This window comes from Caulobacter vibrioides (assembly GCF_002858865.1).
GTDB classification, from domain to species: domain Bacteria; phylum Pseudomonadota; class Alphaproteobacteria; order Caulobacterales; family Caulobacteraceae; genus Caulobacter; species Caulobacter vibrioides.
In genome coordinates, this window is sequence record NZ_PJRR01000004.1 from 1 (window position 1) to 115,343 (window position 115,343).

Below are 115,343 nucleotides of genomic sequence, written 5' to 3' on the forward strand. Positions count from 1 at the left end.
TGGAAGCGCAGCGTGTCGCTGATCTTGCCGCCGTAGTCGGCGTCGAGGCGCTTTTCGCCGTAGTTCAGGCCGTAGGTCCCCTGGACCGCGCCACCCTCGGTGTCGCCGGTCTTGGAGATCAGGTTGATCACGCCGCCCGGCGAGTTCGACGCAAAGGTCGAGGCCGAACCGCCGCGGATCGTCTCGATCTGCGAAAGGTTCAGGTCGCTGCGCATGAACATGTCGGAGGTGAACTGCAGCATATCGCCGAATTCGAGGACGGGCAGGCCGTCTTCCTGCAGCTGCACGTACTTGGAGCCGGTGCCCGACAGCGGCAGGCCGCGGATCGAGTAGTTCGCGTTGCCTTCACCGCCTGCGTACTCGGCGCGGATGCCGGGGATGTTGCGCAGCACTTCGCCCAGCGAGCGGGCGCCGTAGGTCTCAAATTCCGAAGCGCGCAGGGCGCTGGTGGACGTGGCGCTGTCGAGGCGGTCGCGGCCCTTGGCGACGCCGGTCGAGAACACCGCCTCGCCATGGTTCTTGCCGCCGGCGCTTTGGACAGCCTTTTCAGCCGCGGGCTTGGCCTCGGCGGCGGCGTCGGCGCTCAGAGCCTCTGCGTTCGCAAACGAGAACATCAAAAGCGGCGCGATCGCAGCGGTCGCGAGCAGATATTTCATGAGAGGGCTCCGTACGTCTCTGTATGCGTTGTGTAACTTGAGGTTATGTTGGCGTACGGGTTATAACGATAAGGTAAATCTGGACTTATGCTTTGCCGCACTTGGGTGCGACATTGTGTCCTAATTTCTATTGCTACACTTGATACAACTTTGCGAGCATCGCGCCACTCACGCGCGAGTGCGGTGTTGCAGCGCCCTGCTCTCACTCGACTGGACGTCTGATGTCGTCGTGGGGAGCAGGGTCTGGGCCGATGGGCGCCTTGCTGTCGCCAGCCGTCGAACCTGCATCACAAAAAGCAGCGGCCGGGATGCGTGAGCATCCCGGCCGCCTTTGTTCCAGAGTCTCTGGTGCAGCGTCTTAGAAGCTGTAGCGCAGCGTCGCCGAAGCCGTCCGGCCTGCGTAGGCCCGGCCGAGGATGACGCCGCTGGCCGGGATGGCGGCCTGTTCGGAGTCGACCATGGCCAGGGTGTTGAACACGTTGTTGACGTTCAGCATCAGCTGCACGTTCTCCATCGGGCGGATCTGCACGAAGGCGTTGACCAGCTTGTAGCCCGGCAGCTTCAGCTGGTTGGTGTCCTGCGCGTAGCTGCTGGTGGTGCCGATCACGTTGAAGCCCACCGTGGCGTTCTTCAGCTCGACCTGCGGCGTCACCGAGTAGATGAAGTCGGCCTGGTGGCGCGGCTTGTTGCCGATGAGAGTCGCGCTCTGGTCGGCGCTGGTGATCTTGGCGTCGGTATAGGTGGCGCCGGCGGTCACGCTGAACGGGCCCTTGCTGACAGCGGCTTCCAGTTCGACGCCCTTGGCCTTGTAGCCGCGAACGATGTTCAAGACGTCAGTGGTGCCGTCGGAGCCGCTGACGACCTGGATGTTACGCTCGCCGGTCTTGGCCGAGAAGCCGGTGACGTTAAAGGTCACGCCCGAGATCCGGTACTTCAGGCCCAGCTCGGCCTGCTTGACGGTGTCGTAGGCGCTATCGGCATCCACCAGCTTGCCGGTGTTGTAGTCGACCGCCGGCGTGAACAGGAGCTTTTCGGCCGAAGAGCGACCACCCCGGCTATAGCGGGCGAAGACGGCCAGCTGCTCGGCGACGCGATAGTTCACGCCCGTCGAATAGCTCAGATAGTTGTAGTCGTAGTCGACGCGGCCAGGCTGGCCCAGCGGCAAGGCGGCGGTCTTGGTTTCCGCCAGCGAGATCACGCCGTCGCTGTTCATGTCGCGCGAGATCACACCCACGCGGCTACCGCCCAGTTCGGCGCCGTAGAGGGTGCCGTCGACCTTGCCCATGTCGTAGCGCAGGCTGCCGCCCACGGAGATCTTGCCGATGTGGTAGTTGATCGAGGCGTACGGCGCATCGACGCTGTTCGTCACGTCGTAGGTGCGGTGAAAGAGCGCGCCGCCAACGCCGTAGGCCACCATGCCGTCTTGCGTAGCGGCCACGCCGGTGGCCGTGCGGACGTTGATCAGCGATGTCTGGCCGTCGCCGTTGACGTCGGTCAGCGTGTTCATGAACGACCAGTAGGAGCCGTAGTCCTGCGACGACTTGTAGTAGCCGACCGTGGTCGTCAGGTTGCCTTCACCCACCTTCCACACGCGGCTGGCGCGCAGATCGTTGGTGATGTTGTCGAGGCTGTCGATATCGCTCTTGATCTTCACCGCCGACGTCATCAGGCCGTTGCCGTTGAGCGCCGTAGGGTTGGCGATCGCCTGGCCGACTTGCGGACCGGTGGCGAAGCTGAGCGCGCCACCGACGCCGCCGTAGACGAAGGCGAGTGCGGCCGCCGGGGCCACAGCGATGGGGCGGACCTGCCGGACGCCGCCCGAGATCTTCGAGATGCGGAACTTCTCGCTGATGGTCCAGCCGTTCAGCTCAATCTGCGAGTCGAGACCAACAGAGGCGACCTTGGAGCGCTGGCCTTCGCGGATGTCGTCGCGCGCGATGTTGTTGTTGGCGTCCAGCGTGACGATGTTGCTGGTGTAGGGCGACAGCAGCGAGTCGGTCTTGATGTTGAAGTTGGCCGGGTTCGAGAAGGTCGGATCGGCGTTGGTGCCGGTCACGCGGATCGGCACGAACTGGTAGGACGGCGTGCGATCGTCCATCAGCTTGGCGTAGACGCGCACATAGCCGTTCTCGAGCGTCTTGGTGAGGTTGGCCTTGATCTGGCCGCCCTTGTAGGCGGTGTAGCCGACGTCGCGCGGACCTTCACCCTGGCGATAGAAGCCGCCGATGTGGAAGCGCAGCGTGTCGCTGATCTTGCCGCCGTAGTCGGCGTCGAGGCGCTTTTCGCCGTAGTTCAGGCCGTAGGTCCCCTGGACCGCGCCACCCTCGGTGTCGCCGGTCTTGGAGATCAGGTTGATCACGCCGCCCGGCGAGTTCGACGCAAAGGTCGAGGCCGAACCGCCGCGGATCGTCTCGATCTGCGAAAGGTTCAGGTCGCTGCGCATGAACATGTCGGAGGTGAACTGCAGCATATCGCCGAATTCGAGGACGGGCAGGCCGTCTTCCTGCAGCTGCACGTACTTGGAGCCGGTGCCCGACAGCGGCAGGCCGCGGATCGAGTAGTTCGCGTTGCCTTCACCGCCTGCGTACTCGGCGCGGATGCCGGGGATGTTGCGCAGCACTTCGCCCAGCGAGCGGGCGCCGTAGGTCTCAAATTCCGAAGCGCGCAGGGCGCTGGTGGACGTGGCGCTGTCGAGGCGGTCGCGGCCCTTGGCGACGCCGGTCGAGAACACCGCCTCACCGCTCGCCTTGCCGCCGGCGCTTTGCACGGCCTTTTCAGCCGCGGGCTTGGCGTCAGCGCTCAGCGCTTCTGCATTCGCGGACGAAAACATCAGGAGCGGCGCGATGGCGGCGGTTGCGAGCAAGTACTTCATGAGAGAACTCCGTGTATTTCTTAGTTATATATACTTTTGGGTGCTTGTTGATTTTTCTACTATAACAACAAGGTAAACCCGAGCTTATCAGCAGCGACTTTGTGGTGCGACATTATGTCGTGGTTACAATCGCCATGATCTGCAGCGCGAGCTCTGGCTCGCGAGGCGAAAGCGTGCCGGCGCGAGCGCTCCGGTGGGGGCGCTCGACGCTATAGCTATGGATGGATGGATTGATGGAGGGGGCGGCGGCGGCGCCGCCGCCGGGGTTAGCCCCGACCGCCTGCAGCCCTCAGGGAGCGCGCGGCGGGCGCCGCGGCCTGGCCGAAATCCGCCGAGCGCAGCCGGAAGCGCGCGACCAGGGTGGCCAGCTCGTCGGCTTCGCCGGCGAGGCTGCGTGCGGCCGCCGTCGCTTCCTTCACCATCGACGCGTTTTGCTGGGTCATGCTGTCCATGCTGGCGACGGCGCTGCTGACCTGCTTCAGATTGTCGGCTTGGGTCTCGGTGTTCAGCGCGATCTCATTGATGAGCGTGTTGGTGTCGACGATCTTCGAGCCGATGAGCGTCAGCATCTGGCCGGTGTCGCCGACCCGGCGAACGCCGCTGGCCACCTGCTCCGAGGACGTGTGGATGAGGGTCTTGATATCCCGCGCGGCGTCGGCCGAGCGCTGAGCCAGGGCGCGCACTTCCGAGGCCACGACGGCGAAGCCCTTGCCCGCGTCGCCGGCTCGTGCGGCTTCGACACCGGCGTTCAGCGCCAGCAGGTTGGTCTGGAAGGTGATGCTGTCGATCAGGTTGATGATCTGGCTGATCTCTTCCGAGCTCGTTTGGATGGCGTCCATCGCCGAGATCGCTTCGTTGACGATCGCGCCGCCGTCGGCGGCGTTGCCGTTCGCGACCTCGATGGCGGTCCGGGCGTCGGCGGCGCGTTGCGCGGTCTCGCCGACCATGACGGTGACCTGCTGGGTCGCGGTGGTCGTCTCTTGCAGGCGCGAGGCCTGCTGTTCGGTGCGGCGCGAGAGGTCCTCGGAGGCCGTGTAGATCTCGGCGGCGCCCGAACGCACGCTCTTGGCCGAGCGGGCGACACCGGAAATGCTCTGCTCGAGCCCTTCCACGGCGCTGTTGAACGACTGGCGCAGGCGCTCGTACTCAGGCTCGAACGGGTTGCTGATGATGTGGGTCAGGTCGCCGGACGCCAGAGCCGCCAGGGCGGTGTCCAGGGTCTCGACCACGCGGCGCTGGGCCGCCTCGGCGCCCAGCTTGGCGCGGTCGGCCTCGGCCTTGGCGCGATCGGCCTCTTCCTTGGCGCGGTCGGCTTCGGCCTTGGCCAGGGCGGCGTCGCGGAACACGAGCACGGCGCGGGCCATGTCGCCCAGCTCGTCGCCGCGGTTGGCGTCGACGGAGATTTCATTGTCGCCGCGCGCGAGCTGCGTCATGGCGGCGGTCAGAGTCGTGATCGGGCGGGCGATCGAGCGGCTGAGGATGCGCGAGGCCATCATCGCGATGGTGATCAGGGCGATGCCGCCGATGACCAGGGCCGTGATCGCCGTGACGATGGCGGTCTGCTGACGCGCGCCGTTCTGGGCGATGTTCTTGACCTCGGCGTTGCGGATCTCGCGCAGCGGCAGCACTGCGGCGCTCACCAGCACCTTCTTGCCCGCGTCGCGGACTTCCTGCTGCGCGGCGTCGCGCTGGCCGGCCTTAACCACCTCGATCAGGCGATCGCCCCACTCCTTGCGCCAGGCGAGGGTCGCCACGCGCGAGTCTTCGATGTGCTTGAGCATCTCGGGATCGGTGAGCGTCGAGGCCAGCTTCGCCGAGACCTGATCGTACTCGTCGCGGCCCTCGTAGTAAGACTTCAGGTAGGTGCTGTCGCCGGTGACCAGATAGCCGCGGAACTGGCTGTTCTGGCGCAGAATGGCCGTCTCGAGCGCCAGCGCGTCCGCGTGGATCTGTTGGCTGTGATTGCTGCTTTCCGTCGAGGCGCGGATCATCAGGATCGTCGCCAGGAAGACGACCATCATGATGGCTGCGGAAACGCAGATGAAGACGAACGACAGGCTGAGCTTCTTGGGAATGTTCATGGCGGTCGTCATCGTTCCAATACTCACTGGCGGGTCCTCAGCGCGGCCGCAGCGCTGATCCGTCCTCCAGGCGAAATCGCCTATGCGACGGACCTAGCGCCACGCGGCCGTCCCCCAGACCTATAGAAGAGTGATTGCTCGCCTCTTAACGACGTTTCGGTGGCGCCTTCCTAACCATGCGACATAGTGTCACCAGACAGACTGGTCGTAATTTATACGGTCTTAAGAGGCGTCGTCGTTAGGTGTCCAAAGTCGCAAGACTAAAAGAATTCCGAGGTTAAGCAGAGGCGAAGACAGCTTCTGGTGCCTCGAATTGCTCTGTACCACCTTAAGGGCTCTCGCCCGTTGGGATTGTATTTTATGATCACGCTCGCAACTGGCGCTAAGTATGAGTTGGTGCGCCAGGCGGAAAAATGCCGCTCGACGGGCTCTGCCTTCGTCGCCGCCGTTCTGGAGGCCGTCGATCGGCAGCTGCCCCTTGCGCCGCGCAGCAGCAAGATGATCGAGGGCTGGCGGGGCGACCCCGCTGCAGCCGCTGTTGCGATGCGCGTCAACGGAGCCCTTCACGCCTTGGCGCGTCGGGGGCAGCCGCGATACCTCGCGGATCTTTACAATGGCGAGCACGACGATTTCGATGGCGCGATCGCCGAGGCGTTGGCGCAGGAAGACCAGTTCATCGCTGACTGGATGCGCTATCCGACCCAGACCAACGAAGTGGCCCGCGGGGCGGCCGTGATGGCGGCGTTGATGGCGGTGGCCAAGCAGCGGCCGACGCCGTTCCAGATCCTGGAGCTGGGCTCCAGCTGCGGTCTGAACCTCAATCTTGACCGTTACGCCTATCAGCTGGGCGCAGTCGCTGCGGGCGACGTCTCGTCTCCCGTCCGCATCGCCCCTGTCTGGCGCGGCGCTGACCCGCCGGTCGCGTACGTGTCGATCGAGTCCGCGCAAGGCGTGGATCTGAGCCCCCTCAGCGCGCTTGACCCCTCGCATCGCGAGCGGTTGCTTTCCTTCACCTGGGCTGACCAGCCGGCGCGCTCGCAGCGGCTCGAAGCGGCCCTGCAGATCGCCGTCGCCCATCCGCCCCAGGTCCATCGCGGGGACGCCAGGCTATGGCTCGCTCAGCGGCTGGCCGAGCGCCAGCCCGAGGGCGTCTGCCGTGCGGTGGTCCACACGATGTTCATCCAGTACCTGAGCGATCGGGAGCGCCAGAGCGTCGCCAAGATGATGGCCGCCGCCGGCGCGGGGGCCACGGCGGATCGGCCGCTCGTCGAGATCGGTCTGGAATGGACGCCTGATCGCCGGGAGGTGCAGTTGCGCTGCACGCGTTGGCCGGATGGCGACACGACGATCCTCGCCATCTGCCATCCCTACGGCGAATGGGTCGAGTGGCGTGGCTTCCCGGACGCGACCTCCTAGGGCGCGACCTAGGGCGGCGTCTTCTGGAGCCGGGCCGGTCTAGAGCATTTTCCGATCTGTTTGGATCGGAGAAATGCTCTAGCCCTTTGTATTAACGCATTTTCTGACGACGAACCGGATCCACTTCGTCGGAAAATGCTCTAGTCGACCTGGCCCAGCACCCTGCGGATCGTCTCGACCATCCGGTCGATGTGATTCTTCTCCAGGATCAGCGGCGGCGACAGGGCGATGATGTCGCCGGTCACACGGATCAGCAGACCCTCGTCGAAGCAGGTCTCGAAGACCTCCATCGCCCGCGCGGTGGGGGCGCCGGGACGGGGTTCAAGCTCGATCCCGGCGACGAGCCCGAGATTGCGGACATCCACGACGTGGCGGGCGTCGGCCAGGCTGTGCATCGCGTCCTGCCAGTAGCCCTCCAGCCCGGCGGCGCGCGCGAAGAGATCATCTTCGCGATAGGTCTCCAGCGTCGCGAGACCGGCGGCGCAGGCCAGTGGGTGGGCCGAATAGGTGTAGCCGTGGAAGAGCTCGATGGGCGCGTCGGCGCCGTCCATCATCGCATCATAGATCTTGCCGGAGGCCGCCACAGCGCCGCAGGGCACGGCGGCGTTGGTCAGGCCCTTGGCCATGCAGATCAGGTCGGGCGTGACGCCGAAGCGGTCGGCGGCGAACGGCGCGCCGACCCGTCCAAAGCCGGTGATCACCTCGTCGAAGATCAGCAGGATGTCGTGCTTGTCGCAGATCGCGCGCAGCCGCTCCAGATAACCCTTCGGCGGAATCAGCACGCCCGTTGAACCGGCGACCGGCTCGACGATGACGGCGGCGATGTTGGAAGCGTCGTGCAGAGCGACGATCCGTTCCAGATCATCGGCCAGATGCGCGCCGTTATCGGGCTGCCCCTTGGCGAAGGCGTTTCCGGCCAGGCCATGGGTGTGAGGCAGATGGTCGACGCCGGTCAGCAAGCTGCCGAAATACATCCGGTTCTTGGGAATGCCCCCCACCGAGATGCCGCCAAAGCCGACGCCGTGGTAGCCGCGCTCGCGCCCGATCAGCCGGGTCTTGGTCCCCTTGCCGCGCGCGCGATGATAGGCCAGGGCGATCTTCAGCGCCGTGTCGACCGACTCCGAACCCGAATTGGTGAAGAAGATCCGATCCAGGCCCTTCGGCGTGATCTGCGCCAGACGCGAGGCGAACTGGAAGGCTAGGGGGTGGCCCATGTTGAAGCAGGGGGCGTAGTCCATTTCGGCCGCCTGCTTCTGGATGGCCTCGCGGATCTTGGGGCGATCATGGCCGGCGTTGACGCACCAGAGGCCCGAGGTCGCGTCCAGCACCTCGCGGCCCTCGGGCGTGCGGTACCACATGCCGCTGGCCGAGGAGAGCATGCGCGGATGGCGCTTGAACCGCCGGTTCGGCGTGAACGGCATCCAGAAGGCGTCGAGGTCGTTGGCGCCGAAATCGGGCATGGGCAGCATCCTTGCGAGCGCTTGCATTGTGATCGCAATTCAGGGCCAACTGGCAAGGCCTTCTTGGAAACCCATGCATGAAGACCCGCCGGCCTCTCGCCGATTCCACAGCCGTTCACGACCAGGTGTACGAGGCGATCCGGCAGGCGCTGATCACAGGGCGGATCGCGCCGGGCAAGGGGGTCTCTCTGCGCAGTCTCGCCGCCGAGCTGGGCGTATCGCCCATGCCCGTCCGCGACGCCGTGCGGCGGCTGGTGGCCGAGCGGGCCTTGGCGATCAACCCGGCCAACAAGCGCCTTCTGGTGCCGTCGCTCACCGCCGACCGGCTGGAGCAGCTCTCCCTGGCGCGCCTTTGGGTCGAGCCGGAACTGGCCGCGCGCGCCGCTGCGAGGGCGGACACCGGCCTCGTCCGGCAGCTCCAGGCCATCGACGCAGACCTCGACGAGGCGCTGCGACTGGGGGATGTCGACCGCTATATGGCGGCCAACCACGCGTTCCACTTTGCTTTGTATGAGCGCGCGGACGCCGAGATCCTGCTGGCCATGGCGGGCGGTCTCTGGCTGCAGATCGGGCCGTTCATGCGGGTGGTGTTCGGCCGGGTCGGCGCCGATGTGCTGGTCGCTGACCGCCACGCTGAGGCGATCGAGGCGGTCAAGGCCGGCGACGCCGACGGCGCCCGCCGCGCCATCGCCGCTGACCTTTCCGAAGGCATGGACAAGATGCGTCTCGCCGTCGAGGCGGCCGCCTAGGGCGAGTGCTTGACACGCCGCCGGATGCGGAAAACTGTGATCACAACAGTATGGATTGCCCCGCGTGACCCTTCTCGCCGACATGACCGAGCGCCTCGCCAAGCTTGCGCCGCCCAGCCAGGCGGTGATCGACGGCGCCTTGGTCGAAGCGGCGTCGGGCGCGACGTTCCATAATGTCTCGCCGCGTGACGGCCAGGTGCTGAACCTGGTCACGGCCTGCCAGGCCGACGACGTGGAGCGCGCGGTCGCCGGCGCCCGGGCCGCCTTCGAGGACGGCCGCTGGCGTGATCAGGGGCCACGCCAGAAGAAGGCGGTGCTGTTCCGTCTGGCCGAACTGATGGAGCGCGACGCCGACGAACTGGCGCTGCTGGAAAGCCTGGATGTCGGCAAGCCGATCAGCGACGCGCGAAATGTCGACATCCCGCTCGCGATCAACACCTGCCGCTGGTACGCCGAGGCGCTGGACAAGGTTTATGGCGAGGTCGGGGCTTCGCCGGCGGATCGACTGAGCTATGCGGTCCATGAGCCGCTGGGCGTGATCGGCGCCATCGTGCCGTGGAACTTCCCGCTGCACATGGCGATGTGGAAGGTCGCCCCGGCGCTGGCCATTGGCAATTCGGTCGTCCTCAAACCCGCCGAGCAGTCGCCGCTCACGGCGCTCAAGCTGGGTGAACTGGCGCTCGAGGCGGGGTTGCCGCCAGGCGTGTTGAACGTCGTTCCGGGGCTCGGCGGCGTGGCCGGCGAGGCGCTGGCTCTGTCGATGGACGTCGACATGATCGCCTTCACCGGTTCTGGGCCCGTGGGGCGCCGGCTGATGGAGTATTCGGCGCGCTCGAACCTGAAGCGCGTGTCCCTGGAGTTGGGCGGCAAGTCGCCTCAGATCGTCTTCGCCGACTGCCCGGACCTAGAGGCCGCCGCCCAGGCCGCCGCCTGGGGCGTGTTCTATAACCAGGGCGAGGTCTGCACCGCCGCCTCGCGCCTGCTGGTCGAGGCCCCGATCAAGGAAGCTTTCCTCGCGCGGGTGATCGAGGTCGCCAAGGGCATGAAGGTCGGCGATCCGCTGGATCCGTCGACCCAGTTCGGGGCCATGGTCAGCGAGCGGCAGATGAACACCGCGCTCGACTACATCGCCACCGCCGACAGCCAGGGCGCGAGGCGTGTGCTGGGCGGCCAGAGGGTGCGCCAGGAGACCGGCGGTTTCTATGTCGAGCCGACGATCTTCGATCAGGTGCGACCCGACCAGACCCTGGCGCGGGAAGAGGTGTTCGGCCCCGTGCTGGGCGTGATGACCTTCTCGTCCGAAGACGAGGCGATGCGGCTGGCCAATGACACGGTCTATGGCCTGGCTGCAGGCCTGTGGACCGCCGACGTCAGCAAGGCCCTGCGCGGCGCGCGGCGGCTGAAAGCGGGCCTTGTCTGGGTCAACGGCTGGGACGCTTGCGACATCACCATGCCGTTCGGAGGCTTCAAGCAGTCGGGTTTTGGCCGCGACCGCAGCCTTCATGCGTTGCACAAGTACGCCGACCTGAAGTCGGTGTCCGTGACGCTGAGGTGACCTGTATGACCGCCCTGAACCTTGCCGAAACCGCAGCCTTGATCGACGGACAATGGGTCCGGGGCGAGGCGAGCTTTGACGTGCTCAATCCCGCCGACGGGACGCTGATCGCCGCCGTCGCCGACCTCGGTGCGGCCGAGACGACGCTGGCCATCGACGCGGCGCATCGCGCCCTCCCGGCCTGGGCCGCCCGGACCGCCAAGGAGCGCGGCGCGATCCTGCGCCGGTGGAGCGAACTGATCCTCGCCCACGCCGACGATCTGGCGCGGCTGATGACCGCCGAGCAGGGCAAGCCGCTGGCCGAGGCCAGGGGTGAGGTGGTTTATGGCGCGTCGTTCATCGACTGGTTCGCCGAGGAGGCCAAGCGCGCCTACGGCCACACGATCCCGACGCCCATGCCGGGCAAGCGTCTGGCCTCGATCAAGCAGCCGGTGGGGGTTTGCGCCGCCATCGCGCCATGGAACTTCCCGATCGCCATGATCACCCGCAAGGTCGGCCCGGCCCTGGCGGCCGGCTGCACGGTGGTGGTCAAGCCGGCGGCCGAGACGCCGCTCAGCGCCCTGGCCATCGCGCGCCTGGCCATCGAGGCGGGCGTACCGGCGGGCGTGCTGAACATCGTCACCACCACCCGCTCGAGCGAGGTCGGCAAGGTGCTGTGCGACGACAGCCGGGTGCGGAAGCTGTCGTTCACCGGCTCTACGCCCATCGGCAAGGTGCTCTACCAGCAGTGCGCCGGCACGATGAAGAAGCTCTCGCTGGAGCTGGGCGGCAACGCGCCCTTCATCGTCTTCGACGACGCCGACCTGGAGGCCGCCGTCGATGGGGCGATCGCCAGCAAGTACCGCAACGCCGGCCAGACCTGCGTCTGCGCCAATCGCCTCATCGTGCAGTCCGGCATCCACGACGCCTTCGCCGCGCGCCTGGCTGAAAAGGTCGCCGCGCTGAAGGTGGGTCCCGGCACGGGCGAGGGCGTGCAGATCGGTCCGCTGATCAATGAGAAGGCCCTGACCAAGGTGGTGGGTCTGGTCAGCGGCGCCGTGCAGGGCGGGGCCGAGGTGCTGACCGGCGGCGACGTCCACGGTCTGGGCGGGCACTTCTACCAGCCGACCGTGCTGGTCGGGGCGACGCCGGAGATGCGGATCTTCCAGGAGGAGATCTTTGGCCCGGTCGCCCCGATCGTGAAGTTCGAGACCGAGGCCGAGGCGGTCGAGCTGGCCAACGCCACGCCCTTTGGCTTGGCGGCCTATTTCTACAGCCGCGATGTCGGCCGCTGCTGGCGCGTGGCCGAGCAGATCGAGGCCGGCATGGTCGGCATCAATGAAGGCCTGATCTCCACCGAGGTCGCGCCGTTCGGCGGGGTCAAGGAAAGCGGCCTCGGCCGCGAAGGCGCCTCCGAGGGGCTCGAGGAGTATCTGGAGACCAAGTACCTGTGTTTCGGCGGGGTGGCCGGATGAGGCTGTTCAGCGCCGCCATCTCAAAAGCTCCGTCATCCCGCGCTTCATGCGCGGGACCCATTTGTCCGCCGCACGTGCGGGAGGGATTGGGCTCTGCTGATCCGCTTCGTTCTCGCGTGCGGGCTGAACCATGGGTCCCGCGCATGAAGCGCGGGATGACGGTGGTGGAGGCGGTGGGATGATCGCTGAGCTCGCCAAATCCCTCTCCGATCTGCTGACCGCCGAGCGCGCCCGCTTCACGGCCGAGCACCCGCGCTCGGTCGCCATGGCCAAGGCGGCGGGCGCCCACTGGCGGGGCGGCGCGCCGATGCACTGGATGAACGACTGGGCCAGCCCCAGTCCGATCTTCGCCGCCCAGGGCGTCGGGGCTCAGATCACCGATGTCGACGGCAAGCTCTATGACGACTTCTGCCTAGGCGACACGCCGTCGATGTTCGGGCATGGCGATCCGTCGGTGGCGGCGGCCGTCGCCGACCAGATCAAGCGCGGGGCGGGCTTCATGCTACCGACCGCCTCGGCCGCGATCGTCGGCAAGCTTCTCTCCGAACGTTTCGGCCTGCCGCTGTGGCAGGCGGCGACCACGGCCAGCGACGCCAACCGCGCGGCCATCCGCTGGGCGCGGGCGGTCACCGGCCGGTCGGTGATCCTGGTCTTCGACGGCTGCTACCACGGCATGGTCGACGACGCCTTCGTGGTGCTGAAGGACGGCGCCCCGGTGATGAAGCCGGGTCTGCTGGGCCAGGTGCATGATCTGACCGCCACCACCCGCGTCGTGCCGTTCAACGATCTGGCCGCCCTGGAAGCCGCTCTGGCGCCGGGCGATGTCGCCGCCGTCCTGGCCGAGCCGGTGATGACCAACTGCGGCATGATCCTGCCCGAGCCCGGCTTCCTTGAGGCGCTGCGTCGACTGACGCGCGAGGCCGGAACGCTGCTGGTCATCGACGAGACCCACACGATTTCGACCGGCCCCGGCGGCTACACCCGCGCCCACGGCCTGGAGCCCGACGTCTTCGTCTTGGGCAAGGCGGTCGCGGGCGGCGTGCCGGCGGCGGTCTGGGGCGTCACCGCCGAGCTTTCGGCGCGGATGGACGCGGCTCAGCAAAGGATCGGTCCTGGCCAGTCGGGGATCGGGACCACCTTGTCGGGCAACGCCCTGGCCATGGCCGCCATGCGGGCCATGCTGAGCGAGGTCATGACCGAGGCGGCCTATGGCAAGATGCTGGCCGGCGCCGAGCGGCTGGTGGCGGGGCTGAACGCGGTGATCGCCGCCCGCAAGCTGCCCTGGTCGGTGGTCCATGTCGGGGCCCGGGTGGAGCTGGTCTTCGCCGATCCGCCGCCAAAAAACGCCGCTCAGATGCGGAAAGTGCTGGACCACGAGGCGGTGGAAGCGCTGCATTTGTGGCTGATAAACCGGGGCGTCCTGATCGCGCCCTTCCACAACATGATGCTGGTCTCGCCCGTCACCGAAGACGCGGCGATCGACCGACTGGTCGCGGCCGTCGACGGTTTCGCGGCGGCGATGGGGGAATGATGAGCGCTGTAGCCGACATCCAGGAGTGCCGCGACTTCCTCGCCGCCCATCCGCAGGTCAAGTTCGTCGAGGTGTTCTTCACCAGCATGACCGGCGTGCCGCGCGGCAAGCGGCTGCGGGTGCACGAGCTGGAGGCCATCTACGAGTACGGCCGGTTCCTGCCCGGGTCGGTGCTGGTGGTCGACACCAACGGCGCTGACTGCGAGGACACGGGCCTGGTCTGGGAAGACGGCGACGCCGACCGCCGCGCGCGACCTGTGCCGGGAACCCTGACCCTGGCGCCGTGGCTGGGCCCCGACGTCGCCCAGGTCATGCTGTCGCTGTACGAGCTGGACGGGACGCCCAATGATTTGGATCCCCGCCATGTGCTGCAGCGGGTGCTGGACCGCTACGCCGCCGATGGCCTGACGCCGGTCGCGGCCTGCGAGCTGGAGTACTATCTCGTTGACTTGCAGCGCGGGCCGAACGGCGAGCTGCTGCCCGCCAAGTCGCTGCAGACCGGTCTGCGGCCGACCGGCATCCAGGTCTATGGCCTGCCGGAACTGGAGGCCCACGCCCCGTTCCTGCGCGAGCTGTGGGACGTGGCCGACACCCTGGGCGTGCCGCTGGAAGGCGCGATCTCGGAGTTCGCCCCGGCCCAGGTGGAGCTGACCCTCAAGCACAAGCCCGACGCCCTGCGCGCCGCCGACGACGCGGTGCTCTACAAGCGCGCGGCCAAGGGCGTGGCCCTGCGTCACGGGATGGAGGCCACGTTCATGGCCAAGCCGTGGAGCGACCGGGCCGGCAACGGCTTCCACGTCCATCTCAGCGTCAATGACGCGGCGGGAAACAACCTCTGCGCCAGCGAGGATATCGAGGGCTCGGACCTGCTGAAGCACGCCATCGGCGGCATGAAGGTGCTGCTGGGCGAGGGCATGGCGATCCTGGCGCCGAACGCCAACAGCTATCGCCGCTTCAAGGCCAACAGCTACGCCCCGGTGGCGCCGACCTGGGGTGTCAACAATCGCACCGTATCCTTGCGCGTGCCGGCGGGGCCGCCCAAGACCCGTCACGTCGAGCATCGCGTGGCCGGCGCGGACGGCAATCCGTATCTGGTCTTGGCCGTGCTGCTGGCCAGCGCCCACCACGGGATCACCAACAAGATCGATCCAGGTCCCGCGGTGATCGGCGACGGCTACGCCGCGGCCGCCAAGGAGAACATCCGGCTACCCAACAACTGGTTCGCCGCCGTGGACCTGTTCGAGCAGTCGAGCGTGCTGCGCGACTACCTCGGCGACCGTTTCGTGGACATGTTCGTGTCGGTGAAGCGCACGGAACAGGCGCGTTTCTTCGAGGTGGTCACCGAACTGGATTTCGACTGGTACCTGCGCAACGCCTGACGGCGTGGCGATGTAGCGTGAACTCAGCTGCGGGCCCCGGCCTGCATTCAACGAAGCGATAGGGGAGTTTCGAAACGATGAGCACGATCACCCAGCGAGGCCTCAACAAGGCGGGCCTGAGCCGCCGCTCGCTCTTGACCGCCACCGGCGCCGCCGCGATCGGCCTGACCTTCACCGCCTGCGGCGAGAAGCCCAAGGCCGCGCCCGGCGCCGAGGAGGCCAAGCTCAACTTCTACAACTGGGACACCTATATCGGCGAGACGACGCTGGGTGACTTCAAGAAGGCCACCGGGATCGACGTGAACATGAGCCTGTTCGCGACCAACGACGAACTGTTCGCCAAGCTGAAGGCGGGCAATCCGGGCTTCGATGTCGTGGTGCCGTCGAACGAGTTCGTGACGCGGATGAGCCAGGGCGGCCTTCTGGAGCCGCTGGATCACGCCAAGATCCCGAACATGAAGAACATCGATCCCAGCTTCTTGAACCCTGAGTTCGATCCCGGGCGGAAGTTCTCCATGCCCTACACTTGGCTGCTGCTGGGCATTGGCTACCGCAAGAGCAAGGTCAAGGGTGTTCCCGATAGCTGGAAGTGGCTGTTCGACAGCGACCAGTACAAGGGCCGCATCGCCCTGCTGTCGGAAAGCGCGGACTTGGTGCGCCTGTCGGCCAAGTATCTTGGCCACTCGGTCAACAACATCCCGCAGGACATGCTGCCCAAGATCGAGCAGATGCTGATCAAGCAGAAGCCCTTTGTGAAGGCCTTCCACGACGACAACGGCCAGGACATGCTGATGTCGGGCGAGGTTGATCTGGTGCTCGAGTACAACGGCGACATCGCTCAGGCGATGAAGGAGGATCCGGACCTCGACTTCGTCGTGCCCAAGGAAGGCAGCCTGATCAACTCCGACACCCTGTGCATCCCCAAGGGCGCGCCGCGGCCGAACAACGCCCACGCCTTCATCAACTATCTGCTGGACGCGCAGGCCGGGGCCGAGATCAGCAAGACGATCCTGTATCCGACCCCGAACGCGGCGGCCAAGGCGCTGATGCCGGAAGACTACAAGAACAACCCGGTGATCTTCCCGCCGGCCGACGTCATGGCCAAGTGCGAGTACGGGGCCTTCGAGGGTGCGGAAAAGGCCAGCCAGTATGAGGAACTGATCACCCGGGTGCGGGCGGCTTAAGGCGCGGAAAATCCTCCCCCCGGAGGGGGAGGAGGCCGAAGGCCGGAGGGGGAAGTCCGGACTGTCCGGGTTCTTCCCCCTCCGTCGCCTCCGGCGACACCTCCCCCGCTAGGGGGAGGATTTGGAGGGCTCCATGGAACAATCCTGGAAACAGGCGAAAGCCGTGTTTGCCGCGGCGCTGGGACCGCCGCTGGTGTGGCTGGTGCTGTTCTTCCTCGCGCCCATGGCGATCGTCTGGGCCTACAGCTTCGGCCACAATGTCGGGCTGACCGAGATCGCCATCAGCGGCACGTTCCACAACTATGCGCGCGCCATCGAGCCGCTGTACCTGAAGATCTTCCTGAAGTCGGTCTGGGTCGCAGGCCTGACGACAGGCCTGTGCCTGGTCATCGGCTTCCCGGTCGCCCTGGCCATCACCTTCGCCTCCGACAAGGCCAAGGCCTGGCTGCTGCTGCTGATCATGCTGCCGTTCTGGACGAACCTTCTGATCCGCACCTACGCCCTGATCGCGGTGCTGCGCACCGAGGGCTACGTGAACCAGGGGCTGGAGTGGTTCTGGAAGGGCGGAAGCGGTCTGGCCACGCTGATCGGCCTGCAGCCGCTGGGCGACTTCCAGCCGCTGGAGCTGCTGCACAACAATTTCGCGGTGATCCTGGGCCTTGTCTATGTGCACCTGCCCTTCATGGTGTTGCCGCTCTATTCGGCGCTGGACCGCCTGGACAAGTCGTTGCTGGAAGCCAGCCTGGACCTGGGCGCGGGGCATCTGCGCACCCTGTTCAAAGTGGTCGTGCCTCTGGCCATCCCGGGCATCGCCTCGGGCGTGTTGATCACCTTCATTCCCGCGCTCGGCGCCTATCTGACGCCGGACCTCTTGGGCGGCCCCGACAGCCAGATGATCGCCAACATCATCGAGCGCCAGTTCAAGCGCGCCAATGACTGGCCGTTCGGCGCGGCCCTGTCCTTCCTGCTGATGTACCTGACCTTCATCGCCATCGCGATCCAGGCGGTGCTGAACAGGAAGACCCCGGAGGCCAAGGGATGAAGCGCTGCATGACGCCCCCTCCGTCTCGCTGCGTATTCGCAGCGATCCACCTCCCCCGTTTCACGGGTGAGGAGAACAAAGCTCCCTCCTGCCCCGCTTGCGGGGGAGGTGGCGCGTCGCCAGCAGGCGACGTGACGGAGGGGGCGTTCTGATGACCAAGAAATCCGCTCCCGGCCCCCTCGAATACCTCCGCCGCTGGCAGATGCAGGCGTGGCTGGCGGCCGTGTTCATCTTCCTCTACGCGCCGTTGATCGCGCTGATGGCGTTCAGCTTCAACGACAGCAAGCGCAACATCGTCTGGAAGGGCTTCACGCTCAAATATTACGAGAAGCTGTTCAACAATTCCGAGCTGCTCGAGGCGTTCGGCAACAGCCTGACGATCGCGGCGGCGTCGACGGTGATCAGCCTGTTCCTGGGCGCGGCCGTGGCCCTGGCGTTGTGGCGGTTCCGCTTCCCCGGCAAGACGGCGGTGGACGGGGCGATGGCCCTGCCGATCGTGGTGCCGGAGATCTGCATGGGCGTGGCCATGCTGGTGTTCTTCGCCAAGGTGCTGCCCTGGCCGCAGGGGATGCCCTGGCCGCTGAACCTGGGCGCGATCATCATCGCCCACGTCTCGTTCTCGTTCCCGTTCGTGGCGGTGGTCGTCCGCGCGCGGATGGCCAGCTTCAACCGCGAGATGGAGGAGGCCGCCCGCGACCTGGGGGCGGGCGAGTTCCGCACCATCAAGGACGTGATCCTGCCGCACATGGCGCCGTCGCTGATCGCCGGCGCGCTGCTGGCCTTCACGCTGAGCCTCGATGACTTCGTCATCACCTTCTTCACCGCAGGTCCGGACACCGTGACCTTCCCGGTGAAGGTCTATTCGATGGTCCGCTTCTCGGTGACGCCGGAGGTCAACGCGGCCTCGACGGTGCTGATCGTGCTGACCGTGCTGCTGACGGCGGCGGCGCTGAAACTGCAGGGCAACCCCGCAGCTGCGGCGGGACACGGGGCGAAGGACGGCAAATGAGCGTGTTCGCAGCGCCCCCTCCGTCTCGCCGCTTCGCGTCGATCCACCTCCCCCGTTTGACGGGTGAGGAGGGTGCGGCTTCTTCCTCCCACGCAAGGCGGGGGAGGTGGCGCGATGCGAATACGCATCGTGACGGAGGGGGCGCTTTGTTCGGAAACTTGTGTGTCGGGGGGCAATCGAAGTGACCAAACCCATCATCACCTTCGAGAACGTCACCAAGCGGTTCGGCAAGCTGGCGGCCGTCGACAACGTCTCGCTGACGGTCAACGAGGGCGAGTTCTTTGCGCTCTTGGGCCCATCGGGCTGCGGCAAGACCACCCTGTTGCGGATGCTGGCCGGCTTCGAGACGCCCACCGAGGGGCGCATCCTGATCGATGGCCAGGACATCTCCAACGTGCCGCCCAACAAGCGGCCGGTGAACATGGTGTTCGAGTCCTACGCGGTGTTCCCGCACATGACTGTCGCCGATAACGTCGCCTACGGCCTGAAGGTCGACAACGTGCCCAAGGCCGAACGCGAAGCCCGCGTCGCCGAGGCGCTGGAGTTGGTGCAACTGGGCGGCCTGGGCGGGCGCAAGCCTGACCAGCTGTCGGGCGGCCAGCGCCAGCGGGTCGCGCTTGCCCGAGCCCTGGTCAAGCGCCCCCGCGTACTGCTGCTGGACGAGCCGCTGTCGGCCCTGGACGCCAAGCTGCGCGAGCAGATGCGCACCGAGCTGTGCACCTTGCAGGAGAAGGTCGGCATCACCTTCATCATGGTCACCCACGACCAGGACGAGGCCCTGGCCTTGGCCTCGCGCTGCGCGGTGATGAGCAAGGGGCTCCTGCAGCAGGTGGCCACCCCCAGCGACCTCTACGAGTTCCCCAACAGCCGGTTCGTGGCCGACTTCATCGGTCAGGTGAACCTGTTCGAGGGCGTGCTGGCGGTCGACGAGCCCAGCCACGCGGTGATCAAATCGCCCGACCTGCCGGTCGACATCTTCCTGGATCACGGCGTCACTGGCCCGCGCGGCGGCACGGTGTGGGCGGCGATCCGTCCCGAGAAGATCGAGCTGCACAAGAAGACCGACGACACCCCGCCCAACCTCGGCGACGCGCCCAAGGGGACCAACGCTGTCGAGGGCGTGATCAAGCACGAAGCCTATCTGGGGGGCTCGTCCACCTATGAGGTCGAGATCGCTGGCGGTCGCCGGGTCAAGGTCCAGCGCTCGAACCTGACCCGTTGGGACCAGGAAGACTTCAAGCTGGGCGAGACCGTCTGGCTGTGCTGGCACGCCTGTTCACCGGCGGTGCTGTTGTCGTGACCCACATCCTTCAAGCCAACCAAAGCTTGTCATCCCGGCCGCAGCGAAGCGGAGAGCCGGGATCAAGGGGCGACCGCAATGCGCCGGCCCCTGGGTCCCGGATAGCGCTACGCGCTTCCGGGATGACGAGCGAAATGGAGCCAGAAGGGGTGTTTTGCTCATGACCGCCCGCCCCGTCGCCGGGATCATCTGTTGCACCCGCACCGTCGGGGTCGAGCCGGCCCAGGCGGTGATGAGCCGCTATGTCGACGCGACCATGGCCTATGGCGATGTGGCCGCGCTGCTGATCCCCTCGCTGCCGGGGCGGATGCGCGCGGCCGAGGTGGCCGGCCGCCTGGACGGCCTGATGCTGACCGGCAGCCCCTCGAACCTTGATCCCGCCCTCTACGGCGAGGAGATCGGCGACGCGCCGGGGCCGTTCGACGCGGCTCGCGACGGCATGACCGCCGACCTGATCAAGGCCATGCTGGACCTGGGCAAGCCAGTGTTCGGGATCTGTCGGGGTTTCCAGGAGATCAATGTCGCGTTCGGCGGCACGCTGCGGCGGGACATGGCCGCCAGTCCTGACCTGATCGCGCACCACGCCCCCGATGACGTCGACTTCAACGGCATGTTCGACCACCTCCACGACGTGGCCCTGACCCCGGGCGGGGTGCTCTCGCGTGCGTTCGAAGCCGAGGCCGCGGTAGTGAACTCGGTCCACTACCAGGGCGTTGATCGTCTGGGCGAGGGATTGGCCGTGGAGGCCCGCGCGCCCGACGGCGTGGTCGAAGCCTTCTCCGCCACCGTCAACGCCGCGCCTGTCCTCGCCGTCCAATGGCACCCCGAATGGAAGCCGGCGCAGAACCGGCAGTCGCAGATCTTCTTTGAAATTTTCGGACGCGCCCTCAGAGGCGCGCCACTCGTCGCGTAAGGCCCAGGAGCCCCCGTATGAACGCCCCCATCCGCAACCACGACGTCGCCGAGCTCAAGCGCCTGGACCTGGCGCACCACCTGCCGGCCCAGGCCGACCACAAGGTCATCGCCGAGCTGGGCGGCAGCCGCATCGTGACCCGCGCCGACGGCTGCTACATCACCGACGGCGACGGCCATCGCATCCTGGACGGCATGGCGGGCCTGTGGTGCGTGAATGTCGGGTACGGCCGCAAGGAACTGGCCGACGCGGCCTACGAGCAGATGCTGGAGCTGCCCTACTACAACACCTTCTTCAAGACCGCGACGCCGCCGACCGTGAAGCTGGCGGCCAAGATCGCCGAGAAGATGGGCGGCCACCTGACCCACGTGTTCTTCAACTCTTCGGGGTCGGAGGCCAATGACACGGTCTTCCGTCTGGTCCGCCACTATTGGAAGCTGAAGGGCCAGCCCAACCGCACGGTCTTCATCAGCCGCTGGAACGCCTATCACGGCTCGACGGTGGCGGGCGTGTCGTTAGGCGGCATGAAGCACATGCATGTGCAGGGCGACCTGCCGATCCCGGGCGTCGAGCATGTGATGCAGCCCTACCCATTCGGCGAGGGCTTCGGCGAGGATCCGGCCGCCTTCCGCGATCGCGCCGTGAAAGAGATCGAGGACAAGATCCTCGAGGTCGGGCCTGAAAACGTCGCGGCCTTCATCGGCGAGCCGGTGCAGGGGGCGGGCGGGGTGATCATTCCCCCCGACGGCTATTGGCCCGCCGTCGAGGCCCTGTGCCGCAAGTACGGGATCCTCTTGGTCTGCGACGAGGTGATCTGCGGCTTTGGGCGCCTCGGCCAATGGTTTGGCCACCAGCACTACGGGATCAAGCCGGACCTGATCGCCATGGCCAAGGGCCTGTCGTCGGGCTACCTGCCGATTTCGGCCGTGGGCGTGGCCGACCACATCGTCGCCGAACTGCGCGAGAAGGGCGGCGACTTCATCCACGGCTTTACCTATTCGGGCCATCCGACCTGCGCGGCCGTGGCGCTGAAGAACATCGAGATCATCGAGCGTGAGGGTCTGGTCGAGCGCGCCCGCGAGGACGCTGGCCCATACCTCGCCAAGGCGCTGGCCAGCCTGAACGACCACCCGCTGGTCGGCGAGACCCGGTCGCTGGGTCTGATCGGCGCGGTCGAGATCGTCCGCGAGAAGGGGACCAATCATCGCTTCCTCGACAAGGAAGGCGAGGCCGGGCCGATCGTCCGTGACATCTGCATCCGGAACGGCCTGATGGTTCGCGCCATCCGCGACAGCATCGTCTGCTGTCCGCCGCTGATCGTCAGCCACGCCGAGATCGACGAGCTGGTCGGGATCATCGAAAGGTCGCTGACCGAAGCCGAGCCGATCCTTCGTGCGCTGAAGCCGAAGGCTGTGTCATGAGGCTAGAGAGGTCGACGCGCCCCATGGCGTACGCTGCCAATGACGACACGGTCGCCGACAATGCGGTAGCGCAGAACGTAGGGCGAAATCGCGACGATCTCTCGCCGTCCTTGAGTGCTCACGCGCCCGCGTTCGGGATAGGTCGCCAGGCTAGCGCCGGTGTCGAACAACCTCTTGGCCAGGCGCTGGGCCGCGAGAGGACGCGACTGCTCGGAGATATGGCCGACGATGGCGTAAACATCGGCCATCGCTCGTTGGGTCCAGACTACTTGCGCCACGAATATGGTGGCGGTGTCTGGTGCGGCGTGCCCAACGTCTTGAGCCACTCGCCCACACGCTCGTGCGGAACAGTTCTACCGGCTTCGAAGTCGGCGTCAGCCTCGGCGTCAGCCGCCAGGATCGCTTCATCGTCCTCGTCGAAGATGTCGGGGTCAGGCTCGGCCATGCCCCACGATAACAGAAACCTTTCGAGAACAAATCCGGAAAAACCGAGCTTTCGGCCAAGCTCTCGGAGCGCGTCATGAAGCCCAAGCACAACAAGGCCAAGCGCGACCAGATCCTGGATCGTGGCGTCTCGACGATCGAGGAGGCCAAGGACTGGTTCGCCCGCCAGCACATCGAGGAGATCGAGTGCGTGGTGCCCGATCTGGCCGGCGTGGCGCGCGGCAAGATCATGCCGGTGCGCAAGTTTCTGGGCTCGCCGTCGATGAACCTGCCGCTGGCGGTGTTCTACCAGACCATCACCGGCGACTTCCCCGAGTTCGAGGGGGCGGTGAACGCGGTGCAGTCCGACACCGACATCTTCCTGACCCCAGACTTCGCGACCCTGGCGGCTGTGCCCTGGGCGCAGGATCCCACGGCGCAGGTGATCCACGACGCCTTCCACCCCGACGGCCGTCCCGTCGAGGAGGCTCCGCGCCAGGTGCTGCGCCGCGTGCTGGCGCTCTATGCCGACAAGGGCTGGCATCCGATCGTCGCGCCGGAGATCGAGTTCTATCTGGTCGATCGCAACACCGATCCGGACTATCCGCTGAAGCCGCCGATCGGGCGGTCCGGCCGTCCGGAAACGGGGCGGCAAGGCTATTCGATCAGCGCGGTCAACGAGTTCGACGCCCTGTTCGAGGACATGTACGAATACTCCGAGCGCCAGGGGCTGGAGATCGACACCCTGATCCACGAAAGCGGCGTGGCGCAGATGGAGATCAACCTGCAGCACGGCCATCCGCTGGAGCTGGCCGACCAGGTGTTCATGATGAAGCGCACGATCCGCGAGGCGGCGCTGGAGCATGAGATCTACGCCACCTTCATGGCCAAGCCGATGGCCAATGAGCCCGGCAGCGCCATGCACATCCACCAGTCGATCGTCGACAAGAAGGGCCGCAACCTGTTCTCGGATGAGGACGGGGCGGAGTCGGCGATGTTCCACGGCTTCATCGCCGGCCAGCAGACCTATCTGCCGGCGATCATGGCCATCCTGGCGCCTTACGTGAACAGCTACCGCCGCATCTCGCGCGACAGTGGCGCGCCGGTGAACACCCAGTGGGGCTATGACAACCGCACCTGCGGCCTGCGCGTGCCGCCGTCGGGACCCAACAACCGCCGGGTCGAAAACCGCATCCCGTCATCGGACGCCAATCCGTACCTGGCCATCGCCGCATCGCTGGCCGCGGGCTATCTCGGCATGGTGCAGGGGCTGAAACCCAGCGAGCCGGTGTCGATCGACGCCGGCGCTCGCGGGATCGAGCTGCCGCGCAGCCTGTCGGACTCGCTCCGCCTGTTCGTCGCCTGCCAGCCGCTGGTCGAGATCCTGGGCCCGACCTTCTGCGCCGCCTATGACCGCGTGAAGCAGGCCGAGTACGAAACCTTCATGCGCACGATCAGCCCGTGGGAGCGGGAGTTCCTGCTGCTGAATGTGTGAGGTGATGGTCACCTTCTCCCAGAGGGAGAAGGGGGGACCCGCGCCGCAGGCGTGGGGGGATGAGGGGTTACACCCATGACCGCCCAAACCCCTCACCCCTACCCCTCTCCCTATGGGAGAGGGAATTGGTACGCGGACACGGTGACTGACGTTCCGGCCTCGCCGCCGCTGGACGGCGACGTCGCCGCCGAGGTCTGCATCGTCGGTGCTGGCTTCACGGGCCTGGGCGCGGCGCTGGCGCTGGGCAGCCGCGCCGTCGTGCTGGAGGCAGGCCGGGTCGGCTGCGCCGCCAGCGGGCGGAACGGTGGCCAGGTCCATACCGGGCAGAGGCGCGATCAGGCCTGGCTGGAAAAGACTGTGGGCCGCGACGACGCCCTCGCGCTCTGGCGCCTGGCCGAGGACGCCCGCGCCCACTTCAAGACCCTGGCCCAGGCGATCGACTGCGATTGGCGGCCGGGCATGATCCACGCACGCCACAAGCCGGACGGCGAGGCCGAGGATGCGGACTATCTGGCGCTGATGGCCGAGCGCTACGGCTATGACCAGCTTGAGCTGATCGGCGAGGAAGCCCTAGCGGATGAGCTGGGCACGGGCGTCTATCACGGCGGCCTCGTCGACCACGGCGGCGGTCACGTTCATCCGCTCAAACTGGCCCAAGGCATGGCGGCCCGGGCGATGGCCTCCGGCGCTATGATCCACGAGCACACCCGCGCCGAGACCTGGCGACGCGAAGGCGGCAAGATCGTGATCGAGACCGCGACCGGCCGCGTCACCTGCGATCAGTTGATCCTCAGCGGCGATGGCCTGCTCAACCGGATGGCCGGCCCGGCGCAGGCGCGGGTGATGCCGATCAACAACTTCATCGCCGTCACCGCGCCGCTGGGGGCGCTGGCCGACGAGATCATCCGCTCGAACGCGGCCGTTTCGGACAGCCGCTTCGTCGTGAACTACTTCCGCAAGACGCCGGACGGCCGCCTGCTGTTCGGCGGCGGCGAGAACTATCGCCCCGGCTTTCCGCACGACATCGCCGGCCTCGTGCGCAAGAACCTCGCCAAGATCTATCCGCGCCTGGCGGACGTGGAGATCACCCACGCCTGGGGCGGGACCCTGGGGATCACCTTCAGCCGTATGCCGTTCGTGGGCGAGGTGGCGCAGGGGGTGCGGGTCGCCGCCGGCTACTCAGGCCAAGGCGTCATGCTGGCGCCCTATGTCGGCAAGCTCTTGGCCAAGGCCGCCTTGGGCGAGACGGGTCCGGTGGACCTGCTGTCACGCCTGCCCACGCCGCCGTTCCCGGGCGGACGCCTGCTGCGCTGGCCGCTGACGGTGGCGGGGCTCAGCTGGTACGCGCTGCGGGATCGGTTGTGACGCTGCAATCCTCCCCCGCCAGGGAGAGGATTTGGCGAAGCCGCGATTGACACCCCCACCCTGACCCCGCTCTCCTGACCCCATGACCACGACGACCGCCCAGCCCGCCGCCAGTCTCGCCGCGGCGCTCGAACATGCCGAGCGCCTGCTGGAGGTCGATCCCGTCATGGCGGCCGAACAGGCGCGGGCGATCCTGGAGGTCGTGCCGCGTCATGCCGACACCACGCGCGTTCTGGCCGCCGCCCTGCGCCTGTCCGGGGACGCCGAGGGCGGGCTCGCCACCGTCGCGCCGCTAGCCATGGCCCTGCCCAACCTGCCTCTGGCCCAGCTGGAACTGGCCCTGTGCCTGGAGCGCCTGGGGCGCACCGCCGAGGCCGCCCGCGCCTTTGACCGCGTCAGCGCGCTGGAGCCGCGCCTGTCCGAAGCCTGGCGAGGCCTGTCGGAAAGCCTGGAGCTTCTGGGGGACCGTCAAGGCGCCGAACGCGCTCTGGCCCGGCAGCTACGCGCCTCCACTCGCGACCCGCTACTGGTCGAGGCGGCGACGGCCCTTGCGGAGGATCGCTTGGGCGAGGCCGAACGTCTCCTGCGGGATCGCTTGAAGGCTGACGCCGGCGACGTGGCGGCGATCCGCATGCTGGCCGAGACCGGCGCGCGCCTGGGCCGCTACGCCGACGCCGAGGCCCTGCTGACCCGCTGCATGGAGCTGGCCCCCAACTTCGCCGCCGCCCGTCACAACCTGGCGACCATGCTCTATCGCCAGAACAAGAACCTCGAGGCGCTGGCGCAGATCGAGCAGCTGGTGGCCAAGGACGCCCGTCATCCCGGCTACGCCAATCTCTACGCGGCGATCCTGGCGCGGCTGGGCGAGTATGATCGCGCCATCGCCGTCTATGGCCAGGTGCTGGCAGACTATCCCAACCAGCCCAAGGGCTGGATGAGCTATGGCCACGCTCTGAAGACGGTCGGTCGCCAGGCCGACAGCGTCGCGGCCTATCGCAAGGCCCTGGATCTGGCGCCGGCCCTGGGTGAGGTCTGGTGGAGTCTGGCCAACCTCAAGACTGTCAGGTTCACGCCGGAAGATCTGGCCGCTATGAGTCAGGCGCTTGAGGCTGAGGGGCTGTCGGAAGACGATCGGCTGCATCTGCACTATGCGCTCGGCAAGGCGCAGGAAGACGCCCAGGACTGGGACGCCTCGTTCCAGCACTACGCCGCCGGCGCGGCCATCCGGCGCGAACAGCTGGACTATGATGCCGACGAGAACACCGCCGACACGGTCCGGACCAAGGCGGTGTTCTCACCCGCCTTCATCGCGGCGCGGGGAGGGCAGGGCTGCGCCGCGCCGGATCCGATCTTTGTCGTGGGCCTGCCGCGTTCGGGCTCGACCCTGGTCGAGCAGATCCTGGCCAGCCACTCGCTGGTCGAGGGCACGATGGAACTGCCCGACCTGATCGTCATGGCCCGTCGCCTGGGCGGCAAGACCGCCAAGCGCGCTGAGTCGACCTATCCCGAAAGCCTTGCCGAGCTCTCGCCCGAGGACCTCCGGGCGCTGGGCGAGGAGTTCCTGGAGCGCACCCGCATCCAGCGCAAGACCGACAGGCCGTTCTTCATCGACAAGATGCCGAACAACTTCGCCCACACCGGCCTGATTCATCTGATCCTGCCCAACGCCAAGATCATCGACGCGCGGCGCCACCCGCTGGGCTGCTGCTTTTCGGGCTTCAAGCAGCATTTCGCGCGGGGCCAAACCTTCAGCTACGACCTGACCGATATCGGCCGCTACTATGCCGACTATGTCGACCTGATGGCCCATTTCGACGCCGTGCTGCCGGGGCGTGTGCATCGCGTGATCTATGAGCGGATGATCGCCGATCCGGAGGCGGAGATTCGCGCCCTGCTGGATCACTGCGGCCTGCCGTTCGAGGCGGCCTGCCTGTCGCCGCACGAGAACGACCGTGCGGTGCGCACCGCCAGTTCAGAACAGGTGCGCCGGCCGATTTTCAAGGACGCGGTCGAGCACTGGCAGAAATTCGAATCGTATCTGGGGCCGCTCAAGCAGGCATTGGGGCCGGTGCTTAGCGCGTACCCGGATGCGCCCGTTATTTGACCACCTGCCCAACACCTCGCCATTTCTGCAACACTCACAGGAATTGACGACAAACCGAAAATTCAATCTTGCCCACCGGTTAGGCACGGGTCGAACATCGTTCCTTCAAAGCCGTAAGGGGAGCGACTGTATGTCGTCGGGATCGGTTCGTTTAAAGAAGGCGGGGGTCTACTCCGCCGCATTGTTGGCCAGCACCATGCTGTCGGGCGTCGCCTACGCCCAGGCGCAGTCCAGCCAGAACACCGCGCTTGAGGCGGTGGTCGTCACGGCTCAGAAGCGCAGCGAGAACCTGCAGGACGTGCCTGTCAGCATCCAGGCGCTGGGCGGCGAAAAGCTGGATCAGCTGCAGATCAGCGCCTTCGCTGATTACGTGCAGTATCTGCCCAGCGTGTCGTTCACCAGTTCGGGCCCGGGCTTTGGCCAGGTGTATATGCGCGGCGTCGCCAGCGGCGGCGACGGCAACCACTCGGGCTCACTGCCCAGCGTGGGCGTCTATCTGGACGAACAGCCGGTCACCACCATTCAGGGCGCGCTGGACATCCACGTCTACGACGTCGCCCGGGTCGAGGCGCTGGCGGGGCCGCAAGGCACGCTGTACGGCGCCAGCTCGCAGGCGGGCACCCTGCGGATCATCACCAACAAGCCGTCGACGGCGGGCTTCGCCGCCGGTGTGGACGTCGAGCTGAACAAGGTCGCTCACGGCGACTCGGGTCACGCGCTGGAAGGCTTCGTGAACATGCCCCTGTCCGACAAGGTCGCTGTGCGCCTGGTCGGCTGGGATGTCCGCGACGGCGGCTACATCGACAACGTGGCGGGCACGCGCACCTATACGCGCGGCGACAGCAACCCGACCAACGACTTCACGATCAACAACAAGGCTCGGGTCCGCGACGACTACAACAGCGTCTACACCCAGGGCGGTCGCGCCGCCCTGCGGGTCGAGCTTGACGACAACTGGGTGATCACCCCCCAGGTGATGGGCCAGGTTCAGAAGTCGAACGGCTCGTTCTCCTATGACCCCAAGGTCGGCGACCTGAAGGTCAAGCGCTTCTATCCGGAAAGCGCCAAGGACAAGTGGTACCAGGCGGCCATGACCATCGAGGGCCAGGTGGCCAATCTCGACGTCACCTATGCGGGCTCGTACCTGAAGCGGAAGACGGACACCAACTCCGACTACACCGACTACTCGTTCTTCTATGATCAGGTCGGCTACGGCTTCTACTGGACCGACAACGCCGGCAACCTGGTCAATCCTTCGCAGTTCATCCAGGGTCAGGACGACTACAAGAAGGAAAGCCACGAAATCCGCATCGCCTCGCCGCAGGACAAGAAGCTGCGGTTCGTGGTCGGCGGCTTCTACCAGAAGCAGACGCACGACATCTTCCAGAACTACCGCATCGCCGATATCGGCAGCAGCATCTCGGTGCCGGGCTACACCGGCACGATCTGGCTGACCAAGCAGCAGCGTATCGACCGTGACAAGGCCGCTTTCGGCCAGGCCGAGTACGACATCACTGACAAGCTGATGCTGACCGCCGGCATTCGTTTCTTCGAGGCGCACAACACGCTGGTCGGCTTCTACGGCTACGGAAAGGGCTATGGCTCTACGGGCGAGCGGGCCTGTTTCAAGGCCGCAGTGGTCCCGGGCTCGCCCTGCACCAATCTCGACAAGGGCGTGAAGGAAAGCGGCAACGTCCCGAAGGTGACGCTGACCTACAAGCTCGACAGCGACAAGCTGATCTACGCCACCTACTCCAAGGGCTTCCGTCCGGGCGGCATCAATCGGCGCAGCACCCTGCCGCCGTATCAGGCCGACTTCCTGAAGAACTATGAGGCGGGCTGGAAGACCACCTGGCTGAACAACAGCTTCCGCTGGAACGGCGCGGTGTTCATGCAGGACTGGAACAACTTCCAGTTCTCGATCCTGGGGGCCAACGGCCTGACCGAGATCAAGAACGCCAACCAGGCCAAGATCAAGGGGATCGAAAGCGACGTCACCTGGGTTCCCGTCCAGGGTCTGACGATCAATGCGGCGGCCGCCTATACCGACGCCAAGCTGACGGCGAACTACTGCGGCTTCACCGATACCGCCGGCAATCCGGTCACCAGCTGCCCCTCGCCGCAAGCGCCGGACGGCACCTCGCTTCCCGTCACCCCGAAGCTCAAGGCGAACCTGACGGCGCGCTACGACTTCAGCTGGGGCGAATGGGACAACTACGTGCAGGGGTCGATGGTCGCTCAGAGCGCGACCTGGACCGATCTGCGCCTGGCTGACCGCGCGGCGCTCGGCAAGCAGAAGGGCTGGGAGACCGTCGATCTGTCGGGCGGCATGGAGAAGGACGGTCTGACGATCGGCTTCTACGTGAAGAACGTGTTCGACAAGCGGGCCAGCCTGGATCGCACCGCGCAATGCGCGATCAGCGTCTGCGGGGCTCAGTCCTACATCGTACCCAACCAGCCTCGCACCATGGGGATCAAGTTGGGCAAGGCCTTCTAGGTCTTTGTCGGTAGCGTATCAGGGGCGGTCCATTGGGCCGCCCCTTTTGCTTTGGGGGGAGCAAAGATGACGGCGGTAAGGTCCAAGCCTCTGGGCGTATGGATGTGCGCGGCCCTGGTCGTCGGCAACATGATCGGCTCGGGCGTGTTCATGCTGCCGGCGTCCCTGGCGCCGTACGGCTGGAACGCCGTCATCGCCTGGATACTGACCATCGGCGGTTCGCTGTGCCTGGCCTATGTCTTCGCCAAGCTGGCGGGGGCGTTTCCGCGCGCGGGAGGACCGTTCGCCTATACCGAGGAGGCTTTCGGCCGCGCGCCGGGGTTCCTCGTGGCCTGGTCGTACTGGATCTCTGTGTGGGTCGCCAACGCGGCCATCGCCATCGCCGCGATCAGCTATCTCAGCGTCTTTCTGCCGGTGATCGCCAAGGTCCCGGCGCTGCCGGCCCTGCTCACCGTCGCGGTGGTCTGGACGGCGACCGCGATCAACTGCGCCGGGGCGCGCTCGGCCGGCTGGACCCAGGTGGTGACCACGGTGCTGAAGCTGGTTCCCCTGATCGCGGTGGCGGGTCTGGCCGTCAGCGTCCTGCTTCGGAAAGGGCCCGCGGCGATCACCCCGTTCGAGCCCTCGGCGCTTTCCGGGGCGTCCATCACCGCCGCCGCGGCGCTCACCCTGTGGGCCCTGCTGGGGGTGGAGACGGCGACCATTCCCGCCGACAAGGTCAAGGACCCGGCCCGGACGATCCCGCGCGCAACCCTGGCCGGCACCGCCTTCGCGGGTCTGGTCTATCTCGTGGTCTCGTCGGGCGTGCTGCTGCTGACGCCGACCGCCGTGCTGCAAGGCTCCAACGCGCCGTTTGTCGACTTCGTCAGCTATCATGGCGGCGGGGATTTCCGCCTGGCGCTGGCGGCCTTCGCAACGATCAGCGCGCTGGGCGCCCTGAACGGCTGGTCGCTGATCCAGGGCGAGTTGCCGGCCGCCATGGCGCGCGAGGGCGTGTTCCCCGCCTGGTTCGCCAAGACCTCGGCCAACGGCACGCCCGTGCGCGCGCACCTGGTCTCGAGCGTCCTGGTGACGATCCTGGTGCTGATGAACTACGCCAAGTCGATGGCCGACGCTTTCACCTTCATGGCCCTGTTGTCGACGACCTCGACCCTGTTCGCCTACCTGTTCTGCTCTCTGGCGGTGCTGCGATTGCAGGGGCAGGGACGCATGGACCGCTCCAAGGCCCTGACCGTCGTCGCAGGGCTGGGCGCGCTCTACTCGGTGTGGACCTTCTCCGGCGCGGGATGGTCGGTCACCCTGTGGGGCCTGGTGCTGCTGGCTGTCGGCGCGCCGATCTACTGGCTGATGCGGAGAGCCGCCCGATGAAACTGCACGTGTTTTGCGTCGCCGCCCTCGCAACGCTGCTTCCGGCTGTCGCCGCAGCGCAGGTCTCGTATGTCCGCGCCGGCAAGCTGGTCGATCCCCAGGCCGGCAAGGTGCTGACCGACCAGATCCTCCGCATCGAGGGCGAGCGCATCGTTTCGGTGGGGCCCTGGAAGGGCGCGCCCAAGGACGGCCCCAAGGACGCCAAGGTCACCGACTGGTCGGGTCTGACCGTGCTGCCCGGCCTGATCGACATGCACACCCACCTCGTCGACGACGAGCAGAGCGAGAACATCGCCCTGCCGCTGCTGCGCTCGGCCGCCCAGCAGGCCTATATCGGCGCGGGCCATGCGCGCACGACCCTGATGGCGGGTTTCACCAGCGTTCGTGACGTCGGAACCTGGCGGGCGCTCGGCGATGCGGCCCTGCGCGACGCCATCACCGAGGGGCTCGTGCCCGGACCGCGCATGTCGGTGGCCGGCGCCTATGTCACCGCGCCGGGCGGGGGCGGGGAGATCACTGGCGTCGCGCCCGACGTGGCGATCCCCGCCGAGATGCGGCGCGGCGTGGTCGAGGACGCCGCCGACGTCCACAGAAAAGTCCGCGCCCTGCTGGTCGGCGGCGCCGACTTCATCAAGCTGATCGCCACCGGCGCCGTCCTGACCGAGGGCACCGAGCCTGGCCAACTGGAGCTCTCCGAAGACGAGATCCGCGCCGCCGTCGACGAGGCCGCCAAGCGCGGGACCTATGTCACCGCCCACGCCCACGGCGCCGAGGGGATCAAGATCGCCGTCCGCGCTGGGGTGCGGTCGATCGAGCATGGCTCGCTGATCGACGACGAGGGGATCGCCCTGATGAAGGCCAAGGGCGCGTTCCTGGTGGCCGACATCTACAACGGCGACTTCATCGACACCTATGGCCGCGAGCACGGCTGGCCCGCCGGCATGATCCGCAAGAACCGCGAGACCACCGACGCCCAGCGCGAGGGCTTCCGCAAGGCGGTCAAGGCCGGGGTCAAGATCGCCTACGGCACCGACGCCGGCGTCTATCCGCACGGCTGGAACGCCCGGCAGATGCCCTACATGGTCAGGTACGGCATGACGCCGATGCAGGCGATCCAGTCAGCGACCACCGTGGCGGCCGAGCTGATGGGCAAGACCGGCCAGGTCGGCTGCCATGCGCCCGGCTGCTACGCCGACCTGATCGCCGTGGCGGGTGATCCGCTGGCGGATGTTTCGGTGCTGACCAAGGTCGCGAAGGTCATGAAGGGCGGGACCGTGGTCAAGGACGACTAGAACAGCGGCTGGCGCGGCTCATGCATTGTGCGTCGCAGCGCAATTTCGTTGTGCGATAGCGAAACAACTGTCATGTCCGCGTGCGTAAGTGCATGCTGAGTTGTCCAAGGAGGTCGTCATGACCGAGAACCACTACTACGTCCGTCCCGTCGCCGGGGTGTGGCATGTGACCTGGAACGACTCGGCCGATCTGATCGGCGCCTACTCGTCGCAGCACGAGGCCGAGGCCCTGGCCCAGCTGCTGGCCCGCCACATGCGGGTGCAAGGCCGCAAGGCGGAAGTCCATACCTTCGAGGCCGAGGCGCGCACGCCGTCGTGGGGCCGCAACCGCGCGGCCAACCAGGTCGCCGTCGCCTAGAGCCCGTCTGGTTTAGAGGGAACCATCTAAGCCAGATAAACAGGCTCTAAAATCAACCACTTAGAGCCAGCCGTCGAGCGCGCGGGTCACGATCGCGCGCGCCTCGTCCGGACTGAAGGTCGCAGGATCCAGGCACAGTTCCAGCCACAGTCCGTCCACGCTCGCCGTCAGGGCGATGGCCGCTAGGCGCGTGTCACGCGCGCCGGCCTTGGCCAGCAGGGTCTCGAGCCGCGCTCGGAAGTCCGCGTACGAAGCGGCATGGATCGCGGCCATGCGCGGCTTGGTCCTGACCAGCGACCAGAAGCCGACCCAGGCCGCCAGCAACCGCTCATCCAGCACCGGCGGCGCGAAACTGGCGCCCAGATAGGCCAGCAGCCGCGCGCGGGGATCATTCCCCGCCGCCGCCAGAGTCGCGTCCAGCGCGGCGTCGATCCGCTGCGACACCGCCTCATAGGCCGCCGCGATCAGATCATCGACGCCCTCGAAATAGTGCCGCAACAGGCCCGGCGAGACCCCGGCCTCGGCGCAGATAGCGCGCACGCTGGTCCCACCCACGCCCTCGCGCGCCAGCACCGCCTCGGCGGCGGCGACCAAAGCCTGCCGACGGACATCGGGCGCCTCGCGAGTGAAGGCGGCACGTTTGAGCGCCCCCTCCGTCACGGCGCGTATCCGCGCCGCGCCACCTCCCCCGCATCGCGGGTGAGGAGGAAGCTCATCCTCCCCCGTGCAACGGGGGAGGGGGACCGCCGAACGGCGGTGGAGGGGGCGCTAACGACGCTCACCACCCCTCCGGCGGCCTCGGCATCCGGCTTTCCGGGATCAGGGCCCGCATCTTGCGACCGAAGCTGCGCAAACTGACCTCGCTGGTCGCCAGCGGCCCGGCGGTGAAGGTGCGTGAGGCCATGCCCTGCTGGACACGGGCCACCAGTTCGGTGTCCTCGGTATTGACCTGCCGGTTGATGCGCCAGTTCAGATACCGCGCCGCCTTCATCTCGCGACGATCGTCGGGCAGGGCGTAGGCGATCTCGCGGATCATCGTCTGCTCGGCCGAGATCGGGATGAACTGCATGAAGTCCACCTGGTCCGGATAGATGTCGAAGGCGAAGTTCGGCCACAGCTTGAAATAGGTCCACAGCCGCTTGCGGTCGCCTGGCAGGTGCGCAACGTCGGGCAGGATGTCCTGATACAGGCGCTCTGACGGGCTTTCGGACGGCTCGTCGATCAGCTGGCCCCACATCTTGTCGACAAAGGCCTCGGCCTCGACCCCATAGCCCTTGCCGAACAGCCGGGTCAGGCCCGGATGGGCGACGGGGATATGCAGGCCGTCGGAATAGTTGTCGCTGATGTTCTTCCAGTTCACCGCGCGCGGGCGCAGCGTCACGCGGCCGAACGGCTGCAACTCCTCGAAGCGATAGTGGGCCACCTCGTCTTCGTAGGGCGCCATCATGGTCGCCACCGACGGGCCGTCGCCCTCCAGCCGCACGAAGACGAAGCCGCGCCAGACCTCGACCTCGATCGTCGCCAGACCCTCCTTGGCCATGTCGAGGGCGGGATAGTCGTCGCGCATCGGCACGCCGATCAGCCGGCCTTCCAGGTCGTAGGTCCAGGCGTGGTAGGGGCAGACGATCCGCCCGCCACAGCGCCCGACCGGGCCGTCCAGCAGCCGCGCGCCCCGGTGGCGGCAGACATTGGCGAAGGCCCGCACCCCGCCGTCCTTGCTGCGCACCACCACCAGGCTCTCGCCGATGAAATCGAAGGTGTGGAAGTCGCCGGCCTTGGGGATGTCGTTCAGATGGCAGACGATCTGCCAGGACGGCCGGAAGACCTTGTCCTGCTCTTCCTTGAAGAACCGCTCGTTGGTGTAGATCCAGCCGGGCAGGCCCCAGTCGGAGAGGGGGTCGGTGTTGGGGAGGGCGGTCATGGATTTCCGCTCCAAAACAACGGTGTCATCCCGGCCGGAGCGCATAGCGCGGAGAGCCGGGACCCAGGGGCGGGCGGCAGTGCGTTGACCCCTGGGTCCCGGGTCTCCGCTGCGCTGCGCCCGGGATGACACCCTGATTGAACTTTTGAAGTGAACATCACCGCCCCACCACCGACAGCTTCACCGCCGTGGCGAAGTCCTTGTCGCGCAGGATCTCCCGCGCCGCGTTCCGCCCCGGATTGCCCGAGACGCCGCCGCCGGGGTGGGTGCCAGCGCCGCACATATAGAGGCCCGCAATCGGCGCGCGGTGGCTGGCGTGGCCCAGTAGCGGGCGGGTGGCCCATAGCTGATCCAGCGACATGTGGCCGTGCATGATGTCGCCGCCGATCAGGCCGAACTTCCGCTCCAGGTCCAGCGGCGACAGGATCATCCGCCCCAGCACCGAGGCCTTGAAGCCCGGCGCCCACTGGTCGACCGTGTCGATGATCAGGTCGGCGGCGGCCTCGCGAGCGTCGTCCCAGGAACGACCATCGGGAAGCTCCGGCGCGAACTGCTGGCAGAAGAGGCTGGCCACGTGCTGGCCGGGCGGGGCGAGGCTGGTGTCCAGGCTGGACGGGATCAGCATCTCGACGATCGGCGCCTTGCTGATCCCCTGACCCTTGGCGTCGCGATAGGCCGCGTCCATGTAGTCGAGGCTGGGGGCGATCACGATGCCCGACTGGTGGTGTTCTGCGGTTTCCTTGCCGGGCAGGCAGGTGAAGCTGGGCAGCTCCGACAGCGCCACGTTCATCCGGAAGGTGCCCGAGCCGTTCTTGTAGCCGTCGACCGCCTTGCGGAAGTCGGGCGTCAGGGCCGAGGGCGGCACCAGTTTCTTGTAAAGGAGGACCGGATTGACGTTGGCGCTGACGATCGGCGCCATGATCTGGCGGCCGTCGACCAGCTGCACCCCGGCGGCCTTGCCGCCGTCGATGTGGACGGCCTCGACCGGGGCGTCGAGCAAGATCTCGACCCCGGTCGCCTCGCACGCTTTCGCCATCGCTTGAGTGATCGCGCCCATGCCGCCGACCGCGTGGCCCCAGGCGCCCTTTTTGCCGTTCACCTCGCCGAAGGTGTGATGCAGCAGCACATAGGCCGACCCCGGCGTATCGGGGCTGGCGAAATTGCCGACCACGGCGTCGAAGCCGAAGGCGGCCTTGACGGGCTCGCTCTCGAACCAGCTGTCCAGCACGTCGCGAGCGCTCTTGGTGAAGAGGTCCAGCAGGTCGCGCTTGCGCTGACGCGACAGGAAGGCCAGCCGCCCGCCCTGGCGCAGGGCGCGCAGCAGGCCGGGCAGACCATCGCCCAGGTTGGGCGGGGTTTCCTGGGCCAGATCGCGCAGGATGTCGCCGATCTCGTCCAGCATGGCGTAGTAGGCCGGCAGCACCTCGGCGTCGCGGCGGCTGTACTTGCGGAACTCCTCCTGGGTGCGCTCCAGCCCGCCGCCCAGCTTGATGTACTTATCGTCGCTGATCGGCAGGAAGTTCGAGATCGGCCGTTCCAGAAAGGTCAGGCCCAGCTCGCGCAGGCCCATGTCGGCGATCACGCGCGGGTTTAAGAGGCTGACCGTGTAGCTGGCCACCGAGTTGCGGAAGCCGGGGTGGAACTCTTCGGTCACCGCCGCGCCGCCTACCACGCCCCGCGCCTCGCAGACCGTGACCTTCAGTCCGGCCTTGGCCAGGTAGAAGGCGCAGACGAGGCCGTTATGGCCTCCGCCGATGATGACCGCGTCGCGGGTCTGGGTGACCGCCATGGTGTGCTCTCCCCGAGGATGGGGAGAGTGTTGCTATACGATCGTATAATAGGCAAGAGGGCAGCCCAAATCCTCCCCCTGGCGGGGGAGGTGGCCGAAGGCCGGAGGGGGAAGTCCTGCCGACCCTGCCTCTTCCCCCTCCGTCGTCTCTTCGAGCCGACACCTCCCCCGCTGGGGGGAGGATTTTCGTTAGACCGCCTCCGCCTTCTCGCGCGCCGTCAGCCAGTACATCACCGGCGTCGCCACGCGGCTCAGCAGGGTGCTGGTGATCAGGCCGCCGATGATGGCGATGGCCAGCGGCGAGTAGAGACCCGAGCGCTCCAGGGCCAGGGGCAGCAGGCCGCCGATGGCGGTGACGCTGGTCAGCAGCACCGGCAGGAAGCGGACCTCGCCGGCCTTTTCGATGGCGTCGTGCAGGTTCATGCCTTCGCGGCGCAGCTGCTCGGTGAAGTCGACCAGCAGGATCGAGTTCTTGATCTCGATACCGATCAAAGCGATCAGGCCGATCGTGGCGGTGAACGACAGCGAGTTGCCGGTCAGGGCCAGGGCCAGCACCGCGCCGAAGATCCCGAACGGGATGATGCCGGCGACCACCAGGGCGGTCTTGAACTTCTGGAACTCCAGGACCAGCACCGCCAGGATGCCGAAGATCGCCACCAGCACCGCCGCGCCCAGCCCCGCGAAGCTTTCCGACTGGGCCTCGGCCTGGCCGCCCAGCGACAGGCGATAGCCCGGCGGCATGGGAACCTCTTTCTCCAGGCGTTGAACGACGTCCTGGGTGACCTTGGCGGTCAGGTAGCCGGTCGCGACATAGCTGGTCACCGTCACCGTCCGTTCGCGGTCGAAGCGGTCGATGCGGGCGGGGCTGGAGCGCAGGGTCGGGGTGGCGATCGCGCCCAGCGGCGCGGCCTCGCCCTCGGCGGTGGGCACATAGACGCCGTTCAGGGCCGACAGCGGATTGCGCGCCGCGCCGTCCACCTGGGCCGTGGGCAGGCGCACCCGCACCGCATAGTCGTCACCGTCCGGATCGCGGAAGCGCGCGGCCTCTTCGCCCGACAGCGCCAGGCGGGTGACGCGGCGGGCCGCGCCGGCCGGCACGCCCAGGGCGGCGGCCTTGGCCTCGTCGACGCCGAGATCAAGGTCGGTGCGGTCCAGGCGCATCGGATTGCTGACATCGCGCGCGCCGGGCGTGTCCTTCAGCGCCGCCTCGGTCCGCGCGGCCAGGGCCTTGAGCACCTCAAGGTTCTGGCCGGTGATGCGGATGGCGATCGGCGCGTCGATCGGCGGACCGTTCTCGAAGGCCACGACGGTGATCCGCGCGCCGGGATACTTGGCGAAGTCGGCGCGCAGGGCGTCCAGCACCTTGTCGCTCTTGCCCGGCTTCCAGGCCTCGAAACTGGCATAGACCTCGGCGAAGCTGTTGGAGCTCTCGCGCTGGGTCTTGTTGTAGAAGATCTGCGGGTTGCCGCGGCCCAGATTGCTGGCGCGCCAGAGGATTTCGGGTTCCTTGGCCAGGCGCGCGTCGACGAAGCGCAGCGCCTGGTCGGTGCGGGCCAGCGAAGCGCCGTCGGGCGTTTCGATCCGGATCAGGAACTGTGGCGTCTCGGCGGGCGGGAACAGCGAGCTGCCGATCACCTTCACCAGCGGCACGGTGGTGGCGCACAGGGCCAGCATCAGGGCCAGGGCCAGCCAGGGGCGAGCCAGCGAGGCGTGCAGCACCGGGCGATAGAACCGCTGGATGCCGCCGTTCACCGCTCGCAAAAGGGCGTTGCCCTCAGGATCGGAATGCTTGTCGAGGATCCGGCTGGCCAGGAACGGGATGATGGTCAGAGACACCAGCAGCGAGGCGCCCACCGTGCACAGCACCGTCACCGGTAGCGACTTGATATAGGCGCCCGAACCGGCGGGCAGGGCCATCAGCGGCAGGAAGGCCAGCATCAGGGTCGCCGTGCAGCCCACGACCGCCAGACCGATCTGGCGCGCGCCGTTGACGGCCGCCTCGGTGCGTTCCTCGCCCTCGCGAATACGCCGGGCGATATTCTCGGTGATGACGATACTGTCGTCGACCAGCAGGCCCAGAGACAGCACGAAGCCGGCGATCGACAGCTGGTTCAGGGTGAAGCCGAACGCCTGCAGCATCGACAGGCCGATCAGCAAGCTGAGCGGGATCGACACCATCACCACCACGCCGGCGCGGGGGCCCAGCGGCAGCAGGGTGATCAGCACCAGGACGAGCGCGATGCCGAAGTCGCGGAACAGGTTCTTCAGGCGATGCTTGACGTTCTCGGCCTGGAAGAAGGCGCGCTCCAGCTTCACCCCGGCGGGCAGGGCGCGCTCGTACTCGTCGAGCACCTTGCGGACTTCCTGGGTGATCTTGGCGACGTCCTGGCCGTCCTTCTGCTTGACGGTGATGAAGACGGCGCGCTTGCCGTTGAACCGGGTGACGTGGGTGGGCTCCTGCTGGGCCCAGCCGATGGTCGCCACGTCGGAGACGCGCACCACCTTGCCGCCGATCGAGCGCACCGGCGTGTCGCCGATGGTCTTCAGGTCGCGGAAGGCCCCGCCGGACTTGACGTTGAAGCGCCGCTCTCCGGCTTGAACCGCGCCAATCGGCGCTTCCGCCCCGGCCGCGCGCAGGGCGTCGGTCACGGCGGTGGCGGGCAGTTTCAAGGCCGACAGGCGGGCCAGATCCAGCGTGACCTGCACGTCTGACGGCGGCGCGCCCCAGTATTGGGCTTCGCGCACGCCGGGCACGCGGTCCAGCCGTTCGCGCAGACGGTCGGCGACCTTTTCGAGGCGGCGCATCGGCAGGGTTTCGCTGGTCAGGGCCACCTGCACGACCGAGACCTCGGTGGTGCGGGCGCGCTGGATGTCGAGGCGGGCCAGACCCGCAGGCAGATTGCCCCGGATCGCGTTCACCTCGCGCACGACCTGGTCGTACTTGCGCTCGGGATCGACGTCCCAGGTGAAGTGGACCGAAACGACGGCCGCGCCGTCCAGGCTGACCGACTCGACCTTGTCGATATTGTCGAGGCCGTCGACCGCATCCTCGATCGGATCGACGACCAACTGCTCCATCTCCGAGGGCTCGGCGCCGGGCAGCACCGCGCGGACGATGACGATCGGGATCGGGAAGTGCGGATCTTCCGAGCGCGGAATGCTGGTGAAGGCGTTGAAGCCCAGCATCACCAGCAGGCCAAAGGCCACCAGCGTGAACTGCCAGCGGCGAACCGCGAAGGTCGAGAGGTCGAACTTCACGGTCTAGCGCCCCAGCCGTGTGGGATCGACCACGGCCACCGCCTCGCCGTCGGAGACGAAGCCGGCGCCGGCGGTGATGACCTGGGCGCCGTTCGGCAGACCCGAGACCAGGGCGTCGTCGCCGTCGAAGCCGCCAAAGCCCACGGCCGTGCGCCGCGCCTTGCCGCCGTCGACGCGGAAGACGAAAGCGCGCTGGCCATTGGCCTCCAGCACCGCTTCGGCGGGCACGCGGGCGTAGGTGGTGGCGACGCCGGGGGCTGCGCGGACATTGAGCGTGGCGTGGGCCACCTGACCGCTGCGCAAGGTTGAGGGCGGCGCGGAAAGCTCGATCTCGACCAGAACGGCGCCGGTGCGGGCGTCGGCGGCCTCGCCGACGCGGGTGACGCGGCCGTTCAGGGCGGTCTCGCCGATCTCATCGACCTTGACCGTGGCGGGGTCCCCGACGCGGATGCGGGCGGCGTCGCGGGCGGCCAGCGGCAGGCGCAAAACGAGCGGGCTGGTCAGGTCTGCGACCCGCGCGACGACCTGACCCGCGCCGACCACCTCGCCCGCCTGGGCGCGGCGTTCCAGCACGACGCCCGAGACCGGCGAGACCAGATTGGCCCAACGCCGGTCGAAATGGGCGGCGTCATAAGCGGCCTGGGCCGCCTTCAGCGCACTTGTCCGGTCGTCGATGCGCTGCCGGCTGACATAGCCCTTCTCGAACAGCACCTTGTCGCGCTCGAGGTCGCGACGCACGCGCTCGAGGTCGGCCTGGGTCTGTTGCTGGCGGGCGTCGACGCCGGCCGGGTCGATGGCGGCGATCAGCTGTCCGGCCCGGACGCTGTCGCCGGCCTCGATCTTCATCGTCGTCAGCACGCCGGGGATTCGGAACGACAGCGCCATCTCGCGGCGGCGCTCCAGCGCTCCCGCGCCGGTCACCGCGCCGGCGGCGTCAGGGGCGGCGACGCGAGCGGCCTCGACCGGCGTCGGCGGGGCCGGCGCATCGGTTTCGGTCTTGCCGCCGCAGGCGCTCAACGTCGCCGCCAGGAGGAGGGCCGCCAGGGGAGGGAGCGGGGTCCGCCACATAAGCTGTTCCAAATCAATCAGCGATAAGTTATCAGTGATTGATAACAGCGTATTGTCAAGCTGGCGTGACGACGCCTAGGACATCTTGAATGAAGTCACCCAAGACCCGTTCGCCCCGGAAGCCCAAGGGGCATGGGGGCGAGCGTCGCGAGGAGATTCTCGACGCGGCCCTGACCCTGTTCAGCCAGAAGGGCGTGCAGGCCGTCTCGACCCGGCAGATCGCCGAGATCGCCGGCATCTCGCAGCCGGCGCTCTACGCCTATTTCGCCACCAAGGACGATATCGCCGCCGAGCTCTGCGTGCGGGCCTTCGCCATTCTGGGTCAGCGCATGGAGGCGGTGCGCGTCGACTATGTGCCCACCGCCGAGCACTTCGAGCGCTGCCTTAGGGTCTATATCGACTTTGGGCTCGATCATCCCGACGCCTACCGGGTGGCCTTCATGCTGGAAAAGAGCGTCGACGGCTCGTTCCTGGAGAAGACCGGTGGCCGGCCCATGATCGCGGGTCAGGCGGTTTTCGCGGTGTTCGCCGAGATCGTGGCCCAGTTCCACGCCCGTGGCGAAATCGTCAGCGACGACGCCATCGCGGCGACCCAGTCGCTGTGGGCCGGCCTGCATGGCCTGGTGTCGCTGCTGATCGCGCGCCCGGAGTTTCCCTGGGTGGACCGCGAGCAACTGATCGCCACCCACGTGGCGATGCTGCGCAAAGGCGCGTTGAAGTAAGGCCTGTGCTTCTCTAGATGAGCGCCTCGTTCTCTCGGCCCACGCTCTCTCGGGAAGGATCCCCCATGGCCAAGCTCCTGCCGCTTCAATCGTTCAGCCTGCAGGAGACCGAGGACGGCTACCGTCTGCTGGTCTCGGCCATCGGCGGCGAGTCGCTCTACGTCTCGATCACGCCCGACCAGATGGACGACATCATCGACAGCCTCGAGAACGCCATGGGCGGCGAGGCGGACGGCGCCGAGGCCGAGGACGACGACGGCTTCTAGGGGGCGCTCAGCGTCGCGAGCGCCTTCAAACCCTGCGTCAACGCGGCGCGCTTGGCCGTCGCGCCCAAGGATATTCGCAGGCCTTCGCCCGTAACGCCGGGCGCCCGAAACGCGTTCGCCCCCACCAGCGCCAGGCCCCGCTCGCGCGCCGCCGGCGGCGCTTCCGCGCCCGCCAGCCAGACATGCAGACTTTCGGCGTCGCCGACCGCGCGCGGCAGCAGGGTCGCCGCCAGGGCCCGGCGCGCGACGGCCTCGGACCGCACGCCCGCCAGAACCTTGGCCGCCACGCCGTCGCGGATCCATTGGGTGACGATCCCCGCCATCAGCGGCGCCGGCATCTGGGCGATCGCATGCAGCGCCTGGGCGAAGCCCTCGGCGCGTCCGGGCGGGGCCACGACATAGGCCAGGCGCAGGCCCGGTGAGAGCGCCTTGGCGGTGGTGGCCACGTGGTAGACCCCTTCGGGCCAAAGCGCGGCCAGGGCGGGCGCGGGCGAGGCCGGCAACAGCCCATAGGCGTCGTCCTCGAGGATGGTCACGCCGGCCGCCCGCGCGATCTCGACCACGGCGGCGCGACGCGCTGGGCTCATCGTGGCGGCGGTCGGGTTCTGGAAGGTCGGAGTGCAGCAGATCAGGCGCGGGCCATGCTGCGCCACAAGCTGCGCCAGCGCCTCGGGCTGCAGGCCTTCGTCGTCGAGCGGGCAGGCCACCAAGGTCAGGCCTCGCCGCCGCGCGGTCGCCAGCAGGCCCGGATAGGTGAAGGCCTCGACGATGATCGTATCGCCGGGCGCGGCCAGGTAATCCAGCAGGGCCGACAGGGCGGTCTGGGCGCCGCCCGTCACCACCACGCGCCCCGGATCGACCGGGCCCAGGGTCGGCGCCAGCCACGCCGCGCCCGCGCTGCGCTGGGCCAGCGAGCCGGCTCCCGGGTGATAGGCCATCAGGGTGGCCGGTTCGGTGCGCGCCAGGATGGCGCGGGTGGCGTCCTGCAGAAGACCCGCCAGATTCAGGCCCTCCGGGGGCGGCGGCAGGTTCATCGAGAGGTCGATGAGGCCGGCCTCGTCTTCATTGATCCGTAGGCGGATAAATGTGCCGCGACCGGCGGTTCCTTCGATCAGGCCGCGCTCGCGGGCTAGGCCGTAGGCGCGGGTCACAGTGGTGAAATCAACGCCGATCAGCCGCGCGACCTCGCGCTGTGCTGGGATCTGGTCGCCGGCCTGCAATTCACCTTCGGCGACCGCCGCCTCCAGCGCCAGGGCGATCCGGCGATAGGCCGGGCCATCGAACGCCTCCACGCGCCGCAGCCACGCGGCGGCCGGATTCGGCGATCCCTTAGTTGCGGGCATGACGGCATATCCATACATTGAGCGCGTAATGTATGGATCAATCGTGCGATTGTAGGAAGGGCTTTTCATGGCCGACGCCAGCTATCCCAACGCTCCGACCCCGATCCGGGCCGGCCTGAAATGCTGCTGTCCCCGCTGTGGCGAGGGTAAGCTCTTCCAGGGTTTCCTGAAGCTGGCGCCGGCCTGCGACCAATGCGGCCTGGACTACGGCTTCGCCGATCCGGCCGATGGTCCCGCGTTCTTTGTGATGAGCGGTGTCGGCATCCTGGTCACCGCCGTCTTCGCGTGGGTCGAGGTCGTCTATCGCCCGCCGATGTGGGTGCATCTGGTCACGGTGTTCCCCGGCTTCCTGCTGGGCTGCCTCATGACCCTGCGCCCGGTGAAGAGCTGGCTGGTCGCCGCGCAGTACATCAACAAGGCCGAGGAAGGCCGCTTCGAGAGCCTGGGCCGCCACGACTTCGATTCGCGGCGGCTCTGAGGGCTGACCTACTTCAGCAGCAGCTGCCCGCGCCGGCTCAGCTCGTCCTTGATCTTACCGGCGGCCATGCCCAGCAGGCCGGGCAGGGAGAGGTCCAGGCGCGCATGGTCGTCCAGCACCTGCACCACGCCGGTGATCGTCTGGCCCATGGCCACGGCCGAGAAGTTCAGCACGTCGCCCGCCCAGCTCTGGGAAAAGCGCGAGGCGTCGCCGCCGGGGATCTGGCCGGCCAGTTGCGACAGGCCCTCTTCCAGGCGCCGTTTGGCCTCGGCCGCGCCCAGCTGGTGGGGAATGTTGATGCTGACGGTCTTGGCCATGGAATCCTCTTCAATCGACATCGTTGAAATGCGGGCACAGCGCGGCAAGTTCAATACGTCCGTTTCTGGCGTATGGCCCGGCCAAGGTCGCTTCCATCAGATGAGGGACGACGACATGACCGACTTCGCCATGACCCAGCCGTTCGCCGCGCCGCGCCGGTCCGCCCGTTTCGTGCGTCCGGGTCGTCCGGGCGGCCTTTGGGGCGCGGTCCATTACGCCGGCGTGGTGCTGGTCTGGCTCATGCTGTTCGTGGTCGACCGGCCCCTGGCCCTGAAGGTGATGGCCGAGCGCCGCGCCGACTCGCCGATCCCGCGTCACTGGGGCTGGTAGAGGCCGGCGAACGGCGCCATCCCTGCGGTCATGTCGATCGCCGCTTCCGCTCGCCCGGTCTCGCATCCGCTGAAGGCCCCGTTCCGCATCTCGCGCGGGGTCAAGACCGCCGCCGAGGTGGTCGAGGTGATCGCGCGGATCGATGGCCATGTCGGGCGCGGCGAGAGCGTGCCCTACGCCCGCTACGGCGAGACGGTGGAGAGCGTGCTGGCCCAGCTGGCGCCGGCGCTCGCGGCCGATGACGTGGAGGCCGCCTGCGCCGCCTTGCCGCCGGGCGCGGCCCGTAATGCGCTCGACCTGGCGCTTTGGGACCTGCGGGCGCGGCGCACCGGAGTCAGCGTCGCAGAGGCGACGGGCCTTCCTGTCCCCCGCGATCTCGTCACGGCCGTCACCATCAGTCTCGACACCCCTGAGGCCATGGGCGCCGCCGCGCGCGCTGTCGCCGATGCGCCGCTGATCAAGATCAAGCTGTCGGCCGAGGATCCCGCCGCGCGCCTGCGCCCCGTGGCCGCTGCGGCGCCGCAGTCCCGCTTCATCGTCGACCCGAACGAGGGCTGGACCTTCGACATTCTCGACGACTTGAAGCCTCTGCTGGCCGACCTGCCGATCGCCCTCGTCGAACAACCGCTCCCCGCCGGCGAGGACCAGGCGCTGGAGGGCTGGGATCCGCCGTTCACGGTCTGCGCCGATGAGAGCGTGCATGTCGGCGGCGACCTGGCCGCCCTGCGCGGGCGCTATTCGGCGGTGAACCTGAAGCTGGACAAGACCGGCGGCCTGACCGAGGCGGTGGCCATGCTCAAGGCGGCCCGCGCCCTGGGTTTCCAGGTGATGACGGGCTGCATGGTGGCGTCGTCCCTGGGCGTCGCGCCGGCGCTGCATCTGGGCGGCGCCAGCGATTTCGCCGATCTGGACGGGCCCTGGTGGCTGGCGCTCGATCACCCCGGCGGCCTGCGGGTGGAGCGTGGGCGGATCACGCCGCCGCAGCCGGGGTTTTGGGGGGATGGAGCGGACGGGGAAGGGCTATGGCTCTAAATCCTCCCCCTGTGGGGGAGGTGGTCGCATAGCGACCGGAGAGGGGAGGCGGCAGGCGCCTCAGAACTTCCCCCTCCGTCGCCTGCGGCGACACCTCCCCCGCTAGGGGGAGGATTCAATCCGCGTGTTCCCCGTATCGACTCCGCCGCCGCAACAACCACATCGCACCACCGGCTCCAGCCGAGCGCCGCAACGATGTGTCAGGATTTCCGGCGGACCCTCGTTTCCTGACAGCCACTTGTCGCCCCAGGTCATCAGGGCGGCGATCAGGGGGAAGAGATCGCGACCCTCGGTGGTCAGCCGGTATTCCCAGCGCTCAGGCTTTTCCTGGTAGCGGACCTTCTCGAGCATGTGGCGCGCCACCAGCCGTTCGAGGCGGTCGGTCAGGATGTTGCTGGCGACCTTCAGTTCGTCCTGGAAATCCTTGAACCGGCGCAGGCCATAGAAGGCGCCGGCGACCACGTGGGCGGTCCAGCGGTCGCCCAGCACCTCGATCCCACGCTCCAGCATAGGATGCAGCGCCTCGCCGCCGACGTCGTCATGGCTGGCGCGGCGCGAGTGCCGGGCGCGCGGAGCGGGCTCGAGACCGGCGCCCGGACCCGGCGACAGGGTGATGTCGCGGACTTTCACCGCCTCGCCGCACGCCGCGCAGCACAGGATCGGCTTCAGCGGCTGGCCGCAGGTCGTGTGGACGATCTGATGCGAGGGGCAGGTGGGATCGAAGCGCCAGCGCATCTCCCAGCCCAGCAGCATCAGCGCCGAGTCGTAGAGGTCGCGACCCATCGGCGTCAGGCGATATTCGGAGCGGGGCGGCCGGTCCTGATAGAGCCGACGCGCCAGGACGCCGCTGCTCTCCAGGCGCTTGAGGCGATCGGTCAGCAGAGAGCGGGCCACGCCGGTCATCTCGACGAAGCCGTCGAAGCGTTTGACGCCCATGAAGGCCGCGTAGAGCACGAGCAGGGTCCAGCGGTCGCCGATCAGGTTCAGCGCGCGGGCGGCTGAACTGCGGCGCACCAGCGCTGTCCGGGCAGGGTCTGGAGCCGTCGGCGGGACCATGGCGGGCTTGGTGGAGCGTTTCGGTCTGACAAGTCAATGTTCGACGACGGCGTGGACTCCGGACAAGTCGCTTGTATAATCGGACTAACTAAAACAAGTGGGGTGGAGCCATGGTCTACGTACTGGGCGGCTGGCAGAGCGATTTCGCCGCCAACTGGAGCCGCGAAGGCCGCGAGCTGGCCGACGCCTTCGCCGAAGCGGTGGGCGAGGGCCTGGCCGCCGTGGACCTTGATCCCAAGGACGTCGAGACTGGCCATGTCGGCAACTTCGCCGCCGAGCTGTTCGCCGGCCAGGGGCACCTGGGCGGCATGTTCGGTCTGGTGCATCCGGCGTTCGACGGCCTGCCGACCGCGCGCCACGAGGCGGCCTGCGCCTCGGGCAGCGTCGCCATCCTCGCCGCGGCCGCCGAGATCGAGGCCGGGCGCTATGATCTGGCCTGCGTGGTCGGCGTCGAGCAGATGCGCAACGTCCCTGGCCAGAAGGCGGCCGAGAACCTGGGCAGCGCCGCCTGGGTCGGACACGAGTTCCAGGACGCCCGCTTCCTGTGGCCGCGCGCCTTCTCCGACCTCGCCGACGAGTACGATCGCCGCTATGGGCTGAAGTACGAGCACCTGATGGGCATCGCCGAGGTCAACTTCGCCAACGGCAAGCGCAATCCCAACGCCCAGACCCGCGGTTGGAACTTCGGGCCCGACGCCTTCACCGCCGATGAGGTCGCCAATCCGGTCGTCGAGGGCCGCACCCGCAAGCAGGACTGCGGTCAGGTCACCGACGGTTCGGCCGTCATCTTCCTGGCCTCGGAAAAGCGCGCCCGGGCCTATGCCGACAAGCGCGGGATCGCGCTTGAGAGCCTTCCCCGCATCAAGGGCTGGGGTCATCGCTCGGCGCCGCTCAGCTATGCGCGGAAGATCGAAGCCAGCCGCGACCAGGACTACATCTTCCCGCAGGTGCGCCGCGCCATTCTCGACGCCCGCGCCCGGGCCGGGATCGCGCCCGATGTTTCGGGCCTCGACGCGGTCGAGACCCACGACTGCTTCACCGCCACCGAATACATGGCCATCGACCACCTGGGCCTGACCGCCCCCGGCGAGAGCTGGAAAGCGGTCGAGAACGGCGACATCGCCATCGGCGGCAAGCTGCCGATCAACCCTTCGGGCGGCCTGATCGGCACGGGCCATCCGGTCGGCGCCACCGGCGTGCGTATGGTGCTGGACGCCTGGAAACAGACCACCGGCCAGGCCGGCGACTATCAAGTCGAGGGGGCCAAGACGGTCCAGACCCTGAACATCGGGGGATCGACCACGACGACGGTGAGTTTTGTCGTGGGGACGTAGGGATCAAAGTCCTCCCCCTGGCGGGGGAGGTAGCGCGAAGCGCCGGAGGGGGAGGTCTTGCTGATCTTGTCTCTTCCGCCTCCGTCGCCGCTACGCGTCGACACGTCCCCCACGAGGGGGAGGATCCAGTACCGACCTTCGCCCGTATCAACCGCATCTTCCGCCCAGAGCCCTCCATGTCCCTCCTGACCATCCTCGCCGTCAACGCCGCCGTGTCGGCGGTCGCGTTCCTCGCCCTTTGGGCCGTCAGTCTGCGGACGAAGGACGTCAGCTTCATCGACGCCTGGTGGGGCCCCAGCATGGCCTTGCTGGCCTGGAGCACCCTGCTGCAGGGCGCCCACACGCCGCATGGCCTGCTGCTGACGGGGCTCTGCACCCTGTGGGCCGCGCGGCTTGGGCTGTATCTGTTGTGGCGCTGGCGCAAGCACGGCGCGGACCGCCGCTATGTCGCGATCTTCGCCCACTATGAGAAGACCAAGCGCTGGAACTTCGCCACGACGTCTCTGATCATCGTGTTCGGCCTGCAGGCGGTGCTGAGCTACTTCGTCGCCCTGCCGGTGCAGCTGGGCCAGGGGCCGGGCGTGCTGGGCGGTCTGGCCTATGCCGGCGCGGCCCTGACGATCGTCGGCATCCTGTTCGAGACGATCGGCGACGCTCAACTGACCGCCTTCAAGGCCAATCCCGACAACGCCGGCAAGGTCATGGACAAGGGCCTGTGGCGCTATACCCGCCACCCGAACTATTTCGGCGACGCCTGCGTCTGGTGGGGTCTCTATCTGATCGCCGCCGAGACGGGCCTGGGCGCCTGGGCCCTGCCGGGTCCGCTGCTGATGACCTTCCTGCTGACCAAGTGGAGCGGCGTGCCGACCACGGAAGGCAAGATGCGCAAGAGCAAGCCGGGCTATGAGGAGTATGTCGCGCGGACCAGCGGCTTCGTGCCGTGGTTTCCGAAGAAGGTTTAAACAAAAATGCCGTGTCATCCCGGCCGAAGCGTAGCGTAGAGCCGGGACCCAGGGGCGGCGCGCACAGAGCTCTGTCACCCCCTGGGTCCCGGATAGCCTCTGCGAGGCTTCCGGGATGACACGGATTGGACCGGGAAAGAGGGTTTTCCCTACGTCCCCAGCTTCCCGATCAACGCCATCGCCGCCGCCGGGTTACGCACCTTGGCCCCGGCGATGAAATAGGCGAACACGTCGCCACGCTCCGCCCATTTGTGCGTCTGGGCGACCACCCCATCCAGCTCCTCCGACGTCATGCCCGTCGGCTCGTCCTCGCGGCTGCACATCAGGCGGGCATAGGTGAAGTCGGCGGTCGGCTGGTCGATGCGCGGCCATTCGGGCGCCTCGTCGTCGACGGCGTAGACGATGGCCACGCCGTACTGGGCGCAGAGGTCGTAGAACTGCTGGCAGGCGAAGGTGGGGCTGCGCACCTCCATGGCGTGCCGCAGGCGCACGCCCTTCTGCTCGTTTGGCAGTAATTTCAGGAACCCCTCGAAATCCGCCGGATCGAACTTCTTGGTCGCCATGAACTGCCAGTTGATGGGGCCAAGCTTGGGACCCAGCTCTTCCAGGCCCTGGGACAGGAATTTCTCGAGCGAGTCGTTGTTCTCCGACAGCACCCGGCGGTTGGTGCAGAAGCGGCTGGCCTTGACCGCGAACACGAAGTCGTCCGGCGTCTCGTCGCGCCACTTCATCCAGCTGTTGGGCTTGAAGGTCGAATAGTAGGTGCCGTTGATCTCGATGCTGGTCAGCTTGGACGACGCGTATTTCAGCTCGTCCTTCTGCTTGAGATCATCGGGATAGAAGGTCCCGCGCCAGGGCTCGAACGTCCAGCCGCCGATGCCGGTTCGGATCTTGCCCATGCGCATTTGTTCCCCTCTTGTTCGCGTTCGGCACCCTAGCAAAAAGAGCGCTGACGGCAAGCCCCGAGCCGCCCCCACCTGACCTCGCGTTGCGAGGTCGTCCGCCCCCAGCGGGGGCGGAAGGAGCCCTTCTTCCCCCTCCGGGGGAGGAGGGCCGTCAGGCCCGGAGGGGGCGAGTGATCAACACTCCACCCGGTTCACCGACAGACCCACCGCCAGGCCGCCCATCGAGGTTTCCTTGTAGATCTCGTTCATGTCCTCGCCGGTGCGCTTCATGGTGGCGATCACCTTGTCCAGCGACACCGAGTGCTGGCCGTCGCCCAGCAAGGCCAGACGCGCGGCGTCGATGGCCTTGATGGCGCCCATGGCGTTGCGCTCGATGCAGGGGATCTGCACCAGACCCCCGATCGGGTCGCAGGTGAGGCCGAGATTGTGCTCCATGCCGATCTCGGCGGCGTTTTCGATCTGGGCGTTGGTCCCGCCCAGCGCGGCCGCCAGGCCCGCCGCCGCCATCGAGCAGGCGACCCCGACCTCGCCCTGGCAGCCGACCTCGGCGCCGCTGATCGAGGCGTTCATCTTGTAGAGCGCGCCGATGGCGGCCGCGGTGAGCAGGAACGTGCGGATCTGCTCGGGCGTGCCCTTGTAGAACCTGACGAAGAACCGCAGCACGGCCGGGATCAGCCCCGCCGCGCCGTTGGTTGGGGCGGTGACGACGCGGCCACCGGCGGCGTTCTCTTCGTTGACCGCCATGGCCCACAGGTTCACGAAGTCCATCGCCGCCAGCGGATCGCTCATCTGGCGCTCCATCCGGCCCTGGATGGTCTGATGGATCTGGCGGGCGCGGCGCTTGACGGTGAGCCCGCCTGGCAGGACGCCCTCCTGGCGCATGCCGCGATCGATACAGGCCTCCATGGCGCCGAAGATGCGGTCGAGGCCGGCGTTCATCTCGCCCTCGCTCATCCGCGCGCGCTCGTTGGCGGCCATGACCTCGGCGATGGAGAGGCCCGCCTGCTCGGCGCGTTCCAGCAGGTCAGCGGCGCTCTCGAACGGGAAGGGAATGGCGGGGCCGTCCTCGGGCGGAGCGTTGCGGCCCATCTCGGCCTCGTCACGGACAAAGCCGCCGCCGATCGAGAAATAGGTGCGCTCGGCCAGGACCTGACCGGCCTTGTCATAGGCGGCGAAGGTCAGGGCGTTCGGATGCTGCGGCAGGCGCTCATGGCCCAGCCAGACGATGTCTCGCGCCTCGTCGAAGGCGATATCGACCTCACCGCCCAGCTTCAGCGACTGGCTGGCCTGACAGTCCAGCAGCGCCGCTTCGCCCGCGTCGGGATCGAGGTCAGCGGGCACGAAGCCCATCAGGCCCAGGATCACCGCGCGATCGGTGGCGTGACCGCGACCGGTCAGGGCCAGCGAGGCGTAGAGCCGCGTCTCCACCCGCGCGACGGCGGCCAGTTTGCCGGCGTCGCGCAGGCGGCCGATGAACAGCACGGCGGCCGTCATCGGCCCCATGGTGTGGCTGCTCGACGGGCCGACGCCGAGCTTGAAGAGGTCGAAGACGGAGGCGGTCATGGGGGAACTGTGAATATCTCCGCGCTCATCAAATCCGACCTCCCCGGCGAATGCCGGGGTCCAGATCGAACCCATAAGCGTCTGCCGGGCGGGTAAGGCCGCTGGCGCGTCACCTTCAACCGCTCAGGCTGAATCTGGGCCCCGGCATTCGCCGGGGAGGTCGGGGGAGAGGGTGGCGACCACCCAGCTCCCCTGCTTCTTCTTACTTCCGCTGCGCCTTGGTGGCGTCGCGCGCGGCTTTGAACTCGGCCCCTTCGCCCCATTCAGGCCAGCGGTTCGATCCGGCCAGATCGCGGCCGACGCTGTAGACCAGAGCGATGTCGGCGCTCATGCCGTCCAGGCACCAGCTGTCGTTCCACTCGTCGGCGGGCTGGTGATAGGCGTTGATCCGATAGGCGTCCGAGGCGGCCTTGCCCGCCGCGACGCCGCCCTCGACCAGGTCCTCGCCCGAGCCGAACGAGATCGCCGGCACGCCGCGCTTGGCGAACGGGAAGTGGTCCGAGCGGTAGAAATAGCCGGCCTCGGTGGCCGGATCGGGCGTGTAGGTGCGGCCGACGGCCTTGCCCTTGGCGATCAGGTCGTCGAGCAAATCCAGCTTGGCGTTGCCCGAGATGGTGAAGTCCTTGGCCGGGCCGGTCGGATCCAGAGCGTCGGTGTTGATGACGCCCGCCGTCTTGGCCAGCGGATACAGCGGATTGGACGCGTAGTACTCCGAGCCTAGCAGGCCGCGCTCCTCGGCGGTCACCGCCAGGAACACCATCGAGCGGTCCGGCTTGGGGCCGCTGGCGGCCAGGCGGCCCATCTCCAGCATGGCGGCGATGCCGGTCGCGTTGTCGACGGCGCCGTTATAGATCTTGTCGCCCTTGGCGTCCGGCAGGCCGACGCCCAGGTGGTCCCAATGGCCGCTGAAGATCACGGTCTCGTCCGGACGCTTGGCCCCGGTGACCTTGCCGACGACGTTCTTCGACACGATCGTCTCGTGCTTGACCTTGTAGTCCGCCGAGAAGGTGGCGCCCTTCAGTTCCACCGGCTTGAAGTCGCGGCTCTGCGCGGCCTTCTTCAGGGCCTCGAAGTCCAGGCCCGCCTTCTTGAACAGGTCGACGGCGACGTCGCGCTGGATCCAGCCTTCCATAGGCGGATGTTGCTTGGTCGGGTCCTTGCGGACGATGTCGAACATCGTGTTGGTGTTGGAGTTCTTGACCGTGGCCCAGCCGTACGAGGCCGGCGCGGTTTCGTGGACGATCAGCAGGCCGGCCGCGCCCAGGCGGGCGGCTTCCTCGAACTTGTAGGTCCAGCGACCATAATAGGTCATGGCCTTGCCGCCGAAGTCACCGGAACCGGTCTCGAAGTCCGGATCGTTGATCAGGACGACAACGACCTTGCCCTTGACGTCCAGGTCCTTGAAGTCGTCCCAATTGCGCTCGGGCGCCTTGACGCCGTAGCCGGCGAAAACGATCGGGGCGTCCTTGATCGAGACGGCGTTCACATGGGTCATCGCCGCGCGGATGGCGACCTGTTCGCCCTGGCTCAGCATGATGTGGTCGGCGCCGACCATGACGTGGGCGGTCACCGGGCCGTCGATGTCGAACTTGCTGAGCGGCACGTCCTGGGTCCACAGGCGCTTGCCGTCCTTCAGGTCGCCGCCGGGCTCCAGGCCCACCGCCTTCATCTGCTCGGAGATGTAGGCGACGGTCTTGGTTTCGCCCGCGGTGGCCGGGCCGCGACCTTCGAAGGCGTCCGAGGACAGCGTCTTGATGTGGGCCGTCAGCTTGGCGGGGTCGATCTTGGGCGCGTCGGACGCGTGCGCCAGCATGGGCGCGGCGATCAGGACGGTGGCGAGCAGCAGGCGTTTCATCGGTAAGCCCTCTTGGAGCAAATCTTGTCGTTGGGCGCGGACCCTAGAGGGCTCTTGCCCCTAGGGGAAGTGCGTTACCGCTACCCCATACGCCCGACCTCCCCGGCATTCGCCGGGGAGGTCGGACTAGAGATTGCTCACCCTTCTCCCGTCGACCGCCCACCGCTCCAGAGTCTCCCCGTCCCAGACATGCAGGGCGTCATAGAGGTTGATGGTCGGGTCGCAGTGACCCGGCTGCAGCCAGACGACGTCGCCGACCTTCGGCGCGTCGGCGGGCCAGGCGCGGGCCGGATCGGCGTCGGCTTCGGCGACGGCCTTGTCGAAGCCCAGCGGATCGCGACCGCCGGCCTTCAGCACGTCGATCAGGCTCAGGTGGGCGATCATGCCATGCTCGTCGCCCATGGCCCGCCACAGCGAGCCGGGCGCGGCGCCCGCCACGACACGGGCGGGGGGACCGTCCATCGACACAGCCTTGAAGCCGGCGTCGACGGTGACATGGCTCTTGTGGTTGGCCGAAACCACGGTGGCGGCGATGGCCATCGCCGGCTCGAAGCCCCAGGCCTGCCCGCCCGGCGCGCCGCAGGCGTCGTACTCGACATCCATCACCGCGTAGGAGCCGGCCTGCAGCTCGGTGTAGACGCCGGAGGCCAGGTCGTAGGTGTGGGTGCCGGTGCCGCCGCCGGTCACAACCGCCGGGGGAAGGCCTGCTTCGGTCAGCTCGACGACCAGCGCCTTCAGGGTGGCGAAGGCGGCTTCGTCGGCCGACTTGCGCAGGTCAAGGTCGTCCATGTGCTGGAGGTGGCCCAGATAGGCCTGCAGCCCGGCGAAGCGCAGGCCGGGCGCAGCGTCGGCGGCGCGCGCCAGACGTAGGGCGTCCTTCGGATAGGCGCCGGCGCGGTGGGTGCCGAGATCCAGATCCACCACGAGGTCCAGCGTCACGCCGGCCGCGACGGCCGCGTCCGACAGCCGATCGATCTGGCCCTCGTCATCGGCGACTGCGCCGATCCGCGCGCCGGTCTTGGCCAGCGCCGCCAGCCGCGCCGCGCCCCAGGGCGGGGAGGGGGCGGTGACCAGTACATCCTGGATCCCGCCCGCCACATAGGCCTCGGCCTCGCCGACGGTCTGGCAGCATAGGCCCACCGCGCCGCGCTCGATGATCAGGCGACCCAGCGTCGAGCACTTGTGGGTCTTGCCATGCGCCCTCAGGCGCACGCCGGCGGCGTCGCACAGCGCCTGCATCCGGGCGAGATTTCGCTCCAGCGCAGCGCGATCGACGACGAGCAGCGGGGTCTGGGGGAGATGCTCTGTGCTCGGAAAGTTCATGTTGTCTCCCTCCACTCTTCTTATTTGTCATCCCGGCCGTAGCGGAGCGGAGCGCCGGGACCCAGGGGCGGCCCGCACGGCGCTTTGACACCCCCTGGGTCCCGGATAGCCTCTGCGAGGCTTCCGGGATGACACCCTGTTTTGCAGTCAGATTTGACCGCCCAAGACCTGCGCGAACAACCCCGGATCGACATTGCCGCCCGACAGCACGATCGCCACGGTCTTGCCGGCGACGTCGACCTTGCCTGTCAGCGCCGCCGTCAGGGCCACGCAGCCGCCGGGCTCCACCACCAGTTTCAAGGTCGAGAACGCATAGCGCATGGCCTCGGCCACCTCGGCGTCGGTCACGGCGACCACGCCGGACAGGGTCTTTTGATTGATCGGCCAGGTCAGGTCGCCGGGGATCGGGGTCAGCAGGGCGTCGCAGATCGAGCGGGCGTCCTTGTCGATGGTCTCGCGCCGGCCGCTTTCCAGCGAGCGCCGCGTCTCGTCGAAGCCGGCGGGTTCCACGCCCCAGATCTCGGTGGCCGGCGAGAGGGCCTTCACCGCCGTCGACGTCCCGGCGATCAATCCGCCGCCGCCGATGCAGCAGATCAGGCTGTCCAGCGTCGCGCCTTGCGCGGCGGCTTGGGCGACGATCTCCAGACCCACCGTGCCCTGGCCAGCGATGATGTGCGGGTCGTCATACGAGGGCACGACCACGCAGCCGCGCTCGGCGGCGATCTGGTCGGCGATGGCGACGCGATCCTCGGTGAAGCGGTCGTAGAAGCGGATGTCCGCGCCGAAGCTTCGCGTGCCCTCGACCTTCACGCTCGGCGAATCGGAGGGCATCACGATCAGCGCCGGCACGCCCAGCAGCCTGGCCGCCAGCGCCACGCCTTGGGCGTGATTGCCGGACGAGAAGGCCACGACGCCGCGCGCCTTTTCAACGTCGCTCAGTTGGCTCAGCCGGTTGTAGGCGCCGCGAAACTTGAAGGCGCCGGCGCGTTGCAAGGTCTCGGGCTTGAGGAAAATCCGCCCGCCCAGCCTGTCGTTCAAGGCGGGGCTCTCGATCAGCGGCGTCTCGACGGCCAAGCCCTTCAGGCGTGCGGCGGCGGCTTGGATATCGGCGAGCGAGACGGTCATAGAGTTAGGCTAGCGTGGCGACGCTGCGATCGAAACCCTTTCCGACCTCTGCCGTTACCGCCATATTGGGGTGGGGGCTAAGCTGTTCAGGACGACTTGATGAAGACCGCCACTTTCGCCGCTGTGGCCTCCTTGATGCTGGGCGCCGCCGGGCTCGGATGCGCGACCTCCGCCTTTGCGGGCGAGGCCTTTGTCGGCGTCTACAAGCACGACGTCACGTTCATCGGTAACGCCATCGGCCTCGGCGCGGCCGGCCGCGAAGGCGGGGCCGACATCCATCTGGGCTATCGCACCAACCGCATTGAGCGCCTGGACTGGCTGGGCAAGCCGCAGGTTCACGCCATGGTGTCGATCAACACCAACAATACGTCGAACTTCGCGGCGGTCGGCTTCAACTGGAAGGTCGAGCTGGGGCAGCCCGGCGGCTTCTATCTGCGACCGGGCATCGGTCTGGCCTATACCGACGGCAAGGCCGGCCTGCCGCCCGCCAACGCGCCGAACCTGACGCCCGAAGAACGCGCCCGCCGAACCTGGCTCTACTACAATCGCATCGACTTCGGCTCGAAGGTGCTGTTCGAGCCCGAACTGGCCTTGGGCTATCAGGTCAATGACAAGGTCTCGGTCGAGCTGTCCTACACCCACCTGTCGAACGGCCAGATCTTCCATCAAGGAAAGAACCAAGGGCTTGACGACGCAGGGGTTCGGCTGGTTTACGCCTTCTGACTTCGGCTAGGCGCGTGACGCCAAGGCCGTCGCCGCCCAAAATTGAGACCACGTCCGGGGTCGAGTCCTGTCGAAGGACCCTGCGGCGTCACTCGGCAGGCGACAAGGCGTATCCAAACCATGGCTAACGTGACCGTTGTCGGCGCCCAGTGGGGCGACGAGGGCAAGGGCAAGATCGTCGACTGGCTCAGCAACCGCGCCGATGTCGTGGTGCGCTTCCAGGGCGGCCATAACGCCGGCCATACGCTGGTGGTGGACGGCAAGGTCTACAAGCTGGCCCTGCTGCCCTCGGGCGTGGTGCAAGGCAAGCTCTCCGTCATCGGCAATGGCGTCGTGGTCGATCCCTGGCACCTGCTCAGCGAGATCGACAAGATCGCCGACCAGGGCGTGGCGATCACGCCCGACCTGCTGATCCTGGCCGACAACGCCTGCCTGATCCTGCCGCTGCACCGCGACCTGGACCAGGCGCGCGAAGCCGCCTCGACCCAGAAGATCGGCACCACCGGCCGGGGCATCGGCCCGGCCTATGAGGACAAGGTCGGCCGCCGCGCCATCCGCGTCGCTGATCTCGCCGACCCCGAGGCCCTGAAGCCGAAGATCGAGCGCCTGCTGGCCCACCACGGCGCCCTGCGCCGCGGCCTTGGCCTGCCCGAGGCCAATGCGCAGGAACTGTTCGACGCCCTGATGGAACTGGCGCCGCGCATCCTGTCCTACGCCCAGCCGGCCTGGCGGGTGCTGGACCAGGCCTACAAGGCCGGCCGCCGCATCCTGTTCGAGGGCGCGCAAGGTTCGCTGCTGGACGTTGACCACGGTACCTATCCGTTCGTCACCTCGTCCAACACCGCCGCCGGCCAGGCCTCGGCCGGTTCGGGCATGGGCCCGTCGGCGGCCGGCTTCGTGCTGGGCATCGTCAAGGCCTACACCACCCGGGTCGGCGAGGGTCCGTTCCCGGCTGAACTGTTCGACGAGGTCGGCAAGCACCTGTCGACCGTCGGCCGCGAGGTCGGCGTCAACACCGGCCGCGCGCGTCGCTGCGGCTGGTTCGACTCGGTGCTGGTGCGCCAGTCGGTGGCCATCAACGGCATCCACGGCGTGGCCCTGACCAAGCTCGACGTGCTGGACGGCTTGAAGACCCTGAAGATCTGCGTCGGCTACAAGATCGGCGACAAGGTCGTCGACTACCTGCCTGCCGGTCTTCGCGATCAGGCCGCCGCCACGCCGGTCTATGAGGAGATCGAGGGCTGGACGGAAAGCACCGCCGGGGCCCGGTCCTTCAAGGATCTCAACGCCAACGCCATCAAGTACGTGCGCCGCGTCGAAGAGCTGATCGGCGCGCCGGTGGCGTTGCTTTCGACCAGCCCTGAGCGTGACGACACCATCTTGATGCGCGATCCGTTCCAAGGCTGAGCGTGTTTTGAGCAAGGCTCTCGCGGCCACGCTTAAATGCTTATTGAACTTTGTCGGCGCTAACTCCCGCGACTTTTAGTTCGCGGGAGTAGAGGGCTTGGCTCTCCGGGATATTCTGGATGACGGCCAGGCGGGCGCGATGCTCGTAGTCACGCGACGTAGCCGCGCGGCTCGGCTGATCGCGACCGCCATGGTCGGCGGCCTGCTGTTTTTCTATCTTGGTTGGACCGCCCTGATCGTCTGGCTGGTCGCCAACACCATCTGCGAACTTTGGGTCGTCTATCTGGAGCGCGCCTACAGGCCCCATTGGGGACAGGGCGTAATTCGCTTCATGCGGATCGGACCGCCCTCGGCCTTCGCCATGGTCTGGTCGTTCATGTCGGCCTACTGCGTCCTCAACGGGCCCATGGCGATGCGGTACGCGGCGCTGCTGATCCTGTTCGGCATCGTCGTGGAGGGCGTTCGCTATGCGATGAACAGCCTGGCGGCGATGTTGTCCCTGACGGTCTGGCCGTTCCTGATGCTGGCCGCTTTGCCCCTGCTGGCCAAGCGCTTCGACCTCCTGGACAGGCTCGCGGCGTTCATGATCCTGCTGGGCCTCATCGGCTATGTCGCCGACGCGGTCCGCACCATGCGCGCCTCGGCCAAGGCGCGGGAGGAGGCCGAAGCCCAGGCGCTGGAGGCCAGCCGCGCCAAGTCGGCCTTCCTGGCGATGATGAGCCATGAGTTGCGCACGCCGATGAACGGCGTTTTGGGCCTGGCCCACGCCTTGCGCGGCACCAAGCTGGACGCCCAGCAGTCCGAGTACCTGGAGATGATCGAGCAGTCGGGCCATGGCCTGATGACGATCCTCAACGACATTCTGGACCTGTCCAAGATCGAGGCCGGAAAGCTCAATCTGGAGGTCGCACCGTTCGATCTGCGCAAGCTGGCCCTGCAGACGCGCGCGGTCTGGAGCGAGAGCGCGCGGTTGAAGGGACTGGACCTCATCCTGGAGGTTAGCCCCAGCGCCCCGCCGTGGGTCAGCGGCGACGCGACCCGCGTGCGCCAGATCCTGATGAATCTGGTCTCCAACGCCCTGAAGTTCACCGAGAGCGGCCGTGTCGTCATCCGTCTTGGCGGCGAGGCGGGCGGGGTGGTCACCTTGTCGGTCACCGACACCGGGGTTGGGATGACCGCCGAGCAGATCGGCCGCCTGTTCACGCCCTTTGCTCAGGGCGACGCCTCGATCGCGCGCCGCTTTGGCGGCACCGGCCTGGGGCTCTCGATCTGCCGGCAACTGGCCGAGCTGATGGCGGGCGAGATCATCGTCTCGAGCGAGCCGGGCGTCGGCTCGACCTTCACCGTGCGTCTCGGCCTGCCGGCGGCGCCGCCGCTGGTGGCGGCGCCGGCTCGCGCCGCCGTGACCCAGCTCGACGGCGCGCGGGTGCTCGTCGTCGACGACAACCTGGTGAACCAGACGGTCGCGCGCACGATCCTTGAAGCCGTCGGCGCCGCCGTCGCCGTGGCCGGTGACGGTCACGCCGCCCTCGCCCGGCTGCGCATCGAGGACTTCGACGTCGTGCTGATGGACGTCCATATGCCGGGGATGGATGGGGTCGAAGCGGTGCGCCGCATTCGCGCGGGCGAGGCCGGACGCACTGACCTTCCCGTCGTGGCCCTGACCGCCGACGCCATGGTGGGCGACGCCGAGCGCCTGCTGGCTCAAGGCTTTGATGACGCCCATCCCAAGCCGGTGCAGCCCGCCGGGCTGCTCGCCACCGTCGCCAGCCTTCGCAAGGCGCCCACAGAACTGCAGCGGCTACGCGCGGTGGGGATGTAGAGCCCCGGCCTGGGGCTCCGATAGATTCGCAGAACGATGTTCGGTTAGCGTTTGTTAGCCAGCTTCACATTACAGGTCGGTCTCTTCAGGACCTGGGGGATCCGTGCTCGCCACCGCGCGCCATCAGTTCAAGCCGGCCAGAGCATCCGACCGGGTGACGCGCAGCCTGCGTGCGCTGGAGCGGACGGCCTCGACCAGCCGTGTGCTCAACCTGATCGCCATCGAGGCCGAAAGCGGCCATCGGCCTGAGCACTTTCAGGCTCCGCTTTTCAAGAACCGGGTGCTGAACACCGCCCTGATCGTCAAGCACCGGGTGCGTCACGACGATATCTACCTGTTCGAGGAAGCACGGGCGACCACGACCAAGGTCATCATCCCGTTCGACCGCCGGGACCTGACGCTGGGCGGGCAGTCCGTCCTTGTCGGGCAGCGGGGCTGGACCGATCTGTTGATCAACGCCTGCAACGGCGCGGGCGAGGGCGACCTGTCGGTCCTGCGGATGATCGACAGCTTGCCGTCGCTGGACCCGTTCCTGCTGCGCGAGCACCTGCGTCGCCACGGCGTGTTCGCCGCGCCCTGCTATTTCGCCCTGTCGCCGGCCGATATCGATGCGATGCAGGGCTTCGTGGCCGTCGAGATCGCGCGCCTGATCGCGCTGGCCTATCGCGACATGGGCGGGGGCGGAGCGGTCCACGCCACCCGCATGGTCGAGGCCTTGCTGGCGACGGATGTGGATGAACGTCTCGAGCCCCTGCGCGCGACCCTGGCCCTGGAGGGCGACAGCTTCAAGGAGGGCGTCTTCAGCTGGAAGGGCTTCCTCTACTACAAGTGGATGCTGGAGACCCTGTGGCCGCGTCTGGCCGAGGTCGGCGCCGAGATCGGTCGTCTCGCGATCAGCGGTCCGCGCGACCCTGAAACGGGCCGCTATCTGGAGGAGGCGCGCCGTCGCTTGCAGACCGGCGTTCTGGTCGAGCGGAACGCTATCCTCAGGACGCTCAAGGTCTACAACGACGCCTTCGAGCACCTCGTTGAGAACAGCAACGCGCGTGTATTCCGTGAATTTCTGCTTCGAGCTCCGGAATTGTTTCTGAATCTGGGTGAGCGGGTCGGCGCTATCTCACACATCTCCAGCTACTGGCGTTACCGGTACCCGGCCGGTGGAACATTGACTGCCTCGGTCGAAGAAGCCCTCGATATCTTCATGGATTTCGAAGCTGGACTGGCCGTACCCTTGCCGGACTGACGCAAGCCGGCCGGAAGATTATCAAGCGGATTTTTACACTCTGGGGCGTAGGGTCCGGCCTTACGTTCAGGAGTCGTGTTCGTGTTTGACGGCAACGTCCGCACAATCCAGCGTGTCGCCGCGAAGGTGCAGAGGGTGATGGTCGTCGACTCTAACCCTGCGACCGCACGTCTGTTGACCGAGCATCTTCGGCCTCTGGGCGGGGTGCAGATCTTTCCGGCCCCGACCGCCGAGAAGGGCTACGCCTTGGCCCGCGCCGCCGATCCGCAGCTGATCTTCGTCGAGCACGGTAGCAGCGGCGTCGACGGTCTGGCGTTCACGCGCAAGCTGCGTCGCAGCGATCTGACCTGCCGCGAGGCGCCGGTCATCATGTGCACCAGCGAAGCCACGGCCGAGGCGATCTTCGGCGCGCGCGACGCCGGCGTGCACGAGTTCATGCGCAAACCCTTCAATCTGAAGGACCTGGAACGACGCCTCGAGGCGGTGACCCTGAAGCCGCGCGAATGGGTCGAGGCCGTCGCCTATGTCGGGCCTGATCGCCGTCGTTTCAACTCGGCGGACTATAAGGGGCCGCGCAAGCGCAAGGCGGACGCCAGCGACACGCCGGCCGCGCGCCTGTCGCAAGCGCTTCGGATCGTGAAGTCCGCCGCCCAGGCGTTGGACAGCGATCCGACTCAGGCCCGTCGGGCCCTGGCCGCGCAAGCGCTGGAGCTGCGGCGGGTGGGCGAGGCGGTCAAGGAGCCGCGTCTCGTTCAAGCCGCCGAGGCCCTGGCCTCCTGCACCCAATCCGACATCACCGGCGCGGATGTGCGCACCGAACTGGTCAAGCGCATCGACGCCCTGATGGGGTTCATGGGATCTGAGGACAAGGGGCGCGCGGCCTAGAGCATTTTCCGATGTGTTTGGATCGGAGAAATGCTCTAGCCCTTTGTATTAACGCATTTTCTGACGACGAACCGAATCCACTTCGTCGGAAAATGCTCTAGCGATGTCCGGCGGGACGGGCCAGCCAGTGCCGTAAGGCGCCGTTCACGGGGCCTGGGGCCTCCATCGGCGTCATGTGCCCCGTATCGGGGATCACAACCAGGTGCGAACAGCCGATGGCGGCGGCCATCTTGCGGTGTCCCTCCGCAGGCGTGATCTGGTCGTTCTCGCCGACAATGACCACCAACGGGACACGCAAGGCGCGCAGCGCGGCTTCGCCGTCCTCGCGCTCCAGGCTGTTCTGGCGCAGGAACACCTCGCGGCCCAGGCGCTGGGTCATGTCGACGATGCGGCGGGTGAGGTCGACGTCGTCCAGGCGCGAGGCGTCGATATAGCTCTTCATGATCGCCTGGCCGATCCCCAGGAACGTTCCGCCCTTGGCGGCGGCCTTGTTCAACGCGCGGCGCTGGGCGGCGCGCTCGGGCGTGTCGACATGGATCGAGGTATCCAGCAGGGCCAGACGCTCTATCCGCTCAGGCGCGATCCGGGCGATGTCTTGGGCCACATAGCCGCCCATCGAGAAGCCGGCGAGGGCGAAGGTCGGTTCGGCGTGGACGAGCACGTGCTCGGCCATCTGGCGGATCGTGGCGTACGGCGAAAGATCCGGAACCCAACAACGCGCGACGTCCGCCAGCCCACGGATCTGGTCGCGCCAAAGCTCGGCGTCGTTCAGCAGGCCGGGCAGGAGGATCAGCTGGGGGGTAGGAGTGGTCATGGGCGTGCGTACCATCATTGCCGCTACAAGCTCCCGCTCACAGTGCTCTGCCGCCTGCTTTGCTCTCCGACGATCAAAGCCGACGCCGAAGACCGGACGTTCCTAAAGGCTGTTGAGGGGGGGGCGGACCTAGTTTTCCTTCTCCCCTTGCGGGAGAAGGTGTCAGCGAAGCTGACGGATGAGGGGTTGAAAAGCATCTCAGGATAGCGGAGCGCGACCCCTCACCCGACCGCCTTCGGCGGCCACCCTCTCCCTCAAGGGGAGAGGGAAACACGTCCGCTCAGGGCCGTGGGCAGTCTCCCGCCTGTCTCCAGAAACCCGACCTTCCCGGCGACACGTCAGGGCGTCCATCGCCGCGACAGTCTGGCCGGCACGTAGAGGCGCCGATGTTGGCCCAACAAAAAGGGCGCTCCGAAGAGCGCCCTTTCCGTCTCACGATCATGAGACAAAGCCCTAGGCGTCGACCATGTTCTTGGCGATCGCCGCCTCGCGCATGGTCTTCTGCAGCTTCTCGAACGCGCGCACCTCGATCTGGCGCACGCGCTCGCGGCTGACGCCGTATTGGGCGGCGAGTTCTTCCAGGGTGGTCGGATCGTCCTTCAGGCGGCGCTCGGTCAGGATGTGACGCTCGCGGTCGGTCAGCTCGACCATCGCCTCTTCCAGAAGCGACATCCGCAGCGACTTTTCCTCGTCCTCGGCGACGCGGGTCTCCTGGGAGACCTGCTCCTCGTCAGCCAGCCAGTCCTGCCACTCGCTCTCGCCGTCGGCGCGCAGCGGCGCGTTCAGCGAGGCGTCGGGGCCCGACAGGCGGCGGTTCATCGAGATGACTTCGCTGTCCAGCACGCCCAGCTTGGTGGCGATCTGGCTGACCTGGTCAGGGTGCAGGTCGCCTTCCTGGAAGGCGGCGATCTGGCTCTTGGCCTTGCGCAGGTTGAAGAACAGCTTCTTCTGCGCAGCGGTCGTGCCCATCTTCACCAGCGACCACGAGCGCAGGATGTATTCCTGGATCGAGGCGCGGATCCACCACATGGCGTAGGTCGCCAGGCGGAAGCCCTTTTCGGGTTCGAACTTCTTGACCGCCTGCATCAGGCCGACATTGCCCTCGGAGATGACCTCGCCGATCGGCAGGCCGTAGCCGCGGTAGCCCATGGCGATCTTGGCTACGAGGCGCAGGTGGCTGGTGACCATCTTGTGGGCCGCTTGCGGGTCCTGATGCTCTTTCCAGCGCTGGGCCAGCATGAACTCTTCGTCCTTGCTGAGCATCGGGAACTTGCGGATCTCGGTGAGGTAACGCGACAAGCCGCCGTCCGGCGACATCACCGATAGAGAATTCACGGCCATCTTACTCATATCCCCTTGCGTGCGGATCCGCTCGCCAATCGCGCGCGATCATCCCCCACACAGGAGGGTAGATAGTTCACGCTGCGGCAGTTTGAAGAGCGGTAACGCATTTGTAATGTCCGAGTTTCGGGCTCGGATATTGTACGAATGCGGCGATGGTTTGGACGCGTTGCGGCTGAAGTTGGAGAGAAGTCATGGTCCGTCTCATTTTTCGCCTGCTGATCGCCGCCTTCGGCTTGTGGCTGGCGACCCAGATCGTCCCGGGCGTTTCAGCCGACGGTTGGAAGACCCTGCTCATCGCGGGCCTGCTGCTGGGCATCGTCAATGCGGTGGTGCGCCCGATCGTGACCCTCCTGACCTTCCCTCTGACCTTGGCGACCCTGGGCCTGTTCCTGCTGGTGGTGAACGCCGGCATGATCGGCCTCGTGGCCTGGATGCTGGACGGCCTGACGGTTCGCGGCCTGTGGGCGGGGATGCTCGCGGCCATCGTCACCGGCGTGGTCAGCTGGGGCGGCCAGATCCTGCTGGGCGACACCAAGAAGGAGGAGCGGGAGTAGGCGCCCCCACGTCATGCTCGACGCCCTGTCGGTTTGGCGTAACCTTGGTCTCCAGGAGGAAGCCGAGATGAAGATCACCGGCGTCAATCACCTGGCCTTGGTCTGCCGCGACATGGCCGAGACGGTGCGGTTCTACACCCAGATCCTGCAGATGCCGCTGGTCAAGACCGTGGCCCTGCCGGACGGGGGTCAGCACTTCTTTTTCGACTGCGGGGGCGGGTCTTGCCTGGCCTTCTTCTGGTGGCCGGACGTCCCGCCCGCCGCGCCGGGGGTGGCGTCGGTCAAGGCCTTCCCGGCCGAGGCCAAGACGGCGGTCGGTTCGATGAACCACGTCGCCTTCAGCGTCGACGAGGCCGATCTCGACGCGTGCCTTCAGCGCCTGCAGGCCGCCGGGGTCCCGGTGTTCCCGATGGTCGTGAACCACGATGACAGCGAGATGGGCGTGGCCCGCAAGCTGCATCCGGGCGTGTTCGTTCGCTCGGTCTACTTCACTGACCCCAACGGGATCATGATGGAGCTGGCCGCCTTCACCCGCGCCTTCGGCCCCGACGACGTGCGGCACGAACCGGCCCACGCGGTGGTGAGCGCCTGATGCCGCGCCTGCGCCAGATCCCCCGCGCCGAGGTCACCGACAAGGGAACCTTGAAGCTCTACGACCTGCTGTTCGGCGACCGCGATCCGGTGGCCGAGCCGGGCACCGACACCGGCACGCGCGGCGACTGGTGGACGGTCTTCGCCGGCAGTCCCGACATCCTGCGCCACGCGGCTCAGGGCTTTGCGCTCTATCGCGATCCCGTCCGCAAGCTGGACCCGGTGCTGCGTGAACTGGCCCAGACCCGGGCGGGCTGGGCGCGCGGCAGTCAGTTCGTGTTCTCCCAGCACTGCAAGTCGCTGCGCGGGCTGGGCGTGTCTGAGGACAAGATCGCCGCCGTCCCGCACTGGTCGGTCTCGACCGCGTTCGACGCCCACGAGCGCGCGGTGCTGGCCTATGCCGACGGCCTGGTGCTGGACGGCGGCCGCGTGGCCGACGGTGTGTTCGCCGCCCTCAAGACCTTCCTGTCCGACGAGCAGATTCTGGAGCTGACCTACATCACCTGCCTCTATGAGATGCACGCGGTGATGAGCCGGGCCCTGCGCACCGAGTTTGACGACCGCGACGACCCGATTGTCGAAGTCGCGCCGCCAGAAGGTTTCAATGCACGAGATTTTCTGGATACAGGTCGTTAACTATAATTCGAGGTATTGAAGGCCACTTGTAAACAACTCCGCAAGCACTGTGACGGTGTTGTGAAGTTTTCGCGAAATTGACGTCCTCGGATTGGGGTGTTAGCGCGGCGTTAGGTCCCAATCCGCCTTCTGCTCCCGCGAGTGGAGGCGTATAATGTTCACCCTGCGGGACACCGTGTCTTTCCTGGAGCCGGCGCGCGAGGATCACCTCGGCAAGACGCTGTATGACCGCTTCCGCGAAGAGCCTGACACACTGATCATTCCGGTTCTGGACGCTGACAACCGCCCGATCGGTTTGGTCGAGCGCAACGCCTTCTTCCTGCGCATGGCCGCGGAATATGGTCGCGCGCTCTACGCCAACCGTCCGATCTCGACCCTGATGGACCGCGAGCCGCTGGTCGTGGACGCCGAGATTGCGCTGGCCGACTTCACGACCGACAGCCTGTCGTATCGCGCATCGGATCTGCTGCGCGGTTTCATCGTCACCGAGGCGGGGCGGTATCTGGGCGTCGGGACCGTCCTGGCGCTCCTGCAGGCGGCGAACGAGACCAACCGACGCGGCGTTGAGGCCCTGGCGCTGGCCAAGGCCGAGGTGGAGCGCGCGCAGACCTTCATGACCGGCATTGTCGAGGCCATGCCCGCCATGGTGTTCGTCAAGCGCGCCGACGATCACAGCTATGTCCTGCTCAATCGCGCCGGCGAAAAGACGCTCGGTTTCAAGCGCGACGAGGTGATCGGCAAGACCGACGCCGACATCCATGACGCCGAACTGGCGGCGCTCTATCGCGAACGCGACCGGGCGGTGCTGGACTCGGGCGAGGTGCGGGTGATCGAGGAGGATCACGTTCCGCGCAAGGACGGCGGCACGGCCATCCTGCGGACCAAGAAGATCGCTCTGCTCAACGCCGAGGGGCGCGCGGAGTATCTGCTGGGCGTCTCGGAGGACATCGCCGAACGCAAGCGCGCCGAAGCGCAGATCGCCCGCCTGGCGCACTATGATCCTTTGACCGATCTGCCCAACCGCGTGCTGTTCCAGAAGTCGCTCGGCGAGGCCCTGGCCCGCCGCTCGCGCAAGGGCGACGCCCTGGCCGTCCATTTCGTCGATCTGGACCGCTTCAAGACCGTCAATGACACCCTGGGCCATCCGCTGGGCGACGCGCTGCTGAAGATCGCCGCTGAGCGCTTGCGCGGCTGCGTGCGCGAGGGCGACACGGTCGCTCGCCTGGGCGGTGACGAGTTCGCCATCGTGCAGACAGGTCTGGATGACAGCAATGGCGCCACGCGCCTGGCCGCGCGCATCGTCGAGGCCATGGCCGCGCCGTTCGACCTTCAGGGCCACCATGTCGTCATCGGGGCCAGCGTCGGGGTCAGCCTGGCGCCGACCGACGGCGACGACGCCGACGAGTTGCTGAAGAAGGCCGACATGGCGCTGTACCGCGCCAAGGCCGATGGGCGCGGGGCCTATCACTTCTTCGAGCGGGCCATGGACGAGCAGCTGCAGGCCCGCCGGGCGCTGGAACTGGACCTGCGCCGCGCGCTGCAGGCCGGCGAGTTCGAGCTGTTCTATCAGCCGCTCTATCACCTGGGCGACGAGCGGGTGACGGGCTGCGAGGCGCTGCTGCGCTGGCGCCACCCTGAGCGTGGCATGGTCTCGCCGGCGGACTTTATCCCCTTGGCCGAGGAGATCGGCCTGATCGTCCAACTGGGCGAGTGGGTCCTGCGCCGCGCCTGCGCCGAGGCGGCGAACTGGCCCGAGCATGTGCGCTTGGCCGTGAACCTGTCGCCGGCCCAGTTCCGCGACCGGGGGCTGGTGCGCACGGTCGTCTCGGCCCTGGCGGCGTCGGGCCTGCCGGCGCAGCGCCTGGAGCTGGAGATCACCGAGTCGGTGCTGCTGCAGGACAGCCAGGCCAACATGACCATGCTGCACGACCTCAAGGCGCTGGGCGTGCGGATCTCGATGGACGACTTCGGCACCGGCTACAGCTCGCTGAGCTATCTGCGCAGCTTCCCGTTCGACAAGATCAAGATCGACCAGACCTTCGTGCGCGACATCCTGCACGACAGCGACGCCATGGCCATCATCAAGGCGGTGCTGGACCTGGGGGCCTCTATGGGCGTCGTCACCACGGCCGAGGGCGTCGAGACCCAGGCCCAGCTGGACGCTCTGCGCCAGCAGGGCTGCGCCGAGATCCAGGGCTATTTCATCAGCCGCCCGGCGCCGGCCAGCGAGATCGCCAAGATGCTGGGGGTCACCGGCACATCCGCCGCTGAGCCGCCGACGCCCGTGACCACCCTCTCCCAGAGGGAGAAGGAGGGGCCCGCGCCGCAGGCGTGGGAGGATGAGGGGTTAAAGCCTCAAACGGACTGCCGGCACGCCGGTTGACGGCGTAACCCCTCACCCCGCCCCTCTCCCTCAGGGAGAGGGAGCCGTCTAAGCCACTCGCTTCAGCGCCGCGCCCAGATCCTCGACCATCTCGGGCGTCGTGGCCCACGAGCACATGAAGCGCACCGTGCCGTCCAGGAAGCGATAGACGAACCAGCCTTCGCCGCGCAGGCGTTCCAGGGCGGGTTCATCCATCTCGACGAAGATGCCGTTGGCCTCCACCGGGTGCTTGATCGGGAAGGGCATCAGCGCGGCCAGCTTCTGCGCCATGGCGTTGGCGTGGGCGGCGCGGGCGGCCCAGGGGGCGGTCTGACCGTTCTCGCCCAGCAGGCCCAGCCACGGCGCGGCCAGGAAGCGTCCCTTCGAGATCAGCTGGCCGGCGTGCTTGAGGCGCGCGTCCAGGCGTTTGGCGTGGCCCGGGTTCAGGAACACCACGGCCTCGGTGGGCGTCGAGCCGGCCTTGGTGCCGCCCATCACCAGGATGTCGACGCCCATCTTGGCGATGCTTTTCAGGTCAAAGCCCGCCGCGACCGCATTGGCCAGCCGCGCGCCGTCCAGGTGGACGCCGTAGCCCTTGGCCTTCACCGGCGCGATCAGGGCCCGCAGGTGGTCTTCCGAATAGACCGTGCCGTACTCGGTGGCGGTGGTCAGCGACAGGGCGGCCGCCGGCTGGCGGTACGAGACGTCCGGCTGGGCCAGCGCCGCCTCCAGGGCCGCCAACTCCATCTTGCCCGATGCGCCCGGCAGGCCGATCAGGCCGACGCCCTGGCCAAAGAAGCCGGGCGCGCCGGTCTCGTCCGTGCAGATGTGGGCGTGCTCGTGGGCCAGCACCGCCTCGTGCGGTTGGGCCAGCAGCGTCAGGGCGAAGGCGTTGGCCGCCGTGCCCGAGGCGGTGAACCGCACCTGCGCGTCGGCGTCCAGCGCGGCGCGGATGCGATCGGCGGCGGCGCAGCTGACATGGTCTGTCCCATAGCCCGAGGCCGTCCCCGCATTGGCCGCGATCAACGCCTCCATCACCTCGGGCATGGCGCCGGCGACGTTGTCGGAGGCGAAATCGAAACGGGGCGCGGTCTGGGTCATCAACCTGAGGGGTTTTTCGCAAAGGCCGGAGCGGCCGGGTCGATCGGATGCCACGGCTGCGCCTCGCACGTCCAGACCGACACGCCCGCCTTGTAGGGCGCCGGATCATCGAGACCGCCGAGCTTCACCGCCACGACGGGCATGGCGATCTCAGACACCAAGGGCGTGCCACAGTCCGCGCAGAAGATCCGCGTCACCGCCTGGCCGCTGCCACCGGGCCGCGTGTAGCGACGGGGCTCGCCCTTGGTGAAGGCGAACGCCGGCGTGGGGACCAGGGCGATGTAGTTTGGACCGCCGCCCGAAGCGTATTGGCATTCGCGGCAGTGGCAGACGGCGACGTTGAACACGCCCTCCATCTCGTAGCGGATCTCGCCGCACAGGCAGCCGCCGGTGATCTTGCTCATCGCGTTTCCCCTCCGATCAGAAATCTAAAGCTCTCTGGCCCACGCCCGCACGTCGTCGACGAACAGCCCGGGCTCCTCCATCGCGGCGAAGTGACCGCCGCGCGGCATCTGGCTCCAGCGCGTGATGTTGTAGGCCCGGTCGGCCCACGAGCGGGGCGGGGGCTTGTAGATGCTCTCGCCGGGGAAGTTGGCGAAGGCGGTCGGGGTCTCGCAGCGCTGGCCCTGCGCCAGCACCGGCCCGCCTTCCTCAAGCATGGCGCGGTAGTACCAGGCGCCGGTCGTGAAGCTGCCGGTCATCACATAGATCATCAGGTTGGTCAGCAGCTGGTCGCGGCTGAACACCTGCTCGAAGGGCTTGCCCGACAGGTCGGCCCAGTCGTGGAAGCGCTCGAGGATCCAGGCCGCCTGACCCACGGGGTTGCTGGCCCCCAGCCAGGCCACCGACTGCGGCTTGCTGGCCTGCAGCCGGAAATAGGCGCCCCACAGGTCCATCTGGGCGCCAAAGCCGGTGATCCAGTCGATCTCTTCCTGGGTTGTGGGCGGACCGGCGGGACGCAGGCCGATCATGTTCAGGTGGATGGCCTTGATGTGGGCGGCGTGATCCAGGCCCAGCCACGAGGTGACGAGCCCGCCCCAGTCGCCGCCTTGGGCCAGGTAGGTCTCGTAGCCCAACTCGCGGGTCATCAGGGTGTTGAACAGGCGCGCGGTGGCTCTCTGGCCCAGCGGCCGCCTCGGCTTGCCCGAGAAGCCGAAGCCCGGCAGCGACGGGATGACCAGATCGAAAGCGTCGGCCGGATCGCCGCCGTGGCGCGAGGGGAAGGCCAGGGGCTCGATCGCGTCCCAGAACTCGAAGTGCGACCCCGGCCAGCCATGGGTGACCAGCAGCGGCCGCTTGCCGCCGGCCTCGCCGACCACGTGGACGAAGTGGATGTCCAGATCCTCGATGGTGGCGGTGAACTGCTGGAAGCGGTTCAGGTTCGCCTGGACCGCGCCGACGTCGAAGCCGCTCGTCCAATAGGCGCAGAGGTCCTTCAGGAAATCGGCGTCACAGCCATAGCCCCAGCCGCCGCCCTCTGGCGCGGGCGGGAACTCATAGGCGCGGACCTGAGCCAGCACCTTGTCGACCGCCTCGCGGCTCCAGTTCACCTCGAACGGCTTTGGCATGGCGATCTCCCTGTTTTGAACAGGAGGGTCGGGTGGTTTACGCGGGGGAGGTCAAGGGATGCGTGCTTGAACGCAAATATCTCCGTCATCCCGCGACTTGTTCGCGGGACCCATTTCTCCGCCGCACGTGCGGAGAAAGTCGCATGCTCAGGGTGAAGCTGAACCATGGGTCCCGCGCATAAAGCGCGGGATGACGGTGGTGTTGTTGGACGGGCTAAGTCGTCGCCGCCGCCGCTCGCCATGCCCGCACCTTCGGCCACAGCATGTTCACCGCCAGGCCTGTCAGCACCAGGGCCGCGGCGATCAGCTTCCAGGCGGGCAGGGCCTCGTGCAGCAGCAGGGCCGAGGCGCCCATGCCGAACACCGGCACCAGCAGCGCCATCGGGGTCACCGTGGCGGCCGGGTGCCTTGCCAGCAGCCAGCCCCAGGCCGCGTAGCCGAACATGGTGTTGCCCACCGCCTGCCAGGCGACGGCGGCCCAGGTCCAGGGCGTGGCGGCGGTGACGCCCTGGACGATGGCGGGCCAGCCCTCCAGCCACAGCGACATCGCAAACAGCGGCGGGATCGAGAACAGGCTGGCCCAGACCACATAGCCCAGCATGTTCACCGCGCCCGCCTGGCGCGAGACCATGTTGCCCGCCGACCAGCTGGCGGCGGCCAGCAGCACCAGCGTGACGCCCAGCGGCGTCGCCGAGCCGCCGCCATGCACAGCGATCAGCACGATGCCCGAGGCGGCCAGCAGCAGCGCCACCACCTGAAAGCCCTGCACCCGCTCGCGGCTGATCCACATGGCCATGCCGATGGTGAAGAACACCTGGGTCTGCACCACCAGCGAGGCCAGGCCCGGCGAGATATGGCCCTTCATGGCCACGAACAGCAGGCCAAACTGCCCCGCGCCGATCGCCACGCCATAGGCGGCGAGATTGGCCCATGACACCGCCGGTCGCTTGACGAAGAACGCCATCGGCAACAGCACCATCGAAAAGCGCAGGGTCGCGAACAGCAGCGGCGGCAGGTGATCAAGGCCGATGCGGATGACCACGAAATTGGTCCCCCACACCGCCACCACGGCCAGGGCCAAGAGGAAATGGCGCAGCGGCAGGGCGGCTTGGGGCATGGACGCTCCATCGGCGGTGGTCGTCCCCGATTGCGCCTCGGTCGGCGTCACCGCAACCGAAACCTTTTCTTGGCGCCGACAAGGGCTGGTCTTCAGATCAGCAGTGAGGCGGCGTTGCCCAGGTTGTGCATCAGCACCGGCAGCAGCAGGCTGCCCGTCCGAAGTCGCAGCCACACGGCGATCAGCGAAGGACCGGCGGTCAGCGCGAAGACGAGCGGCTCGAACGAGACCTCGCCCTTGGAAACGCCGAACGCGTGCGCCAGGCCAAACAGGGCGCAGGACAGCGCCGCGCCCCAGCTCCAGTCGACGCCCAGAAAGCGGACCCGGCTGGTGAAGGCGCGGTCTAGGGCCAGCAGCAGGACGCCGCGATAGAACGCCTCTTCCTCAAGGCCCGGCATGGTCAGCTGGAAGGCCAGGGTCTCGGGGTCGGCGGGTTCGTTCGGGAAGGCCAGGGCCAGGCCGACGAACAGCAGCGCATACAGGCCGGCGACGACCAGGGGTCCCTTGAGATCAGCCTGGCGCCAGGTCAGGCCGCTCGCGCGCCAGCCAAGGATGGGCAGGGCGGCCAGGGCCAGGGTCGCGGCCAGGGCCGCCAGCTTGCCCTGCCAGTTCCAGTCGCCGCCGATCAGGTCCGGCGCAAGACGATAGACCCGGGTCAGCAGGGCGTCGTTCAGCAGCACCAGCCCCGCCGCCGCGAGAAGCCAGCGGAACGAGACGGCGCTGCGCCCGCCCAGAAGCGCGATCGCGCCGCCGGCCAACAAAAGCAGCGCCAGGATCGCGCCGATGCTCAACAAGCCGTCCATGATCTCGCCTCGTAATCTGAGGCGGACGGCTTAGGCCGGCGGCGGATCGCGCGCTCCTCAGAACACGGCCGGGCGTTCCTCAGGAGTCGGCCCGTGTCGGAAGGCGCTGGGCGGACGCCCTTCCACGGCCTGGAAGGCGCGGTTGAACGAGGCCAGCGAGGCAAACCCGCTGTCGAGCGCGATGGCGATCAGCTTGTCTTCAGCCCGCGTCGGATCAGCGAGCAGCCGCTTGGCCTCGGCCACCCGGCAGGCGTTCAGGAAGGCGCGGAAGTGGTCGTGCCCGAGGCGATGGTTGATCAGGCGCCGCACCGTGCGTTCCGGGGCGCCCATGCGGCGCACGACGTCCGCGAAGTCGAGATCAGGCGCCAGGTGGATCTTCTCGACCTCGACCAGCACGCGCAGCCGCTCGAGCAGGCGCGCCTCGTCGCCCTGGGCGGGCGAGGGGCTCTGCGCCGGGACGCGCGGGCTCGCGGGCGCCGGGATCGGCAGCAGGCGCAAGGCCAGCCAGGCGGCGAAGGCCAGGAAGGCCGCGTTCTGAAGGATCGTGAAGCCGTGAGGGCCCCAGTCCAGCCCCATGATCAGGTCGACCAGAAAGTCCGCCGCCAGTTGTCCGCCCAGCAGCATCACCACGAGGAGGCGCGCGCGGCGGCTCTCATCCACCAGATCGCCCGCGCGGTCGCGGACCAGGCGCCAGGCCAGATAGGTCAGCATCGAAAGACCCAGCGCGATGAGCGCCCAGGACAGCCCGCGACTTTCCAGCGCGGGACCAAAGAGGCCGCGGTCGGCGCTGGCGATGATCAGCCAGGCCGCGCCCGCCAAGAGAACACCGCCGCGCGGCCGAAACAGCGGATCGAAGCTGGCGAGACAGAACCACCATAGGAAGACGGCGGCGTAGCCCGCGATCAAGGCGCCCACCGTGCCGAGCGGGCCGCTCAGTCTGAGGGCCGGTTCGGGCGTATTGCCGGCCAGGAAGCCGACGAGGCAGATCGCCATCGGGGCGAAATAGGCCGCCACGCGCCGCGTCCGGGGGTCTCGCGCCAAGAGGATCGCCAACAGCAGCAGCAGGGTGGCGCCGGCGACCCGAACGATCACATCGATCTGGCTGATGTCCATGGGGCTCCAGAGTGCGGCTCGAGCGCGGGTCTAGCACGAAGCTCTTTGTCGAGCCTCCCATCCTGGCCAAGGTGGGGTGAGGTGGCGAACGTTTGTTTGACTGGGGTTCGGCCGCCGCCTAGCTTCCCGCCAACGAGCAAGGGAGGCCCCCATGGCCTGGGATTTCGTCGTCGCCAAGCGCGACCTGCGCCACACCGCGTTTCAGGACGTCGTCCCGCCGCCGCTGGCCGACGGGGAGGTGCGTCTGGCGATCGAGAGCTTCGCCCTGACCGCCAACAACATCACCTACGCGGTGTTCGGCGAGATGATGAAGTACTGGGACTTCTTCCCGGCGGCCGAGGGCCTTGGCCGGGTCCCGGTCTGGGGCTTTGCGCGGGTCGAGGCCAGCAACCATCCCGGCGTCGACGTCGGCCAGCGGTTCTATGGCTACTGGCCGATGTCGACCCACCTGACCGTCACGCCCAAGGTCGGCAAGGCGGGCTTTGCGGACGTCGCGCCGCACCGCCAGCACCTGGCGGCGGTCTACAACCAGTACATGGCCGTGGGCGCGGCGAGCCCGCTGGAGGCGCACACGGCGCTGTTGCAGCCCTTGTTCATCACCTCGTTCCTGATCGACGACCAACTGGACGAGGCCGGGTTCCACGGCGCGGCCAGCGTGATCCTGTCCAGCGCCTCGTCCAAGACCGCCATCGCCCTGGCGGCGCTGCTGAAGGCGCGCGGCGGCGTCAAGGTGGTGGGCCTGACCTCGCCGCGTAACAAGGCCTTCGTCGAGGGCCTCGGCTTCTACGACCAGGTGGTGCTGTACGACGACCTGCCGACCGCGCCGATCGCCGGGCCGGCGGTGTTCGTCGACTTCGCCGGCGACTCGGCGGTGCTGGCGGCGGTGCACAACCGCTTCGCCGATGACCTGAAGGCCTCGATCCTGGTCGGCGGCACCCACTGGGAGGCGCCGCGCGCCCAGGTCGCCCTGCCGGGGCCGCAGCCGGCCTTCTTCTTCGCGCCCGATCGCATCGCCAAGCGCCGCCAGGACTGGCCGGGCGGCGAGTTCGATCAGCGCTACGGCGCGGCCTGGGGCCCGTTCGTGGCCGACGCGCCGCGCTGGTTGAAGGTTGAGGAGGGCCAAGGCCAGGACGCCATGCGGGCGGCCTATCTGGCCCAGGTGGACGGCGGGACCGCGCCGGATGTCGGCGTGGTCCTGCGGCCCTAGAGGGGCTTTAAGCCCCCAGCGCGTAAGGCCCGCCCTTGTCGAGCGCGGTCTTCCAGGCCGGACGGGCGTGCATGCGTTCGATCCAGGCGGCCATGTGCGGATAGTCGGCCAGCTTGCCCATGGCCTTGGCGACCTCGGGCACGAAGCTCATCTGGATGTCGGCGCCGGTCAGACTGTCGCCGACGAAGTAGTTGCGGCCGGCCAGGCTGTTGTTCACGAACGCTAGGTGGTTGGCGATCTCGGACTGGATGCGCGGGTGCAGCGGCGCGCCGGCCTCGCCCAGACGACCGACATACATGTTGAGCATCAGCGGCAGCATGGCCGAGCCCTCGGCATAGTGCAGCCACTGCTGGTAGCGGTCATAGTCGGCGCTGGCCGCATCCGGGGCCAGGCGTCCGCCGCCGTGGCGACGGATGATGTAGTCGATGATCGCGCCGGACTCGATGACCACCAGCTCGCCGTCCTGGATCACCGGCGACTTGCCCAGCGGGTGGACGTCGGTCAGCGACGGCGGGGCCAGGCGCGTCTTGGCGTCGCGGGTGTGCTGGACGATCTCGTAGGGGAGGGAAAGCTCCTCCAGCAGCCACAGGATCCGCTGCGAGCGCGACTCGTTGAGGTGGTGAACCTTGATCATCTGTCTCCCCCAATTTCCCACATTATGTTGCGGTGCGGCATTGCTCGCAGGTGCGAAAACGGCCAGAGTAAAAGAAAACAACTGTTTGGGCGCGGGGAGCAAGCCATGACCGACACGGTCGCCGAGAACACCAACGAAACCCTGATCCTGCCGGGCCTGACGGGCCTGTTGCGCGAGGCCGCCGATGCGGTCGCGCTGTTCGTCGCCGAGGCCAAACCGGCCGTCCTGGCCCATATCGCGCCTCAAGGTGGCAAGGTCGACCGCAAGCTCGCCGACGTCCACCAGCACCGCGTTCACGGCTATGGCTGGTACGCATCCTACGCCGAACTGATGAACCAGGTCGCCGGCTGGGCCCAGCGCCTGGAGGCTGAAGGGCGCTTTGGCGAGATCGAGGCCCTGCTGGCCCAGCTGTTGTTCTCCGAGTACAGCGCCCAGCTGGTCGGCGGCGTGCCGATGAACCAGGGCGAGATCGTCCGTCCCCAACATCTGGTCGAAGACCGCGCGGTGCTGAACCGCTTGGCCTCCGAGGCCATGACCAGACTGGCGGCCGAGGGCGGCTCGCAAGCCGTCAAGGCCCGTATCGCCCAGCGTCTGGCCGAAGCGCGGGGCCGCCCGACCCTGGAGCAGACCGGTCTCGACGAGACCTTCGAGATGATCCGCGACCAGTTCCACGCCTTCGCCGAGGAAAAGGTCACGCCCTTCGCCCACGAATGGCACCTGAAGGACGAGTTGATCCCGCTGGAGCTGGTGCAGGAACTGGGCGAGCTGGGCGTGTTCGGCCTGACCATCCCCGAAGAGTTCGGCGGCAGCGGCATGGGCAAGACCGCCATGTGCGTGGTCTCCGAGGAGCTGTCGCGGGCCTGGATCGGCGTCGGCTCGCTGGCCACCCGCTCGGAGATCGCCGGCGAGCTGATCCTGACCGGCGGCACCGACGCCCAGAAGGAATACTGGCTGCCCAGGATCGCCAGCGCCGAGATCCTGCCGACCGCCGTCTTCACCGAACCGAACACCGGCAGCGACCTCGGCGCCCTGCGCACGCGCGCCGAGCTGAAGGGCGACAGTTACGTCGTGACTGGGAACAAGACCTGGATCACCCACGCCGCCCGCGCCGACGTGATGACCCTCTTGGTCCGCACCGATCCGGCCACCACCGACTATCGTGGCCTCTCGATGCTGCTGGCCCCTAAGCCGCGCGGCACGGACGAAGCGCCGTTCCCCGCCGAGGGCATGAGCGGCGGCGAGATCGGCGTGATCGGCTATCGCGGCATGAAGGAGTACGAGCTGGCCTTCGACGGCTTCACCGTGCCGGCGCAGAACCTGCTAGGCGGCGTCACCGGCCAGGGCTTCAAGCAGCTGATGGCCACCTTCGAGAGCGCTCGCATCCAGACCGCCGCGCGCGCTGTGGGCGTGGCCCAGGCGGCGCTGGAGGTCGGTCTGTCCTATGCTCTCGACCGCAAGCAGTTTGGCCAGCCGATCTTCGACTTCCCGCGCGTGCACAACAAGCTGGCCATGATGGCCGCTGAGATCATGGGCGTGCGCCAGCTGACCTATTTCGCCGCCCACCAGAAGGACGAGGGCAAGCGCTGCGATCTTGAGGCCGGCATGGCCAAGCTGATCGCCGCCCGCGTCGCCTGGGCCGCCGCCGACAACGCCCTGCAGATCCACGGCGGCAACGGCTTTGCGATGGAATACGCCGCCAGCCGCCTGCTGGCCGACGCCCGTATCCTCAACATCTTCGAGGGGGCGGGCGAGATCCAGGCCCAGGTCATCGCGCGGCGTCTGCTGGACGGCGGGAACTAAATCCCTCTCCCAGAGGGAGAGGGCGGGGCCCACCGCGAAGCGGTGGGAGGGTGAGGGGTTTCACGGCCGACGGTTTACCCCCTCACCTCCCATTGCTACGCAATGGGTCCCTCCTCTCCCCATGGGAGAGGATTTCCTCTTAGGGACGCCTCCATGCTGACCACCACGCGCCGCGCCGCCCTGATCTCGGGCCTCGCCACCACCGGCCTGGCGGCGTTCGGGAGCCGGGCTTTCGCGCAAGAGACGGGCGCGGTCGGCGCGGCGGTCGACAAGTTCGCCCAAGACGTGATGGCCGCCTTCCCCGACCAGCCGGGCCTGGGGATCACGGTGGTCGAGAACGGCCAGATCACCCTGGCCAAGGGCTATGGCGTCAAGACGCTGGGCGGCCAGGACCGCTGCGACGAGAGCACCGTCTTCGGCATCGCCTCCAACACCAAGGCCATGACCGCCGCCCTGCTGGCCATGCTGGTCGAGGAGGGGCGGATCGAGTGGGACGCGCCGGTCACCCAATACCTGCCCGACTTCGCGATGAAGGACCCGATCGTCACCAAGCTGCTGACGGTGCGCGATCTCCTGGTTCACCGCAGCGGCCTGAGCCTTGGCGCGGGCGACCTGATGATCTGGCCGGCGCCCACCCACACCCGGGCCGAGATCGTGGCGGGCCTGAAGCACTTGCCGATCGGCGGCCAGTTCCGGGGCGGCTACGCCTATGACAACGTCCTCTATGTCGTCGCCGGGGCGGTGATCGAGGCGGTGACGGGGCAGACCTGGGAGCAGGTGATCAAGGCGCGGATCTTTGACCCGCTGGGCATGAGCAACACCGTCTCCAGCCCGCGTCTCGTCGACCAGTCGCGCCGCGCCCTGCCGCATGCGCGCCTGGGGCCGCCGGTGCGGGGTCTGGGACCGCAGAAGGTGCTGCCGTTCGACGCCAGCTTCGACGCGGCCGGCCCCGCCGGCGGGGTCAATTCCTGTCCGGCCGACATCGGCAAGTGGATGCAGGTCCAGCTGGGCCGGGGCGTCGCGGCTGACGGCAAGCGCCTGTGGAGCGAGGCCCAGGCCCGCGAGATGTGGAAGCCGCAGACCATCACCAGCTGGTCAGACGGCCCCAGCAACGAGAACCCGGCGCGGCCCTCGATGCAGGCCTACGCCCTGGGCTGGTACGTGCAGGATCACCGGGGCGAGCGCCTGCTCTGGCACACTGGAGGCCTGGCCGGCTTCATCTCGTATACGGGCCTGCTGCCCGGCCGGAAGTCCGGGATCATGATCATGACCAACGCCGAGGAGAACCCGGTGCTGCGGTCGCTGCGGTTCGGTGGTCCCGATCGGCTGCAGGGGCGCAGCGACTTCGACTGGATCGCCTCGTCCAAGCGCGTCCAGGCCGAGGCCGACGCCCAGACGATCAAGGACGCCGCAGCGGCCACCACGCCCAAGGGCGGCGGCGCTCCCCCCAGCTTGCCGCTGGAGGCCTATGCCGGGGTCTATCGCGACCCCTGGTACGGTACGGTGACGATCGGCGTGACGGGGAAGGGCAAGAAGAAGGGCCTCTACGTCTCGTTCGACAAGACGCCGCTACTGCGCGGCAAGCTTGGCCCGTTCGACGGCGAGACCTTCATCACCACCTTCGAGGATCGCACCCAGGAAGACGCCTTCTTCACGTTCGACATCAAGGACGGCAAGGCGGTGTCGGCCCTGGTCAAGGCGGTCTCGCCGCTGGCCGACTTCAGCTACGACTACCACGACCTGCGCCTGACCAAGGAAGGGTAGGGCGGCAAAAGCGCGTCATCCCGTATCGCACTAAGCGCTTCCGGGATGACACGATTTTGGAGGTGGGCTTCCAAGGGGTTCAGGGCGAGGCGTCAGGCGCGGGAAGCGGACGGTTTGCAGGTCAGCAATGGGTGGGTGGCGGCCCCAGGTTTCCTTCTCCCCTTGCGGGAGAAGGTGTCAGCGAAGCTGACGGATGAGGGGTTGAAAAGCGTCTCAGGATAGCCGAGCGCGACCCCTCACCCGACCGCCTTCGGCGGCCACCCTCTCCCGCAAGGGGAGAGGGAAACACGCCCGCCCAGGGTCGGCAGCGGAAATCAGGCCATCGCCCAAAGCCGGGCATTTGCCCCCTGCCGGCAAGCCGACTTCGCGTCCCGACCGAGGAGCCCTCCGCCGCCTATGGCGCCCCGCTCAGGTCCTGCACTTCCTCGAAGGTGCGCAGGCCGGGGCGCTGGGCGCAGACCAGCACGGCCATGTTCCCCGGCAGGTGCTGGTTGGCCAGCATCTTCTCGTGGGCGGCCGGGATGTCGTTCCAGGGGAACACTTCCGACAGGCAGGGATCCACCCTGCGGTCGATGACCAACTGGTTGGCGGCGCTGGCCTGCATCAGGTTGGCGAAGTGCGACCCTTGCACGCGCTTCTGGCGCATCCACAGGAAGCGGGCGTCCATGGTCAGGTTGAAGCCCGTCGTGCCGGCGCAGATCACGACCATGCCGCCGCGCTTGACCAGGAACACCGACACCGGGAAGGTCTGCTCGCCAGGGTGCTCGAACACCATGTCGAGATCCTTGTTGCCGGTGATCTGCCAGATCGCCTTACCGAACTTGCGGCTTTCCTTCATGTAGTCGTTGAACTCGGGGCCGTTGACCTTCGGCAGCTGACCCCAGCAGTTGAACTCGCCCCGGTTCAGCACCGCCTTGGCGCCCATCGACAGCACGAACTCGCGCTTGTCCTCGGAGGAGACCACGCCGATGGCGTTGGCGCCCGCGACGGCGGCCAGCTGGGTGGCGAAGACGCCGAGGCCCCCCGAAGCGCCCCAGACCAGCACGTTCTGGCCGGGCTTCAGCTCATGCGGCTTGTGGCCGAACAGCATGCGGTAGGCGGTGGCCAGGGTCAGGGTGTAGCAAGCGGCCTCTTCCCAGGTCAGGTGCTTGGGGCGCGGCAGCAGCTGGCGCGACTGCACCCGGCAGAACTGGGCGAAGCTGCCGTCCGGCGTCTCGTAGCCCCAGATCCGCTGGCTGGACGAGAACATCGGGTCGCCGCCGTTGCACTCCTCGTCATCGCCGTCGTCCTGGTTACAGTGGATGACGACCTCGTCGCCCAGCTTCCACCGCTTCACCTTGGCGCCGACCTTCCAGACGATGCCCGAGGCGTCGGAGCCGGCGACGTGGAAGGGCTGCTTGTGGCCGTCCAGCGGGCTGATCGGCTCGCCCAGCGCGGCCCAGACCCCGTTGTAGTTGACGCCGGCGGCCATCACGAGAACCAGCACCTCGTCCTCGCCGATCTCCCAGGTAGGCACCACCTCGACCTGCATGGCCTGGGTCGGCTTGCCGTGGCGCTCCTTGCGGATGCTCCAGGCGTACATGGTTTTCGGCACGTGGAAGGCCGGCGGGATCTCGCCGATCTCGTACAGGTCCTTCAGCGCGGTGGTCTCAACCGTCTCAATCGTCATCTCACTCCCCGTTCCTTCCGCGCTGCAACCTTTCTTGCGGTGCAACAATGCGCAAAGGTCAAACTCGGCTGCGCTGCCCGCCGGTCGAAACGCGATAAACGTCTCGCCTTTGGGTCGTTTTTGGCTCTTGAGCGCAAAAAATCGCCCGGAACGCCCCTACGCTGAGACAACTGTTTGAAACTGGCAAGCAGAATCTTTGTGCGGCGCAACATCGGTCGAGAATGTCGCGGGGGAAGGTTGCCGACCTGCCCGAGGCGCGCCACGCTGGCGGCATGATCCATCTTTCCCAACCCGAGGCCGGCGTCGCGCTGGTCGAGCTGGACGTCGCGCCGGCCAATGTCCTGGCCCTGGCCGAACGCGCGCGCTTGTTGGACGCCTTCGCGCAGATCGAGGCCGATCGCACGGTTCGCGTCGCGATCCTCACCGGACGCAACGGCGCCTTCTGCACCGGCGATGACCTGGCCGAGTCGCTGTCGCGCGACGTGGCCGCCCAGACCGCCGCCATCCTGCATTTCCTGGACATGTGCGACCGCATCGCCGCCGTCCGCGCGCCGGTGATCGCCGCCGTCGACGGCTGGTGCATCGGCGGCGGGCTGGAGCTGGCCCTGGCCTGCGACATCCGCCTGGCCGGGACGCGCGCCAGCTTCGCCTGCTCGGCCGTGCGGATGGGCCTGACCGCCTCGGCCGACCGCCTGACCAAGCTGGTCGGCGAGAGCCGCGCCAAGCCGCACCTCTTGACCGGCGCGCCCTTCGACGCCGCCCGCGCCCTGGCCGACGGGATCGTCGCCGAGGTCCACGCCTCCGAGGGCCTCTTGCCGGCGGCGCTGGACATGGCCCGCATCATCGCCTCGCGCGCCCCGCTGGCGATCGAAGCGACCAAGCGGGTGGCGTCCGGCGTATCGGCGACGGCGGCGGAGATCCCGGGGCTAGCGGCGTCGGCCGATCACGCCGAGGCGCGGGCGGCATTTATTGGAAAGCGGGCGACGCTATTCGAAGGCCGGTGAGTTTGTCTAGCGCAGTCAGTCTTGAGGTTTGCCTGAGCTTGGAGCGCCGCCTACTCGCCCGTTCCACTCCCGAACGCCTTGAAGTCGAGGGCATCATATTCCCGAGCGTCGATGTGCTTTTGCATGGGTATAGGGGCGATCGGTAGAAGTGTATCCATATCGACTACAGTGGATATGTGTACGGTTTCGATCTTGGTGCCGAGCTGACGGTTCAACTCGGCCGTACCTCGATAGTTTGAAGCCGTGACTTCTACGTGGACTGTGGTCGGGCCATCGCCACGAGGGTCTATTCCAATGACCCCCTCGAAACTCCACACTTGGCCGTGACGGAAGTCAGCACAGGTTACGGAAAAAAGAGGCCCGCAATTCGGGTCTTCCTTGAATTCAAACTCATGTCTGCCGATGCGAGGCGAGATCATTCGACCAAGATCTGGCGTTGAGAAATAGGATATGGACCGGACGCTTGGAGCCGATGGTCCTTGGGCGGCTATCATGGCGTAGCGATCATGTAGCCACCCATTTGACACCGTGACTTCCACCAGTAAGTTTTCGGCCTGCAACTTTCCTGAGTTTACGACCTTCACAGCGAAGCCTGTTTGATTGAACAGCCGCTCAAGTCGCTGAGAGTAGTTCGTCATGAATTTCGAGATGCGCTTCCGGTAGGCTAGGAAGCGGTCGTCATAGGAGTGGTCGTAGCTACCGATACCCGAGAGGCCATATGGATCGCGGTGCTGTTGCGCAGGCGGATTAAGCTCATGGATCTTGCGCTGGATATCAGCGCGTTCCTGTTCCTTTAGATCCTCAATGCGCAGGACCGTAACCGGCTCACCTGTAAGCAATTCGATGGAGATATCAAATTTGGGCTGTGTGGCCTCGAAGGCCGCAAGTTGCTGCTTGAGCTTCTGATTTTCTTTGTCGGAAGGGCCGGGTTCGCGTGGCCGCAACCAGCTATCAGAGACATGCAGCGTCTTTAGATCGTAGCCAGAAGCGAAAGCTATTGGTTTGATGTCATGGCTGATAATCAGCTTTCCCTCAGAGTTCATATCCTTGGCGTGAAGGGCCTCGGCAACGATCCGGGAGTCACCATCGTCGCGGTCAAGTTCGTCGTACTGATCCCAAGGAATTCTCGTTGCTCGCGATAGTGCCAGTTCGACTCGCGGTTCCTTCTCGCGGATCACGATGGGTGGTCCACCCGCCGCTACGGGGGCGATCAGTCTGTTGAATTCGCGGGCGCGCTTCCCGATACGCCCGTCCTGCTTTTTGGCATCGATCTCCTTCATGCCGGTCGGCGTGATGAGCGCGATGATTGGTCCTTCATTGACAATCTCATCCCACGGAAGTTCGGCCAACGGTCGGCACTCAAGGATGATGTTCGCATCCAAAAACGCCTTCAACTTGTAGTCGTCGAACTTGATCTCTGTGCGCGCCAAGCGGGCCTCCAGTGGGGGTGCTACAGATCGAGTTGGTTCCGCTTAGCAGCTCGCGCGCCAGTAGCCCCAATACAGCTTGGCGCAAAGTCGCCAGCGAAGCATCTCCCAACCGGACTCGACGAGCCCACTTCCGTTGCGACGGCGGGTCAGATCTACGTCCTCGCTTTGAGTGTCCCAAGTTCGCACCCGCGAAACGGATATTGCATCGCAGCAAATCCCGGCTCATGATCGGCGATAATCAAAGGCCGCCAGAGCCGCCCTGGGAGCGATCATGACCTCGACGCCGTATCAGCACGCGCCCGATCCGCCGTGGATCTTCCGCACCTATGCCGGCCACTCGACGGCGGAGAAGTCGAACGCGCTCTATCGGGCCAACCTCGCCAAGGGGCAGACCGGCCTGTCGGTGGCCTTCGACCTGCCCACCCAAACGGGCTATGATCCCGACCACATCTTGGCGCGCGGCGAGGTCGGCAAGGTCGGGGTGCCGATCAGCCATCTGGGCGACATGCGTCAGCTCTTCAGCGAGATCCCGCTGGAGAAGATGAACACCTCCATGACCATCAACGCGCCGGCCGCCTGGCTCTTGGCCATGTACGTGGCGCTGGCCGACGAGCAGGGGGCCGATCGCAAGCTTCTGCAGGGCACGACGCAGAACGATCTGATCAAGGAGTATCTGTCGCGCGGCACCTACATCTTCCCGCCGGGCCCGTCCCTGCGGCTGATCGGCGACATGATCGCCTGGTGCTACCTGGAGGTTCCCAAGTGGAACCCGATGAACGTCTGCAGCTACCACCTGCAGGAGGCCGGCGCGACGCCCGAGCAGGAGCTGGCCTTCGCCCTGGCCACGGCCATCTCGGTGCTCGACACGGTCAAGGCCGGCGGTCAGGTGCCCGACGAGGACTTCGAGATCGTCGCCTCGCGGATCAGCTTCTTCGTCAACGCCGGCGTGCGGTTCGTCACCGAGCTTTGCAAGATGCGGTCGTTCACCAAGCTCTGGGACCAGATCCTCTTGGAGCGCTATGGCGTGCAGGACCCGAAGGCCCGCCGCTTCCGCTATGGGGTGCAGGTCAACAGCCTGGGTCTGACCGAGCAGCAGCCCGAGAACAACGTCTACCGCATTCTCATCGAGGCCCTGGCCGTCACGCTCAGCAAGGACGCCCGCTGCCGGGCCCTGCAGCTGCCGGCCTGGAACGAGGCGCTGGGCCTGCCGCGTCCGTTCGACCAGCAGTGGTCGCTGCGCCTGCAGCAGGTGCTGGCCTATGAGACCGACCTGCTGGAATACGAAGACCTGTTTGACGGCTCCCACGTCGTCGAGGCCAAGGTCGCCGAGCTGTCGAAGGGCGCGCTGGCGCAACTGGACCTGATCGACCAGATGGGCGGGGCGGCCAGCGCCATCGACTACATGAAGTCCGAGCTCGTGACCTCCAACGCTAAGCGGGTGCGCGCGGTCGAGACCGGCGAGATGACCGTGGTCGGGGTCAACCGCTGGACCGACACCGAGGCTTCGCCCCTCTCGGCCGGTGAGAGCGCGATCGAGACCGTCGATCCGCGCCTGGAGGCCGAGGTCGTGGCCCGCATCAAGGCCTGGCGCGAGGCGCGCGACGCCGCCGCGGTCGAGGCCGCCCTGGCCGATCTCAAGGCCGCCGCCCGCGAAGGGCGCAACGTCATGGAGCCCTCGATCGCCGCCGCCAAGGCCGGCGTCACCACCGGCGAATGGTCCGGCGCCCTGCGTGAGGTGTTCGGCGAGTATCGCGGCCCGACCGGTGTGGCGGTGGTGGTCTCAACGGGCGAGGCCGAGGACGTCGAGGCGGTGAAGCGCGAGGTCGAGCGGGTCTCGGAAATGCTGGGCCGCACGCTCACCTATCTCGTGGGCAAGCCGGGCCTGGACGGTCACTCCAACGGCGCCGAGCAGATCGCCACCCGCGCCCGCGCCTGCGGCATGGAGGTCGTCTATGACGGCATCCGCTCGACGCCCGAGGAGATCGTCCGCCGCGCCAAGGAAAGCCGCGCCCACGTCGTGGGCCTGTCGATCCTGTCGGGCTCGCACCTCGACCTCGTGCAGGAAGTGATCCGCGTGATGCGCGCCGAAGGGCTGGGCCACATCCCCGTCGTCGCCGGCGGCATCATCCCGCCCGAGGACGCCCTGATCCTGAAACAGATGGGCGTGGCGCGGATCTACACGCCCAAGGACTTCAAGATCACCCAGATCATGGGCGACGTCGTCAAGCTGGTGGAGGCGACGGCGCTGACGGAGGCGTGAGCGCGCGCTTCGTGCTATAATCTCGCCATGACCCTCGACGAGGCCCTCACCAAACTGCGCGCGGCCAAGCCGCTGCTCGACCGCTACGGCGTGGCGCGGGTGGGGGTGTTCGGCTCGACGGCGCGGGGCGAGGCGGGGCCGGACAGCGACGTGGACGTGCTGGTCGAGTTCGCGCCGGACGTGCTGCCTGGCTTTGGCTTCTTCCGTCTCGAGCGCGATCTGGTCGCGCTGCTGGGGCGACCCGTTGATCTCGTCACGGAGGACGGCCTGCACCGGCTGGTGAAGGCGCCTGTCTTGCGAGAAGTCGTCTTTGCCTGACGCCTCGGCCCGCACCCATCTCGCCCAACTCCTGGAAGCGATCGAGCAGATCGAGGCCTATGTCGATGGCGTCGATCAGACGGGCTTCCTGGCGGACCGAATGCGACGTGATGCGGTTGCAATGAACCTGTTGGTCATTGGCGAAAGCGCCGCCCGCCTACCGCCTTCGATCCGTGATCTTGAGCAAGAGATCGATTGGCGCGCGGCCATCGACTTGCGTAACCGTATTGCGCGCGGCTACGCCAGCGTCAGCTTCACCATCGTTTGGTCCGTTGTGGTGGTCGAGTTGCCTGGACTGCGCGCTGCGGTCGAGCGGATGATCGCTCGGGTCCGAAACCCCTAACCCCGCCCCAGCCGCCAGGCCGCGGCGAAGCCGATCAGGGTCAGCGGCAGGAAGGCGCCGAACAGCAGGACGCCTTGGCTCGTCGCCAGCGCCGCGTCGATGCCGTGGTGGCCAAAGCCCAGCACATTGGCCATCGCCCCGGCGCCGGCCGAGCCGACCGCGCCGCCGATCAGTTGCGAGGTCGGCACCGCGCCTGAGGCCATGGCCTGTTCCTCCACCGGCGCGCCGGCGATGGTCCGGCGGGCGATGAAGGCGTGGCAGAGGCCAAAGCCCGCGCCCAGCACCGCGAAGGCCAGCGAGGTCTCGACCAGGTTCCCGCGCGGCACCGCAAAGGCGCTGAGCGCCGCGCCCAGGGCGATGACGCCGGCTCCCAGGCGCACGAAGCGGCCGTCCTTCTGGGCGGGCACATGGCCGAAGATCAGGGCGCAGGCGGTCCAGCCGGCGGCGATCGCTCCGGTGACATAGCCTGCGAGCAAGGGCGAGGCGTCGTGGCGGGCCTGGATGAAGGCGGGGCCATAGACGGTAAAGCCGATCACCGCCGCCTCGCAGGCGAAGATGGTCAAGAGCCCAAGACCCGTGGCCGTGCGCAGGTCGGCGGCGGACTTGGGCAGAAGGCGGTCTTGGGTGCGGGTGTTGGCGGCCAGCATGGCGACCATGCCGATCACCCCGCCGATCGCCAGGATCACGGCCAGGCGCGGCGAGGCGACGACCCCGGCGCCGCCGATCAGGCTGACGCCGATCACCAGCAAGGCCAGCTGCAGGCTCGGGATCCGGCCGCCGCCTTCCTCGCGCTTGCCGCCGGGCAACATGACCATCACCGCGCCGACGAAGATCACCGCCTGGACCACGAACATCCAGAACACGCCGCGCCAGAACCCCGCGGCGGCGAACAGGCCGCCCAGCGCCGGGCCCAGCAAGGTCGCCGCCCCCCAGACCCCGGCGATCGCGCCATAGACGCGCGGCCACAGGCTTTGGGGAAACAGGGCGCTGATGGCGACATAGCAAAGGGCCACCACGGCCCCGGCGCCCAAGCCTTGGACTAGGCGTCCGACGATGAAGGTGATGAACTCCGGCGCCAGCGCGCTCATGGCGCAGCCGATCGCATAGACGAGACCGCTGATCGCCGTCGCCGCGCGCAGGCCCACGGCGATCGACAGCTTGCCCGAGCACGCCCCGGCCACGATCGAGCCGGTCAGATAGGCCGCCACCGACCAGCCGAAATACTGGTAGCCGCCGATCTCCTTGGCCACGCTGGGCATGATCGTCGCCGTCACCAGGGTGTCGGCGGCGTTGAGCCAGATGCCCAGGCACAGCAAGGCGAAACGCGGGACGAGGGCCTTGTCGACCAGGCGCGCGGGGGCGGGGGTGGAGCTCATGCCGGGCACATGGCCCTTTTCGCCGTCCCCGCCAAGGGCGTTTTAGGCGCTCAGAGCGTCTTGGCCAGCGCCGTCAGCTGGTCAGTGGCGATCCCCCAGCCCTCGTGGAAACCCATCTGCTCGTGGGCCGTCTTGTCCTCGACGGTCCAATGGCGGGCCACGGCGCGGTAGCGGGTCTTGCCGTCGCCCAGATCCTCGAAGGTGACGATCCCGACCATGAATGGCTTGTCCGAAGGCTTCCAGGCCTGTGTGAAGGCGTCGGTGAAGACGATCTTCTGGTTCGGGACGACCTCCAGATAGACGCCCGGCTGGGGGATGACTTCGCCGTTCGGGCCGTTCATCTCCATGTAGCTGTTACCGCCGGTCCGCACGTCCAGGCGCACGTTCGAGACGGTCCAGGGCTTGGGGCAGAACCATTCCGGCATCAGCTCGGGCGTGGTCCAGCAGGTGTAGAGCTTCTCGGCGGAGACATCGATGATGCGCTCCAGAACGAGGTCGCGGTCCTCGGCGGCGGTGTCGAGGGGCATGAGGGGTCTCCGATTGAGGGCGATCTTGCCTCAAGGACGCGCCGATGGCGCGAACGCCGACAGGGGCGTTGAGAAAAATCCTCCCCCCAGCGGGGGAGGGGGTCCGAAGGACCGGAGGGGGAAGTTCTGCGGAGCTTGCCTCTTCCCCCTCCGTCGCCGCTCTGCGTCGACACCTCCCCCGTTGGGGGGAGGATTGGCCCGAGGCTTGACCCTGCGCTTCACCCGCCGCACTGTGCCCAAAATTCAAACAAACGTTTAGGGAGCGCGCCATGAGCCTCTTCGACCTCACCGGCAAGGTGGCGATCATCACCGGGTCTTCGCGCGGGATCGGCAAGGCGATCGCCGAGCGGATGGCCGAGCATGGCGCCAAGGTGGTGATCTCCTCGCGCAAGGCCGGCCCCTGCGAGGAGGTCGCCGCCGAGCTCAACGCCAGGCACGGCGCGGGGACCGCCATCGCCGTGCCGGCCAATATCGCCTCCAAGGACGAGCTTCAGAATCTGGTCGACGAGACCCGCAAGGCGTTCGGCAAGATCGACATCTGCGTCTGCAACGCCGCCAGCAATCCCTATTACGGCCCGCTGGCCGGGATCGCCGACGACCAGTTCCGCAAGATCCTGGACAACAACATCATCAGCAATCACTGGCTGATCGGCATGGTCGCGCCCGAGATGCAGGCCCGCAAGGACGGCTCGATCATCATCATCAGCTCGATCGGCGGCCTGCGCGGCAACGCCATCATCGGCGCCTACAACATCTCCAAGGCCGCCGACTTCCAGCTGGCTCGCAACCTGGCCCACGAGTTCGGCCCCGACAATGTGCGGGTCAACTGCATCGCGCCGGGCCTGATCAAGACCGACTTCGCCAAGGCGCTGTGGGACAATCCCGAGACCCTCAAGCGCTCGACGACGGCCGTGCCGCTGCGCCGCATCGGCGAGCCGGACGAGATCGCCGGCGCGGCGGTCTATCTGGCCTCGAAGGCAGGCAGCTTCATGACCGGTCAGGCCATGGTCGTGGACGGCGGCGCGACCATCTAGCGCGCGATCAGAGCGGGGCGCTTAACAGGTCCTACATTTCTGACGGCCAAGGGTTGCCGCAGATTCCAGGATACGGACTTGCGGCGCGTACTGATTCTCTTCGTGTTGGTCATGACCTTCGGCGCCAGCGGCGCCTGGGCCAAGAGCGACGCGCCCCTCGCCCAGCGGCTTGAGCAGCTGAGCCAGAAGATCGGCGCGCACGAGGTCCGCAAACCGCCCCGCGACAATGACGATATCGAACGCGCCGGCCGCAGCGCCCTGCGCGAGGCGGGGCAGGAGCGTCTCTACGGCCTATGGCGCGTGCTCTACGCACTCAAGAGCAACCAGATTCAGGGACGGTTCGACGCCTGGGCGGCCCGCACGCGCGAGGTGGCGCGACGCGACAAGGATGCGACGCTCGAAGCCCTGGTCGACCTCGAGGTGCTGGCCTACCGGCACGAGAGCGGCGGCTTTCAGGCCTTTCAGGACAAGGACTGGGACCGCTTTCTGAAGTCGTCAGGCCCCGACATCCGGCTGATGGCGGGCATTGAGCGGGTCCGCCACCTGGGACAGATCGGCCGTTGGGCGGAGGCGGCGCGGCTGGCGGCGGAACTGACCGGCGATCTTGAACGCCGCGGCCACATCGCCCAGCCGCTGCTGGCCGAGCTGCATCAGGTGCACAGCTATACGCTGTCGGATCTCGGCGACAAGGAAGGCGCGCTCGATCACATGGCCCAGGCGGCCGCGCTGGACGAGCGGGACACCTTCTATGTTCGCAAGATCGAGCGGATCTACGACATCGCCTTCAGCGCGGCGGACCTGGGCGAACTGGCCGCCGCCGAACGCTTTGCGGCCCTGCATCACAAGTTGACCATGGCGGATGGCGATCCGGGCCTGGTCACCTGGGACCGGTTCCTCTGCGCGCGGATCGCGGGCCTGCGCGGCGCGCCCGAGCGGGTGATCCAGTGCCTGGCGCCCGCCGCTGGCCTTTTGGCCAACCCCGATCGCCGCCTGCAGGTTCGCATGCTGGGACAGCGGGCGCTGGCGCTGGCGCAGCTGGGGCAGTCCCAGGCGGCGCGGCGCGATCTGGAGCGACTGAAGACCATCCCCGAGACCCTGGCCTCGCGCGATCGGCCGCTGGAGGCCTTGGTCGAGGCCTATATCGATCAGTATGAGGGACGCAGCGCCGACGCGTTCCGGAAACTGGACGCCTGGCGCAAGGCCGACGGTCTGGCCTCTCGCAACGCCTACGCCAAGGGCGTCGCCGAGATGTCGGCGGCGCTGGAAAGCGAGCTGCGGGTCAAGCGCGACGAGAGCCGTCGCCTCACCGAACAGGTCCGCCTGTCCCGGAGCCTGGCGCGGGCCTCGGTCGTGATCGCGCTGCTGCTGGGCGTGTTGGTGGCGGGCGCCGCGGCGTGGGCCGTGCACCAGCGCGGGGCCTCGCGACGGCTCCGGCTCGCCCAGGAGCGGGCGGAAGCGGCCAGCACCGCGAAGTCGGCGTTCCTGGCGGTGATGAGCCACGAGCTTCGCACGCCCCTGAACGGCATGCTGGGCCTGGCCCAGGCGTTGCGCTCGGATCAGCTTACCCCCGCGCAGCGCGAGCAGGTCGACCTGATCCTCGACAGCGGCGACACCCTGCTGGTGCTGCTGAACGACATTCTGGACCTTTCCAAGATCGAGGCGGGAAAGCTTGAGATCGCGCCGACCGCGGGTGATCTCGTTCAGACCTGCGCGCGCCTGGTGGGCGGCTATCAACCGACCGCGCGCGAGAAGGGCGTGACCCTGACCTTCCAGTTGGACGGCGAGGCGCCCGGATGGCTGATGTTCGATGGCGTGCGGGTGCGCCAGTGCCTGAGCAATCTTGTCTCCAACGCCCTGAAGTTCACCAGCCAGGGCAAGGTCGAGGTGGCGCTGGCCTGCTACCCGGAGGCGGGCGACCGTGTCCGGGTGCGCCTACGCGTGGCCGACACCGGCATCGGCATGAACGAGGCCACGGTCGCCAAGCTGTTCCGGCCCTTCACCCAGGCTGACGCCTCGACGACGCGAAACTTCGGCGGTACCGGCCTGGGGCTCAACATCACCCGCCGGCTGGTCGAGATGATGCGCGGCGACATCCAGGTCGAAAGCGAGGAGGGCGTGGGTTCGGTCTTCACCATCGAGATGGTGATGGACCAGGCCCTCGCCATAGAGGCCGCGCCGAGCGAGGCGGGCGCGACCAGCGAGTCGATCGGCGCCGCCGCCCTGCAGGGCCGCCGTGTGCTGGTCGTCGACGACCACCCCGTCAACCGCCGCGTCATCCGCCTGTTCCTCGAGCCGTTCGAGTGCGAACTGGTCGAGGCCGAGAACGGTCGACACGCGCTGGACGTCTTGCAGCACGAAGCGGTCGATCTGGTGCTGATGGACGTCAACATGCCGGTCATGGACGGGTTGGAGGCCACCCGCCGCCTGCGCCAGGACCCGCGCTTCGCCCGCCTGCCGGTGGTCGCTCTGACCGCCGACGTCATGTCGGCCCAGATCAAGACCTGCCTCGACGCCGGCTGCGACGCCCACGTCGCCAAGCCCATCGATCTGCGCAATCTCTTGTCGGTCATGGACCGCTGCCTGGCCCAGAGCCTGGCCCGCGACGCGGCGGCGAGGCTGGGGGCGTTGTAGGCGCGCGCGCCTTGCCGGAGCGACGCTCATGGGATTGGGTCCAGGCCGATGATGGCGCAGAGCATTCAGATGTACCGCCAGCGCCTGATCACCAGCCTGCGCACCCTGCCGAGCGCGCGGGGGTGGCTGTTCTGCCTTGGGGTCTCGGCGCTGACTCTGGCGACCATGGCCGCCATCGGCTTCTCGACCGGTCTCTATCACCTGACCCCGACCCAGCCGGACCTGGCCCTTCGGATGCTGACCGTGATCCTGATCCCGGCGCTGGGCGAGGAGATCCCGTTCCGGGCGGTGCTGACGCCGGGGCCGGGCGAGGGGCGGCGGCCGTGGGTCGAGATCGGGGTCGCCACCGGCCTTTATGTGCTTTGGCACGTGGTCGAGGCCCTGACCTTCCTGCCCAACGCCGCGCCGGTGTTTCTGCGGGCCGACTTTCTGTTGTGCTGCGCGGTGCTGGGCTTGGGCTGCGCGGTGACCAAGCGGGTGACGGGCTCGGTCTGGCCCGCAGTGCTGCTGCACTGGGCGTTGGTGGTGGTCTGGCAGACTTGGCTGGGCGGGGTCAGCGCCCTTTCGTGAGCAAAATGCGCGATTCAGGAATCGCACATTCCGCTCTGGCTCTTTGTTTTCGCATCGGTTTTTGCGGAAAACCGGTTCCCACTTTTCCGCACGATGCGTCGCCCACGAAAAAGCCCGCCCGGTCATGGGGAGACCGGACGGGCTCTCTTCTCGGAACGCGGCCAGAGGGACGGAGCGGACGCGCCCCGAAAGCTCGGCGAGGGGGTTTAGCCCTCGATCGCTCTAGCTGCGCCTAGGCGCGGTAGACGTAGGCGCTGGAGATGAAGCCGACGCCGACGCCGTCCTGGCCGACCAGGATCCACTTGCCGTCCTTGGTGCGGCCCAGGGCCTGGAAGGTCGTGCCCGAGTCCACCGCGCCCAGGCGTTCGCCCCGGGTGGAGGCGGCGGCCCGCAGGTTGACGGTCGAACGGGTGACCATCTTCTTCTCGATCTTGACCAGCGGGGCGGCCTGGACCGTCTGGGCGTAGCGGAAGCCGCCCGACTTGTAGATCCCGCCGACCTCTTGGGCCGCGTCGCTCTTTTGCATCTTGCAGCCGATCAGCGAGCCGGCGCCCGCGCCGACCACGGCGCCGATCGCCGTGCCCGTGCCCTGGTCGTTCTTGGCCAGGTTCGAGCCGGCCGCGGCGCCCAGCAGGGCCCCGACGACGGCGCCGACTTCCTGCTTCTTGCCCGAGGCCTTGCAGCCGACGACGCCGCCCAGCTTCTCGTCCATGGCGTGCGCGGCGGGGGCGGCGGTCATCGCCAGCGCGGTGGCCGCGGCGCCCAGGGTCAGGGTGATCGTCTTGATCTTCGTCGTGATGGTCATGGTCTTTGGTCCTTCGTCCCTTTTGAAATCTCCGGGGTCAGCAACCCCGTGAGACAGACCATGACAGGGTGAAGCTGAACGGCGCCGGGGACCGCAGCGACAGATTTCGTTCATGTAAAAAATTGTTCGCCCCGTACAACCGAACGCGGGCGCCGCCTTGCTCGCCGTGCGGTTCTGGCTAGGGTGCCCCCGCCATTTCAGCCGGCCGGGGGGCCTTATGTCGTTTCAGTCCAGATCCGTGATGCTCGCGCTGAGCCTGGCGGGCCTGGCGGCCCTTTCAGGTTGCGACAAGCTGCCCGGCGCCGCCAAGCCGCCGACCGAGGCCGCCAAGCCCGTCGCGCCGGCGACGTCCGCGGCCGCGCCGGAGCCGCCGCCGTTCAACATCTATGCCAAGCGTGACGAGGAGCGCCTTGGCGAGGCCGAGTTGCTGAAGGAGCTGGGCCAGCCGAACGCGCGCAACGGTCAGACCCTGACGCTGAAGTTTAATGGCGCTAACGCCCTGGTCGTGACCGACGACGACGAAACCTACAGCCTGCTGACCAATGTCTTCCAGCTACCCACCGACAATGGCGTACAGACCGTCTACGAGGTCACCACGGACTATCTCTCTGCGTCTGGCGGTCCCTTCATCACCCTCTACGACAGGCGCGGCGTCGAAATCGAAACTGTTCCCAGGGGCCTGTGGCGGGGCGCCGTGCTGGTCATCACGGGCCAGGACGAGATCTGGGACCCAGAAGACGACGCCCGCGCCCGCACCACGCTGCTCGATTGGTCGAGCAAGCCGCACCGCAAGTTTGAGTTCAAGTCGCGCTGCATGACCGAAAGCTGGGTCAGCGACACCGAGATCAAGGGCTACTGCGTGCGCCCAGCCAGCCAGGAGGCCAATCCGGGCATGGAGCTGAATGGCGGTGACGAAGTGACCGACGCGGTCTTTACGCGCGTCGGGCCCAACGCCTGGCGGGTGCGGGAACTGAGCGCGCCCAAGGCCAAGTTGCTCAACTTGCCGGACAACCCGCCCACCGCCTATGACGAGACCGTCAAGGGCGTGCCCTATTCCGGGAATCCGTAGCCGCTAGAGCGTGACGCCGAAAGTGGAATCCGGTTTCGGCGCCAGTCACGCTCTAAGTATTTGATTTAGAGCCTTCTTATCGCTTCAAAACGATCCCGTTTTGAAGCGGAAGGCTCTAGGGGCCCTTATGTCGTTTCAGTCCAAATCCTTGACGCTTGCGCTCAGCCTGGCCGTCCTTAGCGCTCTGTCGGGCTGTGACAAGCTGCCCGGCGCCGCCAAACCGCCGGCGGAGGCGCCCAAGCCTGTCGCGCCTGCAGCCCCGGCGGCCACGGCGGAGCCGCTGCCGGAGGCGCCGCCGGTGACCGCCTACCCCGAATTTATAGACGGGCGTAAGCACGAGGCCAATTTGCTGAAGTCCCTGGGCCAGCCGAACGCGCGCCAGGATCAGACCCTGACGCTCCTGCACAACGGCAAGCCCGGCCTGGTCATGACCGATAACGAGGACGAGTTCCACCTGTTGAGCGGCGTCATCCAGGTGCCGACCGCCAACGGCGTACAGACCGTCTACGAGGTGACCACACACTATATCGGCGTGGCAGACGAACCCACCCCCACCTTCTATGACGAGCGGGGCGCCGGCATCGAATCCTATGACGGGTACGGCCTATGGCGGGGCGCCGTGTTCGCCGTCGGGTACCAGGAGCAGACCTACAGCGTCGGCGACGTCGGCCGCGTCAGCACCGAGTTGCGCGACTGGTCGACCAAACCGCACCGCAAGTTCGACTTCAAGGCGCGCTGCCTGCCCGACGCGTGGGTCAGCGACACCGAGATGAAGGGCTATTGCCTGCGCCCCACCGGCCTGGAGGGCACCGTGGAGTTGACAGACGAAAGGACCGACGCGGTCTTCACACGCGTGGGGCCCAACGCCTGGCGCCTGCGCGAACTGCAGGCGCCCAAGGGCAAGGTGACGGATGTCGAAAACAACCCCCCGACCGCCTATGACGAGACCGTCAGGGGCGTGCCCTATTCCGGGGATCAGTAGTCGGCGGGTGTTCTTGGGGCTGGGTTACGCCGCCGCCTGGTCGGCGTCCTCAAGGCTTACGCCCAGTCGTTCCAGCAGCGCCCGAGCGCCGTTCGTTGTCAGGCGAACCGCACGTCCGTTGGGCTCCAGGGCCAGCCAACCCCGCTGGGTCATCGCCGCCAGCAGCTTGACGCCCAGCGGGCCCGCCAGGTGGTGGCGGCGCTCGGTCCAGTCCAGGCAGGGCCGCGCCACACCGCGCGCGCCGCGCAGGGTCTGGCTGGAGACGCCGAGGTCCTCGAACCAGGCGTGGCCCTCGGGCGTGATCGCATAGCGCTTGTCGCCGGCCGGACGGATCAGGTCGCGGTCGAGCAGGGCGTCACAGACCTTCACGCCCAGGCGTCCGGCCAGATGGCCGTAGCAGCAGCGCGCGTCGCGCAGGGCGCGGGCCTTGGGCGAGCGCGGGACCTCCAGCGAACGCACCGGAGCGGCGATCACCGACAAGGCCTCGATCGCGTGCGCCACCTCGGCCGAGGCCAGCCGGTAGTAGCGGTGGCGGCCCTGGCGCTCGACCGCCAGCAGCCCGCCGTCGACCAGCTTGGCCAGATGGTTGCTCGCCGCCTGGGCGGTGACGCCGGCGGCCCAGGCCAGGGCGCTGGCGGGTTGGGCCCGGCCGTCCTGCAGGACCTGCAGCATGGCCGCGCGGGTCGGATCGCCGATCAGGGCGGCGGGGGAGGCGATGTTGGCGTCCATGGCGTCACCTTAGACCCAATCGGCGCGTGATGGTTCATCGGCGCGTGTAACAACGCGCCCGCTCCAGGGCGCATGAGCCGACCCATGATCGCCTCCTCGCCCGCGCCCCGCCTCGGCTGGGTCACCGCCGCCGCCAGTTTCGGCTTCTTCGTCACCCAACTGGACGTCACCATCGTCAATGTGGCGCTGGACGCCATCGGTCGGACATTCGCCGCCCCGACAGCGCAGCTCCAATGGCTGGTCGACGCCTATGTCCTGGCGCTGGCGGCGATGCTGCTGTCAGCGGGCGCGATCGGCGATCGGGTCGGCCCCAAACGGGCCTTCGTCTGGGGGCTGGTGCTGTTCGGCGTGGCCTCGGCGATCTGCGGCCTGGCTCCTGGACCGTTGAGCCTGATCGTGGCGCGCGCGGCGCAAGGCGCGACCGGCGCCCTGCTGATCCCGCCGTCCCTGGCCCTGATCGCCCACGCCGCCCACGGCGACGACCGCAGGCGGGCCTCGGCGGTGGGCTGGTGGACGGCGGCCGGCGGGGTGTCGATCGCCGCGGGCCCGGTGCTGGGGGGGCTGCTGGTGGAGACCCTGGGTTGGCGCTGGGTGTTCTTCGTCAATCTGCCGATCTGCCTGCTGGGCGCCATTCTGACCCAGATCGTTGCGCCCCCGACGCCGCCCAAGCCGGCCGCGCCGCCGGACCTGACCGGACAGGTCCTGGCGGTCGCCGCCGTCACCCTGGTGGTCGGCGCGCTGATTGAGGGCGGTCATCGCGGATGGCGCGCCTGGCCGGCGGGCGCGCTGGTCGCGGGGCTGGGGCTGCTGGGGCTGTTCCTGCGTCACCAGCGGCGCGCGGTGCATCCGGTCATGCCGCTGGCCGCTTTCGCCCGGCGCCCGGCCTGGCTGGCGGTGGTGGTCGGCTCGGCCCTGAACTTCACCTACTACGGGATGATCTTCGTCCTGGGCCTCTACATGCTACGGGCCCTCGACTGGCCGCCGGGCAAGGCGGGACTGGCCTTCCTGCCGCTGACGGCCACCTTCATCGTCTCCAACCTCGCCAGCGGTCGTCTTGTTTCGCGCCTTGGCGCGCGGGCGGTGACAACGGGCGGCGTGCTGGTCGCCGCCTGCGGCTACGCCCTGACCGCCCGGCTGGGCGCAGAAAGCGGCATGTTGGAGATGCTGCCCGGCTTCGCCCTGATCCCCGGTGGGATGGGCCTGGCCATCCCGGCCCTGACCAGCGGTCTGCTGGCTAGCGTCGATCGCCATGAGGCCGGAGCCGCTTCCGGCGCGCTCAACGCCTGCCGCCAGGTGGGTGGCGCGGCCGGCGTCGCGATCTTCGGCGCCCTGGCCAGCATCGACGCGGTCGCCGGGGTTCGAAGCTCAGGGATCGCCGCCGCAGCGATACTGCTCGGGGCGGCTGCGATCGTCCTTCTTCCGCGCGACGGAAAGAGCCATCCGAGCTCCCCGGCGAACGCTGGAGCCCAGATCCGTCCTTGAGCGTCCGCCATGAAAGCGAAAGGGCGCCGAGCGAAGCCGCTCGGCGCCCTTCTGTTCGATCTGGACCCGGCGTTCGCCGGGAAGATCGGGATCAAGAGTCCCTAAGCGCCTAGCGCACCAGCGAGCCGTGGCACTGCTTGAACTTCTTGCCCGAGCCGCAGGGGCAGGGGGCGTTGCGGTTGGTGCGGTCCCAGCCTTCCGGCAGGGCCGAGACGGGCAGGGCTTCGCGCTGGGCGGTCGACAGGCCCTCGGGGATGCCGCCGGCGAAGGCGGCGTTCTCGCCGGTCAGCGGATCCAGGTGCACCTCGACCAGGTTGTCCAGCGGCGTGTGCGGGACCTCCGGCTCGGCATAGGCGATCTCGACCGTCATCAGCCAGCGGGTGGTGTTGGTGCGGAGATCGCCCAAGAGCTTCTCGAACAGCGAGAAGGCCTCGGTCTTGTACTCGTTCAGCGGATCACGCTGGCCATAGCCGCGCAGGCCGATGACGTTGCGCAGGTGATCCAGGTGCATCAGGTGCTCGCGCCACTGCAGATCGATCATCTGCAGCAGGAAGCTCTTCTCGACCGAGCGCATCTGCTCGGGCGTGATGATCACCTCGCGCTGGGCCGCGTATTCGTCGGCCGCCTTGGTGATGCGCTCTTTCATCTCCTCGTCGGCGATGCCTTCCTCGGCGGCCCACTCGGCGATCGGCAGGTCCAGACCCAGGATCGACTTGACGCGCTCGGTCAGGCCCTCGACGTCCCACTGCTCGGCATAGGCCTTGGGCGGCAGGTGGCGCAGGACCAGGTCGTCGATCACGTCGCGACGCATCTCGTGGATGATGTCCGAGAGGTCGCTGGACTCCATGAACTCCTGGCGCTGCTCGAACACGGCCTTGCGCTGGTCGTTGACGACGTCGTCGTACTTCAGGAGGTTCTTGCGGATCTCGTAGTTGCGCTGCTCGACGCGCTTTTGCGCCGTGGCGATGGCGTTGTTCAGCCACTTGTGGGTGATCGCCTCGCCTTCCTGGACGCCGAAGGTGCGCATGATCGCATCCAGACGCTCGCCGGCGAAGATGCGCAGCAGATCGTCTTCGCACGACAGGAAGAACTTCGAACGACCCGGGTCGCCCTGACGGCCGGTGCGGCCGCGCAGCTGGTTGTCGATGCGGCGGCTTTCGTGACGCTCGGTGCCCAGCACGAACAGGCCGCCGGCGGCCAGGGCCTGGGCCTTCTTGTCAGCGATCTCGGTCTCGAGGCGGGCGCGCTCTTCGGCCTCGTCCTCGACGGTGATCTCCAGACCCATGCCGCGCTGCTGCTGGCGCCAGTTGAACAGGCGCATGTCGATGCTGCCGCCCAGCTGGATGTCGGTGCCGCGGCCGGCCATGTTGGTGGCGATGGTCACCGCGCCGGGCACGCCCGCGTCGGCGACGATCACGGCTTCCTGCTCGTGGAAGCGGGCGTTCAGCACCTGGTGCGGGATGCCCTTCACCTTCTTGCCGTCCTTCTCGAAGGAGAAGGTCGACAGAAGCTTGGACAGCTCTTCGGACTTCTCGATCGACACGGTGCCGACCAGGATCGGCTGGCCGCGCACGTGGCAGTCGGCGATCTGCTTGAGGATGGCCTCGTTCTTCTCGCGCTCGGTGCGATAGACCTCGTCGTCGTCGTCGATGCGCTGGATGGTGCGGTTGGTCGGAATTTCCGAGACGCTCATCTTGTAGATGTCGTCGAATTCCTGGGCCTCGGTCGACGCGGTGCCGGTCATGCCCGACAGCTTCTTGTAGAGGCGGAAGTAGTTCTGGATGGTCACCGAGGCCAGGGTCTGGTTCTCGGGCTGGATGTCGGCGCCTTCCTTGGCCTCGATGGCCTGGTGCAGGCCTTCCGACAGGCGGCGGCCGGTCATCATGCGGCCGGTGAACTCGTCGATCAGGACAACCTCGCCGCCCTTGACGATGTAGTCCTTGTCGCGCGTGTACAGGATGTTGGCGCGCAGGGCCTGATTGACGTGGTGCACCACCGAGACGTTGGCGGCGTCGTAGAGGCCGGCCGAGTCCTCGGCCAGGTGGCCGCCCGACATCAGGATCTCTTCGATCTTTTCCTGGCCGTCCTCGGTCAGGATGACCTGCTTTTGCTTCTCGTCGTGGTCGAACATCGACTTGTCGAGGATCAGCTCCTTAACCAGCACGTCGATGGTCTTGTAGAAGCTGCTGCGGTCTTCGGTCGGGCCCGAGATGATCAGCGGCGTGCGGGCTTCGTCGATCAGGATCGAGTCCACTTCGTCGACGATCGCGAAGTTGTGGCCGCGCTGGACCATCTCGTCGACGCTGTAGACTAGGTTGTCGCGCAGATAGTCGAAGCCGAACTCGTTGTTGGTGCCGTAGGTGATGTCGCTGCGATAGGCGCGTTGGCGCTCGCCTTGCGACAGGCCGTTGACGATGACGCCGTAGCTCAGGCCCAGGAAGTTGTAGACCTGACCCATCCAGTCGGCGTCGCGGCGGGCCAGATAGTCGTTGACCGTGATGACGTGGACGCCCTTGCCTTCCAGGGCGTTCAGATAGGTCGGCAGGGTGGCGACCAGGGTCTTGCCTTCACCGGTGCGCATCTCCGAGATGCCCGAGAAGTGCAGCACCATGCCGCCCACCATCTGGACGTCGAAGTGGCGCATGCCCAGCACGCGCTTGGAGGCCTCGCGCACCACGGCGAAGGCTTCGTTGAGAATGTCGTCGAGGGTCTCGCCCTTTTCCAGACGCGCCTTGAACTCGGCCGTCTTGCCCTTCAGCGCCTCGTCGGAGAGGGCGGCGTATTCGGCTTCATAGGCGTTGATCTTGGCCACGCGCGTGGCCAGGGTCTTGACCTTGCGTTCGTTGGAAGAGCCGAAGAGCTTTTTGGCGAAACCAAGCATTCAGGGGGGATCCGGAGGGCGGTTTGGACGAGGAGGCCGGCGCTAAGGCTGGAGGGCCTCGACTACGGAGATGAAAATCGGCCGCAACAACGAATAAATCCGCTGTTCCGGTGCGGCCGGAGACTTAAGCACCGGCCCCCCTGGTGTCAACGCGAAGACCCTAGAACAGCGAGGGTTTAAGGGGCTGAAACCCTGGCTCCGGGGCCGGTTTTCGCTGAGCAGAACGCTTTCGACGGCGAAGCCGTTTCCCCTTGGGTAAAAACCGCGCTAGAGCCCATTCCAGCAAAGCCGGAGATCTTGGCCTTGAAGACCTCTTTCCGCCTGATGGGCGTGCTGGGCGCTGTGGCCTGCGCGCTGATGATCGCCTCCTGCGGCCAGAACAAGGTCGCCGACAAGCCGCCCGAGCCCGGCGACACCGCCGTGGCGCGCGTCAACGGCCAGGTGATCTGGGCCAGCGACGTCAAGCGCGAGGCCGTGGCGCAAGGGCTGATCAGCGAAGGCGAGCCGTTGGACATCTCCAGCGAGGTCTTCCGCCAGCGCCTCGACGAGGTCATCGATCAGAAGCTGCTGGCCGCCGAGGCGGTCAAGCGCAAGCTCGACAAGGACCCCCTGGCCCAACGCCGCCTGGCCGCCGCCCGTGAGCGCATCCTGGGCGACATGCTGGTCGAGGGCGTGGTCGAGAAGGCCGTGACCGAGGACGCCATCCGCAAGCTCTACGCCGAGCAGCAGAAGCTCTCCAAGCGCTCCGAGGAGATCCGCGCCCGCCAGATCCTGGTCGGCAGCCAGGCCGAGGCCGAGAGCATCAAGAAGCTCCTGGCCACCGGCGCCTCGTTCGACGCCCTGGCCATGGAGCGCTCGACCGACCAGGCCACCCGTTTCAACGGCGGCGACCTCGGCTACTTCACCCTGGACGTGATGCCCGAGGCCTATGGCGCGGCGCTGAAAGACGCCCAGAAGGGCGCGCTGATCGGTCCCTTCGCCGCCGAGGGCGGCTGGGTCCTCGTCAAGGTCGAGGACAAGCGCACCGAGGAGCCGATCACCCTGGAGGCCGCGCGCCCGCAGATCATCCGCTTCCTGACCTATGACCAGGTGCGCGACATCCTCGAGAAGCTGCGCGGCTCGGCCAAGGTCGAGATGATGATCGGCAAGTCGCAGGAGCTGCCCGCCGGCAGCGCCCAGGAACCGGCCTCCGCGCCGCCGGAACTGCAGGGCGCGGCGCCGGCCTCGGCTCCGCCCGCCGCCCAACCCGCCCAATCCGCGAAGCAGTAAGTATACGAGCGGCCCATGCCCAAGACGACGAAGACGCCTGCCGATAACGCCGCCGAGCCCGTGGCCACGCCCGCCGAACGCGCCCACGGGGTCATCGATGCGATCGTCGATCCGCTGACCTCGGCCCTGAAGCGCGCGGGCCTGCGCCGCGCCCAGAAGTCGGCCGGCGAGTCCGACCAGGCCTCCGCGACCCCGGCCAAGGCCGCGACCGGCGCGGGCAAGCCGGGCCTGGCGATCTCGCCGCTGGCCGTGCCGTTCCCGACCATCCCCCCGATCGCCGGCGTCGAGATCGCCACCGGCCGGGCGGGCTTCTACAAGCATGAGCGCGAAGACCTGCTGTTAATGCGCTTCGCCGAGGGCACCTCGGCGGCCGGCGTCTTCACCCGCCACGGCGTCGGCTCGGCCCCGGTGGACTGGTGCAAGCGCCAGCTGGCGGCGACGGGCGGCGCGGACGTGCGCGCCCTGGTGGTCAACGCCGGCTGCGCCAACAGCTTCACCGGCAAGCCCGGCGCCGATGCGGTGCGCCGCGTGGCCACGGCCGTGGGCAAGCGCTTTGACTGCCGCCAGCGCGACGTGATGATGGCCTCGACCGGCGTCATCGGCGTCATCCTGGACGACAGCAAGATCACCGCCCGCCTGCCCGAGGTGGAAAGCCGCCTGAAGGCCGACGCTTGGGCCGAGGCCGGCCGGGCGATCATGACCACCGACACCTTCCCGAAGGGCGCCTACGCCACGGCGGTGATCGATGGGCATGAGGTCAAGATCGCCGGCATCGCCAAGGGCTCGGGCATGATCGCGCCCGACATGGCCACCATGCTGGCCTTCGTCGCCACCGACGCGGCGATCGCTCCGGCGGCCCTGCAGACCCTGGTCAGTCTGTATACCCGCACCACCTTCAACTGCGTAACGGTGGACGGCGACCGCTCGACCAACGACACGCTGCTGCTGTTCGCCACCGGGCAGTCGGGCGCGCCCAAGATCCACCGCGCGGGCGACAAGCGCCTGGCCGACTTCCGCGAAAAGCTGGAAGGGGTGCTGCTGGACCTGGCCCTGCAGCTCGTGAAGGATGGCGAGGGGGCGACCAAGTTCGTCAAGATCACCGTCAACGGCGCCGAGAGCCCGGCCAGCGCCCGCAAGATCGCCCGCACCATCGCCGAGAGCCCGCTGGTCAAGACCGCCTTCGCCGGCGAGGACGCCAACTGGGGCCGCATCGTCATGGCCGTGGGCCGCGCCGACGAGCCGGTGGCCCGCGAGAAGATCAGCGTCAAATTCGGCGACCTCTACGCCGCCCGCGACGGCCTGATCTCGGCCGAATACGACGAGGCCAAGATGAGCGCCTACGTCAAGAACCAGGCGTTCGAGGTCTCGGTGGACGTCGGGGTGGGCCGCGGCTCGGCCACGGTCTGGACCTGCGACCTGACCAAGCAGTACGTGGCGATCAACGGGGATTACCGGAGCTAGGGGGCTGAGGCGCCCTGCGTCCTTCGAGGCTCGCCTTCGGCTCACACCTCAGGATGAGGAAACCCGCTACTGAATCCCTCATCCTGAGGTGCGCGCGCCTGAGCGCGCCTCGAAGGACGCAGGGACGCCCCCTCCGTCACGCGGCTGCGCCGCGCGCCACCTCCCCCGCAAGCGGGGCAGGAGGATCCCGCTTCCTCCTCACCCGTGAAACGGGGGAGGTGGCGCGGCGCGTAGCGCCGTGACGGAGGGGGCGCTCTGGGGGCGCCGACGGGCTAAACGCTAGCCGGCCCGCTGGAATCCCGCACGATCAGCGTATGCGGGTGCATCAGCTGGCGGGGTTCGCCGCCGCCGTCGCGATGGCGGCGGATTTCTTCCAGGACCAGGTCGACGGCCGCGCGGGCCATGGCCGCGATCGGCTGATGGACGGTCGTCAGGGGCGGCCAGATGTTGTCGGCGATCGAGGTGTCGTCGAAGCCGACGATCGAGACGTCGCCCGGCACGTCCAGGCCCAGGCGATGGGCCACGCCCGCCGTGGCGGCGGCCATGTCGTCATTGGCCGCGAAGATCGCGGTGGGACGCGGCTCGGCGGCCAGCAGGCGTTCGGCCGCCTCCAGGCCCGAGCGATAGGTGAAATAGCCCTGCTCGACCCGGATGTTTTCCTGCGGAATTCCGGCGGCCTTCAGGGCGGTCATGAAGCCGTCCAGGCGCTGCTGGCTGACCGTCTGGTTCGGATGGCCCTTGATGAAGCCGAAGCGCTTGTGGCCAAGGCCGATCAGGTGCTGGGTCAGCTCGAAGGCGGCCGCCTCGTTGTCGATGCGGATCGTGGCCATGTCGGCGCTGGCCGTGCCGGGCGCCACGGCCACGGCGGCGGCGCCCGCCGCGCGGATCTCGGCCAGCACCTCGGGCGACTCGCACAGCGGCGGCGGCAGGATCAGGCCGTCGACGCCGGTCTTCAGCAGGCGGGCCAGGGTGGCGCGGGCCAGCTCCGGCTCGGCGCACTTTTCGATGACGATCTGAGCCCCGGTGCGGCTGCTTTCGTCCAGCGCCCCGACCAGGAACTCCGACAGGTAGCCCGTCGAGGGGTTGTCGTAGAGCAGGCCGATGCGGAACGGCGCGCTGCCGGCCAGGCTGCGGGCGGCCGGATTGGGCGCGTAGTTGAGGTCGGCGATGGCCTTCTCGACCAGCTGGCGGGTCTCTTCCTTGACCGTGCTCTCGCGATTGATGACCCGCGACACCGTCATCGGCGACACCCCCGCCCGGGCCGCCACGTCGCGGATCGTGGCGCTCTGGGTCGTCCGGCGACGCTGGCGCTCGACAGGCTGGTTCATTCTTGAGTCCGTCCCTCTTCGGCGCGGACACTAGACCGCTTCGGGTACGGCTTGGAAGAGCAGCGGGTTTTCCTGCTAAACCGGGCTCATGACTTCCCTGGGCGCGATCATCCTGTGCGGCGGCGCATCGCGGCGCATGGGCCGTGACAAGGCCGCGCTCGACTGGGACGGCCGCCGGGCCGTCGACCTTGTGGCGGACCTGGCGCGGGCGGTCGGGGCGCAGGCGCTGGTGACGGCGGGCGCGGATCTGGGCTGGCCGTGGGTCGCCGACGACGCGGCGGGAGCCGGGCCTGTCGGCGGGGTGCTGGCGGGCGCGCGGGCGCTGGGAACCGCGCGGCTGCTGGTGCTGGCGGTCGACGCCCCGACGATCACGCCGGGCGACCTGGCTCCCCTGCTGGCGAGCGGCGGCTGCTACGAAGGTCTGCCCGTGCCGATGGTGCTGGACGCTTCGGCCTTGCCGGCCGACGCCGAGGCCGGCTGGCCGCTGCGGCGGCTCGTGGAGCGCGCGGGGCTGGCGGCCTTGCCGGTTTCGGACGGGGCGCTGGCAAGGCTGCGCGGGGCCAATACGCCGGCGGAGCGGGACATGTTGTTGCGGGGGTGAGCGCCCCTCCGTCTCGCCGCGTATCCGCGTCGAGCCACCTCCCCCGCGTCGCGGGGGAGGAGGAGGCGGCCACCCTCCTGCCCCGCTTGCGGGGGAGGGGGCGCGGCGCCGCAGGCGACGTGACGAAGGGGGCGCTCAGCGGCGCCTAGTACACGTCCCGCCGATACCGCCCCTCGTCGGTCAGGCGCTCCAGCATCGGCGCGCCGAGGATTTCGACGAGCGCCGTGTGGGCCTCGCGCGACATGCCTTCCAGCGACCCGCAGACATAGATCGCCGCGCCGTTGGCCACCCAGCGGCGCAGGATGTCGGCTGACTCGCGCAGGCGATGCTGGACGTAGATCCGCTCGGCCTGGTCGCGGGAGAAGGCCAGGTCCAGCCGGTCCAGCAGGCCCGAGGCCTGCCAGGCTTCCAGTTCGGCGCGGTGGAAATAGTCGTGGGCGGCGGTGCGCTCGCCAAAGACCAGCCAGTTCCAGCGGACGCCGGCGGCGGCGCGGGCCTTCAGATGCGCGCGCAGGCCCGCCAGGCCCGTGCCCGAACCGATCAGGATCAGCGGCCGCTTGGTCTCGGGCGCGTGGAAGCTGCGGTTGACGCGCACCCGGGCCTCGATCGCCGCGCCGATCTGCGCATGGCGGCACAGCCAGCCCGAGCCCAGGCCCGGCGCCCCGTCGGCGCGGGTCATCAGCCGGACGATCAGCTCGACGCCGCCGTCGTCGGGCAGCGAGGCGATCGAGTATTCGCGATGGGGCAGGGCGGTCAGGCGCTCGGCCAGGGCTTCGAGCGGCAGGCCGCGCAGGGCGTCGAGGGCGGCCGCGTCCTGCGGCAGGCGAAGACCCGCCAGGGTGTCGGCGGCTTCGGCGGGAAGGTCCAGCGCCGCGATCAGGGCGGCGACCTGCGCGGGGTCGTTGCGCGGGCCGATCTCGACAATGTCGCCGGCTTGCCAGACCGCGCCCTTGGGCGGCGTCAGGCGCAGATGCCAGGCCTCGCCGCCGGGGCTGCCGGGGTTCAGCAGCGTCCGCTCGGCCAGGGTCCAGGCGTCATAGGTCGGCCGCGTCCAGTCGGGCGCGTCGGTGACGCCGGTCAGGGTTGCGAGCTGTCCCTGCCAGTGGCGCAGCGCGGCCGGATCGGCGTCGTCGACCTCCACGCGGTCGAACAGCGGCCGGCCGCCCCGGCTCGACAGCCAGGCGTCCAGCGACCGCCCGAAGGCGCAGTAGTGGGCGTAGCTGGAATCCCCCAGGGCCAGCACGCCGTAGCGCAGGGCCGAAAGGTCCGTGTCGGTCTTCATCACGTCGCGGATGAAGGCGCGGGCCGGGTCGGGGGCGTCGCCCTCGCCGGTGGTGCTGACCACGAACAGGGCGCGGCCCGCAAGATCGGCGGCGGTGACGGCCGAGAGGTCCTTCAGGGTCACCGGCGCGCCGGCGTCCGCCAGGGCCTTGGCTGTGGCCGTGGCCAGTTCCTCGGCGAAGCCGGTCTGGCTGGCGTAGGCGACGAGCACCGGCTCGCCTGAGCCTTGGGAAAGGGCGTCGGCGGCCTTGCGCGCCTGACGGCCGCGCCAGGCCTCGCGCAGGGCGATGGCCAGGCAGAACAGGGCGTACAGCGCCACGACGACGCCTGCCCAGACCCAACGCCGGGCCTCAGGCGGGAGGAAGGCGAGGTCGGGCATCAGTCCAGCATCGCCTGCAGGGCGGGCGACAGGCGCTCTTCGAGGCCGGCGGGGCCTCGGCTGACGATCAGGGCGGCCAGGTCATGGGCGGCGGCGAAGGCCAGGGCGCGCTCGGGCGGCATGACGGTCAGGGCCGTGGCCCAGGCGTCGGCGCTGATGCAGTCCTTCGCCAGCACCGTGACGCTGACGGTGGCGTGGACGATCGGCGCGCCGGTGGCCGGGTCCAGCGTGTGGGCGTAGCGCCGTCCGCCATGGTCGAAGAACCGGCGATAGTCGCCCGAGGTGGCGACGGCCAGGTCATGCAGGGCCACGAGGGTCTTCTGGGTGTCGTTGGCGGCGGGCTCGAAGGGCGGCGGGCGCTCCAGCTCGACCCACCAGGGCTGGCCGTCGGGCTTGGCGCCGATCCCGCGCAGCTCGCCGCCGACCTCGATGAGGTAGCTCCTGACCCCGGCGCGATCGAGCACGGCGGCGGCCTGGTCGACGCCAAAGCCCTTGGCGATGCCGTTCAGATCAAGCTTCAGCCCGCCCGGCTGGAACAGCGCCTCGCCGTCCAGCACCAGGCGCTTCCAGCCGCAGGCCTCGCGGCGCGGGGCCAGCGTCTCGGCTTGCGGCGGCTGGCCGGCGAACGGACGCGGGCCAAAGCCCCAGAGGTCGGTCAGGGCGCCCAGGGTCGGATCGAACGCGCCGTCGGTCTGCGCGGCGACGTCGAGGGCTCGGCGCAGCACGGTCAGTGTGTCCGGCGGCAGCACAGTCCAGGATCCCGGCGCGGCGCGATTGTAGCGGGAGAGGTCCGACAGCGGCGCCCAGGGGCTCATCTGGGAAACGACCGCGTCCAGCGCGCGCTCGACGCTCGCCTTCAGGGCGGCCAGGTCGGTCGTGGCCGGCAGCACCGCCTTGACCGACCAGGTCGTGCCCATGGTCTCGCCGCCGAACGCGCGGACGCTCCCGCCCACGGGGCGGGCGGGCGGCGTGGCGATGGCGGGGACGAGGACGCGGGGCATGCTTTGCAACAACAAAAGCCGTGTCATCCCGGGCGACGAAGTCGACCCGGGACCCAGGGGCTAGCGACGGTGCGTCGGCCCCTGGGTCCCGGCTCGGCGCGCTGCGCGCTGGGCCGGGATGACAGTTTTTAAGGCCGCTGGGCTTCGATGACGGCGGTGTAGCTGGCGCTCATGCCGTCGCCCGCGAGCGGGGTGGCCGGCGCCGGCGCAGCGCCCGGGGCGCCGCCCATGCCGGGACCGCCGCGGACGGTCTCGCCCGAGCGGACATTGGCGTTGACCCAGTACATGCCGGCTTCGGGCAGGGTGAACGTCACCGCGCCGTCAGGACCCGACTTGACCTTGATCTCGCCGGGGCTGGCGCGCCAACGCGAGCCGCCGGGGACGAAGGTGACCTCCAGGCCGGCGGCCGGCTTGCCGTCGATCACGAACTTGAGGGTGGCCGCCTCGGTGGCGATCACGTCGGTCGGATGGGTGACCGCGACCAACTCCAGGCCCTGGCCGGTCGGCTTCAGCGCCTCAAGGGTCGGCTTGTCGCGGGTGACGAAGGTCTCGTTGCGGCTGCTGGACTTGATGGTCTTCAGGTCGGCGGCGCCGGCCGGGACCTGCTTGGCGAAGTCCTCGGGCGAGCCGCGGAAGCGCTTGACCTCGCCGTTCTCGGTCCAGCTGGCCATGACGGTGTTGCTGGCCGTGTAGATCTTGTAGGTGCCCGGCTTGGTCAGCTGGACATCGAAGGTCGAGCGGTACTGGCCCGTGGCGGCGTTCTGGATCTTGTCCGCCGCGCCGTCGGGCGCGATCACCTTGACGCCGTCGGTGCGCATCGCCCGGTGGTCGGCGTAGAAGAGCTCGTTGGAGATGGCCGCATCCACCGTCACCCAGGCGCTGTCGCCCGACAGGGTGGTGAAGGCCGGCACCATCCAGCCCCGGTGGGCGGAGGCCGACATCGGCAGGGCCAGCGCAACGCCAACAGCGGCGACGGCGAGCAGGCGCGTCTTGAAGGTCATGGCTTTTCTCACTTCACGGAAACGGTGACGGCGCCCAGCTCGGCCGAGCCCTTGGCGGAAGCGGGCTTACCGGGCTTGCCCCAGGCGAAGGGCACGCGGACGGCCTCGTGGCCGCCGACCTCGCGCGCGGCCTCGACCACCAGGTTGTACTGACCGGGCTTCAGGCTCTTCAGCGCGCCCTTGGCGCCGGAGAAGACCAGCTTGTGCGGGCCGGGCGCGCGGGTGGCGCCGCTGACGCCGTCGGCGGGGAAGCTCATCTCGCGGCCGGCCTTGCGCCACCACTGGCGCATGTCCTTCAGCCACTTGGCGCCGTTGTCCTCGCGGTTCTTGGCGTCGTACCAGACGGCCAGGGTGCCGGCGGCGGTGGAGTCGGCCGGGTTCTCGATCCAGATGGCCACATAGGGCTTGTGGTACTCGGCCACGTTCAGCTTGGGCACCTCGACCGTGACGTTGAGGTCGGCGGCCATGGCCGAAGAGCCGAAAGCCGCGCCGGCGAAGGTGAGCAGGGAAATCGAACGCTTCACGGGGTCTGCCTCAGAGGTGGACGAACAGGATGACAAGTAGGACGGGCGCGACCAGGCCCAGCCCGACCAGGGGCCAGGTCAGCGGGCGTGCGCGGGCGTGGAACTGCAGCAGGATCAGGCCGGTGACCGTGAAGATCACGCAGGCGACGGCAAAGATGTCGATGAACCAGCTCCAGGCCTTGCCGGTGTTGCGGCCCTTGTGCAGGTCGTTGAGCAGGCTGATCGCGCCGCGCGTGGTCTTTTCATGTTCGACGGCGCCGGTCTCGCGGTCGATCGACACCCAGGCGTCGCCGCCCGGGCGGGCCAGGGCCACATAGACCTCGTCGGCCGACCATTCGCCCTCGCGCCCGGCCACATCGGCGCCGACGGCCTCGTCGAGGAAGGGTTCCAGCTGGACGGGCAGGGGGCGCTTGCCCTCCTCGGGACCCTTGGCCAGCACCGTCAGCAGGTCCGGCGGCAGGGTGGCCTTGCGGCTGACAACCTTGGGCTCGGCCTCGATCTGGCCGGCGTGGTTCAGGGTGATGCCCGTGATCGCGAACAGCAGCATGCCGACCAGCGACAGGGCCGCGCTGATCCAGTGCCACTGGTGCAACTGCTTCAGCCAGAACGAGCGGCGATGTTGGGCGGCGGCGGATTTCACAGGCGGACGCGACAGGGGCTGAGCGACGGGGTGCCTGTCCTTACTTGAGAACGAATTGCAATTTCAAGAGCCAAGGTTGCGCCGTGGGCAAGATCGTCCTCATGGCGTCCAGCCTGGCTGTGTCCCAAGCAAGGCGAGCGTGTTGCGGCCTATTGTGTCGTCAACTGGGTTCCGCGCGCCAGGGCGCCGAGCAACACGTGGGCGGGAACCGGCTTGCGCAGAATCGGCGCGTCGTCGACCGCCGGCTCCTGATAGCCGGTCAGATAGACGAAGGGGACGCCCAGGCGGTGCAGGGCGTGGGCCACGGGCGTGATGGGGAGACCGCCCAGATTGACGTCCAGAAGCGCGCAGTCGACCGGGTGGGCGTCCAGCAGCGCTAACGCTTCCTCGATGGTGCCGGCCGGACCGACGACCGTGGCGCCGGCGGCGCTCAGCATGCGCGTCAGCTCCATGGCCACGACGGCCTCGTCCTCGACGATGAGCACGTGCTGGTCCTCGAGGCTGGTGTCGCCTTCGGCGCTCAGGCCTGGGCGATAGACTGGCGCGCCCTCGGCCGGACGAGGCTGCGCGCCGCTCAGCAGGTCGAGGCGGACTTTCAGCCCCTGCGGCCGCCAGATGTGTTCGATCCGCGCGCCCAGCTGCTTGACCGCGCTTTGGATCAGGGTCGAGCCGAAGCCGCGCTGCGTTGGCGCCGCAACCGACGCCCCAGCGTCCTCGCGCCAGGTCAGATGCAGCACACCCGCGTCACCGAAGCCCCAGCTGACGTTCAGCCGGCCCAGCGGGCGCGACAGGGCGCCGTACTTGCTGGCGTTGGTGGCCAGTTCATGAACGACCAGGGCCAAGGACTGGGCCGCTTGCGCGTCGATCAGGGCCGGGGGACCCAGGATCGCAATCTGCTCGCCCGCTTCGCCGCCGTACGGATCCAGTTCCAGCTCCAGAAGGTCATGCAGGTCCACCCCGCTCCAGCGGGTCGTCGACAGCAGGCTGTGGGCGCGAGCCAGAGAGCCGATCCGGCCCGACAAGGCCTGCACATACTGGTCCTTGCTCTCGAAGGGCGTGAGCTGAGCCAGGGATTGCACGACGGTCAGGACGTTCTTGGCCCGATGGTCGACTTCGCGGATCAGCAGCCGCTCGGTTTCCTCGGCGCGCTTGCGGTCGGTGATGTCGGTGATCAGCGCGTAGTAACCGGGGATCTCGCCGTCCGGCGTGATGTCGGGGACATAGCGGGCTTCGATAAAGCGGACGCCGGCGCCCTGGTACTCGACCTCGCCCTCGAAGATCAGGGTCTCGCCCGCCAAAGCCCGCCGCACATGGCCCGCCAGGCGCGCGTAGGCGACGTCTCCGACCACCTCACGCAGCGGGCGGCCTTCGATCTGCGCGCGATCCACGCCGAACCAGCGCTCATAGGCGCGATTGACGAAGCGATAGCGCTCGTCGCTATCGACATAGCTGATCAGGATCGGGACCGCGTCGGCCATGGCGCCGGACAGCAGGTCGCGGCGCGGAGGCGACGGATCGGGCGGCCGGGTCTGGTCGTCTCGAGACATGAAAATGGACGCCCGATCCCAGGGAGACGGACCCCCACCGTTACACGCGCGGGCGCCGGTCCAAATGGTTAGCGCATGAGGCAAACCGTCGCGGCGGCTTCTGCGCGCCTGGAAAACTACGCCGTTTCCTCCCGACGGAATGTGATAACCAGCACATCGCGGACGGCCGGCGCCTGGACGTCGAGGGGACGTATCGGCGTGACGCCATGCAGCACCCGGTGGTCGTCCAGAAACACCGCGTCGCCGGGCGCGGTCAGGGTGAACGAGCCCAGGCTGGCCCCGTCGGGGGCGTAGATATCGGTCACGCCGCTGTCGACGTTCTGACGGTCGACCAGCATGACGATCACCCAGTCGACGCCGTCCCGGTGCGCGCCCTCCGGCGTGGGCAGGCCCTGTTCGCCGGTCCGCGCCTCGATGCGGAACTGGTGCATCTCCACGTGCCAGGGCGTCTCGGAGGTCGGCGACAGCGGATCGAACAGCTCAAGCCCGGCGGCGATGACGCCTCGCGTGACCGGATGATCGGCGATCGCGTCGGTGACCGGCTCGAACCAGCGCTGCACGCCGCCGTTCAGCGGGTTGTAGTCGCGGCTCTGCCAGTGCGGCTGGTGCGGCTTGCGGTCCAACAGGCCGGGCGCGACGGCGAAGGCCGCGAACCGCCGACGCCGATAGCGGCCGCCGTCGGCCATGAAGGTGTCGAGGCCCAGGTCGTTCCAGCCGGCGGCGAAGGCATCCCAACCGGCCGTCGCCTCGGGCCCCAGAAGGGCGCGGGTCTCCTCGGCCTCGAAGCGGATAAAGCCCTGGTCCGCCAGGTCCGCGCGCGGGCTCAAGCCACCGCTCCGGGTCGGTGAAACAGCCCGAGTTTCAGCGTTGCGGCGATCCGCTCGGCCTTCTGACCGATGATCGCCGCCCGGGGCGCGTCGAACAGCTCCGCGCAGGTCATGTGGAACAGGCCCAGCCACGGCGTGAACAGACCCTCGGTGAGGCCCTCCACGCCCTGGTGGGCGACCACCGGCTGGCCCTTGTAGCGGCCGGAGGTGTTCAGCACCGACGACCAGAAGTCCTTCAGCTTGGCCAGATGCTCAGGCCAGCCGTCGGGACCGATCGCGGTCTCGAAGATCGGGCCCAGGCGGTGGTGCTGGCGGATGCGCGCATAGAAGGTCTCGACCAGCCGGTCGATTTCCTCGTCGGTGAACGGAGCAGCGTCGGCGCGAGCCTGTGAGCGCGGGGAGAGAGACATGGCCGCGATATGGACCCTCGTGTCCCGCGACAGAACCCCGGTGTGATCACACTTGGCTTCGGATTCTTACTTAAGGGGCCCGGACGCCCCCTCCGTCACGGCGCTATGCGCCGCGCCACCTCCCCCGCAAGCGGGGCAGGAGGGAGATCGCATCCTCCTCACCCGTAAAACGGGGGAGGTGGCGCGAGGCGAAGCCTCGTGACGGAGGGGGCGCTGCGGACACTACTGAACCTCGACCTCGAACGGCCCAGCGGGCAGGCCCTCGGCGTCGAACAGGTTGAAGCTCGGGCTGTCGGCCCAGGCGAAGCGGACCTTGGAGCCGGTCCCGCTGAGCACCACCGAGGTTCCGTCGACGCGGCCGTCGACCCAGCGACAGGTCGTGTCGCACAGCTCAAAGCCGATCACGCGGTCAGAGCCCAGCGAGACCAGACGTCCGCCGCCGACCTGGGCGAAGCTGACGACCACGGTGTCGCCGGTCCGCTTGGCGGAGACGACCTCGGGGCCGGTGGTCACCGGCTCGCCATAGAGGCGGCGGGCGGCGAGCGCCAGGCGGCGGCCGACCTCCTGCTTGTTGGCGGGGTGGATGTCGTAAGGGTCGCCGATGTCGTGGGTGACGACGAGGCCGGCGCGCGGATCGGCGGCCACGGCGCGGCGCTGGGCGTCGCGCAGGGCGGCCGTTGCGGCGGGCAGGCCCGGCGCGGTGGCGTAGGCGCCATAGTCGGCCAGTTGCACCACCAGGGCCGGCATGTCGGGCGACTGTCCCTGACGGCGCTCGGCCATGAAGGCGCCCAGCAGGTTCACATAGGCCTTGTCGCGGCCGACATTGGTCTCGCCCTGGTACCAGGCCAGGCCCGCATAGGCGTAAGGGCCCATGGGGGCGAGCATGCCGTTATAGAGGGTGGAGACGCCCGACAGGGTGTCCCACGGCGCGCGGGGCGGATCGCCGCCGGCGCGGGGTTCGATACGGTAGCTCCAGTTCGTCAGCGGCAGCGCGGTTCCGTCGGCCAGGGTCAGGACCCGCTTGGCCGGATCGCCGTACATGCCGCCGTTGGCGTAGGTGTCATAGGCCGAGACCACGAGGGTGTTCTTGCCGGGCTTCAGCGACCCGGCCGGCAGGGCGTAGCGGCGCTCCAGCCAGGATCCCGAGGTCGCGCCGACGCCCACGCCGTTGAGATAGGTGGTGTCCATCTCGTCGATCTGGCCAAGGCCCAAGGTGGCGGCCTGCGCGGCCTGGGCGGCGGTCAGCTCGATCTCGGTCTTGAACCAGACGACGCCGTTGAACTCGGCCAAGGCCGGAACGCCCCAGCGTTCCCAGATCCCCAGATCGCGCGGGGCGGCCGTCCAGGTTCCGGCGCCGGTCCAGGGCGCCAGGGCCGCCTGGCCGGGGGTCTTGGCGCTCCACCAGGCCTTGATCACCTCGCCCCAGCGACGGCTAGCGGCGGCCTGGTCGGTGATCGACAGGTTCAGGACCGCGATGGCGTCGTCATAGCCGCCGACCTTGCGCAGGGCCGTCGGCGTCATCCAGGCCTCGATGCCCGAGCCGCCCCACGAGGCGTGGATCAGGCCCAGCGGGACCTGCCGCGTCTTCTGCAGCTCGCGGGCGAAGTAGAAGCAGCTGGCCGAGAAGGCGCCGACGTTTTCCTTGTTGGTCGGCCGCCAGACGGGCGGTTTCTTGAAGTCCTTGGCGGGCGAGCGGGCGTCGGCCTTCTCGATGGTCGCCATGCGGATGGTGTCGTTGGCCGCGCCGTTGTTGATCTGGTTCCAGGCGTCGCCCGAGGCGGAGACCTGCATCTCCATGTTCGACTGGCCCGAGCACAGCCAGACATCGCCGACCAGGACGTCGGACGCGCTGGCCCTGGCCGAGGCGGTGGCGGCGGTGATGGCGTAGGGGCCGCCGGCGGGCGTGGCCGGGAAGTCCACGCGCCAGGCGCCGTCGGGACCGGCCTTGGCGGTCAGGGTCTGGCCGGCGAAGGACGCGGTGACGGTCTCGCCCGGCTTGGCGGTTCCGAACACCGGCAGGGGCCGGTCGCGCTGGACGACGGCGTGGTCGGCGAACAGGCCGTTCAGAAGGGATTGGGCGCTGGCGGGCGAGGCGAGGGCGGCGGCCAGCAGGATCGGCGCGAGACGGCGCATGGTTTGCTCCCTTGCCGCTGGTGTCTTGCGGCGAAAGTCTGAACGCCCCCTCCGTCGCGCTGCGTATCCGCAGCACGCCACCTCCCCCGTTTCACGGGGCAGGAGAAGAGCGCTCCCTCCTGCCCCGTGAAACGGGGGAGGTGGCGCGGCGTCGACAGACGCCGTGACGGAGGGGGCGCTCTTCCGAGCCTTAAGCGACCGTCAGCGTCGTCTTCTTCAGGTCCACGGAGTTGGGGCCCACCAGGATCGAGAAGTCGCCGGGCTCGACCACGCGCTTCATGTCCAGGTTCCACATCCACAGGTCCGAGGGCTTGATCTCGAAGGTGACCGTGGTCTTGGCGCCGGGGGCCAGGGTGACGCGCTTGAAGTGCTTGAGCTCCAGCACCGGACGGGTGACCGAGGCCGCCTCGTCGTGGACATAGAGCTGGACCACCTCGTCGCCGGCCACCTTGCCGGTGTTGGTCACATCGACCTCGACCTTGACGGTCTCGCCCTGGCCGATCTTGGCCTTGGCCAGGCGCGGCGCCGAGACGTCGAAGGTGGTGTACGACAGGCCGAAACCGAACGGGTAGAGCGGGGTGGTCTCGCCATCCAGATAGCCGCGGCGGGCCGTGGGCTTGCGGTTGTAGTAGACCGGCAGCTGGCCGACGTCGCGGGCGATGCTGACCGGCAGCTTGCCGCCCGGATTGGCGCGGCCGAACAGCACGTCGGCGGCGGCGTGGCCGGTTTCCTGGCCCAGGTACCAGCCCTCGATGATGGCGTCGGCGCGCT

Annotated in this window: 98 protein-coding genes and 5 pseudogenes (1 of these 103 running past the window's edge); 55 read left to right on the forward strand and 48 right to left on the reverse strand. The window is 67.9% G+C overall.

Annotated features, from left to right (window positions below; genetic code table 11):
* From CVUC_RS00430 to CVUC_RS00440, 3 genes are all read right to left on the reverse strand, one after another.
* On the reverse strand, positions 1-656 hold a 656-nt coding region (locus CVUC_RS00430), incomplete at its 3' end, for a TonB-dependent receptor plug domain-containing protein (protein WP_170013891.1).
* 358 nt (positions 657-1,014) lie between these two features.
* Positions 1,015-3,528 carry a TonB-dependent receptor domain-containing protein gene (locus CVUC_RS00435; RefSeq protein WP_096034273.1) on the reverse strand — a complete coding sequence of 838 codons (2,514 nt, stop codon included), beginning with the start codon at positions 3,526-3,528 and terminating at the stop codon, positions 1,015-1,017.
* A 266-nt stretch (positions 3,529-3,794) separates the two neighbouring features.
* Positions 3,795-5,636 carry a methyl-accepting chemotaxis protein gene (locus CVUC_RS00440; RefSeq protein ID WP_164468223.1) on the reverse strand — a complete coding sequence of 614 codons (1,842 nt, stop codon included), beginning with the start codon at positions 5,634-5,636 and terminating at the stop codon, positions 3,795-3,797.
* Positions 5,637-5,960: 324 nt separating this feature from the next.
* On the opposite strand from CVUC_RS00440, the gene CVUC_RS00445 reads away from it, so the two are divergent.
* Positions 5,961-7,025: a DUF2332 domain-containing protein gene (locus tag CVUC_RS00445; protein WP_164468287.1), complete on the forward strand. Its 1,065-nt coding sequence runs from the start codon at positions 5,961-5,963 to the stop codon at positions 7,023-7,025.
* A 140-nt stretch (positions 7,026-7,165) separates the two neighbouring features.
* On the opposite strand, the gene CVUC_RS00450 is transcribed toward CVUC_RS00445, so the two are convergent.
* The gene (locus CVUC_RS00450; RefSeq protein WP_096034270.1) at positions 7,166-8,494 is read right to left on the reverse strand and encodes an aspartate aminotransferase family protein; all 1,329 of its coding nucleotides are present in this window, start codon (positions 8,492-8,494) and stop codon (positions 7,166-7,168) included.
* A 68-nt stretch (positions 8,495-8,562) separates the two neighbouring features.
* On the opposite strand from CVUC_RS00450, the gene CVUC_RS00455 reads away from it, so the two are divergent.
* The 13 genes and pseudogenes from CVUC_RS00455 to CVUC_RS00510 all read left to right on the forward strand — a co-directional run bounded on the left by CVUC_RS00455 (position 8,563) and on the right by CVUC_RS00510 (position 22,022).
* Positions 8,563-9,234, forward strand: coding sequence for a GntR family transcriptional regulator (locus tag CVUC_RS00455; RefSeq protein WP_012640678.1), 672 nt, complete (start codon positions 8,563-8,565; stop codon positions 9,232-9,234).
* A 55-nt stretch (positions 9,235-9,289) separates the two neighbouring features.
* On the forward strand, positions 9,290-10,789 hold the full coding sequence (locus CVUC_RS00460) for an aldehyde dehydrogenase (protein ID WP_164468222.1): 1,500 nt from the start codon (positions 9,290-9,292) through the stop codon (positions 10,787-10,789).
* On the forward strand, positions 10,786-12,243 hold the full coding sequence (locus tag CVUC_RS00465) for an NAD-dependent succinate-semialdehyde dehydrogenase (protein WP_164468221.1): 1,458 nt from the start codon (positions 10,786-10,788) through the stop codon (positions 12,241-12,243). The genes CVUC_RS00460 and CVUC_RS00465 overlap by 4 nt, the downstream gene beginning before the upstream one ends.
* 130 nt (positions 12,244-12,373) lie before the next feature.
* Positions 12,374-13,774, forward strand: coding sequence for an aspartate aminotransferase family protein (locus CVUC_RS00470; RefSeq protein WP_096034268.1), 1,401 nt, complete (start codon positions 12,374-12,376; stop codon positions 13,772-13,774).
* Positions 13,771-15,153 (forward strand): glutamine synthetase family protein, encoded by a 1,383-nt coding sequence (locus tag CVUC_RS00475; RefSeq protein WP_010920974.1) that lies wholly within the window; start codon positions 13,771-13,773, stop codon positions 15,151-15,153. The genes CVUC_RS00470 and CVUC_RS00475 overlap by 4 nt, the downstream gene beginning before the upstream one ends.
* 77 nt (positions 15,154-15,230) lie before the next feature.
* Positions 15,231-16,337: an ABC transporter substrate-binding protein gene (locus tag CVUC_RS00480; protein ID WP_010920973.1), complete on the forward strand. Its 1,107-nt coding sequence runs from the start codon at positions 15,231-15,233 to the stop codon at positions 16,335-16,337.
* A 121-nt stretch (positions 16,338-16,458) separates the two neighbouring features.
* The gene (locus CVUC_RS00485) at positions 16,459-17,379 is read left to right on the forward strand and encodes an ABC transporter permease (protein ID WP_164468220.1); all 921 of its coding nucleotides are present in this window, start codon (positions 16,459-16,461) and stop codon (positions 17,377-17,379) included.
* A 12-nt stretch (positions 17,380-17,391) separates the two neighbouring features.
* Positions 17,392-17,514: pseudogene (locus tag CVUC_RS00490) on the forward strand (hypothetical protein); the annotation flags it as partial.
* A gap of 16 nt (positions 17,515-17,530) precedes the next feature.
* Positions 17,531-18,388 (forward strand): ABC transporter permease, encoded by an 858-nt coding sequence (locus CVUC_RS00495; protein ID WP_101685769.1) that lies wholly within the window; start codon positions 17,531-17,533, stop codon positions 18,386-18,388.
* Positions 18,389-18,548: 160 nt separating this feature from the next.
* A complete protein-coding gene (locus tag CVUC_RS00500; protein ID WP_101685770.1) occupies positions 18,549-19,688 on the forward strand; it encodes an ABC transporter ATP-binding protein in 1,140 nt (379 codons plus the stop codon).
* A 9-nt stretch (positions 19,689-19,697) separates the two neighbouring features.
* Positions 19,698-19,790: pseudogene (locus CVUC_RS20115) on the forward strand (hypothetical protein); the annotation flags it as partial.
* A 58-nt stretch (positions 19,791-19,848) separates the two neighbouring features.
* On the forward strand, positions 19,849-20,601 hold the full coding sequence (locus CVUC_RS00505) for a gamma-glutamyl-gamma-aminobutyrate hydrolase family protein (RefSeq protein WP_096034264.1): 753 nt from the start codon (positions 19,849-19,851) through the stop codon (positions 20,599-20,601).
* Positions 20,602-20,618: 17 nt separating this feature from the next.
* The gene (locus CVUC_RS00510) at positions 20,619-22,022 is read left to right on the forward strand and encodes an aspartate aminotransferase family protein (RefSeq protein WP_096034263.1); all 1,404 of its coding nucleotides are present in this window, start codon (positions 20,619-20,621) and stop codon (positions 22,020-22,022) included.
* Between the two features lie 2 nt (positions 22,023-22,024).
* Here the strand turns inward: CVUC_RS00510 and CVUC_RS00515 are convergent, their stop codons facing one another.
* Both CVUC_RS00515 and CVUC_RS00520 read right to left on the reverse strand, forming a co-directional pair.
* Positions 22,025-22,300 carry a type II toxin-antitoxin system RelE/ParE family toxin gene (locus CVUC_RS00515; RefSeq protein WP_205685753.1) on the reverse strand — a complete coding sequence of 92 codons (276 nt, stop codon included), beginning with the start codon at positions 22,298-22,300 and terminating at the stop codon, positions 22,025-22,027.
* Entirely contained in the window at positions 22,288-22,467 is a 180-nt protein-coding gene (locus CVUC_RS00520) for an antitoxin RelB4 (RefSeq protein ID WP_012640671.1), read from the reverse strand. The genes CVUC_RS00515 and CVUC_RS00520 overlap by 13 nt, the downstream gene beginning before the upstream one ends.
* Before the next feature lie 75 nt (positions 22,468-22,542).
* Here CVUC_RS00520 and CVUC_RS00525 point away from each other — a divergent pair, with 75 nt between their 5' ends.
* The 7 genes from CVUC_RS00525 to CVUC_RS00555 all read left to right on the forward strand — a co-directional run bounded on the left by CVUC_RS00525 (position 22,543) and on the right by CVUC_RS00555 (position 32,924).
* Positions 22,543-23,940, forward strand: a complete 1,398-nt coding sequence (locus CVUC_RS00525) for a glutamine synthetase family protein (RefSeq protein ID WP_010920966.1) — start codon at positions 22,543-22,545, stop codon at positions 23,938-23,940.
* A gap of 75 nt (positions 23,941-24,015) precedes the next feature.
* Positions 24,016-25,305, forward strand: a complete 1,290-nt coding sequence (locus tag CVUC_RS00530) for an NAD(P)/FAD-dependent oxidoreductase (protein ID WP_096034261.1) — start codon at positions 24,016-24,018, stop codon at positions 25,303-25,305.
* A gap of 82 nt (positions 25,306-25,387) precedes the next feature.
* Entirely contained in the window at positions 25,388-27,409 is a 2,022-nt protein-coding gene (locus tag CVUC_RS00535; RefSeq protein ID WP_096034260.1) for a tetratricopeptide repeat-containing sulfotransferase family protein, read from the forward strand.
* 130 nt (positions 27,410-27,539) lie between these two features.
* On the forward strand, positions 27,540-29,906 hold the full coding sequence (locus CVUC_RS00540) for a TonB-dependent receptor (RefSeq protein ID WP_096034259.1): 2,367 nt from the start codon (positions 27,540-27,542) through the stop codon (positions 29,904-29,906).
* A 51-nt stretch (positions 29,907-29,957) separates the two neighbouring features.
* Positions 29,958-31,274 carry an APC family permease gene (locus tag CVUC_RS00545; RefSeq protein ID WP_164468219.1) on the forward strand — a complete coding sequence of 439 codons (1,317 nt, stop codon included), beginning with the start codon at positions 29,958-29,960 and terminating at the stop codon, positions 31,272-31,274.
* On the forward strand, positions 31,271-32,566 hold the full coding sequence (locus CVUC_RS00550; protein ID WP_096034257.1) for a metal-dependent hydrolase family protein: 1,296 nt from the start codon (positions 31,271-31,273) through the stop codon (positions 32,564-32,566). The genes CVUC_RS00545 and CVUC_RS00550 overlap by 4 nt, the downstream gene beginning before the upstream one ends.
* A gap of 118 nt (positions 32,567-32,684) precedes the next feature.
* The gene (locus CVUC_RS00555) at positions 32,685-32,924 is read left to right on the forward strand and encodes a hypothetical protein (protein WP_024265908.1); all 240 of its coding nucleotides are present in this window, start codon (positions 32,685-32,687) and stop codon (positions 32,922-32,924) included.
* A 60-nt stretch (positions 32,925-32,984) separates the two neighbouring features.
* On the opposite strand, the gene CVUC_RS00560 is transcribed toward CVUC_RS00555, so the two are convergent.
* The 5 genes from CVUC_RS00560 to CVUC_RS00585 form a co-directional block, all read right to left on the reverse strand.
* Positions 32,985-33,593: a TetR/AcrR family transcriptional regulator gene (locus tag CVUC_RS00560; protein WP_096034256.1), complete on the reverse strand. Its 609-nt coding sequence runs from the start codon at positions 33,591-33,593 to the stop codon at positions 32,985-32,987.
* Between the two features lie 109 nt (positions 33,594-33,702).
* Positions 33,703-34,890, reverse strand: coding sequence for an aromatic ring-hydroxylating oxygenase subunit alpha (locus CVUC_RS00565; protein WP_233279794.1), 1,188 nt, complete (start codon positions 34,888-34,890; stop codon positions 33,703-33,705).
* Positions 34,891-35,002: 112 nt separating this feature from the next.
* Entirely contained in the window at positions 35,003-36,634 is a 1,632-nt protein-coding gene (locus tag CVUC_RS00570; protein ID WP_096034254.1) for a phytoene desaturase family protein, read from the reverse strand.
* Between the two features lie 189 nt (positions 36,635-36,823).
* Positions 36,824-39,892, reverse strand: a complete 3,069-nt coding sequence (locus CVUC_RS00580) for an efflux RND transporter permease subunit (RefSeq protein WP_096034253.1) — start codon at positions 39,890-39,892, stop codon at positions 36,824-36,826.
* 3 nt (positions 39,893-39,895) lie between these two features.
* Entirely contained in the window at positions 39,896-40,972 is a 1,077-nt protein-coding gene (locus tag CVUC_RS00585) for an efflux RND transporter periplasmic adaptor subunit (RefSeq protein ID WP_164468218.1), read from the reverse strand.
* 77 nt (positions 40,973-41,049) lie between these two features.
* On the opposite strand from CVUC_RS00585, the gene CVUC_RS00590 reads away from it, so the two are divergent.
* Positions 41,050-41,682, forward strand: a complete 633-nt coding sequence (locus CVUC_RS00590; RefSeq protein ID WP_010920954.1) for a TetR/AcrR family transcriptional regulator — start codon at positions 41,050-41,052, stop codon at positions 41,680-41,682.
* A 65-nt stretch (positions 41,683-41,747) separates the two neighbouring features.
* Positions 41,748-41,948, forward strand: a complete 201-nt coding sequence (locus CVUC_RS00595) for a hypothetical protein (protein WP_024265907.1) — start codon at positions 41,748-41,750, stop codon at positions 41,946-41,948.
* Here CVUC_RS00595 and CVUC_RS00600 read toward each other — a convergent pair.
* On the reverse strand, positions 41,945-43,360 hold the full coding sequence (locus tag CVUC_RS00600; protein ID WP_164468217.1) for a PLP-dependent aminotransferase family protein: 1,416 nt from the start codon (positions 43,358-43,360) through the stop codon (positions 41,945-41,947). The two genes, CVUC_RS00595 and CVUC_RS00600, sit on opposite strands and share 4 nt — an antisense overlap.
* On the opposite strand from CVUC_RS00600, the gene CVUC_RS00605 reads away from it, so the two are divergent.
* Positions 43,359-43,769 (forward strand): DUF983 domain-containing protein, encoded by a 411-nt coding sequence (locus CVUC_RS00605; protein ID WP_010920951.1) that lies wholly within the window; start codon positions 43,359-43,361, stop codon positions 43,767-43,769. The genes CVUC_RS00600 and CVUC_RS00605 overlap by 2 nt on opposite strands.
* An 8-nt stretch (positions 43,770-43,777) precedes the next feature.
* Here the strand turns inward: CVUC_RS00605 and CVUC_RS00610 are convergent, their stop codons facing one another.
* The gene (locus CVUC_RS00610) at positions 43,778-44,086 is read right to left on the reverse strand and encodes a polyhydroxyalkanoic acid system family protein (protein WP_096034250.1); all 309 of its coding nucleotides are present in this window, start codon (positions 44,084-44,086) and stop codon (positions 43,778-43,780) included.
* Between the two features lie 115 nt (positions 44,087-44,201).
* On the opposite strand from CVUC_RS00610, the gene didA reads away from it, so the two are divergent.
* On the forward strand, positions 44,202-44,417 hold the full coding sequence (didA, locus tag CVUC_RS00615) for a DNA damage-induced SOS-independent cell division inhibitor A (protein ID WP_096034819.1): 216 nt from the start codon (positions 44,202-44,204) through the stop codon (positions 44,415-44,417).
* 30 nt (positions 44,418-44,447) lie between these two features.
* Positions 44,448-45,449: a dipeptide epimerase gene (locus tag CVUC_RS00620; protein ID WP_096034249.1), complete on the forward strand. Its 1,002-nt coding sequence runs from the start codon at positions 44,448-44,450 to the stop codon at positions 45,447-45,449.
* 102 nt (positions 45,450-45,551) lie between these two features.
* On the opposite strand, the gene CVUC_RS00625 is transcribed toward CVUC_RS00620, so the two are convergent.
* A complete protein-coding gene (locus CVUC_RS00625) occupies positions 45,552-46,505 on the reverse strand; it encodes a winged helix-turn-helix transcriptional regulator (protein WP_096034248.1) in 954 nt (317 codons plus the stop codon).
* A gap of 110 nt (positions 46,506-46,615) precedes the next feature.
* On the opposite strand from CVUC_RS00625, the gene CVUC_RS00630 reads away from it, so the two are divergent.
* Positions 46,616-47,839 (forward strand): acetyl-CoA acetyltransferase, encoded by a 1,224-nt coding sequence (locus CVUC_RS00630; protein ID WP_096034247.1) that lies wholly within the window; start codon positions 46,616-46,618, stop codon positions 47,837-47,839.
* Positions 47,840-48,015: 176 nt separating this feature from the next.
* A complete protein-coding gene (locus CVUC_RS00635; protein ID WP_233279793.1) occupies positions 48,016-48,801 on the forward strand; it encodes a DUF1295 domain-containing protein in 786 nt (261 codons plus the stop codon).
* Positions 48,802-48,950: 149 nt separating this feature from the next.
* On the opposite strand, the gene CVUC_RS00640 is transcribed toward CVUC_RS00635, so the two are convergent.
* Positions 48,951-49,778 (reverse strand): DUF72 domain-containing protein, encoded by an 828-nt coding sequence (locus tag CVUC_RS00640; protein WP_096034245.1) that lies wholly within the window; start codon positions 49,776-49,778, stop codon positions 48,951-48,953.
* A gap of 15 nt (positions 49,779-49,793) precedes the next feature.
* Here CVUC_RS00640 and CVUC_RS20720 point away from each other — a divergent pair.
* Positions 49,794-49,873 (forward strand): annotated as a pseudogene (locus tag CVUC_RS20720) (hypothetical protein); the annotation flags it as partial.
* A gap of 7 nt (positions 49,874-49,880) precedes the next feature.
* On the opposite strand, the gene CVUC_RS00645 reads toward CVUC_RS20720, so the two are convergent.
* From CVUC_RS00645 to CVUC_RS00660, 4 genes are all read right to left on the reverse strand, one after another.
* Positions 49,881-51,269, reverse strand: a complete 1,389-nt coding sequence (locus CVUC_RS00645; protein WP_096034818.1) for an L-serine ammonia-lyase — start codon at positions 51,267-51,269, stop codon at positions 49,881-49,883.
* Between the two features lie 202 nt (positions 51,270-51,471).
* Positions 51,472-53,124 carry a M28 family metallopeptidase gene (locus tag CVUC_RS00650; RefSeq protein ID WP_096034244.1) on the reverse strand — a complete coding sequence of 551 codons (1,653 nt, stop codon included), beginning with the start codon at positions 53,122-53,124 and terminating at the stop codon, positions 51,472-51,474.
* 126 nt (positions 53,125-53,250) lie between these two features.
* Positions 53,251-54,462, reverse strand: coding sequence for an alanine racemase (locus CVUC_RS00655; protein WP_096034243.1), 1,212 nt, complete (start codon positions 54,460-54,462; stop codon positions 53,251-53,253).
* Positions 54,463-54,594: 132 nt separating this feature from the next.
* Positions 54,595-55,572: a threonine ammonia-lyase gene (locus tag CVUC_RS00660; RefSeq protein WP_096034242.1), complete on the reverse strand. Its 978-nt coding sequence runs from the start codon at positions 55,570-55,572 to the stop codon at positions 54,595-54,597.
* A 96-nt stretch (positions 55,573-55,668) separates the two neighbouring features.
* On the opposite strand from CVUC_RS00660, the gene CVUC_RS00665 reads away from it, so the two are divergent.
* From CVUC_RS00665 to CVUC_RS00685, 5 genes are all read left to right on the forward strand, one after another.
* The gene (locus tag CVUC_RS00665) at positions 55,669-56,295 is read left to right on the forward strand and encodes an acyloxyacyl hydrolase (RefSeq protein ID WP_010920940.1); all 627 of its coding nucleotides are present in this window, start codon (positions 55,669-55,671) and stop codon (positions 56,293-56,295) included.
* 120 nt (positions 56,296-56,415) lie between these two features.
* Positions 56,416-57,702 carry an adenylosuccinate synthase gene (locus tag CVUC_RS00670; protein WP_096034241.1) on the forward strand — a complete coding sequence of 429 codons (1,287 nt, stop codon included), beginning with the start codon at positions 56,416-56,418 and terminating at the stop codon, positions 57,700-57,702.
* A 97-nt stretch (positions 57,703-57,799) separates the two neighbouring features.
* Entirely contained in the window at positions 57,800-59,524 is a 1,725-nt protein-coding gene (locus CVUC_RS00675) for an ATP-binding protein (protein ID WP_164468216.1), read from the forward strand.
* Positions 59,525-59,627: 103 nt separating this feature from the next.
* Positions 59,628-60,767 carry a hypothetical protein gene (locus CVUC_RS00680; RefSeq protein ID WP_096034239.1) on the forward strand — a complete coding sequence of 380 codons (1,140 nt, stop codon included), beginning with the start codon at positions 59,628-59,630 and terminating at the stop codon, positions 60,765-60,767.
* Between the two features lie 75 nt (positions 60,768-60,842).
* Positions 60,843-61,652 carry a response regulator gene (locus CVUC_RS00685; RefSeq protein ID WP_096034238.1) on the forward strand — a complete coding sequence of 270 codons (810 nt, stop codon included), beginning with the start codon at positions 60,843-60,845 and terminating at the stop codon, positions 61,650-61,652.
* Positions 61,653-61,749: 97 nt separating this feature from the next.
* On the opposite strand, the gene CVUC_RS00690 is transcribed toward CVUC_RS00685, so the two are convergent.
* From CVUC_RS00690 to CVUC_RS00700, 3 genes are all read right to left on the reverse strand, one after another.
* Entirely contained in the window at positions 61,750-62,484 is a 735-nt protein-coding gene (locus tag CVUC_RS00690; protein WP_101685771.1) for an alpha/beta fold hydrolase, read from the reverse strand.
* A gap of 435 nt (positions 62,485-62,919) precedes the next feature.
* On the reverse strand, positions 62,920-63,816 hold the full coding sequence (rpoH, locus tag CVUC_RS00695) for an RNA polymerase sigma factor RpoH (protein ID WP_010920934.1): 897 nt from the start codon (positions 63,814-63,816) through the stop codon (positions 62,920-62,922).
* Entirely contained in the window at positions 63,813-63,917 is a 105-nt protein-coding gene (locus tag CVUC_RS00700; protein WP_024265905.1) for a hypothetical protein, read from the reverse strand. The genes rpoH and CVUC_RS00700 overlap by 4 nt, the downstream gene beginning before the upstream one ends.
* 84 nt (positions 63,918-64,001) lie before the next feature.
* Here CVUC_RS00700 and CVUC_RS00705 point away from each other — a divergent pair, with 84 nt between their 5' ends.
* The 4 genes from CVUC_RS00705 to CVUC_RS00720 all read left to right on the forward strand — a co-directional run bounded on the left by CVUC_RS00705 (position 64,002) and on the right by CVUC_RS00720 (position 67,974).
* The gene (locus tag CVUC_RS00705; protein ID WP_012640659.1) at positions 64,002-64,364 is read left to right on the forward strand and encodes a phage holin family protein; all 363 of its coding nucleotides are present in this window, start codon (positions 64,002-64,004) and stop codon (positions 64,362-64,364) included.
* Between the two features lie 13 nt (positions 64,365-64,377).
* The gene (locus tag CVUC_RS00710) at positions 64,378-64,956 is read left to right on the forward strand and encodes a VOC family protein (protein ID WP_012640658.1); all 579 of its coding nucleotides are present in this window, start codon (positions 64,378-64,380) and stop codon (positions 64,954-64,956) included.
* Positions 64,956-65,591, forward strand: a complete 636-nt coding sequence (locus CVUC_RS00715; protein ID WP_010920931.1) for a carboxymuconolactone decarboxylase family protein — start codon at positions 64,956-64,958, stop codon at positions 65,589-65,591. Before CVUC_RS00710 ends, CVUC_RS00715 begins: the two co-directional genes overlap by 1 nt.
* Before the next feature lie 154 nt (positions 65,592-65,745).
* A complete protein-coding gene (locus CVUC_RS00720) occupies positions 65,746-67,974 on the forward strand; it encodes a putative bifunctional diguanylate cyclase/phosphodiesterase (protein ID WP_096034237.1) in 2,229 nt (742 codons plus the stop codon).
* A gap of 48 nt (positions 67,975-68,022) precedes the next feature.
* Here the strand turns inward: CVUC_RS00720 and CVUC_RS00725 are convergent, their stop codons facing one another.
* The 6 genes from CVUC_RS00725 to CVUC_RS00750 all read right to left on the reverse strand — a co-directional run bounded on the left by CVUC_RS00725 (position 68,023) and on the right by CVUC_RS00750 (position 73,655).
* Entirely contained in the window at positions 68,023-69,057 is a 1,035-nt protein-coding gene (locus tag CVUC_RS00725; RefSeq protein ID WP_164468215.1) for a low specificity L-threonine aldolase, read from the reverse strand.
* Entirely contained in the window at positions 69,054-69,458 is a 405-nt protein-coding gene (locus tag CVUC_RS00730) for a GFA family protein (protein ID WP_096034235.1), read from the reverse strand. The genes CVUC_RS00725 and CVUC_RS00730 overlap by 4 nt, the downstream gene beginning before the upstream one ends.
* Before the next feature lie 24 nt (positions 69,459-69,482).
* A complete protein-coding gene (locus tag CVUC_RS00735) occupies positions 69,483-70,622 on the reverse strand; it encodes an epoxide hydrolase family protein (RefSeq protein ID WP_096034234.1) in 1,140 nt (379 codons plus the stop codon).
* A 214-nt stretch (positions 70,623-70,836) separates the two neighbouring features.
* Positions 70,837-71,739: an EamA family transporter gene (locus tag CVUC_RS00740; protein WP_096034233.1), complete on the reverse strand. Its 903-nt coding sequence runs from the start codon at positions 71,737-71,739 to the stop codon at positions 70,837-70,839.
* A gap of 92 nt (positions 71,740-71,831) precedes the next feature.
* A complete protein-coding gene (locus CVUC_RS00745) occupies positions 71,832-72,542 on the reverse strand; it encodes a CPBP family intramembrane glutamic endopeptidase, BDIM_20840 family (RefSeq protein WP_096034232.1) in 711 nt (236 codons plus the stop codon).
* Positions 72,543-72,599: 57 nt separating this feature from the next.
* Positions 72,600-73,655 carry an AraC family transcriptional regulator gene (locus tag CVUC_RS00750; RefSeq protein ID WP_096034231.1) on the reverse strand — a complete coding sequence of 352 codons (1,056 nt, stop codon included), beginning with the start codon at positions 73,653-73,655 and terminating at the stop codon, positions 72,600-72,602.
* 151 nt (positions 73,656-73,806) lie between these two features.
* Here CVUC_RS00750 and CVUC_RS00755 point away from each other — a divergent pair, with 151 nt between their 5' ends.
* Positions 73,807-74,862, forward strand: a complete 1,056-nt coding sequence (locus tag CVUC_RS00755) for a DUF2855 family protein (protein WP_096034230.1) — start codon at positions 73,807-73,809, stop codon at positions 74,860-74,862.
* Positions 74,863-74,869: 7 nt separating this feature from the next.
* Here the strand turns inward: CVUC_RS00755 and CVUC_RS00760 are convergent, their stop codons facing one another.
* Entirely contained in the window at positions 74,870-75,496 is a 627-nt protein-coding gene (locus CVUC_RS00760) for a glutathione S-transferase family protein (protein WP_096034229.1), read from the reverse strand.
* Positions 75,497-75,601: 105 nt separating this feature from the next.
* Between CVUC_RS00760 and CVUC_RS00765 the strand changes: the two genes are divergently transcribed.
* The 3 genes and pseudogenes from CVUC_RS00765 to CVUC_RS20120 form a co-directional block, all read left to right on the forward strand.
* A complete protein-coding gene (locus CVUC_RS00765) occupies positions 75,602-77,296 on the forward strand; it encodes an acyl-CoA dehydrogenase family protein (protein ID WP_096034228.1) in 1,695 nt (564 codons plus the stop codon).
* 153 nt (positions 77,297-77,449) lie between these two features.
* The gene (locus CVUC_RS00770) at positions 77,450-79,060 is read left to right on the forward strand and encodes a serine hydrolase (RefSeq protein ID WP_096034227.1); all 1,611 of its coding nucleotides are present in this window, start codon (positions 77,450-77,452) and stop codon (positions 79,058-79,060) included.
* A 56-nt stretch (positions 79,061-79,116) separates the two neighbouring features.
* Positions 79,117-79,206, forward strand: a pseudogene (locus CVUC_RS20120) (hypothetical protein); the annotation flags it as partial.
* A 248-nt stretch (positions 79,207-79,454) separates the two neighbouring features.
* On the opposite strand, the gene ccrA reads toward CVUC_RS20120, so the two are convergent.
* Positions 79,455-80,729: a crotonyl-CoA carboxylase/reductase gene (gene ccrA, locus CVUC_RS00775; protein ID WP_096034226.1), complete on the reverse strand. Its 1,275-nt coding sequence runs from the start codon at positions 80,727-80,729 to the stop codon at positions 79,455-79,457.
* A 272-nt stretch (positions 80,730-81,001) separates the two neighbouring features.
* Here ccrA and CVUC_RS00780 point away from each other — a divergent pair, with 272 nt between their 5' ends.
* Positions 81,002-81,733 carry an enoyl-CoA hydratase/isomerase family protein gene (locus CVUC_RS00780; RefSeq protein WP_096034817.1) on the forward strand — a complete coding sequence of 244 codons (732 nt, stop codon included), beginning with the start codon at positions 81,002-81,004 and terminating at the stop codon, positions 81,731-81,733.
* A 50-nt stretch (positions 81,734-81,783) separates the two neighbouring features.
* On the opposite strand, the gene CVUC_RS00785 is transcribed toward CVUC_RS00780, so the two are convergent.
* Positions 81,784-83,163 (reverse strand): hypothetical protein, encoded by a 1,380-nt coding sequence (locus CVUC_RS00785; RefSeq protein ID WP_096034225.1) that lies wholly within the window; start codon positions 83,161-83,163, stop codon positions 81,784-81,786.
* Between the two features lie 271 nt (positions 83,164-83,434).
* Here CVUC_RS00785 and CVUC_RS00790 point away from each other — a divergent pair, with 271 nt between their 5' ends.
* The 3 genes from CVUC_RS00790 to CVUC_RS00800 are packed head-to-tail and all read left to right on the forward strand — an operon-like array spanning position 83,435 to position 86,084.
* Complete coding sequence (locus CVUC_RS00790; protein ID WP_096034224.1) at positions 83,435-85,423, forward strand: protein meaA; 1,989 nt, start codon at positions 83,435-83,437, stop codon at positions 85,421-85,423.
* Positions 85,424-85,450: 27 nt separating this feature from the next.
* Entirely contained in the window at positions 85,451-85,741 is a 291-nt protein-coding gene (locus CVUC_RS00795; RefSeq protein WP_096034223.1) for a nucleotidyltransferase family protein, read from the forward strand.
* Entirely contained in the window at positions 85,734-86,084 is a 351-nt protein-coding gene (locus CVUC_RS00800; RefSeq protein ID WP_164512746.1) for a DUF86 domain-containing protein, read from the forward strand. Before CVUC_RS00795 ends, CVUC_RS00800 begins: the two co-directional genes overlap by 8 nt.
* Here the strand turns inward: CVUC_RS00800 and CVUC_RS00805 are convergent.
* Together CVUC_RS00805 and CVUC_RS00810 are read right to left on the reverse strand one after the other, a co-directional pair.
* A complete protein-coding gene (locus tag CVUC_RS00805) occupies positions 86,081-87,460 on the reverse strand; it encodes an MFS transporter (protein ID WP_096034221.1) in 1,380 nt (459 codons plus the stop codon). The genes CVUC_RS00800 and CVUC_RS00805 overlap by 4 nt on opposite strands.
* Positions 87,461-87,510: 50 nt before the next feature.
* Entirely contained in the window at positions 87,511-87,987 is a 477-nt protein-coding gene (locus tag CVUC_RS00810; RefSeq protein ID WP_096034220.1) for an SRPBCC family protein, read from the reverse strand.
* A 269-nt stretch (positions 87,988-88,256) separates the two neighbouring features.
* On the opposite strand from CVUC_RS00810, the gene CVUC_RS00820 reads away from it, so the two are divergent.
* The 3 genes from CVUC_RS00820 to CVUC_RS00830 all read left to right on the forward strand — a co-directional run bounded on the left by CVUC_RS00820 (position 88,257) and on the right by CVUC_RS00830 (position 92,222).
* Entirely contained in the window at positions 88,257-89,021 is a 765-nt protein-coding gene (locus CVUC_RS00820; protein WP_096034219.1) for an SDR family oxidoreductase, read from the forward strand.
* Between the two features lie 78 nt (positions 89,022-89,099).
* On the forward strand, positions 89,100-91,652 hold the full coding sequence (locus CVUC_RS00825) for a hybrid sensor histidine kinase/response regulator (RefSeq protein WP_096034218.1): 2,553 nt from the start codon (positions 89,100-89,102) through the stop codon (positions 91,650-91,652).
* Positions 91,653-91,700: 48 nt separating this feature from the next.
* On the forward strand, positions 91,701-92,222 hold the full coding sequence (locus tag CVUC_RS00830; protein WP_096034217.1) for a type II CAAX prenyl endopeptidase Rce1 family protein: 522 nt from the start codon (positions 91,701-91,703) through the stop codon (positions 92,220-92,222).
* A 232-nt stretch (positions 92,223-92,454) separates the two neighbouring features.
* Here CVUC_RS00830 and CVUC_RS00835 read toward each other — a convergent pair whose 3' ends face one another.
* Positions 92,455-93,027 (reverse strand): SH3 domain-containing protein, encoded by a 573-nt coding sequence (locus CVUC_RS00835; protein WP_164468212.1) that lies wholly within the window; start codon positions 93,025-93,027, stop codon positions 92,455-92,457.
* Positions 93,028-93,244: 217 nt separating this feature from the next.
* Here CVUC_RS00835 and CVUC_RS00840 point away from each other — a divergent pair, with 217 nt between their 5' ends.
* Together CVUC_RS00840 and CVUC_RS00845 are read left to right on the forward strand one after the other, a co-directional pair.
* Positions 93,245-94,096 carry a hypothetical protein gene (locus CVUC_RS00840; protein WP_096034215.1) on the forward strand — a complete coding sequence of 284 codons (852 nt, stop codon included), beginning with the start codon at positions 93,245-93,247 and terminating at the stop codon, positions 94,094-94,096.
* A gap of 127 nt (positions 94,097-94,223) precedes the next feature.
* Positions 94,224-95,078 carry a hypothetical protein gene (locus CVUC_RS00845; RefSeq protein ID WP_096034214.1) on the forward strand — a complete coding sequence of 285 codons (855 nt, stop codon included), beginning with the start codon at positions 94,224-94,226 and terminating at the stop codon, positions 95,076-95,078.
* A 24-nt stretch (positions 95,079-95,102) separates the two neighbouring features.
* Here the strand turns inward: CVUC_RS00845 and CVUC_RS00850 are convergent, their stop codons facing one another.
* The gene (locus tag CVUC_RS00850; protein ID WP_096034213.1) at positions 95,103-95,807 is read right to left on the reverse strand and encodes an ArsR/SmtB family transcription factor; all 705 of its coding nucleotides are present in this window, start codon (positions 95,805-95,807) and stop codon (positions 95,103-95,105) included.
* Between the two features lie 72 nt (positions 95,808-95,879).
* Between CVUC_RS00850 and CVUC_RS00855 the strand changes: the two genes are divergently transcribed.
* Positions 95,880-97,289 (forward strand): MFS transporter, encoded by a 1,410-nt coding sequence (locus tag CVUC_RS00855; protein ID WP_096034212.1) that lies wholly within the window; start codon positions 95,880-95,882, stop codon positions 97,287-97,289.
* 109 nt (positions 97,290-97,398) lie between these two features.
* Here the strand turns inward: CVUC_RS00855 and secA are convergent, their stop codons facing one another.
* On the reverse strand, positions 97,399-100,170 hold the full coding sequence (gene secA / locus CVUC_RS00860) for a preprotein translocase subunit SecA (protein ID WP_010920904.1): 2,772 nt from the start codon (positions 100,168-100,170) through the stop codon (positions 97,399-97,401).
* Positions 100,171-100,467: 297 nt separating this feature from the next.
* Between secA and CVUC_RS00865 the strand changes: the two genes are divergently transcribed.
* Together CVUC_RS00865 and argJ are read left to right on the forward strand one after the other, a co-directional pair.
* Positions 100,468-101,439: a peptidylprolyl isomerase gene (locus CVUC_RS00865; protein WP_164468211.1), complete on the forward strand. Its 972-nt coding sequence runs from the start codon at positions 100,468-100,470 to the stop codon at positions 101,437-101,439.
* A gap of 15 nt (positions 101,440-101,454) precedes the next feature.
* Positions 101,455-102,900 carry a bifunctional glutamate N-acetyltransferase/amino-acid acetyltransferase ArgJ gene (argJ, locus tag CVUC_RS00870; RefSeq protein ID WP_012640649.1) on the forward strand — a complete coding sequence of 482 codons (1,446 nt, stop codon included), beginning with the start codon at positions 101,455-101,457 and terminating at the stop codon, positions 102,898-102,900.
* A gap of 272 nt (positions 102,901-103,172) precedes the next feature.
* Here the strand turns inward: argJ and CVUC_RS00875 are convergent, their stop codons facing one another.
* On the reverse strand, positions 103,173-104,228 hold the full coding sequence (locus CVUC_RS00875) for a LacI family DNA-binding transcriptional regulator (RefSeq protein WP_096034209.1): 1,056 nt from the start codon (positions 104,226-104,228) through the stop codon (positions 103,173-103,175).
* An 88-nt stretch (positions 104,229-104,316) separates the two neighbouring features.
* On the opposite strand from CVUC_RS00875, the gene mobA reads away from it, so the two are divergent.
* A complete protein-coding gene (gene mobA / locus CVUC_RS00880; RefSeq protein WP_096034208.1) occupies positions 104,317-104,829 on the forward strand; it encodes a molybdenum cofactor guanylyltransferase in 513 nt (170 codons plus the stop codon).
* Positions 104,830-104,974: 145 nt separating this feature from the next.
* On the opposite strand, the gene CVUC_RS00885 is transcribed toward mobA, so the two are convergent.
* The 11 genes and pseudogenes from CVUC_RS00885 to CVUC_RS00935 all read right to left on the reverse strand — a co-directional run.
* A complete protein-coding gene (locus CVUC_RS00885; protein ID WP_096034207.1) occupies positions 104,975-106,489 on the reverse strand; it encodes a sulfite reductase subunit alpha in 1,515 nt (504 codons plus the stop codon).
* A complete protein-coding gene (locus CVUC_RS00890; RefSeq protein WP_164468286.1) occupies positions 106,489-107,442 on the reverse strand; it encodes an FAD:protein FMN transferase in 954 nt (317 codons plus the stop codon). The genes CVUC_RS00885 and CVUC_RS00890 overlap by 1 nt, the downstream gene beginning before the upstream one ends.
* 176 nt (positions 107,443-107,618) lie before the next feature.
* Positions 107,619-108,503, reverse strand: a complete 885-nt coding sequence (locus tag CVUC_RS00895; protein WP_096034205.1) for a DUF4198 domain-containing protein — start codon at positions 108,501-108,503, stop codon at positions 107,619-107,621.
* A complete protein-coding gene (locus CVUC_RS00900) occupies positions 108,500-109,015 on the reverse strand; it encodes a DUF2271 domain-containing protein (RefSeq protein WP_096034204.1) in 516 nt (171 codons plus the stop codon). Before CVUC_RS00900 ends, CVUC_RS00895 begins: the two co-directional genes overlap by 4 nt.
* Positions 109,016-109,025: 10 nt before the next feature.
* Positions 109,026-109,655 (reverse strand): PepSY-associated TM helix domain-containing protein, encoded by a 630-nt coding sequence (locus CVUC_RS00905; RefSeq protein ID WP_096034203.1) that lies wholly within the window; start codon positions 109,653-109,655, stop codon positions 109,026-109,028.
* A 149-nt stretch (positions 109,656-109,804) separates the two neighbouring features.
* Positions 109,805-111,286 (reverse strand): HWE histidine kinase domain-containing protein, encoded by a 1,482-nt coding sequence (locus tag CVUC_RS00910; RefSeq protein WP_164468210.1) that lies wholly within the window; start codon positions 111,284-111,286, stop codon positions 109,805-109,807.
* A gap of 32 nt (positions 111,287-111,318) precedes the next feature.
* Positions 111,319-112,029, reverse strand: coding sequence for a 2OG-Fe dioxygenase family protein (locus tag CVUC_RS00915; RefSeq protein WP_096034201.1), 711 nt, complete (start codon positions 112,027-112,029; stop codon positions 111,319-111,321).
* Positions 112,026-112,439, reverse strand: coding sequence for a group III truncated hemoglobin (locus tag CVUC_RS00920; protein ID WP_096034200.1), 414 nt, complete (start codon positions 112,437-112,439; stop codon positions 112,026-112,028). Before CVUC_RS00920 ends, CVUC_RS00915 begins: the two co-directional genes overlap by 4 nt.
* Positions 112,440-112,534: 95 nt before the next feature.
* Positions 112,535-112,658 (reverse strand): annotated as a pseudogene (locus tag CVUC_RS20675) (hypothetical protein); the annotation flags it as partial.
* 3 nt (positions 112,659-112,661) lie between these two features.
* On the reverse strand, positions 112,662-114,572 hold the full coding sequence (locus CVUC_RS00930; RefSeq protein WP_096034199.1) for a sialate O-acetylesterase: 1,911 nt from the start codon (positions 114,570-114,572) through the stop codon (positions 112,662-112,664).
* Between the two features lie 190 nt (positions 114,573-114,762).
* Positions 114,763-115,343 carry the end of a glycoside hydrolase family 3 N-terminal domain-containing protein gene (locus tag CVUC_RS00935; protein ID WP_096034198.1) on the reverse strand. The gene runs 1,840 nt beyond the window's last position, so 581 of the gene's 2,421 nt are visible here — the last part of the coding sequence; the start codon falls outside the window, past its right edge; its stop codon occupies positions 114,763-114,765.

Coding starts and splice junctions, on each gene's coding strand:
- CVUC_RS00720 (WP_096034237.1), top strand. CDS start 65,746: ATGTTCACCCTGCGGGACACCGTGTCTTTCCTGGAGCCGGCGCGCGAG.
- CVUC_RS00660 (WP_096034242.1), bottom strand. CDS start 55,572: ATGACCGTCTCGCTCGCCGATATCCAAGCCGCCGCCGCACGCCTGAAG.
- CVUC_RS00470 (WP_096034268.1), top strand. CDS start 12,374: ATGGGTCCCGCGCATGAAGCGCGGGATGACGGTGGTGGAGGCGGTGGG.
- secA (WP_010920904.1), bottom strand. CDS start 100,170: ATGCTTGGTTTCGCCAAAAAGCTCTTCGGCTCTTCCAACGAACGCAAG.
- CVUC_RS00550 (WP_096034257.1), top strand. CDS start 31,271: ATGAAACTGCACGTGTTTTGCGTCGCCGCCCTCGCAACGCTGCTTCCG.
- CVUC_RS00625 (WP_096034248.1), bottom strand. CDS start 46,505: ATGGTCCCGCCGACGGCTCCAGACCCTGCCCGGACAGCGCTGGTGCGC.
- CVUC_RS00830 (WP_096034217.1), top strand. CDS start 91,701: ATGATGGCGCAGAGCATTCAGATGTACCGCCAGCGCCTGATCACCAGC.
- CVUC_RS00495 (WP_101685769.1), top strand. CDS start 17,531: ATGACCAAGAAATCCGCTCCCGGCCCCCTCGAATACCTCCGCCGCTGG.
- CVUC_RS00650 (WP_096034244.1), bottom strand. CDS start 53,124: ATGAAACGCCTGCTGCTCGCCACCGTCCTGATCGCCGCGCCCATGCTG.
- CVUC_RS00670 (WP_096034241.1), top strand. CDS start 56,416: ATGGCTAACGTGACCGTTGTCGGCGCCCAGTGGGGCGACGAGGGCAAG.
- CVUC_RS00805 (WP_096034221.1), bottom strand. CDS start 87,460: ATGAGCTCCACCCCCGCCCCCGCGCGCCTGGTCGACAAGGCCCTCGTC.
- CVUC_RS00795 (WP_096034223.1), top strand. CDS start 85,451: ATGACCCTCGACGAGGCCCTCACCAAACTGCGCGCGGCCAAGCCGCTG.
- CVUC_RS00710 (WP_012640658.1), top strand. CDS start 64,378: ATGCTCGACGCCCTGTCGGTTTGGCGTAACCTTGGTCTCCAGGAGGAA.
- CVUC_RS00455 (WP_012640678.1), top strand. CDS start 8,563: ATGAAGACCCGCCGGCCTCTCGCCGATTCCACAGCCGTTCACGACCAG.
- CVUC_RS00555 (WP_024265908.1), top strand. CDS start 32,685: ATGACCGAGAACCACTACTACGTCCGTCCCGTCGCCGGGGTGTGGCAT.
- CVUC_RS00540 (WP_096034259.1), top strand. CDS start 27,540: ATGTCGTCGGGATCGGTTCGTTTAAAGAAGGCGGGGGTCTACTCCGCC.
- CVUC_RS00740 (WP_096034233.1), bottom strand. CDS start 71,739: ATGCCCCAAGCCGCCCTGCCGCTGCGCCATTTCCTCTTGGCCCTGGCC.
- CVUC_RS00730 (WP_096034235.1), bottom strand. CDS start 69,458: ATGAGCAAGATCACCGGCGGCTGCCTGTGCGGCGAGATCCGCTACGAG.
- CVUC_RS00700 (WP_024265905.1), bottom strand. CDS start 63,917: ATGCGTTACCGCTCTTCAAACTGCCGCAGCGTGAACTATCTACCCTCC.
- CVUC_RS00610 (WP_096034250.1), bottom strand. CDS start 44,086: ATGGCCAAGACCGTCAGCATCAACATTCCCCACCAGCTGGGCGCGGCC.
- CVUC_RS00930 (WP_096034199.1), bottom strand. CDS start 114,572: ATGCGCCGTCTCGCGCCGATCCTGCTGGCCGCCGCCCTCGCCTCGCCC.
- CVUC_RS00920 (WP_096034200.1), bottom strand. CDS start 112,439: ATGTCTCTCTCCCCGCGCTCACAGGCTCGCGCCGACGCTGCTCCGTTC.
- CVUC_RS00605 (WP_010920951.1), top strand. CDS start 43,359: ATGGCCGACGCCAGCTATCCCAACGCTCCGACCCCGATCCGGGCCGGC.
- CVUC_RS00820 (WP_096034219.1), top strand. CDS start 88,257: ATGAGCCTCTTCGACCTCACCGGCAAGGTGGCGATCATCACCGGGTCT.
- CVUC_RS00875 (WP_096034209.1), bottom strand. CDS start 104,228: ATGAACCAGCCTGTCGAGCGCCAGCGTCGCCGGACGACCCAGAGCGCC.
- CVUC_RS00770 (WP_096034227.1), top strand. CDS start 77,450: ATGCTGACCACCACGCGCCGCGCCGCCCTGATCTCGGGCCTCGCCACC.
- CVUC_RS00590 (WP_010920954.1), top strand. CDS start 41,050: ATGAAGTCACCCAAGACCCGTTCGCCCCGGAAGCCCAAGGGGCATGGG.
- CVUC_RS00790 (WP_096034224.1), top strand. CDS start 83,435: ATGACCTCGACGCCGTATCAGCACGCGCCCGATCCGCCGTGGATCTTC.
- CVUC_RS00630 (WP_096034247.1), top strand. CDS start 46,616: ATGGTCTACGTACTGGGCGGCTGGCAGAGCGATTTCGCCGCCAACTGG.
- CVUC_RS00745 (WP_096034232.1), bottom strand. CDS start 72,542: ATGGACGGCTTGTTGAGCATCGGCGCGATCCTGGCGCTGCTTTTGTTG.
- ccrA (WP_096034226.1), bottom strand. CDS start 80,729: ATGACGATTGAGACGGTTGAGACCACCGCGCTGAAGGACCTGTACGAG.
- rpoH (WP_010920934.1), bottom strand. CDS start 63,816: ATGAGTAAGATGGCCGTGAATTCTCTATCGGTGATGTCGCCGGACGGC.
- CVUC_RS00855 (WP_096034212.1), top strand. CDS start 95,880: ATGAGCCGACCCATGATCGCCTCCTCGCCCGCGCCCCGCCTCGGCTGG.
- CVUC_RS00840 (WP_096034215.1), top strand. CDS start 93,245: ATGTCGTTTCAGTCCAGATCCGTGATGCTCGCGCTGAGCCTGGCGGGC.
- CVUC_RS00765 (WP_096034228.1), top strand. CDS start 75,602: ATGACCGACACGGTCGCCGAGAACACCAACGAAACCCTGATCCTGCCG.
- CVUC_RS00565 (WP_233279794.1), bottom strand. CDS start 34,890: ATGCGCTCCGGCCGGGATGACACCGTTGTTTTGGAGCGGAAATCCATG.
- CVUC_RS00535 (WP_096034260.1), top strand. CDS start 25,388: ATGACCACGACGACCGCCCAGCCCGCCGCCAGTCTCGCCGCGGCGCTC.
- CVUC_RS00635 (WP_233279793.1), top strand. CDS start 48,016: ATGTCCCTCCTGACCATCCTCGCCGTCAACGCCGCCGTGTCGGCGGTC.
- CVUC_RS00735 (WP_096034234.1), bottom strand. CDS start 70,622: ATGCCAAAGCCGTTCGAGGTGAACTGGAGCCGCGAGGCGGTCGACAAG.
- didA (WP_096034819.1), top strand. CDS start 44,202: ATGACCGACTTCGCCATGACCCAGCCGTTCGCCGCGCCGCGCCGGTCC.
- CVUC_RS00835 (WP_164468212.1), bottom strand. CDS start 93,027: ATGACCATCACGACGAAGATCAAGACGATCACCCTGACCCTGGGCGCC.
- CVUC_RS00885 (WP_096034207.1), bottom strand. CDS start 106,489: ATGCCCGACCTCGCCTTCCTCCCGCCTGAGGCCCGGCGTTGGGTCTGG.
- CVUC_RS00480 (WP_010920973.1), top strand. CDS start 15,231: ATGAGCACGATCACCCAGCGAGGCCTCAACAAGGCGGGCCTGAGCCGC.
- CVUC_RS00505 (WP_096034264.1), top strand. CDS start 19,849: ATGACCGCCCGCCCCGTCGCCGGGATCATCTGTTGCACCCGCACCGTC.
- CVUC_RS00435 (WP_096034273.1), bottom strand. CDS start 3,528: ATGAAGTACTTGCTCGCAACCGCCGCCATCGCGCCGCTCCTGATGTTT.
- CVUC_RS00450 (WP_096034270.1), bottom strand. CDS start 8,494: ATGCTGCCCATGCCCGATTTCGGCGCCAACGACCTCGACGCCTTCTGG.
- CVUC_RS00715 (WP_010920931.1), top strand. CDS start 64,956: ATGCCGCGCCTGCGCCAGATCCCCCGCGCCGAGGTCACCGACAAGGGA.
- CVUC_RS00845 (WP_096034214.1), top strand. CDS start 94,224: ATGTCGTTTCAGTCCAAATCCTTGACGCTTGCGCTCAGCCTGGCCGTC.
- CVUC_RS00780 (WP_096034817.1), top strand. CDS start 81,002: ATGATCCATCTTTCCCAACCCGAGGCCGGCGTCGCGCTGGTCGAGCTG.
- CVUC_RS00645 (WP_096034818.1), bottom strand. CDS start 51,269: ATGACCGCCTCCGTCTTCGACCTCTTCAAGCTCGGCGTCGGCCCGTCG.
- CVUC_RS00475 (WP_010920974.1), top strand. CDS start 13,771: ATGATGAGCGCTGTAGCCGACATCCAGGAGTGCCGCGACTTCCTCGCC.
- CVUC_RS00755 (WP_096034230.1), top strand. CDS start 73,807: ATGGCCTGGGATTTCGTCGTCGCCAAGCGCGACCTGCGCCACACCGCG.
- CVUC_RS00620 (WP_096034249.1), top strand. CDS start 44,448: ATGTCGATCGCCGCTTCCGCTCGCCCGGTCTCGCATCCGCTGAAGGCC.
- CVUC_RS00705 (WP_012640659.1), top strand. CDS start 64,002: ATGGTCCGTCTCATTTTTCGCCTGCTGATCGCCGCCTTCGGCTTGTGG.
- CVUC_RS00510 (WP_096034263.1), top strand. CDS start 20,619: ATGAACGCCCCCATCCGCAACCACGACGTCGCCGAGCTCAAGCGCCTG.
- CVUC_RS00525 (WP_010920966.1), top strand. CDS start 22,543: ATGAAGCCCAAGCACAACAAGGCCAAGCGCGACCAGATCCTGGATCGT.
- CVUC_RS00810 (WP_096034220.1), bottom strand. CDS start 87,987: ATGCCCCTCGACACCGCCGCCGAGGACCGCGACCTCGTTCTGGAGCGC.
- CVUC_RS00600 (WP_164468217.1), bottom strand. CDS start 43,360: ATGAAAAGCCCTTCCTACAATCGCACGATTGATCCATACATTACGCGC.
- mobA (WP_096034208.1), top strand. CDS start 104,317: ATGACTTCCCTGGGCGCGATCATCCTGTGCGGCGGCGCATCGCGGCGC.
- CVUC_RS00595 (WP_024265907.1), top strand. CDS start 41,748: ATGGCCAAGCTCCTGCCGCTTCAATCGTTCAGCCTGCAGGAGACCGAG.
- CVUC_RS00690 (WP_101685771.1), bottom strand. CDS start 62,484: ATGATGGTACGCACGCCCATGACCACTCCTACCCCCCAGCTGATCCTC.
- CVUC_RS00520 (WP_012640671.1), bottom strand. CDS start 22,467: ATGGCCGAGCCTGACCCCGACATCTTCGACGAGGACGATGAAGCGATC.
- CVUC_RS00760 (WP_096034229.1), bottom strand. CDS start 75,496: ATGATCAAGGTTCACCACCTCAACGAGTCGCGCTCGCAGCGGATCCTG.
- CVUC_RS00570 (WP_096034254.1), bottom strand. CDS start 36,634: ATGGCGGTCACCCAGACCCGCGACGCGGTCATCATCGGCGGAGGCCAT.
- argJ (WP_012640649.1), top strand. CDS start 101,455: ATGCCCAAGACGACGAAGACGCCTGCCGATAACGCCGCCGAGCCCGTG.
- CVUC_RS00530 (WP_096034261.1), top strand. CDS start 24,016: ATGACCGCCCAAACCCCTCACCCCTACCCCTCTCCCTATGGGAGAGGG.
- CVUC_RS00850 (WP_096034213.1), bottom strand. CDS start 95,807: ATGGACGCCAACATCGCCTCCCCCGCCGCCCTGATCGGCGATCCGACC.
- CVUC_RS00750 (WP_096034231.1), bottom strand. CDS start 73,655: ATGGACATCAGCCAGATCGATGTGATCGTTCGGGTCGCCGGCGCCACC.